This window comes from Microbacterium sp. NPDC088619 (genome assembly GCF_044752825.1).
GTDB lineage: Bacteria > Actinomycetota > Actinomycetes > Actinomycetales > Microbacteriaceae > Microbacterium.
In genome coordinates this window covers 1,569,763-1,684,575 of sequence record NZ_JBIVLZ010000001.1, presented here as the reverse complement: position 1 = coordinate 1,684,575, position 114,813 = coordinate 1,569,763, and the positions used below count along the sequence as shown (strand labels likewise).

Genomic DNA, 114,813 nt, shown 5'->3' with positions numbered 1-114,813 from the left:
CGCGCGAGTGCCGCTCATCCATGAGGGCGCGAACCCTCACATCCAGGCGCACATCGCGTCGATCGCGCCGCAGGAGCACGCGAGGCTCAAGGCGCTGAGCGATGCGCAGCCTGCGGGCATCCTGGCCGTGACCGGCGATATCGCTCCGGATGCCGCGGAAGGGACCGAGCTCACGTATCTGCACGGCGTCTCCGTGCAGCCGACGACTGCCGTTCCCGGCGACCTCGATGTCATCAGGGTCGAGGCGGGCGCGTGGGCGGTCTTCGCCGCGTCCGGGCCGTTCCCCGAGACCCTGCAGACCCTCTGGGCGGCCACGGCGACCGAGTGGTTCCCGTCGAATCCCTGGCGGCTGCGTCCTGGCCCGTCTATCGTCCGGTACCTCGAGTTCACCGGCTCGCATGCGTCGTGCGAGCTCTGGCTCGCGGTCGAGCCCGCCTGAGCACGATCGGGTGGGTGGTGCGGATGATGCACCGCCCACCGGATGTCCGCTGCGCGTGCGACACTGTGGCGACGGTCGGATGCCGATGCCGCCGCGAGAGGATCTGCGATGGCGCTCGACCCCAAGAAGACCCTCGACGCCTACAGGGCGAAGCGCGGTGAGTTCCGCATCCTCGATGTTCCCCCGATGCAATACCTGATGGTCGACGGCGCGGGTGATCCCAACAGTGCCCAGGCGTATCAGGATGCGGTGTCCGCACTCTTCCCCCTCGCCTACACGCTCAAGTTCGCGAGCAGGGCGCAGCTCGGGATCGACACGGTCGTGATGCCGCTCGAGGGGCAGTGGCACGCGCCCGACATGGAATCGTTCACATCGCGCCGCGACAAGTCGGCGTGGCAGTGGACGCTCATGATCATGGTGCCGGAGCACATCACCCACGAGATGTTCGATCAGGCGACCGACTCGGTCGAGGCGAAGCTCGCGAAGAAGAAGCAGCCTTCGCCCGCACTGCGCTCTGTGCGGCTCGAGACTCTCGATGAAGGCCTGTGCGTGCAGACCCTTCATGTCGGCTCATACGACGATGAGGCCCCGGTGCTCGACGAACTGCACCACCGGTTCATCCCCGAGAACGGTCTGGCGATGACGGGACTGCATCACGAGATCTACCTCAGCGATGTCAGGCGCGTCGAACCGGCGAAGCTCCGAACGATCCTGCGTCAACCTGTCGAGCGCACCGGCTGAGCGGCACCGAGCGCGCTCGCGCAACCCCTCTGCCGTTCTTCGTACCGGGCGATATCCTGCTCGGATGACCTCAGCGAAGGGTGCCGCGCGCACGGCGCAGCGATCCGATGCATTCCGGCGCGCGGCGCGGGCGGGCTTCGTCGTGGTCGGCCTCGTGCACATCATCATCGGGGCGATCGCCGTCTCGATCGCCACGGGCGGTGGCGGGGATGCCGATCAGGACGGGGCGATGGAGCAGATCCGCTCCACGCCCGTCGGCGGACTGGTCCTCGGGGTGGTGGCGGTGGCGCTGATCGCGCTGGCCGTGTGGCAGGTCGCCAGCGGTCTCCTCGCCGGCGGCAAGGAGCCCCGCAAGTGGGGGATGAGGGTGAAGCTGATCGGCATCGCGGGCGCGTACCTCGTGATCGCCGGGCTGGCGCTGATCTTCGCCTTCGGAGGGCATGTCGAGTCCGAGACGACGCTGCGCACTCTCAGCGCGGTGATCCTCGGCGCGCCAGGCGGAATCGTGCTGCTCATCCTCCTCGGACTCACCGTGGCGGGTGTGGGAGTCGGTTTCATCGTCATCGGATTCACCCGAGGCTTCGAGAAGACGATGGATGTTCCGGACGGGCCCTCGCGGCCCGGGATCATCGCCCTCGGCGTCGCGGGCTATATCGCCAAGGGAATCGCGATCACGACGACCGGGTTGCTCTTCGTCGTCGCCGCGTGGACCCAGGATCCCGAGAAGGCGGCGGGCCTCGACGGTGCCCTGCGGAGTCTGATCGACCTGCCCCAGGGGCGTGCGATCCTGTGGCTCGTCGGGGTCGGACTCGCGATCTACGGCGTCTTCTCGATGGTTCGCGCGCGCTTTGCCCGGATGTGACGTCCGGGCTCAGCCGTTCGCGGGCTTCTCGCTCCACAGCAGAAGGAACGCGCCGAGCCCGATCATGAGCCCGCCTCCGGTGGCGCTCATGGCCTCGATGCGACGAGGGGATCGACCGAACCACTCTCGCGCACCGCTGGCGAGCAGCACCCAGATCGCATCGCACGCGACACCGATCGCGACGACGATCGCGCCGAGCACGAAGAGCTGCATCGGCACCGAGCCCGCGTGCAGGTCGACGAACTGAGGAAGGATCGCCAGGAAGAAGGCGATCGACTTGGGGTTGGTGACGCCGACCACGAAACCCTCACCGAGCAGCCGCGCGCCTGACCGCCTCGCCACCGCCCCGATCATCGTGGCCGCGGCATCCTTGCGGTGCCTGATCGCCTGGATGCCGAGGAACACCAGGTAGCCGGCACCGAGCACCTTCACGATGGTGAAGAGCACGATCGACTGGGCCACCACCGTGCCCACGCCCAGCGCGACGGCCACGACGAGCACGATCGACCCCAGCGCCGTGCCCAGGATGCTGAGGAATCCGCCGAGCCGCCCCAGGGCCATAGCTCTGCCGATCGTGAACAGCACCGTAGGCCCGGGGATGACGACCATGACGAACGCGGCAACGACGAAGGTCGCGAGGGTCTGGGCGCTGAACATGGTGCGAGCTTAGAGCAGGCCTGCGGAGACCTATCCGAAAGTTTTTCTCGCGCCCGTCATAAAAAGTGCGCGTCGGGGTCTGGGTATGTGACGGGCAGCTTCTGCTTCCTGTATCGCACTGGGGACACACACGACTTTTGGGGACAGGCATCCGCCTCTCGCTCTCCGCCGTATTCGGCGGGCCGAGGGCATGCCGGGATAGGGACATTCATGAGCATTCGCTCGCACCACCGCACGACGGAGCGGTCACCACGCTCCGCAGTCGCGCCTCGCCGACGGGCGATCACGCGGCTGCTCGGCGTGCTCGCCATCGCCGGCGTGCTCGTCACCGGAGCGACGCTCGCCCCCAACAGCGGAATCACGGCCGCGGCGACGGTGCCCGGCACGCCGGGAACGCCTCAGGCCGGCACCCCCGTCTACACCGAGGACTTCTCGAACCAGAGCGCAGCACTCGCCGCGCGCTCGATCACCACCTACACCGGTGGTGCGGCAGCGGCGAACTCGACATACACGGCCTCGACGCAGTACACCCCGGCCGGTAACCAGTGCAACGGCTGGATCATGAGCGGTGCGACTCCGACAGCACCGATCACCGACCTGGGCTGCCTCAACAACGTCAGCACGACGTGGACGACTCTGCAGCAGATGGCTCGTGCGCTCGGAGTGGCGCAGGGCCAGACGACGACGCAGGCCGCGACCAACCAGGTGCTGACGTCGTACACGAATGCGACGAACGGAGCGATCGCCGCGGGCACGCAGTTCCGCACGGTCAACACCATCCCGGCCATCGGCGGTCACTACTACGCGGTCTCCGCATACTTCGCGGCGGTCAACTGCCCCGCAGCCGGCGGAGCGAACCAGCCCAAGGAGACCTTCAGCCTCCTCGTGAACGGCACCCCGATCACCCTGAGCACCGGACTGAACCCGTGCACGAACAACACGGTGTGGGAGACGCAGATCGCGAAGCTGCAGTCGGCTGCCTACCAGGTGCCCGTCGGAACCACGGCGAACCTCGGTCTGATGCTCTACAACGCGACGGCCACCGGCGCGGGCAACGACGTCGCCTTCGACCTGCCGCAGATCGTCGATGTGACCCCGCAGCTCGACAAGGCGTTCAGCCCGACCGTGATCACCAACGGCTCGACCTCGAAGATGACGCTGACCGTCACGAACACGACCGACCTGATGGCCAAGAGCGACTGGACCATCACCGACGCGCTGCCGACGAACCTCAAGATCGCGGCGGCCCCGAACGTCGGTGGCACCTGCACGCAGCGCACCGGTGCCGCTTACGTGGTCACGGCGCCGGCAGGCGGAACCTCGGTGTCGGTCACCGGTGGTGACCTCGCCCTCGGCCAGGCATCGTGCACGATCACGGTCGATGTCACCTCTACGGTCAACGGCACGTACATCAACGGCCCCGCCAACATCACGACGAACCTGAACCCGCCGGCCAACGCCTCGCTCGAGGTCATCCAGCCGTCGATCGACATCGTGAAGAGCATCACCGCCGTGAACGGCGTCGCCGTGACCAGCGACACCGACCCCGACAAGGTGTATTCCAAGGTCGGCGACGTCATCACCTACTCCTTCGTGGCGACGAACACGACTCCCAAGGCGCCGACGAACACCACGCTCAACACGAACCTCACGAACGTGCGCATCACCGAGGACGCGTTCTCCGGCGTGGGCGACATGACGGCTCTGTCGTGCACACCGACGCAGGGCTCCACGCTCGCCAGCGGAGCGAAGATGACCTGCACGGCCACGTATGTAGTGCAGCAGAGCGACCTCGACAACGCTCCGCTGACGAACGTCGCACGCGCCACCGGAACCCCGACCGCGGGGCCGAACGTCACCGACACCGACGACGAGATCATCCCGGCCACCTGGAAGCCCGCACTCGTGCTCGACAAGACGGCTTCGGTCGTCGACGTCGACCAGGATGGCGTGACCGGGCTCGGCGACCACATCATGTACGCGTTCACGGTCACCAACACCGGAAACATCACGGTCGCGAACATCACCGTGGTCGATGACCGCCTGACGCAGCGCAACATCACCGTCACCTGCACGCCCACGACGATCGCACCGACCCAGGTCTCGACGTGCGCAGCGAATGCGCCGTACGTCATCGGCCAGGCCGATGTCGACGCGAAGAAGGTCATCAACACGGCCTACTCCACGGGAACCGACCCCAAGGGCGGCCCGGTGCGTTCGAACAACGACAGCACCGAGACGCCCGTCGAGCCGTTCCGCATCCCGTTGAAGATCGAGAAGGTCGGCGAATCGGGCGCGAACACCTGGGTGCGCATGGACGGCTCCTCGTTCGCCGTGCTCGCCGACGCCAACGGTGAGCCCGGTACGGCCCTGCCCTTCACGATCAACGGTGTCGAGACCGGACTGTTCCAGATCGACAGCATCCCGGCCGGCACCTACTGGTTGAGCGAGCTGACGGCACCCGACGGGTTCAGCCTGCTCGCGGCTCCGGTGAAGTTCATCATCAACCCCGACCGCACCGTGAGCGTCACTGCTGGCGGCGACGAGGCGGTGACCGCCTCCGGGCAGATCATCACGGTGCGCGATGTTCCGGCGCTGACCCTTCCGACCACCGGCGGGACGGGCGCTCTGCCCTACATCCTCGCCGGATCCCTGACCGTGCTCGGCGCGGGCGGGCTGGCCCTCTGGGTCCGCCGACGCAACGCACGCACCGAGACCAACGACCCGCAGATCTGATCTGCACTTCACAAAACCACCACCTGTAACCCACCAGGGCGACCTGGCCACCTAGAGAGAGACACAGTGAACACTCCCAACAACGGACGCGGTTCCCGCGTCGCGGCAGGTCTGCTCGTCGCAGGCGTCGCCGCGCTGACCCTCGCAGCGCCCGCAAGCGCTGCGACGCCCAACCTCGTCGACCCGGACGCCGTCGGCTCGCTGACGATCCACAAGTTCGAGGCACCCGAGACGCCGACCGGCCTGCCCAACGACGGCACCGAGCAGAACGTCGCACTGGCACCGCTGCCGGGCGTGGGCTTCACGGTCTACAAGGTCGACACGATCGACCTGACCAGCAACCAGGGGTGGGTCGACGCGAACGACCTCGCCGACCTGAACCCCGACAGCGTCGCCGACATCACGGCTGCCGGATACACGGCCAGCGCGATCGGCGGTCAGACCCTGACCGATGCCAACGGTGAGATCGCTCTGGCGAACCTCGACCTCGGCCTCTACTTCGTGGTCGAGACCGCTCCGCTCGCGGGCTCGACCGGTGTGGCCCCGTTCCTCGTGACGGTCCCGCTGACCGACCCGGCCGATGACAGCACCTGGCTGTACGACGTGCACGTCTACCCGAAGAACGCGCTCACCGAGGCGACCAAGACCGTCGAGGACTCGGCCGACATCAAGCTCGGCGACGAGATCGACTTCACCATCACGGGTGACATCCCGAACGTGGCCGTCATCGACGGATACAAGATCGTCGACACGCTCGACGCCAAGCTCGACTACGTGAGCGCCGCTGTGTCGCTCGTCGACGGAACCCCGCTCGCCGCGGGCGACTACACGGTCGTCCACGACACCGCGACCAACGCCGTCACGGTCGAGTTCACCGCCTCCGGTCTCGCAGTGCTCGCGGCTCACCCCGCGACGCAGGTGCAGGTCATCGTCACCGCCGAGGTCAACACGGTCGGCGAGATCGCCAACACGGCAGTCCTCTACCCGAACGCCGGTTCATTCACCGTCGCACCGGGCGAGCCCGGCGGACCCACGGTCACCCCTGAGGTCATCACCAAGTGGGGCGACATCACTGTCGAGAAGACCGACAAGGCCGGCGCACCGCTCACCGGCGCCGTGTTCTCGGTGTACCCGACGCAGCAGGACGCGATCGACGGCACCAACGCCATCGCTCTCGCCGGTTCGACGGAGTTCGCAGTCGCCGCTGACGGCACCGTGACCATCTCGGGTCTGCGCTACTCCGACTGGGCTGACAACGCCACGGTCGCCGTGGGCGAAGACGGCTACCAGTCGTACTGGCTCGCTGAGATCGTCGCACCCGACGGATTCGAGCTGCTCGCAGCTCCGATCGAGTTCACCGTCACCGCCGCCACCTCGGCTGTGGGCGTCGACCTCGAGGTCGTCAACGTTCCCTCGAACGCCGGCTTCACCCTGCCTCTGACCGGTGGCACCGGCACGACCCTGTTCCTCGCCGGCGGCGTCATGCTGCTCGGCGGAGCGGTCCTGCTCGCCATCCGCAGCCGCCGCAAGGCCGCAGCGCAGGCGTAACACGAAGACCGGCCGCGCGGGGGAGGTGAAGAGACTCCTTCCCCCGCGCGGCCCATTCGTTTCCACCCTCTTCAGCACCCTTCAGTACCTCCTCCGAACAGAGAGCGCAGCATGACCCTCATCGACGCGTCAACACCGGATTCTCCGGCGCGACCCTCCACGCGTGCCACCGCGCACAAGGCGCGGTGGGGATGGAGCCAGTCGATCGTCATGCTCATCGCGACCATCGGGATCGTGGTGCTCGTCTACCCGACCGCGGCCTCCTGGTTCTCCGCCTGGAGTCACGACACCGACGTCGACGGATACGTCCAGTCCGTCGAGCAGATTCCGGACGAGGCGGTCGACGAGATGCTCGCCGCCGCCGAGGAGTACAACGAGAACCTGCCGACCGGCCCGCTCCGCGACCCGTATGCACTCGGTGCAGACGGCCAGCAGACGGCGATCGGCGAGGGCGCGTCCGCGTACTTCGACACCCTGAGCGCCGAGGGGACCGACACCATGGCCCGGGTTCGGATTCCGAGCATCCACGTCGATCTGCCGGTCTTCCACGGCACAGACGAAGAGACTCTGTCTCGGGGCATCGGGCACCTCTACGGCTCATCACTCCCCGTGGGAGGACCGGGGACGCACTCGGTGCTCACCGGTCACAACGGCTTCGTGCAGGCGACCCTCTTCGACGACATCGACGAGCTCGTCGAGGGCGACGTCATCATCGTCAGCGCACTGGGAGAGGACCTCTACTACGAGGTCGACCAGACCAAGACCGTTCTTCCCGACGACGCGGAGGACCTGCGCCAGGTCGCCGGCAAGGACTATCTGACCCTCGTCACGTGCACGCCCACGGGCGTCAACACGCATCGTCTGCTGGTGCGCGCCGAACGCATCGACGCCCCCACCGAGGACTCCTCCGTCACCACGATCGCCGACACCACCAATCCGGCAGGATTCCCGTGGTGGGCACTGCTCGTCGTCGGGGTTCCTGCACTCACCTTCATCGTCGTGATGCCTCGGCGCACGCGCACGAAGCGCAGCAGTCGCCGTGCGACGCATCTTCCCTCCGAATCCGACTCATGACCGTCGACGTCACAGCGGACCGCATCGCCTCGAACCCATCAGATCCCGGTGAGCCCGACCCGGTCCGCCGGCCGCGGCGGCGGGTCGGTCTGCTGTTCGCGAGCATCCTGCTCGTGGGGCTGGGTGCGTCGTTCCTCTGCGTATCCGTGCTCGCTCCCGACCTGGTCGACAAGGTGACCGGCGATGTCAAGGTCTCCGTGGAGGAGACGCTCCATCAGGTGTTCTCACCCGACGAGCTCCCCGTGATCAGACTCGGGGCCGAGGGCGGGATGGTCGAGCTCGACCACTGCGACGGCACCTTCACCGAGATGGTCAGCTACCGGATCGACGACGTGCTTCCGCTCTTCGCCGCGCACAACAACTGCGGCGGTGACGTGATCCTCGGATGGGAACTCGGTCAGCGCGTCATGGTGGAGGGCTCGGACATCGTCTACGAGGTCGTCGAGGAGAGGCACACCCCGAAGTGGTCGGACGTCGAGGCGCTCGCCGGCATGACGGGCGAGTTCATGGTGCAGACCTGCTTCTACGGCGAGAACAAGATGCGCTTCCTTTCTCTCGCGCCGGTGGGCCCGGCGGCGAGCGCCGGCTGATGTGCCTCTCGTCGATGAATTCAGGCAGGCACCGTCACATTTTCGGGTCATTCCGGTCTTGTAGGTATGGCCATCGGCCTCGCGTCGGGTTCCCGGCCGACGCCCGCACAGCAGAGTTCGACCGCTCCCCGGCCGAACCCTCTCCCCGCGGAATCGACCCTTTCGAGAGTCGGAGGGACGAGGCATCCCCACTGCCTCGTCCCTCATCCGTCTCCGGCGCGTCGCTCGCGACGCCGAGCCTGACAGCGACGGGAGCATCATGATCCTCGGCACGCACTTCGACGGCGAGGACGACGTGCCATGTGAACCGTCCGACGCACAGATCATCGCGGCGGTGCGCGGCGGCGACATCGGCGACTTCGCTCTTCTCTGGCGCAGGCATGTCGAACCCGCTCGTCGCGCAGCGAGAGCGATCTCGCCGTCTTCGGATCCCGACGATCTCGTGAGCGAGGCCTTCGCATCGATACTCCGGGTGACGAAGGCCGGCGGTGGTCCGAGCGACGCCTTCCGGCCCTATCTCCTCGCCACGCTGCGCAACACTGCCGCACGATGGTCGAGGAACGGGAGCGAACTCTCTATCGACATGGTCTCGGAGCGCGACCTGTCACACGAGGGCGGCGACGTGTTCGAGCGCATCGCCGAGCGGTCCAGCATCGCCGCGGTGTTCGGCACGCTCTCGGCGCGGCATCGCACTCTGCTCTGGTATCTCGAGGTCGAGGGGATGAAGCCGAGAGAGCTCGGACCCCTGATGGGGATGACCTCGAACGCGGTCTCGGCCCTGGCCGCGCGTGCGCGCGACAGCTTCCGTCGGGCATGGCTCGAGGCGCACATTCACGACCCCAGCAGATCGGAGGACTGCCGCTGGTTCTGCGAGCGTGTCGTGGACCGGCGGGGTCGCTTCGCGACCACCGGCGACGCGGACCGCTTCAGCGAGCACATGAGCGTGTGCGGCGGATGCCGGATCGTCGCCGCAGAGATCGACACCGTTTCGCAGCGGCTGCGTTCGATCCTGCCGGCGGCGCTGCTCGGCGGCGCGGCAGCGGCGATCTACACCGGCGATGCGACGGCTGAGGCTCAGATCTCGGCGGGGTCGGGTGCGGCCGGGGCAACCATCACGCCAGACCGATCGGCGGCGTCGCTCGGGGCCGCAGCCGGAGCGCCTGTCGCGGCGCACGGAGCGGGGGCGGCGCTTCCGGCCGGAGGCTTGGCGGCGCTCGCAGCCACCGCCGTCGTCATGGTCGGCGCCGTCATCTTCGCGGGCAGCGCGTTGAGCCTGTCCACCGCGGACCCTGCTGACTCCGAACGCACCCTGTCTTTCTCCGAGTCGTCGATCGCCGGCGAGGCCGGTCCGGTCCTCGAGGATCTTCCCACGCTGTCGCCTGATTCGGACCCGACCCCCGAGCCTCAACCGCTGCCCGCACCGTCACCGGAGCCGCACCCGGTCGAGCCGCCGCAGTCGTCTTCGGAGCGGGAGGACGAGCCGGAGCGGCAACACCCGCAGGAGCAGGAGCAGGAGCAGGAGCAGGAGCAGGAGCAGGAGCAGGAGCAGGAACAGGCTGAGGAGGGTTCCGAGGGCGATCATCAGCAGGTTCCTGGCGACGGGCGCCCCCCGTCCCCGCCGGCGGTGGACCCGGGAGCGAGTCCGACCATCGACGGATCAGCGGAGACTGCACCTCCGGACGGGGCCACGGAGCTCGGCGTCACGCACTCGATGAAGCAGGGCTCGCTCGTCCCCGATCTGCTGAGAGGGATCGGCACTCCCGGTGCGGTCGTCAGAGTCACCGATGAGAACGGTGTGTTGCTCGACGCCACCGTCGTCGATGAACAGGGCGTGTTCGTGCTCGACGTGTCGGGTGAGCAGGCACACCAGGGCATGACCCTCAGTGTGAGGCAGCACGACGCCCGGACCGGGCTCACGGAGTGGGCGGAGGACATCGGGCCGCTGACCTTCGCGACGCCGACGATCGCGCCGGCGGGTCAGGATGCCTGCCCCGAGGCGCCGCTCGGGGCTGTCAGCTGTCTGCATCTGAACGCCGAGCCGAATGCGTGGGTCGAGCTGCTCGACGAACAGGGGCGGTCACGGACGGTTCGGCTTCAGGCAGACGACGACGACGGGATCGTCATCCGTTCCGGAGCTGATGAGCCCTTCGTCGCGGCCCGATACTTCGACCCCACGACCAAGCGCGCCGGTGTCACCGTCCTCCTGCCCGCGGCGATCGAGTGAGCGCTCAGACCGTGCCGCGCGAGGCCGCCGACAGCCGAAGCCAGAGCCAGAGTCGGGTATCCGGAGAGTCGAGCTCGATTCCCAGCTCGTTGCGCACGACATCGAGGCGATACCTGACGGTGTTCTGGTGAACATGCAGCGCGTTCGCCGTCTCACGCACGCTGCCGAGCTGGTCGAGGTAGACGCGCATGGTGCGCGACAGGTCGGTGCCCTGTGCGGCGTCGTGTTCGGCGAGGATGCTGGCAGAGTCGCCGACCGTGGCGTCGAGCCCCTCGATGAGCTCGGTGACCTGCAGGATGGCGAGGCGATCGCGCATCTCGTCGAAGGTCGCGACACGGGTCATCCGGTGACGATCGTCGGCGAGGGGCGAGCTCAACAGCACGCCTGCGGTCGCCCCGGCCTCGCGGTGCGACCGCGCGATGCCTCTGATGTCGTTGGCGCGCGTTCCGATACCCGCGAGCAGTGCGGCGTCCGTGCGCACCACGGAGTGGGCGAATGTCTGCACCCTGGCGGCGATCGTTCCGGGAATCAGCGTGACGACCTGCGTCCCGATGACGGCGCTGTGAGAACCCGGGAACGCCGCGCTCGAGACGCTGATCGCCAGGTGCAGGAGTCTGTGCAGTCCACGCATCGCCTCGACCTCGTCGAACGTGTCGACCCGGAAACAGACGATCGTGCAGCCCACTTCGGGCCGGATCAGCAGATGCGACGCCGCATTGCGGGCATGTCGTTCGTCTTCCAGCAGAGTGCGCAGCAGGCTGGAGTTGCGCTGATCGCGGTCGGCGGCATCTTCGCGCGCGCGCAGGAGGTGCTGGGCGGCGATCGGCTCCATCTCTTCGAGGAGCGTCTGGGTGCGCGTCGCCTGCGCAGGGTCGATCTGGATCACCCACATCGACCCCAGCAGCTCACCCGACGCACGCACCGTGATTCCGACCCTGCCGAACTGGTCGGTCTCGGAGGGGAAGTGCCTGGCATCCGCGGCGCGGAGCAGGGACTGGTACTCGGTGTCGGAGGAGATCGGGATCTCCTCTTGAAGGAGCAGGGTCGTCCGGCGGCGGATGTCGTCGATGGGCTGCTCGCTGTGCGTCGAGTACCCGACCACCTGGCCGGTGGAATCGACGATGCTCACCGCTCCCTCCGCGAGGGTGGCCAAGGCGTTCGCGAGACCGAAGAGATCACCCAGGCGAACTCCGGTCACGCGTCCTATGGAGTGAGAGCTGAGCAGGGATCGAAGCACGTTGGCGAGCTGTGCCCAGTCACCGCCGACGAGGTGGAGGACGGGGACTGCGGCGCGCTCCAGGCCTTCGCCCTCCTCGCTCTGCGTGCCTTCGTCTCGGCGCACGACCACTGCAGCCGCGCCGGCCGCGGCGAGGCGCGCCGTCAGCCCCACGAGTTCGTCGGCCGCGGAGGACGTTCCCGCGGCGAGCACGATGCAGTCGCGGTACTCCGCCGCGTCGGAGGTCGGATCGAAGAACACGACGCCCGTGAACACGGCCGTCGTCGCCGACGGGGCTCCGACCGGCGCGAGCATGCCGTCGCCGATGAGCACGGCATCGTGCAGTGTCGGCTCGCCCGTGGGAGCTCGTTCCGAAGTCTCGGACATGGAGTCTTCTCCATTCATCGATGTCAAGTGGCGGAGGAACCTACATATCGGTCACGTCGGGTTCCCGCAAGACTGAGAGTACGAGGTCGACGACGACCTCGTACGAATTCCGACCATCAATTTCCCTTTTCGCAGATGGACTCCGGGCGTGGTCGCCCAGGCAGGACGCTCACATGAACAGCACTCACCTTTCGCGCCGCGGATCGATGGCGATCATCGCAGCACTCGGCGTGACCGCCGCCCTCGGGGGCTGCGCCGCGCAGGACGCTCCCGACTCCGCAGCCGACGAGGTCACGATGAAACCCGTGGCCGATGCGGTCGCACTCCTCCCGGACGAGCTTCAGAAGGGTGGGACGCTGCGGGTCGCGATCCCCACGAACGAACCGCCCACGCAGTTCTACCGCGAAGGCACGCAGGACATGACGGGGATCAACCCCGACGTCGCGCGCCTGCTGGCGGGCGCGCTCGGGCTCGATCTGAAGATCGAGGTGACCACCTTCGACACGATCATCCCTGGCATGAGCGCCGGACGATACGACCTGACGGTCTCATCGATGACGCCGACCGAGGAGCGCATGGAGCAGCTCGATTTCGTCGACTACGTGCAGATGGGGAGCGCGTTGGCGGTTCCGGAGGGCAACCCGCAGGAGCTCGGCTTCGATGGGCTCTGCGGCAAGCGCGTGGCGGTGCTGAAGGGGTCGTACCAGCTCACCGTCAACGTGCCCGGATTCGACCAGGCGTGCGAGGACGCGGGTGAGAAGCCGCTCGAGATCCTGCAGTTCCAGGACACGCGCCAGGCGATCTCCGCGTTGCTCAGCGATCGCGCGGACGTCGTATACGCCGATTCGCCGATCCTCGGATACGCGGTCGCTCAGGACCCGAAGCTCGAAGTCGGGGATGAGAACGACTTCGCGCCGGTCGCTGTAGGCATCCCTCACGACTCGGGAACGCTCGAGGCGATCGCGGCGGCACTCGACGCGATCATCGTCTCACCCGAATACGAGCAGCTGCTCGCCGACTACGGACTCGAATCGATGGCGATCACCGAGGCACGCGTGAACGCGGCGCAGGGCTGACGACGATGACCGTGATCGATGAGGGCGACTCCCCGATGGGAGAGCCGGCGGGCGTCACCGGACTCCAACGCACGCTCACCTCGCTGGAGGTGCACAAGCGGCGCCACTTCGGCATCCTCATCGGAGGGGTGCTGCTCTGCCTCTTCGTCGTCTTCTTCCTGATCGACGTCGCCACCAATCCGCGGTTCGGCTGGCCCGTGGTCGGGGCGTACCTCTTCGACCCCCAGGTGCTGCAGGGCATGCTGCTCACGCTCGTGCTCACCGTCGTCTCGATGACGGCCGGCATCGTCCTCGGAGTCGTGCTCGCCATCATGCGCGTCTCCGGAAATCCTGTGTTCGCGGGGGTGAGCGGCACCTATGTCTGGTTCTTCCGAGGCACTCCGCTGCTGGTGCAGCTCATCTTCTGGTACAACATCGCGGCGCTCTATCCCGTGATCGCGTTCGGGCTTCCGTTCGGCGGCCCGAGCATCGTCCTCGGCTCGGCGAACGTGCTGATCACACCGCTGGGCGCTGCACTGCTCGGGCTATCGCTGAACGAGGCGGCGTACATGGCCGAGATCATCCGCAGCGGTATCTCGTCGGTCGACGAAGGACAGCTGGATGCCGGCAAAGCCCTCGGCATGACGCGATCGAAGCTGCTGCGTCGGGTCGTGCTCCCTCAGGCGATGCGCGTGGTCATCCCGCCGACGGGCAATCAGGTGATCTCGATGCTGAAGGGCACATCGCTGGTCAGCGTGCTCGCGATCTCCGATCTGCTGTACGCCGTGCAGTCGATCTACTCGCTCAACTACGAGGTCATCCCCCTGCTGCTCGTCGCGTGCATCTGGTATCTGGTGCTCACCACCGTGCTCAGCATCGTGCAGTCCCGTCTCGAAGAGCGCTACGGGCGTGGCTTCACGCCGCGTCGGGCTGTGCGGGTCAAGAAGTCGAAGGAGCCGGTCGCATGACGCGCAACATGGTCGAGATCCGCGGCGTACGCAAGGCGTTCGGCCACAACACCGTGCTCAAGGACGTCTCGCTTCAGATTCCCACCGGTTCTGTGACCTGTCTGATCGGGCCGAGCGGGTCGGGCAAGACGACTCTGCTGCGCTGCGTGAACCGCCTCGAGACCGTCGATGCAGGGATCATCCTCGTCGACGGGGAGCTCGTCGGTGCGACGCGTCATCGAGGACGCCTGCTGGAGGCGAAGGAGTCGGCGATCGCCAAGACCCGCCGCCATACCGGCATGGTGTTCCAGAGGTTCAACCTCTTCCCGCACCGCACGGTCCTCGAGAACGTGATCGAGGGGCCGACCCAGGTGCTGGGGCGTCCTCGCGCTGAGGTCGTGAGTGAGGCGAAGGTGCTTCTCGCGCGGGTCGGACTCGACGACAAGGCGGCGTCGTATCCGCAGGAGCTCTCGGGCGGGCAGCAGCAGCGCATCGCGATCGCCCGCGCACTGGCCATGAAGCCCAAGCTGATGCTGTTCGACGAGCCCACCTCGGCGCTCGACCCTGAGCTGGTCGGCGAAGTCCTCGCTGTGATGCGAGATCTCGCGGCGGAGGGGATGACGATGATGGTCGTCACCCACGAGCTCGGCTTCGCCCGGGAGGTGAGCGATCAGGTGGTCTTCATGGCAGACGGCGTCGTCGTCGAAAGCGGAACACCCGAGGCTGTGCTCGAGCGTCCTCAGCACGAGCGAACCCAGACCTTCCTCTCCCGAATCCTGCACTGACAGTCACATCCCCACAGGAGCACGACGTGCGAAACATCCACAGCATCGAAGACCTCAGGAGCCGTGCCAGGCGACGTCTGCCGGCCATGGTCTTCGATTTCATCGAGGGGGGAGCCCTCGACGAGCTCACCCTTCGACGCAACCGTGAGGCGCTCGACGCGCATCTGCTTCCCCAGCGGGTGCTCGTCGACACCTCGCAGCGCCACGCGACGACCCGCATCCTCGGAACCCGACTCGACCTTCCCCTGGTCGTGTCCCCCATGGGCCTTCTGACGGTATGCCACCCCGACGCCGACGTGGCCATCGCGCGGGCAGCCGCGACCTCAGGAAGTGTCTTCGTGCACAGCCCCTGGTCCGGCTGCTCGCTCGACGAGGTGACGGATGTCGCCCCGGGGCGGGTGTGGGCGCAGATCGCGTTCTGGAACGACGCTGCCGAGACACGGCGCCACATCGACCGTGCACAGGCGCTGGGAGTCGACACTCTCGTCGTCGCCGGCGACGTCGCCGTGTCGAGCAAGCGCGACAGGGACCTCAGACACGGAACCGGCATGCCCCCGCGGCCGCCACTGCGCGATGTCGTGAACACCGCACTTCATCCCGGCTGGGTGATGCGGTGGCTGCTCGGACGCTCGATGACGTGGGGCAACTACCGCATCGACGGCAGGGCCATCCGCATGCGCGAGATGGAGAGCTGGATGGAACGCAACGAGAACCAGACAGCGACGTGGGACGACATCGCCCGACTTCGCAGCACCTGGAACGGCAACATCGTCGTCAAGGGCATCATGACCCCCGCGGATGCGCGGCTGGCCGTGGACCACGGTGCCGACGGCGTATTCGTGTCGAATCACGGCGGTCGCCAGTTCGACGGCCAGCAGGCGACGATCGAGGCGCTTCCGCGAGTCGTGGATGCGGTGGACGATCGCGCTGCGGTGATCGTCGACGGCGGGATGCGACGCGGCTCCGACATCGCGAAGGCGCTCGCCCTCGGTGCCGACGCCGCGGCAGCGGGTCGTCCGTTCGCCCTGGGCCTCGCCGCCGGAGCGCAGTCCGGGGTGGAGCACGCGTTCGAGGTGCTCCACGACGAGCTCCTCACGGTGATGGGCTTCCTCGGGGCGACGCGTGTCGACGACATCCCCCGCATGCTGTCGGACACAGCGAACGTGCGTCTCGAGTCCGCGACAGCGACCCTCGCCGCCGGCACCGCCGAGGTGGGCTCGTGAACGCGCTCGATGTCGGCGCCCGTGCTGAGGCGGTGCGGGCGGTGCACCTGACGTCTCCGGCGACTCTGCCGCTCGGGCCATGGGCCGGCCGGGCGACCGCATTGACCCCCGGGCTCCAGGAGGCGGAGCGGGAGGACTACGTCGACAGCGCGAACGGCCTCGAGGTCGGTGTCTGGGAGGGCACCCAGGGCGAGTTTCCGGCTCAGCGCGACGGGTATTCGGAGATCTGCCAGATCCTCGCCGGCCGGGCGACGTTGCACACCGACGGTGCGGATCCGATCGAGCTCCATGCGGGAGACACCATCATCATGCCGACCGGGTGGACGGGGCGGTGGGAGCTGCATGAGCCACTGCGCAAGCTCTATGTGATCGTCCACGACCGTGCTGCGCCTCCCGCCGATCCGGAAGGGCGATCATGACGAGGTCCTCGAACACGATCGTCCGCACGAGGATCGACCCCGAGACGAGCGATGACGAGCTCGTCCTCGCCACGCGAGCGGGGGACAGCGGCGCGTTCGGCGTGCTCTGGGATCGTCATTCCCCGGCCGCACTCCGCGCCGCGCGTTCGATCACGAGCTCGATCGATCCGGAGGACCTCGTGAGCGAGGCCTTCGCCAAGACCTTCAGTGCGATCCGCAACGGCGGCGGCCCGACCGATGCGTTCCGTCCCTACATCTTCGCGGCCGTGCGCAGTGCCGCGGCCACCTGGGGAGGCAAGCAGAAGGACGTCGTCGCACTCGAGTACATCGAAGAGCTGCCGGCTGAGCACACAGACGACTCTCTCGACCTGCTGTCTGACAAGGCGCTGCTGACGGCGGCGTTCAAGGATCTGCCGGAGCGCTGGCGCACCTTGCTGTGGTACCTCGAGGTCGAGGGGATGAAGCCGCGTGAGATCGCGCCGCTCATGGGCATGACACCCAACGCCGTCTCGGTTCTGGCGGCGCGGGCTCGTGAGGGCTTCAAGATCGCCTGGCTTCACGCCCACATCGCAGAGGCGAGGCGCGAGCCGGAATGCCGGTGGGCCTGCGAACGCATCGTGGCGCAGGGCAGGAAGCGGCATGTGGCGCGCGCGGACCGTGCGCGCTTCGACGCGCACCTCGAACGCTGCGCGCGATGCACGATGGCCAGCGCCGAGATCGAGCAGGCTTCGTCGAAGCTGCGGGCGGTTCTGCTGCCGGTGATCCTCGGCGGACCGGCGGCGGCAGCATATTCAGCCGGGTCTCCGGCACCCGCCATGGCGGCCACTGCGACGGGCTGGATGCCACGACCCACCCCACGCTGGCTGGTCGTCGGCGGAACCGTCGCTGCCGCGACGGCGGTGGTAGCGGTTGCGGCGGTCGCCGCCCAGCTGGCCCCTGCCGGTTCCCCGGATGCCGGCGAGTCATCGGCTCCTCCGTCCGCGCTCGTCGTCGCATCGCCGGCTCCGATCGCGTCGCCCGAATCGACGGAGACGCCCGCCGTGACGGTGCCCCCGGTCGAACCGGAGACCCGCGTCGAGCTGGAGCGGCCGCCCGCGCCGGTTCGTGAGACGCAGCCCGATCACGAGGATGTCGACGACACGGTCGTCGAACCCGAAACGCCGGTGGGGGAGACCCAGCCGTCGCCCTCCGGCGAAGACGGATCCCATCCGGAGATCCGGCCTCCGTCGACCCCGGCCGAACAACCGCCGGTCGACGGCCCGCGGACTCCAGCTCCTGAGGCTCCGGTTGAGCTGCCTCCGGTTGAGGTGCCTCCGGTGGTGGTGCCGCCGGTGGTATATCCGCCGGTCGTGGAGCCGCCCGTTGTCGAGCCTCCTGTTGTCGACCCGCCGGTTGTCGAGCCTCCTGTTGTCGACCCGCCGGTTGTCGAGCCTCCCGTCGTCGACCCCCCGGTTGTGGCGCCACCCGTTGTGGTACCTCCGGTTGTGGAGCCTCCGGTTGCCGTGCCTCCGGCTGCGGTGCCGCCCGTTGCGTACCCTCCGGTTGTCGAGCCCCCCGTCGTCGAGCCTCCGGTCGTGGACCCACCGGTGGAGGCGCCGCCCGTTGTCGAGCCCCCGGTCCTGGAGCCTCCGGTCGTGGAGCCGCCCGTCGTGGATCCGGTCGCCTCGCCAGCGACGGTCTCCTGGAACATCCTGCCGAGTGCAGCCGTTCCGCCGATGGTCATCGGCACAGGGACGCCCGGTGCAGCCGTCGAGATCGTCGACGAGACGGGCCGCGTGATCGCCACGACGGTGGTGGACGCAGCGGGCACGTTCTCGGTGCGCCCCGGCTTCGATTCGCTTCACCAGGGCATCTCCATCTCGATGCGTCACACCTCCCCGACCACGGGAGAGCAGACGGTGAGCGAGCCGACGGGACGCGTCTACTTCGCCGTCCCAGGACTCGGCGAAGATTCGGACGGAGTCATCTCGCGCACGGATTCCGATGGTGACGGCAGACGGGATGATCTCTCGCTCGATCTTCGGGGTATCGCCGGCTCGACGGTCTCCATCGCCCTCGATGGGAACCCGGCATCGACGGTACTGCTCACCGGCTCTTCAGCTGTCGTGTCGTTCGTCGACGTCCGGCCAGGACTGCATCAGGTCACGCTGCGCTACGTCGACCCCGTGACGGGGACCTTCGGATTCGCGGATACGGATCACATCCTCGTGGTGCCCTGACCGCCGACCGGCACCCGGAGGGCGCCCCGTGGGGGTGCGTCAGATGAGAAGCTAGAAGGATGAGCATCTCCCGCGAGTCCGACGTGATCGCCCCGCGAGGGGGTGGCCCTCTGACAGACGCCGAGGTGCGGCGCCTCCGTGCGGACTTCCCGATTCTGCGTGCCGAGGTCAACGGACACCGCCTGACGTATCTGGATTCCGGTGCCACCTCGCAGCGTCCGTTCGCCGTGCTCGACGCCGAACGCGAGTTCGCGTCGACGCTGAACGCCGCCGTGCATCGCGGTGCGCACACCCTGGCCGCCGAAGCCACCGAGGTGTTCGAGGATGCCCGTGCCACCGTCGCCCGATTCGTCGGTGCTGACGAGGGCGAGATCGTGTGGACGTCCAACGCCACCGAGGCGCTCAACCTCATCGCCTACTCGCTCTCGAACGCGTCGCTCGGACGCGGGGGAGCGGCTGCCGAGCGTCTCCGTCTGCGTGAGGGCGATGAGATCGTCACCACCGAGATGGAGCATCACGCGAACCTCATCCCGTGGCAGGAGCTCGCGGCCCGCACGGGGGCGACCCTGCGGGTGATCCCGCTCGACGATGACGGCGCTCTGCGCCTCGACGTCGCCGGCGAGCTGATCAACGAGCGTACGAAGCTCGTCGCGTTCACGCATGTGTCGAATGTGCTCGGGGTGATCAATCCCGTCGAGCAGCTCGTCGCCCTGGCACACGCGGTCGACGCGATGGTCGTGCTCGACGCCTGTCAGTCCGCACCTCATCTGCCGCTCGACGTGCGCGCGCTGGACGTCGACTTCGCCGTGCTGTCCGGACACAAGATGCTCGGCCCCACGGGCATCGGCGCTCTCTACGGTCGCCGTGAACTGCTCGAGGCCATGCCCCCGTTCCTCACGGGCGGTTCGATGATCACGACGGTCACCACGACGGAAGCCGCCTATCTGCCGCCGCCGCAGCGATTCGAGGCCGGCACCCAGCGGGTCTCGCAGGCGGTCGCGCTCGCCGCAGCGATCGACTACCTGACCGCGGTGGGGATGCCGCGGATCGCCGCGCATGAAGCCGCCTTCGGCAGACGACTCGTCGAGGGTCTCACGGCCATCGACGGGGTGCGTGTGCTCGGCGCCGGCATCGACCTTCCGCGCGTGGGACTCGCGAGCTTCGACGTCGACGGCATCCATTCTCACGACGTGGGGCAGTTCCTCGACGACCGCGGCATCGCAGTGCGCGTGGGACACCACTGTGCACAGCCGCTGCACCGTCGACTGGGCATCACCTCGTCGACGAGGGCGAGCACGTATCTGTACACGACCGATGCCGAGATCGAGGCCGTGATCGACGGCGTCCAGGGTGCGATCGACTTCTTCCGGAGGGGCGCATGAGCGACCTGCAGAACCTGTATCAGGAACTCATCCTCGACCATTCCCGCACCCCGCACGGGTTCGGACTGCGCGACGAGATCGCCGCGCAGTCGCATCAGGTGAACCCGACCTGCGGCGATGAGGTCACCCTGCAGGTGCACCGAGCCGGCGACGGCAGCATCGAGGCGATCGCGTGGGAGGGGCACGGCTGCGCGATCTCGCAGGCATCCGCGTCTCTGCTCGCCGAGCTCGCCGAGGGGCTCACGGTCGACGAGCTCGAGATCCGCATCGCCGCGTTCCGAGAGGCGATGCGCTCGCGGGGCAAGATCGAACCGGATGAGGAGCTGCTCGGAGACGCCGCCGCCCTCGGGGGCGTCTCGCGCTACGTGGCACGAGTGAAGTGCGCCATGCTGGCGTGGGTCGCGGTGGAGGACGCACTCCACAAGGCGTGATCGCCGATGCCGCGAGGTGCAGGATGGACTCATGCCTCTTGATCTGACTCCGCTCAGCGCAGACCGCTTCGGCGACTGGCTCGAGACCACCCGAGCGCGCCTGGTGACGCTGCGGCAGGAGTCGGGGATGCTCGTCGGCGAGGATGCGGTCTCGCACGTCGACGGCGTCCTCGCCGAGCTGCTCTCGGCAGGGCACGAGACCGAGACGTCGCTCATCCTCACGATCGATGACGGCGATACCCGCATCGGCACGGTCTGGCTCGCCGCCAACAACGGCGTGCTGTTCATCGTCGATCTCGCGTTCGTGGTCGACCCGAGTCGACGACAGCTCGACGCCCTCCTCGACGAGCTTCGGTCGCTGGCCCGCAGGCAGAAGGTCGGTCGACTGAGCGTCGCTCTGCACTCTTCGGATGCGGCGGGCCGAGCTTTCGTCGAGGGGCGAGGGTTCGAGGTCGCGTCGATCCAGATGCTCCTCGAACCGCTCCCGTCTCGCTCGTCTCGCGCGCCCGGGGGCCTCGTCGTGACACCGATGACGCCGGAGCGCTTCACGAGCTTCGCTGTGGCATCTGAAGCGGCCTTCGCCGAGGATCTCGCGGCGTCCGGCCGATACTCGGCGGAGGACGCAGCGGTCGAGTCGCATCGGCAGATGCAGCTAGAGCTCCCTGACGGCGTCGACTCGGAGGGACAGGAGCTGTTCACCGCCGATGTCGACGGCGGCGAGGTCGGAGTGCTCTGGATCGGCATCCGTCGACGAGGAGGCCACCCGCATGCGTTCATCCTCGACATCGAGATCGCGGAGGATCAGCGTCGTAAAGGGTACGGTCGCGACCTCATGCTGGCGGCCGAGCACGAGGCGGCACGGCTGGGCGCCGACTCGATCGGGCTCCATGTCTTCGGCTTCAACACCTCGGCGATCGGCCTCTACGAGAGCCTCGGCTATCGCCGGGTCGAGGAGCGCTTCCTGCTCTCGGTGTGATCGGCGTCACGCGGCGTGAATCGGGAATAGCAGCGCCTCGATCGCGTTGGGCCGAGCATGACTACTCTCGGAATCATCGGTGCAGGACATATCGGCAGCCAGGTCGCACGGATCGCCGTGGCCAACGGCTATGACGTCGTGATCGCGAACTCGCGAGGCCCGGAGACCCTTGCGGACCTCGTCGCGGAGCTCGGCGATCGAGCGTCGGCCGCGACTGCCGTCGACGCCGCGGCTGCAGGCGACGTCGTGGTCGTCACGGTGCCCCTCGGCAAGATCGACGAGCTGCCCGCCGAGCAGCTCGCGGGCAAGATCGTGCTCGACACGAACAACTACTACTTCGAACGCGACGGGCACATCGACGCCCTCGACCGCGGCGAGACCACCACGTCGGAGCTTCTGCAGGCGCAGCTGCCGACCTCGCGCATCGCCAAGGCGTTCAATCACATCCTCGCGGCCGACATCACGACCGACGGCTCGCCGGCGGGCACGGCCGATCGCCGCGCGCTCGCCACATCCGGCGATGACGCCGAGGCTGTCGCCTTCGTCACCCGCTTCTACGACGAGGCCGGCTTCGACACGGTCAACGTCGGACCGCTCAGCGAGTCCTGGCGCGTCGAGCGCGACCGGCCCGCATACGTCGTGCGGCAGAACGCCGACGAGCTGAAGGCCAACCTCGCGATCGCCAACCGCCTGCCGTGACACGTGGGAAGAGGGGCGGATGCCGCGGCATCCGCCCCTCTTCCCTGTCCGTCGCCTGTCGACGGACCGATACGTAACATATGCGTACCGTTGGGATACCAAACTTGTCCGGCAGTTCGGCGAGTGACATACTTCCGACATGGTGGGGGTGGGGACTACCGGCGAACTCGAGTCGGTGCGGGTGACGCGCGTTCTTCGCGACGATATCGTGCTCGGTCGGCGTGCCCCGGGATCCCGACTCATCGAACGGGACATCGCAGCCGAGCTCAACGTGTCGCGCCTGCCTGTGCGCGAGGCGATCCGCACCCTCGTCGCTGAGGGAGTGGTCGTCGCGCGGCCGAGGAGCTGGGCGGTGGTGCGAGAGTTCACGCATCGAGACATCCGGGATTTCGGCGAGGTCCGCGAGGCGATCGAGACGCTGATCTTCGTCTTCGCCGCCGAACGGCACACCGACGAGGGGATCGCGCGGCTTCGGGCCGCATACGAGCGCGAGTTCGCCGCAGCATCCGCCGGTGAGACCGAAGCCGCGCGTATCGCGGCGGGCGAGTTCCACGAGATCTCTGCCGAACTCGCAGGCAACGAGATGCTCGGCGAACTCATCGCGGTGTTCGTCACTCGCCTGCGCTGGCTCTTCGGGCAGCACGACGATCTGCTCGCGATGGCCGAGGAGCACCGCCTGATCCTCGAAGCGGTCGCGGCTCGTGACACCGACACCCTCCGGTGGATGATCCCCCGCCACCTCGCCAGTGGCCAGGAAGCCGCGGAACGACGACTCACCGAGCAGGTCCACTCGATCTGAGCGTTCTGTCGGTCGAACAGGCCGCTCGCAAGGAGATCCTGATGATGCTACCGCGCAACATCGCATAGAGACCCTGTTAGGTGAGACTGATGAAGGAGAATACGCCGATGATTCGCATCGGCTTGGAAGCGTCGCGACAAGCCGCGCATGGCTCACCCAATATCGGTCTCGTAACCATGAGTATCAGAGGTGCCTCCGTGCGCCGAAGCGCGACGGAGGTACGAACTACTCTGAGATCGTGATGCGCGACTTGAATGAACTACCTCGGCCACGGGTTCTGGTGCACGTCTCCGGACGGAGCAAAGCGGCGGCGGCCGTTGATGCCCTCGAAGATCTCGCTGGCACCGTGCGCGTCGTTGAAGACATCGACGAAGTGCACCTCGACGAATGGGATGCGCTGATCACGTCGAGTGGACTCGGTCGCAAGGTGTATCCCGGTGGCCCCCGCAAGGCGTATCTAAACCGGTGGGTGCCGGAACACCTCTATGTCGTTGTGCTCCAATCGCGTACCCAGGGATTTTGTGACTACACGGCCAGCGACGCCGGAGAGCTGATGTTGCAGCTCTCGGAGATGGAGTCAGTGGGGGCTAGGGCGGTGATGGGGGATGGTCTCGATGATGAGGTCGCGGCCCTGGTGAAGGCTCAGCTCGTCCCCGTCGTGGCTGAACGCTCCGATCAGTTCGGGCTACGCGTTACGAGTCCCTCTGGCGAGAACACCGTTGAGTATGGCGAGTTCAAGCCGTTGCTTCTCGGGCCGGATTCACTCGTCTACGCGGCTCACTACGATCGTGCACCAGGGTCGCCTGTGTGGCTGCTTCCCGATGACGTCCCGGACCTCTTGCCCTGGTTCAAGCACATCTTCAAGTCTTGGCACGAGCTGAAACCAGATGTCTATCGAGGCGCGCCAGATTGGTATGAAGCGGACGATTGGATGGTTCCAGCTGAGTTCCAGAAGGCGGATGAGTTGTCGGCGGAAGTAGCGTCCTTCGAGCAACTGCGGTCGGCGCACCGCGAGCGGAAGGCGCGGATAGAGGCGGAACTTGGAAAACTTCGCGACGAGACGGCTCGGGCCGAGCGCATACTGCTTGGCGGGCAGGATTTCGAGCTGCAGGAGCAAGTGCTAAAAGTACTCGAAGAGCTCGGCTTCGACGTTGAAGACATGGACCCCACCTGGCATGAAAAGGAGCCTCGCGAGGACTACCGGATCCGAGACGTGTCGGACCCCACATGGATGGTCATCGGCGACGCAACGGGCACCACAAAGGGGGTCAGGGGGACGAAGCTCATGACCGTGGAACGGTACGTGACGAAGTACGTTCAGGAGCACCCTGGGGACGCCATCCCGAAGTACTGGGTGATTGCGAATCACTTCGCTCGGCGCGCTCCTAGTGAGCGGCCCACCGATCTGCTCCGTAAAGACGAACTCTCCGTAGTGAAAAAAGACGGAAACTTGGTCTTGGACACCGTGGCCCTCTTCCTACTGCTCGTCGCGGCAAGACGCGACACCGCGTTGAAGGAGGCTATACGCGCCGAGTTGCGCTCGAGATCCGGGCAGTTCACGGCCGAAGATGCACGGACCTGGATCGCAGCACAGTGATGCGTCTCGCGATACGGCGAATGAGTCGGAAATGAGGGCGCGATGGAGAGTTGGATCACTGCCATTGGTTCGCTGGTCCTAGTCGGCATAACTGCTTGGTATGCAGTTCTCACGAGAAGGCTGGCTATTTCAGCGCGTGAATCGGCGGCGAGCGCGGAGCGGACCGCCCAGATCGCTGCTGACGCCCTAGCTGCGTCCGTAGCGGGTCTCGATATCGAATTCGGTGTCTACCCAAATTGGCGAGCTAACGAGAAGGGCGACGGTCACGCACTCGGGGTCTCGGTGATTTCCACCGGAGCCGCAGTCTTCGTGCACGGAGCGCACATCGACGAGCTGTGGTTGCTAGAAGGTGACGAGCGCGAGGACGGCTATTCATCGGCACTCGAAGTTTCGGATCATGCATTGGTGCTGGATGAAGATTTCGCGCTGAACACTGACGGCGTTGCTCTGCCGGTGCGTCTGCATCGAGGGGAGGGAGTTCACTTCGTGACGCAGCCGGAGGCCGACATCGAGGTCTCGAAGATCGCGCAACTCGAGGTATCCGTGTCGTACTCGCTGAGTCCTGGTGGGGAACAGCTCGTTAGGCGCTCGACCTACGACTTTCAAGACGAGTAGGGCGACCGGCACGTTTCTCCGGTCGCCTCACTGCAGGCAGCATCAGCTCAGATAGCTCATGCTCCCTTGAGTGACACGCTGACGAAGTCGAACGGCTTCTCGATGCGGAAACCGTACCGGCCCTCAAACATGAGCCGGAACGAGACTACTAAACGATGGGGGGGTCCGCTTGCGTTCCTGATCCTTTTGCTCTCCGTGGCCTTCTCGTCGCCACCGGCTGGCCGCCAACCGGTCTGGAGAGTCATCTCGGGCGAGGATATATTGGCCCTACGGAATCGTTCCGGAAAGTCGTCGTGTCCTGGGGAGCGATATGAGAGGCGTTGCCGTCGTCGCCGGAGGCCTCCTGCTCCTCGGCGGAACGGTGCTCATCGCGGTCGCCGATCAGCAGCGAGTGGATGCGCTCGCCGAGGCGAGGGCGGCCGTCGTGCAGGCCGAAGAGCGTCTCGACGAGGCGCGGGAGGCGAACCTTTCTCTGGCCGAGCAGCTGACCGCGCTGCGCACGACCATCGCCGAGCAGGAGACGCTTCTCTCCGACACCTCGGGGCTCCTGCCATGAGGGGATCTCCGTGATCCGGCGCATCCTCTCTGTCGCCATGGTCGCGGCACTGATGCTCTCTGCGGGCGTGGTCGCTCGCGCCGTCGCTCTCGACGAAGACAGGGTGGCCGTGATCGCCGAGCTGCAATCACTCACGCAGTCGACTCGCACCGCGCAGATGCGCACGGATCACCTCGAAGGGTCCATCGCGATCGCCGAGAAGGACACGGCTGCGCGCGCCGCCGTGCTCGAGGCGCGGCCGGCGTTCGTCGCTGAGATCGCCGCGCTGCGGGATGCGATGGAGGGAGCCGACGGCAAGATCGACACGTCGGCGCACCGGGCGGCAGCGATGTCAGCTCAGCAGTCCGTGCTCGCGGAGCGGAAGGACCCGGCCACGGTCGTCGCCGCCACCGCCACCGTGCACGCCCTCATCGGCAGGGTGGGGCAGGACATCGGCAGCTGGGAGGCGGCGCAGTACGCGGCGCCGTCGGGTCCGGCATGGTCTTCGAGCGGGCCCGATGGGTTCGCGCGGGTGCGCGCCGCTCTCGACCGGGTGGGCGGCGGGGGAGTCGGCCTCTACGAATCCTCCTCGTGCGCGGGAGGCACGGCGCCCGCGTGCGCGAACAGCAGCGGCTACATCAAATATCGTGCCGACATCGTGGACTGGAGCGTCGACCAGCTGAACTGGGCGATGGCGCACGAGCTGGCCCACATCTACCAGTTCCGGGTCTGGGGAGCCCTGACCTCCTCGGACGTCTACTACTCATCCTTCGGCGGGGATCCCGAGTTCCTCGCGAACTGCATGGCGGTCGTGCGCGGCTACCCCGGGCCCGTCGGCTGCGACGGCGATCAGCAGGCGTGGGCGTCGGGGATCTGGGTCGGCGCGGTCCGTTGAGTCAGGCGATCGGCGTGGTCGTGTCGATGGCGTCGCGCAGCGGGCGGCGCATGACCCGCCAGTAGCCCGTCGGCGCGAGGCGTGTGAGCACATCGATCAGACGGGCCTCTCGTCCGACCATCGTCCGCGCACGGCGGCGCTCCGTCGCCCGCACGATCAGCGCCGCGGCATCCGCGGGCTCGGTGTGGTACATCGCTGCCTGTGCGTTCGCTGCGCGGGCCGCGACCGCCGGGTCGATCGCGGCGGCATAGCGCCCGTGCAGGATGATGCCCGTGCGCACGCCGGCGGGGTAGACCGCTCCGACTGTCACCGAAGTGTCCTCGAGTTCGTGCCGCAGCGCCTCCGAGAACCCGCGCACCGCGAACTTGCTCAGAGAATACGGGATGCGTCCGGCGGGTGCGGCCAGTGCGTAGACGCTCGCAAGGTGCGTGATGTGGGCCGCGGGCGCCGCACACAGAGCGGGGAGCAGCGCCTTCGTGATCGACACGGTCCCCCAGAGATTCACATCGGTCAGCCAGCGCATCTCCTCCATGGTCAGCTGCTCGAGATCGCCGAGCATCGACGAGCCTGCGCAGGTGATCAGAGCGTTCACGCGCGGGTGCGCCGCCGAGATCTCATCAGCCGCAGCGAAGACGGCGTCGTCATCACGCAGATCGACGACGTGCGTGGTGACCGTGGTGCCCTCGAGGTCGGCTGCGACGGCTGCGAGACCGTCTGGGTTGTGGTCGACGAGTGCCAGGTGCACGCGTCGGCGGGCGAGCAGACGGGCGATGTCGGCACCCATCCCGCTGGCGGCGCCGGTGATGACCGTCGTGCTGCCGGTGAGCGTGAGACGCTTCATTGCACCCTCCTGGCGGCGAGCGGGAGAGCAGCCGGTCGTAGAGCAGGTCGCGGAGACCCGATTCCGATCCATTCTGGCCCACTGCATCGCAGAGCGATACCGGTACTCTCGAAGGAAGGAGGTAGGGGTGGGACGAACAGCGGATGCCATCGCCGAAGGCGTTGCGATCGCGACCGCTGCGGCGCGCCTCGCCGTGAAGAATCACATCCTCATCGGGACGATCGCCGAGAACGGCGTCTTCGACACCGACAAGTACATCGCCGACGCGCGCGAAGCGCTGCGGGCGATGGCCGAGGAGTCGGAAGAAGTCGAGCGGAACCTGACCGAGCTGCGCAAGCGCGCTCGCGGTCGTCATTCCGACCCGTCTGGCACTCACGACTACCGAGACCGCGACGTCCGCAACCTGCGTCGACGGGCCAAGCAGTCGCACGGGGTCGCGACGAAGCTGCGCGACATGATGGAAGACGAGGCGGCGTTGCGCGTCATCGTCGAGGAGGCCCGCGAGGGCGCCTGGGCCGACGTGCGGCACAACCTCGATCGTCGGCTGCGTGTCGAAGGCATGCGGCCCGATCAGGACCCCGATTACGAGCGCATGCGCGAGGCGCGGATGCAGGCGCTGCGGCTCGTCGATCTTCAGGCTCTGTCGTCTCTGCAGCGCGCGAAAGCGAAGCGGAAGAAGAAGCAGAACACGCCCGACAGCGATGAGTGAGCCCTCGTTTCGCTTTCGCGTCGCGTCTGTTGTAGGCTGTTCTACGGCCCGCTGAGCGGTCCAGGAGCGCCCGTAGCTCAATGGATAGAGCATCTGACTACGGATCAGAAGGTTAGGGGTTCGAGTCCCTTCGGGCGCACATCAGCTGAAACCCCCGTCGCGAAAGCGGCGGGGGTTTTGCGTTGCGTGTGGGGCAAGATCGCGCCCGAGAGCCTCAGCCCCAGAGCCTCAGTCCCTGCGCCACATCTCGCCGAGGGTGGATGTGCGGGGGAGCAGGCGGGGCTCCAGTGTCACGCTGCGCGCCCGAGCCGCGGGGTCGGCGATGCGCTCCAGCAGCAGGTCGGCCGCGACGGCGCCCATCTCTTCGCCAGGCTGACTCACGGTGCTGATCGGGATCGAGCTCTCGGATGCGAAGTGGTTGTTGTCGTAGCCGGTGATGGCGATGTCGCCCGGCACTGAGAAGCCGGGCACCTCATTGAGGATCTGGATGAGCCCGATGGCCACGAGATCGGATGCCGCGACGATGGCGTCATAGGTGCCCGCGCCGCGCGCGAGGATCTGCCGCCCGGCATCCCGCCCGTGTCGGATGTTGACGCCTCGGGTCTCGAGGATGTCGATGTGCGCTTCGGCGTGGGCTGCAGTCGCCTGCTCGGCGCCCTCCCACCGCTGGTTCACTGCCGTGAGGAACCGCGGTCCACCCACGAACAGCAGCCTTCTGCGCCCGAGTGCGATCAGGTGCGACGCGGCGAGTGCGCCTCCGTGTCTCTCGTCCACGGTGACTCCGGGGTAGGCGAGCGAGGGTGACTCGAAGTTCACCAGGACGGTCGGAGTGGTGCGATTCTCCGGATGAGGCGACTTCGCGAGCGCGGTGTCGAGTGGAGCGAGGATGATGCCGGCCACGCGCGAACGATCGAGAAGCTCGAGGTTGTGCACCTCGCGGTCGGGGTCGACGTCGGAGTTGACGATCAGCACGTCCATCTTGTGACGGCGCAGCGCGCGCTCGGCACCCCGGGCGATGTCGACGAAGAACGAGTTGCCGAGGTCGGCGAGCACCAGGCCCACCGAGGTGCTGCTCCCTGCGGCCAGAGACCTGGCTGCGTCGTTGCGGACGAAGCCGAGTTCGGCGATCGATGAGAGCACCTTCCGCCGGGTCGTCTCTCGCACCTTCTCCGGATTGTTGAGGGTGTTCGACACCGTGCCGAGGGCGACTCCCGCGTGAGCGGCCACGTCAGCCATGCTGGGCTTCGTGCGCCCAGACGGGGGAGTGTCGGTCACGTCATCCTCCTCGGCATCCTCGCCAGGTCCTGGCTCTTCAACTCTAGAGCATCAGTATTCGTGAAGCGCTTCATTTGTGATGCGTAACTCTCTTGACAGGGCCTTTTTTTCTATGGCATGGTGTGAATGAAGCGCTTCAAAAGAGGCGTCGCTCTTCAAGGAGGAACAGTGACCACAGCAATGAGGCGCGCCCGTCGCCTGGCCCCCGCAATCGCGCTCATCGGCGTCGGAGCTCTCGCGCTCTCGGCCTGCTCAGGCAGCTCCGGGGGATCCGGCTCCGAGTCCGGCGCCGGCGACGGCGAGTTCACGTATCTCGGACAGACCGAGAACACCACGATCATCTCCACGCTCGAGACCCTCGCGGGAGACCAGTGCAAGGCCGCGGCGGACGCCGCTCCGCTGAAGTCCGATGACATCTCGGGCACGCAGTGGGATCAGCAGCTCCAGCTGCTCGCGAGCCAGGACGGACTCTCCGACATCCAGATGGCCGCCGGAACGCCCGCGCTCATGTCGGAGTTCATCGACGGCGGCAAAGTGCTCGATCTCTCGAAGGCGCTCGACGACCTCGGTGTCTCGGACCGACTGGTGCCCGCGGCCGAGTCGACGGTCAAGGCGCTGTACGGCGACGGAGCGCTCTACGCCCTGCCGACCGAGTTCAACATCGAGGGCTTCTGGTACAACAAGGAGCTCCTCGAGGCGAATGACGTCGAGGTGCCCGAGACCTGGGACGACCTCGTCGATGCCGCCTCCACGCTGAAGGATGCCGGTGTGCAGCCGTTCGCCACCGCCGGGAAGGACGGCTGGCCCGTCACGCGCCTCGTCGGTGACTACATCTTCCGCACACTCGGCCCCGACGCTCTACAGAAGGTCGCTGACGGCGACGCCAAGCTGACCGACCCCGAGTACGTCGAAGCCGCTGACGCGGTCGCCGAGCTCGGCAAGGCCGGATACTTCGGTGACGCGGTCGGCTCGATCGACTACAACGCATCGATGAACCTGTTCCTGTCGGGCAAGGCCGCGTTCTACTACATGGGCAGCTGGGTCCTCGCGAACTTCAACGACGAGGCGCAGAACCAGATCGGCGCCGACAACATCGGCTTCGCGCGGTTCCCCGAGGTCGAGGGCGGCGCAGGCAGCATCGACCAGATCCCGGCCAACGTGGGCATCCCGGTGATGCTCGCCGAGAAGAGCTACGACGACGACTCGGCCGCCTGGCTGAAGTGCATCGCCGAGGGTTACGGCGACACCGCGCTCAACGACAGCGGAGTGATCTCGGGCTTCGTGGTCGACAACCCGCCGACCGACCTGCCCCCGACGACCCAGATGGTGCAGGAGGAGATCGCGAACGCTCCGTCCAGTGTCCTCTGGTTCGAGGCGCTCTTCACGCCCAAGGCCACCGGCATCAGCCAGAACAACGGTGCAGGTCTCGCCAACGGCAGCCTCTCCGGCGAAGAGTTCATGAAGCTCGTCCAGGCAGCCAACGACGAAGGCTGACCCACTCCCGGGGCGGGCGCCCGCCCGCCCCGGGACCGTCGTCGTCGCATCAGGAGATCCACCATGCACAAAGTCCTCGGTGACAAGCGCGCCATCCTCGTCCTGCTCGGACCCGCGCTGCTCGTCTACTCGCTCGTCATGCTCGTCCCGATCGTGTGGTCGCTGTTCTACACGGTGCAGGACGGCAACCCCATCACCGGCTTCACCTTCAACGGGTTCGCCAACTTCGCGAAGTTCTTCCAGGATCCGGCCGCCTGGGACGCGATCTTCTTCACGCTGAAATACGCCCTCATCCTCACGGCGCTGCAGGTGATCGTGGGTTACCTGCTCTCGCTGATGTACGTCTTCTGGCTCCGCAAGGGGTCGGGCATCATCCGCACGATCGTCTTCTTCCCGGTGGTGCTCCCCACCGTGGCGGTCGCGCTGCTGTTCCAGCGCCTGTTCGAGGCGGCGCCGACCGTCGGTCCGGTGAACTCGTTCCTCGGCATCCTCGGCGTGCAGAACCTCGACTGGTTCGGCACCCCCGACGCATCGTTCTGGGTCATCATCGCGATGGACCTCTGGCGTTCGATGGGCTTCTACGCCGTGCTGCTCTACGCCGGACTCGTCGACATCCCCGACGAGCTCATCGAATCCGCCCGCATCGACGGGGCATCCGGATGGAAGCTCATCCGCACGATCGTCCTGCCGCTGTCCCTGCCCGTGCTGCTGTCGTCGATCATCTTCAGCATCAACGGCACGCTCAAGGTGTTCGACACCGTGGTCGCGCTGACGAACGGCGGACCAGGCAATGCCACGACGCCGCTGACCCTGTACATGTTCCGCACCTCATTCGCCTACGGCGACTACGGGTACGGCAGCACCATCGCCCTCATGCTGACGATCCTGTGCCTGCTGTTCACGGTCTTCATCTTCCGCTCCACCCGCCGCGATCTGACGAAGGACTGAACCAGTGAGTGCGACAACCGCCATCGTCACGGGCACCCCGCTGCCCACCCGCCGCGACGTCGACCCGAACCGCCGGGGAGCACGCGACTTCTTCCGCCGGCTGCCGATCCGGCTGCTCATCGCCGTGCTGCTGATCGTCGAGGTCTACCCGATCCTGTGGATGATCCTCGGTTCGTTCAAGACCCAGAACGAGTTCCTCAACGAGCCGTTCTGGGCGCTCCCTCAGTCGTGGGACATCGTGAACTACATCGAGGTCTTCACCACCGGCGAGTTCGGCAAGTACATCGTCAACAGCGTGATCGCGGTGTTCCCGTCGCTGGCGATCATCCTCGTGTTCGGCACGGCCGCCGGCTTCGCTCTCGAGGTGATGGTGTGGAAGGGCAGGGGCACGGTCCTCTTGCTGTTCCTCGCAGGAATCATGGTGCCGGCGCAGATGATTCTCCTGCCGCTGTTCACGATCTACTTCCGCACGAACATGACCGGCACGCTGTGGCCGCTGATCATCACCTATGTCGCCCTGGGCATGCCGTTGACCGTCTTCATGATGGCCACGTTCTTCCGCTCGGTGCCTCGGGAGATCTTCGAGGCGTCGACGCTCGACGGAGCCTCGATCTTCCGCTCGTTCTTCTCGATCGGGCTCCCGCTGGTCAAGAACGCCCTGTTCACGATCGGCCTGGTGCAGTTCTTCTTCCTCTGGAACGACCTGCTCATCGCGCTGACCTTCACCAACAGCAGCGACCTGCGCACGATCCAGGTCGGTCTGCTCAACTTCACCGGAGAGTACGGAGCGGTGCAGTACGGGCCGACCTTCGCCGCGATCTCGGTCAACGTGCTCGGAACGCTGCTCATCTACGTGTTCCTCAACCAGCAGGTCATGAAGGGCCTGACCGCAGGATCGGTGAAGGGCTGACATGACGAACATCATCGAGATCTGGCTGGAGAACAGGCGCGCAGGCAAGACCCTGGGGATCGGCGAAGCCGAGCCGCGGATCTCCTTCGTGGCGGATGCCGCGGCCCCCGCGTTCGAACTGGAGTTCACCGCAGACGACGGCGTCACGCGTGTCGAGCGCACCGCCTCGACCCAGCTCGTGCCGTGGCCGTTCGCATCCCTGGCTCCCCGTGCCGGGGGAGAGCTGCGCGTCCGCGCTGTCGACTCCGACACCTGGAGCGAGCCGATGAGGATCGAGGCCGGCCTCGGCGACGACTGGCAGGTCGATTTCGTCTCGCCCTCTGTCGTGGCCGACCGCACGACGCCGCGACCCGCCCATCTGCTGCGGGCCGTCGTCGCCGAGGGCGCGCTGCCCGAGGGCATCGTCCGGGCGCGGATCTACTCGACGGCGCACGGCGTCTACGAGCTCGAGCTCAACGGCGAGCGCATCGGCGACGACGTGCTGGCGCCAGGCTGGACGAGCTACACCCATCGCATCCGCTATCAGACCCATGACGTGACCGCGGCGCTGCGCAGCGGTGAGAACGTGCTCGGCGCGTGGCTCGCCGACGGCTGGTACCGCGGCCACATCGGCTTCGACGGCGGTGTCTGGGACATCTACGGATCCGACGTCGCGCTGCTCGCGCAGCTCGAGGTGACCACCGCCGACGGCACGATCCATCACGTGCCGCTGGAATGGAGCGCTGCTCCGTCGCCGATCACCGAGGTGGGGCTGTATGAGGGAGAGGCCTTCGATGCGCGCCTCGTGCAGGACGGCTGGTCGGCTCCCGGCTATGACGCCTCCGACTGGTCCTCGGCAGCCCTGCTGCCTCGGTCCGACTTCCCCGCGGCGATCGAGCCGCCCACCGCGCTGCCCGTGCAGGAGACCGAGACTCTGCGTCCGGTATCGACCACACGACAGCCGAGCGGCCGCATCCGTCTCGATTTCGGGCAGAACATCTCGGGTGTCCTGCGCGTCAGGCTTCGAGCGGATGCCGGTCACACGGTGCGCCTGCATCACGCCGAGGTCATCGAGAACGGCGAGCTCGGCACCCGGCCACTTCGTGCGGCGACCTCGGTCGACACGTACACAGCCGCGGGCCTCGCTGAGGAGACCTACACACCCCGGTTCACGATCCACGGCTTCCAGTACGCCGAGCTCGAGAACTGGCCGGGCGAGCTTCGAGAGGGCGACGTCGAAGCTGTGGTGATCCACACGGGTATGCGTCCGACCGGCTGGTTCGAGTCATCGAACGACGGACTCGACAAGCTGCACTCGAACGTCGTCTGGAGCATGCGCGACAACTTCGTCGATCTGCCCACTGACTGCCCGCAGCGAGACGAGCGCGTCGGGTGGACCGGCGATATCCAGGTGTTCGCCCCGACTGCGCTTCGGCTGTTCGCGGCCCACGGCACCCTCACCGGCTGGTTGCGGGACCTCGCCTTCGAGCAGGCCGACCAGGGCCACGTGCCCAACTTCGTGCCCTGGGTGGAGTGCGGCTTCCCGAACTTCCCGACGGCGGCCTGGGGGGACGCGGCCGTGATCGTGCCGTGGGAGATGTACCGCAACGACGGCGACCTGCGCATCCTCGCAGACCAGTACCCGAGCATGCGCGCCTGGGTCGATCTCGTCGACGACCTCACCGGAAACACCGGACTCTGGAACACCGGCTTCCAGCTGGGAGACTGGCTCGACCCGACCGCTCCGCCCGAGGATCCCGGCAAGTCGCACACCGACAAGTACCTCGTGGCGACCGCCTATCACGTGCGCACGGCGCGGATCCTGGCCGACACCGCGGCGCTCCTGGGAGAGGAGGCGGATGCCGCGCACTACCGCACGGTCGCCGACCGAGCCGCCCGCGCCTTCCAGGACGAGTTCCTCAGCGACAGCGGCCGAGTGGTCAGCGATACCCCGACCTCGATCGCCGTCGCGCTCGTGTTCGAGCTCTTCGAGAACGAGGACCAGGTGCTGCGTGCCGGTGCCCGGCTGCAGGAGCTGGTGGGGGTCGGCGGGTTCCACATCTCGACGGGCTTCGTCGGCACGCCGATCATCTGCGACGCGCTCGTGCGCGCCGGCAGCATTGACTACGCGTACCACCTGCTGCTGCAGGATGAGCTGCCGTCGTGGCTGTATCCGGTCAGCATGGGGGCGACGACGATCTGGGAGCGGTGGGACAGCATGCTGCCGGACGGGTCGATCAACCCGGGCGACATGACGTCGTTCAACCACTACGCGCTCGGGGCTGTCGCGGACTTCCTGCACCGTGCGGTCGCAGGGCTCGCCGCCGACGCGCCGGGATGGGAGCGCATCCGCTTCGAGCCTCGCCCCGGTGGCGGTCTCGAACATGCGAGTGCGCGGTACGACAGCGTCCGCGGCACGGCCGCCATCGCCTGGCGTCGCGACGGAGAGGAGCTGTCGATCGAGGTCGAGGTGCCTGCAGCATCCACCGGCGTGCTGGTGCTGCCGGGTTCGACGGAGGAGATCCCGGTGGGACCAGGGACGCACTCGTTCACCACCGCGTTCCGGTCAGTCGATGACGATCCCGAACGTCCGTTCTTCGGTTGGCGCCGGCCAGAACCCGTTCTCGAGAATGAGGGAGCAGCATGACACAGCAGCACATCCGACCGGGGCAGGTGTGGCTCGACACCAAGGGCGAGCGCATCCACGCCCACGGCGGCTCGGTGCTCACGGTCGACGGGGTGCACTACTGGTACGGCGAGAACAAGGAGTTCTCCACCCCCGGCAGCGGCATCTGGCACTGGGGCGTGCGGTGCTACTCGTCGACCGACCTCGTCGACTGGGACGACCGCGGTGTCATCATCCCGCCCGACGAGGAGGACGAGTCTTCACCGCTGCATCCGTCGCAGGGTCTCGATCGACCGCACATCATCTTCAACGCCGAGACGGGCAAGTTCGTGTGCTGGGTGAAGGTGATGACCAAGGGATCGGTGCAGCGCTCGACGGTGCTCACCGCCGACAGCATCCTCGGTCCCTACGAGATCCAGCGCACCTGGCTGCGGCCCCTCGACATGAGCGCCGGCGACTTCGATCTAGTCGTCGACCCGCACGACGGCAAGGGGTACTACTACTTCGAGCGCGTGCATTCCGAGATGATCTGCGCCGATCTCACCAGCGACTACACCGACGTCACCGGGTACTACTCGACCCACTTCCCGCAGCCGCAGCCGCCGTACGTGCGCGAGGCGCCGGCCCATTTCCTGCGCCACGGACTGCACTACCTGCTGACGTCCGGCACCACGGGGTACTACCCGAACCCGTCGGAGTCGGCGGTCTCGCGCAGCTATCACGGCCCCTTCGAGGTGCTCGGCGACCTGCATCCGCAGGACGACTCGCGCACGTCGTTCCACTCGCAGATCTCCTCGGTGTTCCGGCATCCCGGCAAGAAGGACCTCTACATCGCCATCGCCGACCGCTGGCTTCCGCGGTATCTCGACCACGGCGATCGAGCCCGTCAGGCCTTCATCGAGCACTTCGGGCCCGGCAAGGACAGCGACGAGCCGATGGAGGAGTTCGCCTACGTCGACACGTCGATCGCCGATTACGTCTGGCTGCCGATCCGGTTCGACGGCGACCGGCCGATCATCGAGTGGCGCGAGGAGTGGTCGCCCGACGAGTACGAGGACGCCTGATCATCGGTCGTCGAGCGGTGCTCAGGCACGGTGCCCCCGCTGGGTAGGCTCGTGCTCATGACGCTTCCCGAGCAGGCCCAGAACAACCGGGTGTGGCACGTGATCGGCCTCGTGTGCGGAGTCCTGGCGATCGTGTCGCTGTTCGTGCTGCCGAGCGGCATCGTGGGGTACCTCATCGCCATCGCCATCGCGATCGCCGCGGCCGCCGCGCTGATCGGCCATGCCTCCGTGCGGCGTCACGGTGCGTTCCGCGCCGCCGCCATCGTCGGGCTCAGCCTGGCCTACCTCGGACTGATCATGTCCGTCAGTCTGCTGGTGGTCCGGCTCCTGCGCGTGTTCGCCGGCTGAGCTGCGTCAGTCGAGCAGGCTCGTGATCGCGGGGTCGCGTCTGGCGACCTCGGCGGCCGTCGCGACGATCACGTGACGCATCGCCGCGACGGCGATCGCGGGGGTGACGTCGGCGCGGTGGGCGAGGCTCACGGTTCGGGTCATCATCGGATGCGTGAGTCGCACCGACCGCAGTGCCGGCTGATCGAGGAGCACCATCGCCGGGACGACCGCGACTCCGACGCCGCGCTCGACGAAGCGCAGCACCGCATCCATCTCCGCACCTTCGAGCACGAAGTTCGGAGTCAACCCGGCCGAGCGGAACGCCGCATCCGTCGTCGCCCGCAGCTCATAGGTCTCGTCGAGGGCGATCAGGGGGAGGGTGGCGAGGTGAGCGAGGCTCATCGACGAGGACGACGACACCGGGGGCTCGGATGCCGCGGAGACCACGACGAGCTCCTCGGTGAGCAGCGGCATCCGCGACAGGCTGAACCCCGACGGCGGAGGACCCTCCGACTCGGTGATGAGTGCGATGTCGACCGCGCCGACGGCGAGCTGGTCGACCAGCAGTCGTGAGCCGCTCTCGGTGAGGTGCAGGTCGACACCGGGATGGGCGGCGTGAAAGGTGCTGATCGCCTCGGCGACGAGACTGATGCAGAGCGTGGGAGGAGCGCCGAGTCGGACGCGCCCGCGGCGGAGGCCGGCGAGCTCGCCCATCTCCTCGCGGATGGCATCGGATTCCGCGAGCATCCGCTGTGCGCGGGGGAGGAGCGCTTCGCCGGCGGAGGTGAGCGCGATGTGGCCGCGAGCCCGATGGAAGAGCTCGGCCCCGAGCTCGCGCTCCAGCGTCGAGATCTGTCGGCTCAGCGACGGCTGGGCGAGGTGCAGGTGCTCGGAGGCGCGGGTGAAGTGGCCGAGGCGGGCGACCTCGACGAACCCGCGGAGCTGCTCGAGGTTCATGCCTGCAGTCTATCGATACGAGTAGAACAATGCATTGGAGTTATTAGGTCGCCCTAACTAGCGTCGAATGCATGAGTACTCGCGAACGTCAGATCTCCACCACGGTCCTGGTCATCGGGACCGGCGGATCCGGGCTGCGCGCGGCGATCGAGGTCGCCGAACACGGCATCGACGTCCTCGCCGTCGGCAAACGCCCCCGACAGGATGCCCACACCTCCCTCGCCGCCGGCGGCATCAACGCCGCTCTCGGAACCATGGACGAAGGCGACAGCTGGCAGCAGCACGCCGCCGACACCATCAAGGAGAGCTACCTGCTCGCAAACCCCCACACGGTCGAGATCGTGACGCAGGGCGCCGAGCGCGGCATCCGCGATCTCGAGCGCTGGGGCATGGACTTCGCCCGTGAAGACGACGGGCGCATCTCGCAGCGGTTCTTCGGCGCGCACACCTTCCGTCGCACGGCGTTCGCCGGCGACTACACCGGCCTCGAGATCCAGCGCACGCTCGTCGCCAAGGCCGAGCAGCTCGACGTGCCGATCCTCGACCACGTCTACATCACCCGGCTGCTCGTGCGCGACAACGTCGTCTTCGGCGCCTACGGCTTCGACCAGTCCGACGGCACGCGCTACCTGATCCACGCGGATGCTGTGATCCTCGCCGCGGGCGGACACAACCGCATCTGGCGTCGTACTTCGTCGCGCCGCGACGAGAACACCGGCGACTCGTTCCGCCTCGCGGTGGAGGCGGGCGCGCGGCTGCGTGACCCCGAGCTCGTGCAGTTCCACCCCTCGGGCATCATCGAGCCCGAGAACGCGGCGGGCACCCTCATCTCGGAGGCCGCTCGCGGCGAAGGCGGCATCCTGCGCAACGCCCTCGGCGAGCGGTTCATGTCGAAGTACGACCCCGAGCGCATGGAGCTCTCGACCCGCGACCGCGTCGCGCTCGCCGCGTACACCGAGATCGCCGAGGGCCGGGGAACCGAGAACGGCGGCGTCTGGCTCGACGTCTCACATCTGCCGCGGGAGACGATCATGACTCGTCTGCCCCGCGTGTATCAGACGATGATGGAGCTGCAGATGCTCGACATCACCACCGATCCGATCGAGATCGCGCCGACCGCGCACTACTCGATGGGCGGCGTGTGGGTGCGTCCGGACGACCACCAGACCGACGTCGACGGCCTCTATGCGATCGGCGAGGCCTCCAGCGGGTTGCATGGAGCCAACCGTCTCGGCGGCAACTCGCTCATCGAGCTTCTCGTCTACGGGCGCATCGTGGGTCAGGCGGCGATGGCGCACGCGGCAGGGCTCGACGCGCAGCGCCGGTCGGCGGAGGCGGTGGCTCAGGCGAGAGCAGAGATCGACGACCTTCTCGCCGCCGACGGCCGAGAGAACGTGCGGGCCCTGCAGCGGTCGATCCGCAACACGATGACGCAGCACGCGGGTGTCGTCCGCTCGGAGGAGGGACTGCGAGCCGGCCTTGCCGAGCTCGACATGATCGAGGGGCGCATGGAGGACATCGGCATCCACCCCGACATCGCGGGCTTCCAGGATCTCGCGCACGCGTTCGACCTGAAGGCCTCGGCCCTCGCGGCGCGGGCCACGCTCGAAGCTGCGTTGGAGCGTCGCGAGACGCGCGGATGCCACAACCGCAGCGACTATCCCGACACCGATCCGACGCTGCAGGTCAATCTCGTCTGGTCGCCGACCGGCGGTGTGACGCACGAATCGATCCCCGAGATCCCCGCCGAGATCGCCGAGCTCATGCGCGAGGTCGACACCGAGGGCAAGCTCGTCGAGTAGCCCTTCCCGAACTCGCTCCCGTCGCAGGGTGCATCGCGACGGGAGCGGCCGGGTGGCGGAGCGAGGTAGGAGTCGCTCAGTCGCCCTCGTCGGTCTCCGGGCCGTCGATGACCCCGATCCCGACCGCCTCATGGTCGGGCTCGGGGTCGTTGCGCGTCGGGGCCTTGGGCTCCTCGGAGGGCTCCTTCTCAGTGCTCGGCTCCTCGAGCTCGTCGTTGCTGGGAACCTCGGAGGGATCCGCGTCTTCGGGCGAGTCGGCCTCTGCCGGCTTCTCGGCGGTGTTCGCCGGATCCTTGAACTCGCCGGCGTCGCCGGACGACGGCGTCGGGGTCGGTGTCTGCGCCTCGGGGTCGAGGCCGGAGGTCGGGTCCTGCTCAGGCGTGCTGTTCGTCATGATCGTCCCTTTCGCGTCGGATACACCCCCAGGATCAGGTTCTGCACCCGCGACGAGAAGGGCCTTGACGGCGGTGTCCTGACCCGTCTCCCCGCCCACGACGTAGGCTGAGGAGGTGACAGCGTACGTCTCGGCCTTCGATCTCTTCTCCATCGGAGTGGGCCCCTCGAGTTCCCACACGGTCGGGCCGATGCGGGCGGCACTCGAGTTCGCTCGGCGACTGCGTTCGGACGCCGTGCTCGACCGCGTCGCGCGGATCGGCTGCACGCTCTACGGATCGCTGGGGGCCACCGGCATCGGACACGGCACGCCCGATGCGGTCGTCGCCGGACTCCGCGGTCTGGCCCCGGAGACCTGCGATCCGGCTGACGTCCGGGCGGCCTGGACCGAACTTCGCGAGGGTGCGACACTGCGGATCGACGGCGTGCACGAGATCCCGTTCTCGAAGGGCGACATCGAGTTCGCGCCTCGCACCCGACTACCCGGTCATCCGAACGCCATGACGATCACCGCGTGGGATGCCGCCGAGGGCGTGGTCGCCGAGCAGACCTACTACTCCGTCGGCGGCGGGTTCATCCGCCGGGACGGAGAGGACGCGAAGCTCGCCTCTGCCCCGCTGCCGTATTCCTATGCCGATGCCGCGTCCCTGCTCGCCCTGTGCGACGAGCACGGCCTGTCGATCGCCGAGGTCGCGCGTTTGAACGAGACCGCGGAGCGTCCGGAAGAAGAGGTCGCCGCGGGACTCGACGCGATCTGGGATGCGATGGCCGCATGCGTCGAGAACGGACTGCACTCCGACGGCGTGCTTCCCGGCATGCTCAAGGTCAAGAGGCGGGCGAGCATGATCCGCTCTCAACTCGAGGAGGCAGAGGCCGACGGCCATCGCGAGCTGCCGGGAGAGTGGCTGGGTGCCTTCGCGCTCGCCGTGAACGAAGAGAACGCCGCGGGTGGTCGGGTCGTCACTGCTCCGACGAACGGTGCTGCCGGCATCCTTCCCGCCGTCGCGATGTACTGGTGGCGATTCCTCGCCGATTCGGGTCTCGGCGCCGGCAATGCCGTGACGCCGTACGGAGAGCTGGTCGGCAGTGCGCTGCTCGGCTTCGACGGCACACGGGCCATCGACGCGGCGCAGGCCACTGACGACGAAGCCGTCGCCGATGCGAACCGTCGCCGCGGTATCAGGAGGTTCCTGCTCACCGCCACCGCGCTGGGCTCGCTGTTCAAGGCCAATGCGTCGATCTCGGGTGCTGAGGGCGGATGCCAGGCCGAGGTCGGCTCGGCCTGTGCGATGGCGGCCGGAGGGCTGACGGCTGTGATGGGCGGCACGAACCGGCAGATCGAGAACGCCGCCGAGATCGCGATGGAGCACCACCTCGGACTCACCTGCGACCCGATCGGCGGACTCGTGCAGATCCCGTGCATCGAGCGCAACGCCATAGCGGCCTCGACGGCGGTCACGGCTGCCCGCCTCGCGCTGCGCGGCGACGGCAGCCACTACGTCTCCCTCGACGCTGTGGTCGAGACGATGCGCCAGACCGGCATCGACATGTCGACCAAGTACAAGGAGACCAGCGAGGGCGGCCTCGCGGTCAACGTCATCGAATGCTGATCCGACGTCCCGACGATCGCGTCGGTGGCTGCGGCTAGCCTCCTTCGGAGGAGGAACGCATGGAATCGATCTGGACCCCCGGCAGCCGTCGTCGACGAGAGCAGCCGGTCGTCGCCGTGCGAGCGAGCGATGACGCCCCCGAGCCCGGGCGGGTCTGGCCGACGAGCATCCCCGCAGTGGCCCAGGTGCTGAAAGAGGGGATCGACCTCTCGCCCGGGGTGACGTTCCTCGTCGGTGAGAACGGCAGCGGCAAGTCCACGATCGTCGAGGGGATCGCGATCGCCTACGGCCTCTCGCCCGAAGGAGGTTCGAAGTTCGCCAGACACAGCACCCGGCCCACAGAATCGCCGCTGTCGGAATGGCTGCGGCTGCAACGAGGCGTCGGCGCGAACCGCTGGGGATTCTTCCTGCGGGCCGAGACGATGCACTCGTTCTACACCTACCTCGAAGAGAACCCCTCGCCGCGGGGCGATGTGCCGTTCCACGAGATGAGTCACGGCGAGTCGTTCCTCGCGCTCCTCGAGAGCCGCTTCGACGAGCCCGGGTTCTATTGTCTCGACGAGCCCGAAGCAGCACTGTCGTTCCAGTCGACACTCATCCTCATCGCCGTGCTGCAGCGCATCGTCGACGACGGCGGCCAGGTGCTGTGCGCCACGCACTCGCCCGTGCTCGCCGCGCTGCCGGGCGCCCGGATCCTCGAGGTGGGCGACTGGGGCATCCGTCCTGCCGAGTGGAACGACCTCGAGCTCGTGAATCACTGGCGCTCGTTCCTGCAGGACCCGCCGCGGTACCTGCGGCATCTGCTCGACTAGGGGTCGCCGAGGCGGCTGCGCGGGCAGATAATCAAGCATGACGAACGGTCCGGCGGTCGAGATCACGGGGCTCCGTGTGCGCAGAGGCACGACGGAGGTCTTCGACGGGATCGATCTGACGATCCCGCAGGGCGAGATCACCGGACTCCTGGGCCCATCCGGATGCGGCAAGACGACGCTGATGCGCTCGATCGTGGGGGTGCAGCGCATCGCCGACGGCACGGTGACGGTGCTCGGCGAGCCGGGCGGATCGGCGCAGCTGCGCCACCGGGTGGCATACGGCACCCAGGGTGCTGCCGTCTACGGCGACCTGACCGTCCGTCAGAACCTCTCGTACCTGGCGGCCGTGTTGAAGGCGCCGAAGGGCGATGTCGATCGGGTGATCGCCGAGGTCGGTCTCGAGGCGCAGGCGGGCCAGCTCGTCGAATCGCTCAGCGGCGGCCAGACCACGCGCATCTCGCTGGCCATGGCGCTCATCGGCTCTCCTGAGCTCATCGTGCTCGACGAGCCGACCGTCGGCCTCGACCCGGTGCTGCGCGTCGAGCTGTGGGAGCTGTTCCGCGGGCTCGCGCACCGCGGAGTGACGATGATCGTCTCCAGTCATGTGATGGATGAGGCACTGAGATGCGACCGGCTCGTGCTGATGCGCAGCGGGCGGATCATCGCCGACACGACACCGGCGGCTCTGCTCGCCGACACCGACACGGACGACCCCGATGCGGCGTTCCTCGCTCTGATCCAACGCGACAGCCGCGAGCAGGAGGGCCGTACCCCGCCCGCCACACGACGTGCGCGAAGGGAGGCGGGGGAGTGAACGCCCGTCGGATTCTCGCCACCGCGGCTCGTGTGCTCGGCCAGCTGCGACACGACCCGCGGTCGATCGCACTCATGCTCGTCGCGCCGAGCCTGCTGGTCGGTCTGTTCGCGTGGCTGTTCAGTGATCAGGACGGGGTGTTCGACCAGTTCGGCGGCGCGATCCTCGCGCTGTTCCCGTTCATCGTGATGTTCCTGATCACCTCGATCACGACCTTGCGGGAGCGTCGTTCCGGGACCCTCGAGCGCCTCATGACCACTCCGCTCGGCAAGGCCGACTTCATTCTCGGGTATGCCCTGGCCTTCGGGCTCATGGCCCTGCTGCAGGCGGTGATCACCGTGTCGTTCGCCGTCGGTGTGTGCGGACTCGACGTCGAGGGCGAACTCTGGCAGCTCGGACTCGTCGCCGTGGTCGACGCGCTTCTCGGAACGGCACTCGGACTGCTCGCGAGCGCCTTCGCTCAGACCGAGTTCCAGGCCGTGCAGTTCATGCCGCTGATCGTGTTCCCGCAGATCATCCTCGGCGGGCTCTTCATGCCGCGCGATCAGATGCCCGATGTCCTGCATGCGATCTCGGACTGGCTGCCGCTGAGCTACGCGATCGACACGATCAATGCGGTGACGGCCGGCGACGAAGGATGGGACGTCTACGCACCGTTGCTCGTGGTCGTCGCGTTCGGCGTCGGCGCGCTCGTGCTCGCGTCGCTGACCCTGCGGCGGCGGACGCCCTGAGACCGCGGTCCGCGGCGCTGCTCAGCGTGCGGAGCGGTTCTTGGTGTGCTTCGTGGGCACGGCGGCCCAGGGATCCTCCGGCCACGGATGCCGCGGGTAGCGGCCCCGCATCTCTGCGCGCACCTGACTGTAGGGGCCCGACCAGAACGAGCCGAGGTCGTCGGTGACCGCGAGCGGACGCCCCGCGGGCGACAGCAGATGGAACAGCACCGGCACCCGCCCGTCGACCAGCCGCGGGGTCTCTGCCCAGCCGAAGCACTCCTGCAGCTTCACGGCCACGACAGGCCGCGCGGTGGCGTCGTCGACCGCGGGGTAGTCGAGGCGGACTCGCGAGCCGCTGGGCACCTCGAGACGCTCGGGGGCGAGCTCGTCGAGGCGCGCGGCCTCGGGCCAGGGGAGCAGGCGGCGCAGCGCCGACGACAGCGAGACTCGTCCGGCAGGCGTGCCACCGGCGAGAGCATCGAGCTCGGGTGCGAGCCAGTCGTCGAGAGCGTCGAGCAGTCCGGCATCCGACACGTCTGGCCAGGGCGCGCCGAGCTCCCGTCGCAGCAGGCCCAGTCGGCGGCGCAGAGCGGCAGCGGTGTCAGACCAGGTGAGCATGTCGAGACCCTCACGCCGGATCGCGCGGCGCACGGCATCGCGCCCCTCGTGAGCGGACGCCCGCACCGGCGAGGACGACCGAAGGATCGCGCCGACGCGACGTTCTCGGCGCGCCTGGACTCGGCCCGCCGTGAACTCCGCCTCGACACGGTCGGTCATCAGATGATTCGCTGCGCGCTCCATCTGCGCCTCGGTGAGCACGGCCGCCGATCGGATGATCGCGCCCGAGCCGGCAGCCGCCCGTGCGGAGGCGCGGGCGACGTCGGCGACCGCGAGCCACTCGACGGCCCCGAGCGGACCACGCACCCCCGCCCGGGTGCCGGATGCCAGCAGGAATGTCGCGCCTTCGGCGGTGCGCTCGACGCGATGGGCGATCCGCTCGGGGAAGGCGAGCGCGATCACGAGTCCGACGCCGTCGAGATCCGATCGCACGCCCGGTGTCGGGCGAACCATGCGCTCGAGGCGATCGGCGTCGTCGCGCCACCGGCGCGCATCGGCCGTTCGTCCGCCTCGCAGGGCGATGAGTGCCTGCGCGACGTCGGCCTCCGCGACGCGCACGTCACCGCCGAGGACGGCGACGACCTCGGCGGCGAGTCGGCTGCCGACGACCGGACTGCCGTCGCGGAGAGCGCGCGCGAGGCGAGGGTCGGCAGGAATCCGAGCGAGGGCGCGACCCTCGGCGGTCGCGCGACCCTCGTCGTCGAGCGCGCCGAGACCACGGAGCACCGAGGTGGCATCAGCCAGGCTGTCTGCGGGCAGCGGGTCGATCATGCGCAGACCTGCACCGCCAGGAGCGCCCCAGCAGGCGAGGAGCAGGGCGGCGTCCGCGAGATCGGTCACCGCGATCTCGGGTGAGGGACGGGCGGGAGCAGCTGCATAGGAACGCTCGTCGACGCAGCGGATGACGGTGCCGGGGCCTTGGCGCGTGGCTCTGCCGGCGCGCTGCACGCATGACGAACGCGAGGCGGCGGTCGTGACCAGGCCCGTCATGCCGCGGGTGGCATCGCGCTGCGGATGCCGCGAGAGACAGCTGTCGACCACGAGGCGCACACCCGGCACGGTGAGCGAGGACTCCGCAAGCGATGTCGTGACGATGATCCGCGGTGGGGCTGCAGACGAGCGGCCACGGATCACCGCATCCTGTTCGGCCGCGGGGATCTGGCCGTGCAGCTCTCGCACGTCGAACGCATCACTCGCGTCGCGGATGCGGCGGGCGATCTCCGACACCTCACGCGCGCCCGGTGCGAACACCAGCACGTCGGCGCCGGGGGTCTCGCGGATCAGATCACGGGCAGCCGATGCGGCGGTGCGGGCGACGTGCTCGAGGAACCCTCTGGTGACTCCGCGCTCGTCGAGCCTCGGCGTCGGGCTCGGAACCCAGCGCTCGACGAGCGGGAAGGCCGGAACGTCGTGGTCGATGATCGGCGCGGGAAGAGCATCCGTCCCGAGCACCGCGGCGATGCGCGCTGCATCGAGCGTGGCCGACATGGCGATGACCACGAGGTCGTCCCGCAACTCGCGCACCTCGGAGAGCAGGCCGATCAGCAGATCGGTCTCGAGCGCGCGCTCATGCACCTCGTCGATGATCACGGCCTCCACGCCGTCGAGTCCTGGGTCGTCGATCATGCGCCGCAGCAGCACTCCCGCGGTGACGAACTCGACTCGGGTCTGCGGTCCCGCCGAGCGCTCGCCGCGCACGGTGAAGCCCACGCGGGTGCCCAGCGGCGAGCCGTCGAGCTGTGCGAGGCGACGGGCGGCCGCGCGGGCGGCGACGCGACGAGGCTGGGTGACGATCACCCGCCCGGTCGACCGCGATGCGAGCAGCGGTGGCACGAGCGTGGTCTTGCCCGTGCCGGGAGGTGCGCTCACGACCACCGAACTGCTCGTGTCCAGCGCCGCCGAGAGCTCGTCGAGGGCGCCCGCGAACGAGAGCCCCGCGCCGATGGCGGCGAGGTCGAAGGCGGCGGTCGGCATGCTTCCAGTCTGCCTGCTCTTCACAACTCCGGAGATCCGCGCCCCAGCGGAATGAATCGGGCTCTTCGGCCGCTGACGGCGCCGGATCTCCGGAGTGATGGCACCGACCGCCGGCATCCGACACACAGAAAGCGGATGCCGCGACCGATCCGGCCGCGGCATCCGCTGTGTCGTGTGAGCTGACTACTCCGCTGCGGAAGCCGGCGCTGCGGGCGGCGGCGGAGTGGTCGGGGTCGACTGGCGCGTCGCCGGAGCAGGCTGAGCCGATGCTGCGGCCACGCCTTCACCGATGCCACGGCCCACGGCCTGCCCCTGGATGATCGAGGCCAGGTCGAGTCCGGTCGCCGCGCTGACGCTGTCGAACACCGACTTCAACGCCTTCGCGCTGTCGGCGCCGACGACGCTGGATGCGCCGTCTTCGCCCGAACCGCCGATGATCGAGACGTTGCCGATCGCGGCGTAGCCCTTCGAGAACTCGGCCATGATCGACGGCAGGGTGTCGAGCACCCGCTGCGACAGGAACGCGTCCTGGTTCGACGCGATGGCCTTCGCCTCTGCCTCGACGGCGGCGGCTCGCGCCTCACCCTCGGCGCGGATGGCGTCTGCCTCGGCGTTCGCACGCAGGCGGCGTGCCTCGGACTCGGCCTCTGCTTGCGCACGCAGTGCGTCGGCCTCACCGGTCGCACGGGCGATGGCGGCTGCGGCCTCACCGTCGGCCTTGGCGCGGTCGGCCTGCGCCTGTTGCTCGGCGATGCGGGTGCGGGCCTCAGCCTGCTTGACCTGCTCGATCGCGCCTGCCTCTGCCGCACGCTCACGCGTGTAGAGCTCGGCCTGCGCGCGGGTCTCGGCCTCGTACCGCTGCGCGTCGGCGACGCGCTTGACGTCGGCATCGAGCTGCGCCTGCTTGTTCTCCGCCTGCTGCTGCAGCACGGCCTGCTGGGCCTGCTCACGGGCGAGGTTCTCGGCCTGCTCCGCCTCGGCGCGCGCGCGGCCGATGCCGGCGTTCGCGTTGGCGGTGTTCGTGTCGAGGGCCGTCTGCTCGACCAGGTTGGCTTCCTGGTTCGCGATGTTCTTCTGGTTGATCGCACGGTCGGCGTTGGTCTGCGAGATCTCGGCGGACTGACGCTTCGCCTGGATCTCGGGAGCACCGAGCGACTGGATGTAGCCCACCTTGTCGGTGATGCCCTTGATCTGGAACGAATCGAGGATCAGACCCTGCTCGGCGAGCTCCTGAGAGACGTCGGCGGCGATCTGGTCGGAGAACTTCTTGCGCTCGCGCATCAGCTCGACGACCGAGAGGGTCGCGACGATTCCACGGAGCGCACCTTCGAGCTGCTCGGTGGTGAACTGCTCGATCGCCTTGTCCTGAGAGGCGAATCGCTCCGCGGCGCGGCGCACGAGGATCGGGTCGGAGCCGATCTTCACGATGGCGACACCGTCGACGTTGAGCGTGACGCTGTCGAGCGACTGGGCTTCGGCGTTCAGTGAGACCTGGCGCGAGCGCAGCGAGATGATCTCGTGGCGCTGGGTGATCGGGTTGACCAGGGACTTGCCGTTCACGATGACCGTGACGGGCGACTCCGACATCTCGTCCCGCGACGTGCCGTCTGCAGCGATGACGGCGCGTTGCACCTTCTGCTTGCGCCCTGAGATGACGAGCGCCTCATCGGCGCGCGCGACCTTGATCCAGCTGCGTGCGAACAGCAGCAGGATGAGCAGGACGACGATAGCGATCGCTATGCCGATCCCGACGATGATGAGGATGCCTACGACTCCGGCGATCTCCATGAATGACCTCCCTGGTTCCCCCCGAGGGGGCGGTCTCGGATGCCGGCGCGGCCGCGCGGGCGTTCACGCTCCACCCTGCCAGAAATCACGGGATGCCGTCGTGGGCGCGGACAACTCGGGAATGCGTCGCGTCGGGAGTGCGTCGCGTCGGGAGCGTGCCGCGTCGGGAGGAGAAGTGCGCGTCGGGAGGAGTCTGCAGCCCTGATTCTCCTCCCGTCGGGGAGAACTCCTCCCGTCAGGTCGGACCCGACGAACCGGTCAGTGGCCGCGGAGCTTCTCCGCCAGGTCGCGCAGCGTCCTCAGCTCGGCGTCGTCGAGACGCGACATCCGCTCGGCGATCGACCGTCCGTGCACCGTGGCGACGTTTCGGAACTGACGGACGCCGGCATCCGTGGCCCTGATCAGCGCACCGCGCCCGTCGTCGGGGTCTGGGCACTTCGAGACCAGTCCGCGGGCGACCATGCGGTCGACGAGACGAGAGACGCTCGGCTGGCTGATCAGCATGTTCGCGGTGACATCGCGCAGACGCGCTGACATTCCGGCCGCGCGCGTGACGGTGAGCAGGACGTCGTACTCCGCCTGCCCGAGGTCGGTGTGATCGAAGTCGGCGTTCATCTCGGTGAACAGCTCGTGCTGAGCGCGGAACAGGCTCTCCCATGCCTCAACGGCGAGCTTGCGATCGGTCATGGTGAACAGCGTAGTGCGAACAGTAAAGGGCCGGTCGGAGAGGCTCCCGACCGGCCCTTGTCCCTTGCACCAAGAGTGTCCTGCAATCACATGCGGTGTATGCCACAGCAAACATTCACCGTGCGATCACTCTATAACGGCGAGATAACGAATGCAACGGTTTGGTCACGGAATCTTCGAGAGGTGTGCGGGCGCCGCGCGCCGCGCGGTCCGCGGCACGCGGTGGTCAGCGGTCCAGAACGGCCCGCGTGCTCGCTTCGGGGGTGAGGTCGATGCGGCGCAGCAGCTGCGCGTTGAGGGCGACGACGACGGTCGACAGGGACATCAGGATGGCTCCGACCGACATGGGCAGCACGAATCCGACGGGTGCCAGAATGCCGGCGGCGAGCGGCACAGAGAGCAGGTTGTATCCGGCGGCCCACCAGAGGTTCTGCTTCATCTTGCGGTATGCGGCACGGGAGAGCTCGATCACGGAGATCACCGACCGGGGGTCGGAGCTGGCGAGGATCACGCCGGCCGAGGCGATGGCGACGTCGGTGCCGGCGCCGATCGCGATGCCGACGTCGGCCTGCGCGAGAGCGGGCGCGTCGTTCACGCCGTCGCCGACCATCGCGACCTTCTTGCCCTCGGCCTGCAGCTCCTTCACCTTTGCCGACTTGTCTTCGGGGCGCACGCCCGCGAACACCCGGTCGATGCCGAGTTCCGCGGCCACCGCCTCCGCGACAGCCTGCGCGTCTCCGGTGATCATGACCACCTCGACGCCGAGGCGATGCAGCGCGTCGACGGCCTGCTGGGACTCCGGGCGCACCTCATCGGCGAGCTTCACACCGCCGACCACCTGCCCATCGACGACGACGTGGAGGATGATCGCCCCTTCGCCTCGCCAATCGTCGGCGGCGGCGATCTCCTGACCGCCCACCTCGTCGAGGAGCTTCGGACCCCCGACGCGGACCTCGTGGCCGTCGACGAACGCCGTCACACCCACTGCGGGGGACGACGTGAATCCGGAGGCCTTCGCCAGCGTGAGGCCCTTGTCCTGGGCGGCGCGGACGATGGCGCGGGCCAGGGGGTGCTCGCTGTCGCCCTCGGCGGAGGCTGCGAGGACGAGCAACCGGTCCCCGTCGAGGTCGCCGGTCGGCTCGATGAGGGTGACCGTGGGTGCGCCTTTCGTCAGGGTGCCCGTCTTGTCGAACAGGACGGCGTCGACTGTGCGCATGCTCTCGAGCGCGAGACGGTCCTTGACGAGCACACCTCCCCGGGCCGCACGTTCCGTGGCGATCGACACGACCAGCGGGATCGCCAGACCGAGCGCGTGGGGGCAGGCGATGACCAGCACGGTGATGCTCCGCACCACCGCCGCATCCGGATTCCCGACGACGGTCCAGACCACGGCGGTGAGGGCGGCGGAGATCAGGGCGAACCAGAACAGCGATGCTGCCGCCTTGTCGGCGATGCGCTGCGCCCGGGAGGACGAATTCTGGGCATCGGTGACCAGACGCTGGATGCCGGCGAGTGCGGTGTCATCGCCCGTGGCGGTGATCTCGACGCGGAGGCCGGAGTCGGTCGCGACGGTTCCGGCGGTCACCGTGTCACCGGTCTTCCGGGTGACCGGGCGCGATTCGCCGGTCACCATCGACTCGTCCATCGCCGCCGCCCCGTCGATGATGAGGCCATCGGCCGGCACGCCCCCACCGGGGCGGACGACGACGATGTCACCGACGGCGAGGTCGGCAGGTGCCACCTTGACGATCTCGTCGCCCTCGACCCGCTCTGCCTCATCGGGAAGGAGCGCGGCGAGGGAATCGAGCGCGGATGTCGTCTGCGCGAGGGAACGCATCTCGATCCAGTGACCGAGCAGCATGATGACGATCAGAAGCGCGAGCTCCCACCAGAACTCGAGCTCGTGATGCAGCAGACCGAGTGTCGCTCCCCACGAGGCGACGAACGCGACGGTGATCGCGAGGCCGATGAGCAGCATCATCCCCGGCGTGCGGGTCTTGAGCTCGCTGATCGCGCCGGTGAGGAACGGCCATCCGCCCCAGGCGTACATCACGGTGCCGAGGATCGGCGCGACGAAGCGCGCCCACCCGGGGACCTCGTATCCGAGGATCATCGCGAACATCGGTGAGAACACCACGACAGGCACCGCTATGACGAGGTTGATCCAGAACAGTCGGCGGAACTGGCCCACGTGATCACCATGGCCACTGTGTTGACCATGGCCACTGTGTTGACCATGGCCACTGTGTTGACCATGGCCACTGTGATGACCATGGCCGCTGTGGCCTGTGTGCTCCACGTGATCGGGCTGCATGTGCTGCCCGTGGGCTGTTTCTGCACGACGACCGTACCCCTCGTGCGGGCTGGCGGCGGGGCGGGGTTCCTGGTGGTGCGCATGCGGATCGGTCATGGTGTTCCTTCCACGGGAGAGGACGACAGCGAAGAGCGGGGGCGGTCTGGCGCTATCGGGTGATGCTCGTGAAACCGCGCAGTCGGAGGCTGTTACCGACCACGAAGACACTGGACAGGGCCATCGCGGCGCCGGCGAGCATCGGGTTGAGCAGTCCGAGGGCTGCCACGGGAATTGCCGCCACGTTGTAGGCGAAGGCCCAGAACAGGTTCGTCTTGATGGTGCTGAGCGTCTTGCGCGACAGGCGGATCGCGTCGACGGCGCTGCGCAGGTCGCCACGTACCAGCGTGATGTCCGACGCTTCGATCGCGACGTCCGTGCCGGTGCCCATCGCGAGGCCGAGGTCGGCCTGCGCAAGGGCGGGGGCGTCGTTCACGCCGTCGCCGACCATCGCGACGATCTTCCCCTCGGACTGCAGACGGGTGATCACGTCGACCTTGTCCTGGGGCAGCACCTCGGCGATCACCTCGTCGATGCCCACCTCCCGCGCGATGCGCCGCGCCACGGCCTCGTTGTCGCCGGTGAGGAGCACCGGCGTCAGTCCGATCGCTTTCAGCTCTGCGATGGCTTCGGCGCTCGTGGGCTTCACCGTGTCGGCGACGACGAGGATGCCGCGAGCCTGACCGTCCCACCCGACGGCGACGACGGTCTTGCCCTCGCCCTCCGCTCGAGCCTTCGCGGAAGCGACCTCGCTGCTGAGGGTCTGCGACCACTCCGCGAGGAGCGTCTCTCGTCCCACGATGACGGCGTGGCCCTCGACGACGCCCTGTACGCCCTTGCCCTCGATATTGATGAAGCCCTCCACCGGTGCGAGGTTCCCGGTCTCCTGGGTGGCGCCCTTGGCGATCGCCTGGGCGATGGGGTGCTCGGAGGCATCCTCGAGAGCCCCCGCGAGGCGCAGGAGCTCAGCACGGTCGTTGCCCGGCTCGAGCACGACGTCGACGAGGGTCATCTTTCCGCTGGTGACCGTCCCGGTCTTGTCGAGCACGACGGTGTCGACCTTGCGAGTGGATTCGAGCACCTCCGGGCCCTTGATGAGCACGCCCATCTGCGCACCGCGGCCGGTGCCCACGAGCAGAGCCGTCGGCGTCGCCAGGCCGAGGGCACACGGGCACGCGATGACCAGCACGGCGACGGCAGCGGTGAAGGCGGCGGCGACGGGGAACCCGGCACCGAGCCACCCGCCGAGGGTGATGACGGCGATGACGATCACGACGGGAACGAAGACACCGGAGATCCGGTCCGCAAGCCGTTGCACCTCGGCCTTGCCGGTCTGGGCGTCCTCGACGAGCTGCGCCATCTGCGCCAGTTGCGTGTCGGCGCCGATGCGCGTCGCCCGGATCACAAGACGTCCGCCGGCATTCACGGTCGCTCCGGTGACGGTGTCTCCCTCGGTGACTTCCACAGGTACGGACTCTCCGGTGAGCATGGAGGCGTCGACAGCGGAGGTGCCGGAGGTGACGATGCCGTCGGTGGCGATCTTCTCGCCAGGTCGGACGACGAACTCGTCGCCGACGGCGAGATCCTCGACGGGGATCTTCGTCTCGACGCCGTCGCGCAGCACCGCGACCTCCTTCGCGCCGAGTTCGAGCAGGGCGCGCAGAGCGGCGCCGGCCTGCCGCTTGGAGCGCTTCTCGAAGTACCGGCCGGCGAGGATGAACATCGTCACCCCGGCGCCGACCTCGAGGTAGATGTTCGCCGCGCCGTCTGAGGGCGCGAGCGTGAACTCGAACGGGTGCACCATCCCCGGGGTGCCGGCGGTTCCGAAGAACAGCGCATACAGCGACCACAGGAATGCCGCGCCGGTGCCCATCGAGATGAGCGTGTCCATCGTGGCCGTGCCGTGGCGGAGGTTCGTCCAGGCGGCACGGTGGAACGGCAGCGCACCCCAGATGATCACGGGGGCGGCCAGGGCCAGGGACGCCCACTGCCAGTAGGTGAACTGCAGCGCGGGCACCATCGCCATGGCGATGACCGGGACGGTCAGGATCACCGAGGTGATCAGGCGGATGCGGAGCGAGCGGAGTTCCGGATCGCTGTCGTCCCCCTCCACCTGGACAGGGTTCTTCGTGTGCTTCGGGGCAGGCACTGCTGCGGAGTATCCGGTCTTCTCGACCTCGGCGATCAGAGCGGCCGCGTCGTAGCCATCGGGGACGGTGATCTTGGCCTTCTCGGTGGCGTAGTTCACGGTGGCTGTGACGCCGTCGAGCTTGTTCAGCTTCCTCTCGATCCGCATCGCGCAGGATGCGCAGGTCATGCCGCCGATCTCCAGTTCGATTCCGGTGGCCCCGCTCGCGGGTGCTGAGGTGCTCATGAGATCTCCTTCGTATGGGTGGGCGCTGACCGCGGGTCAGTGCCCGTCCGAATGCGTCTGGTCGCCGGAGTCGTCGGAATCCTCGACGTCGCCACCGTGCGCGGCGTCGACGACGAACTCGGCGGTGTGGACCGTGCCGTCGACCTGGAAGTCGAAGTACAGGAGGTAACGGCCGTCGGTCGGCACCTCCGCGCTGAACCCGATCGTGGGTCCGGCCGTGTCGCCTGCCTGGGGTTCGTCGCCCTCGGCGTGCACGTGCAGGTAGGCGAGGTCGCCTTCGCGGAGTGCGACGAGGTGGCCGAAAGCTCCGAGGTACGGCTCGAGAGCGGTGACCGACTCGCCGTCGCGGGAGACCGTGACGGCGAGCTCGCTCGTCGAGCCGGCAGCCACGTCGCCCTCCAGGGTCACGGTGAAGCCGTCGACCTCATCCACCCTGCTCGCCTCGGTGGGCGCCGACGTGAACTGACCGTCGACGTGGAGCAGCTGCGTGAGGGTGACGCCGGACGCGTCCTCGCCTGCAGGGGTGAAGTCTGCGAACGCACGGTACGTGCCCGCCTCGTCCCAGCGCCACGGGATCGACCAGGTGCCAGCGGCATCCATCGTGGGATGGACGTGCTGGAACCGGGAGCCGTCGCTGCGCACGACGATCAGGTGCAGCTCCTTGTCGTGCTCCTCGGCGAAGTCGGTCACGGCGGTTCCATCGGCGTGCTCGACGTGGAAACTCAGGGTGCCGTCTTCACCGATGACGCGCGGTGCGGCCACCGGCGAGAGGACCAGATCGGCGTCGGAGAGCGAAAGTCCCGTGAGCGCCTGTGCGGGGGCTGCGGTGGTGGATCCGGTGTGCTCACCGCCGTGCGACGGCCGCGTGCTGCTCTGTTCGGTCCATCCGGCCACCAGGCTCTCTGGAACGATCAGGCCGGAGAGGCCGAAGGCGGCGCCGAACGCCACCACCAGCCCTCCGGCGTACAGCCCCAATCGCGTACCGGCGTTCATCAGATGCGCACCGCCGAGTAGCCGGCCTCCTCGACAGCGGCGAGGACCTGGGCGTCTTCGAGGTCACCGGTCGAGTTCACCACGAGCTTGCCGGTCTGCGCGCTGACCTGGATCTCCTGCACGCCGGCGATCTGCGCGACCTCCTCGCGGACTGACATCTCGCAGTGCCCGCACGTCATGCCGGTGACCTGGTACTCGTTGCTGTTCATGCTCATGTTGTTCTCCTCGGTTCGAATACCCCTAGGGGGTATAAGTAGTAACGTACCCGGGCGCACGCTATTCCCGCAACCCGGGGGAGGGCGTCGGTCACGCTCGGTCGCTGAGTCTGGCTCTCCGTAGCCCTCTCGGGGCGGGGAGACGCACGCGAATTCACCATCCGGATCGCGATGACCAGGGATGCGAGCAGGGCGAGGATCGCGCCCCGATGAAGGGGTGGAGGGGCGCTGTGCGAGCGCGTCGCGCCGGACGACTCGACGCCGGATGTCAGAGCAGTCGGCGCTGCGAGGCCCAGACCGTGAGTTCGTGGCGCGAAGACAGCTGCAGCTTTCGCAGCACGGAGGAGACGTGCGTCTCGACCGTCTTGATGGAGATGAACAGCTCCGCGGCCACCTCCTTGTAGGCGTATCCGCGGGCGATCAGCCTCATCACTTCCTGCTCGCGCGCCGAAAGCCGATCGAGTTCGTCCGTGGTCGTGGCGATCTCGCCTGCCACCGCGCCGAAAGCGTCGAGCACGAACCCGGCGAGCCGGGGCGAGAACACTGCGTCTCCGCCTGCGACGGCATGCACCGCTCGGCTGACCTCCCCGCCGGATGAGCCCTTCGTGATGTAGCCGCGCGCCCCGGCGCGGATCACCCGCACGACGTCCGCCGCGGCATCCGACACGCTCAGCGCCAGGAATCGGGCGGTCGTCGGCAGCGAGCCGCGGATCACCGATTCCCCGCCGGTGGAGTCGTCACCGCTGCCACCGGGAAGATGCACGTCGAGCAGCACGACGTCGGGCGCCGTGTCGCGGATCATGGCGATCGCCGACGGCACGTCGGCGGCCTCGCCGACCACCTCGACGCTCGCATCGAGATCGGCGCGGAGCCCCGAGCGGAAGATCGAATGGTCGTCGACGATCACGATTCGGATGCTGTCAGCCACGATCGTCCTCGCCGTCATCCGTGCGCGCCTGCGCATTGGGAACCTGCACAGTGGGAACCTGCGGGTTGGCCGCGCCTCGCGGCACGGTCGACAGCCGCAGATGCACCTCTGTGCCGGTGTCGTCGCTGCGAACGGTTCCCGAGCCCCCGGCTCTGCGCATCCGACCGATGATCGACTCCCGCACGCCCAGGCGGTCGCTCGGCACGTCGTCCAGCAGGAACCCGGGGCCGCGATCGCGCACGAACACGTCGACATCGGTCGCATTCCCCTCGATGTACACCGAGACCTCACCCGTCGCGTGTCTGGCTGCGTTCAGCATCGCCTCTCGCGCCGCTGCGGCGAGTTCGCCGCTCGCGCGCTCCGTGGAGAGGCCGGCCGAGACCACCTCGATGCGCACCGGGTAGTCGAGCTCGAGGCCTCCGGCGTAGTCACGCAGGTCGGTCGCCAGATCGCTGTCGGCCGGGGCGTCTCCGTCGTACAGCCAGGCTCGCAGCTCGCGCTCCTGAGCCCTCGCGAGCCGGGCCGCCTCGCTCGACGCTCCCGCCCTGTTCTGGATCAGCGCGAGGGTCTGCAGCACCGAGTCGTGCAGGTGCGCGGCCATCTCGCTGCGCTGCTCCTCGCGGATGCGCCGCACACGTTCACCCGCTAGGTCACGCCATCGCGGGATCAGGGTCGACAGCAGAACTGCGATGATCCCGGCGAGCGGGACGAGGACGAGTGCGACACCGGTGTCGCCGACCGGTCGGGTCAGGAGCAGACCGAACAGCATCGCGAGGAGCGCGACCGAGAGGATCCTGACGAGCATCGTGTGTCGAGGGCCGCGCGCGGTGTCGGTGCGATCGATCAGGGTCGCCCACAGCCCGGCTCCGGTCGCGACTCCCGCGGTGCCGAACACGACCACGGCCGCCGCATCCGAGGGCACCGTGCCGGCGAGCCAGTCGCTGCCTCCCCGCCAGAAGAGCACGACGAGCATGCCGACCACGGCTGGAGCGAGCAGCATCCACGCCACCGGGACGCGTCGCGACGGGGTGCCTTCGTCGTCCGCCCAGGGCGTGAACGCCCAGCACCACGCATAGAGCAGGATGCCGGCCCCGCCGCACATCGTCAGCGCGATGAAGAGCGCGCGGATCATCCACACTCGAACGCCCAGGTGGCGGGCGAGACCGGCGCTGACGCCGGCGACCAGGCAGTCTCGGTCGCGCGTCAGCGCCGGACGCGGCTCGCGCCGGGGACCTTCTCCCGCTCGCGGCGATACGCCGGTGCGGGCGGGTCGCGCGGAGGCGGTCGCGGAAGAGGACATGTCGACATCCAATCATCCGTCGCGTGGATCCGGGGCCTCCCCGGGTGAGAACCAGGGGCAGCTCAGGGGTTCACCCCATGGCAGGGATCCGACCGGGAGAGACAGGATTGACCCATGACGATTCCGACTGCGCCACCGCCTCCCGTCGACCAGGCCGGCACGCCGAGCCCGGCCGTTCCGCACGGCGCCGAGCGCTTCCTCCTGTGGGTCGCCGGTCTCGGCGTCGCCCGCTCAGACGGATGGCTCGGCGGGGTCGCGTCCGGAATCGCCGCCCGACTGCGGATCGACCCGCTGATCGTGCGCGGCGTCCTCGTGGTCGCAGCGCTCTTCGGCCTGCCGGTGATCTTCCTCTACGCCCTGGCATGGGCGCTGCTGCCGGATCTCGACGGCCGAGTCCACCTCCGTGACCTGCTCCAGCGCAACTACCAGCCCGTGCAGCTCGGCCTGCTGGGCATGGCCATCGTCGGGTTGATTCCGACGGCTCCGCTCACCGGACGCCTGTTCGGGTTCGGATACGAGAGCTGGTCGGCGCTGGCGGTGTTCAGCTGGGTCGTGGGGCTCGTCATCGTGGGTGGCCTGCTCTTCCTGATCGTGCGTGCTGCAAGCCGCACCCCGGGTGCTTCCGCGCCTGATCTGCGGGTGGGCCCCGCAGATCAGGCGGCCCCGGCGGCATCCGCTCCCCTCGGCGGTTCGGGTACCGCCGAGGGGACGGATGCCACACTCGCAGTCGCGTCCGAGGAGTACGCCGTCCCCGAGGCCGCCATCGCACCCACCGCTTTCGCAGACGCGCCGCCTGCTCCGCCTGCGCCGCTGCCCTCCGGGGTGCAGGATCCGGCAGAGGTCGCCGCGTGGCGGATCCAGCATCGGGCGTGGAAGGAGCAGGACCAGGCGTGGCGTCGGCGTCAGCAGGACGCCGAACGCATGGCCCGTGACCAGGTCAGACGTGAGCGCCAGGCGGAAGCCGCGGTGTTCGCCGCCGAGGCCGCGGAGCGCCGTCGCATTCGCCGCGCCTCACGCCCGCGTGCCGGCTTCGCGATCGTCGCCTCGGTCATCGGCCTCGCGATCGTGATCGGCGCGTTGGTCGGCTTGAGCAACGGGGGTGCTGCAGTGGGTGGCGCACTCGGCCTGCTGACGGCCGCGCTGGTGCTCGCGATCGGGATGATCGTGGCCGGGGCCCTCCGACGACGAAGCGGCTTCCTCGCCTTCACGACCGTGCTGACGCTCGTCGCCGGACTCGTGGCCGGTGGTTTCTCGGCATTCCAGGGCGTGAGCGTCGGCTGGGCATCGATCTCGAACAACGAGGCGGCGCACGTGCGCCAGCCGTTCGGCGATCTCTACATCTCGCTCAACCGGCACGACGACGCTCCCCGGCCGATCGTCGTGGAGAAGGGCGCCGGCAGCACCTGGATCTCGGTCGACCCCGGTGTGCAGCTGCAACTGCGGGCGACAGTCGGAACCGCCGACGTGAGTTGGACGCGGGTCGATGCCGGCACCGGCGCGATCGTCGACAGCGGCACCTGGACGGCGACCGAACGCGGTGGCGAGTCGGTCGTGGCGGAGACGATCTCGGCCGAGAACGCGCCGACGACGACCGTGCAACGCGTGACCATCGATCAGAACAGCGGCGAGATCAACATCACCCTCATCGAGGCTGAGGAAGAGGACGAGCGATGACCACCCAGACGAGCACAGAAGCGGCGACCGCCGCATCCGTGAACCACACCGAATCCGTCGCGCCGCCGCGCACACGCTGGGCGGCCATCCTCTGGGGCCTCCTGTTCGCCGCAGTGGCGGCGACCTCGCTCTGGCTGATCGCCGACGATGACCGCCGGGCGGGCATCGCCGACTGGGCGCTCTCGCTCACGCCCGTCACGGTCAGCACCCTGATGATCCTGACCATAGGAGTGCTCGTGCTCGTCACCGGCGCATCCGCATTGCTCCGCACGGTGCAGCGCCGCACGTCCGCCGGCGCCCTGCGGCATCCGGCCGACGAGGTCTCGGGCGAGTAGTCGAGAAAGCGCTGACGGTGGGCGCGGCCCTAGCGCTCGGCCGCACTCGCCTCCAGAGCCTTCGCCTGCCCGACCGACCAGACGAACTCGGGCGTCCGGCCGTTCACGGCGTGGTCGCCGAGCTGCCGGGCCTTGAAGATCCACGGGTTGTGCGACGACACCGTGCGGGCGTTCCGCCAGTGGCGGTCGAGAGCGGTGCCCGACCGCACGGCAGAGGCGCCGAGCGTGTCGAACAGGCGAGAAGCGGCACGGGGCACCAGATCGGTGAGCACGATCTGCGCCTGCGCGGAGCGGAGTTCGGCCGCGATCACGGCATCCTCGGTCTCCGGCGTCCCCAGCACGTCCGCTGCGTGCTGCACCGCTCGAGCGACATCGAGCACGAGCGCCCTGGCCGTCGCGGTCGTCGCCGTCAACTCGCCCACGATCTGCAGGATCTGGGGGTCGTCGGCCACTCGTTCGGCACTGCCGTGGCTGTAGGTGCGAGTGCGTGCGCGCACCTGGGCGACCGTGTCGCGTTCGATCGCGGCGGCGATCCCGGCCAGCACCGACAGGAGTGTGAGCTGATAGACCGCCGTCTGGAAGGGGAACCGAGACGTGAACGGCTCGACGTCGTCTTCGTCGACCGAGGCGTCCGTGAACACTGCCGTGCCGGTGCCTGTCAGGGGCTGCCCGAAGCCGTCCCAGTCGTCGGAGATCTCCACTCCGTCCTGATGCCTGCGGATGAGGGCGGTCACGGTCTCGCCGTCGAGATCGACGGTCGCGTCGATCCACTCCGCGAAGATGCTGCCCGTCGTGTAGAACTTGCGTCCGTCGACACGCCAGCTTCCGTCGGGGCGCCGGGTCACGCGTGTTGCATTCGTGCCCACTGCGGCGGCGCCGTTCTCCGACCACGCATTGCCGACCAGCTCTCCGTCGGCGATGCGCTCGAGCCAGCGGGATCGCCGCTCGCTCGGCGCCGCAGCCAGGATGTGCTCGACGTAGGCGATGTGTCCGCGAAAGATCTGCGGAAGGTTCGAGTCGGCTGCGGCGAGCTCGATCAGCACCTCGGCGAAGGACTCCCAGTCCAGCCCGAACCCGCCATGCTCGATCGGCAGCCTGAGCCGACCGAAGCCGTCGGCGCGGAGGCGGGCGATCTCGGCGAACGGCAGCTCGTGATCCTTCTCTCGCGACACCGTGCCCGCACCGATCTCGGCGAACACGGGGCGCAAGCGCTGCCGGGCGGCGTCGAGTCGACGCGTCTGCTCGCCCATCAGGTGTACAGCGAGATCGGCTGGAGCTCGCGGTTCAGCGTCCAGGCGCCGACCTCGAGCTTCTTGTAGTCGATCGGATCGTGCAGCGAGTGCGTGCGGATGTTCCTCCAGAACAGGTCCAGCCCCACATCCGCGCGGGCTGAGCTCGATCCGGTGATCTCGAAGATCCTGTTCGCGACCTCGATGCCGACCTCGGTCGAGACGACCTTGACCTTGGCGATCTCGATGGCGAGTTCGCCGCGGCGTTCCGCTGTGACGGCGGCGCCCTCGGCCACGACCTCGTCGAAGAGGCGTCCGGCGCGGTCCGCCAGCGCCTCGACCGCTGCGATCCGCGACGAGAACTCGCCGACGACACGCTGCACGAACGGGTCGTCCCGATACGACTCGGCGTGGCTGAGGAACCATGCACGCGGACGAGCACGGACGATGTCGAGCCCACGGGCGAGCGCTCCCTCGGCGACGCCGAGGTAGAGGTTGCCGAAGGCGAGCTGGATGCCGGGCGTGATGAGGGTCGAGAACGGCTCGTCCCCGAGCTCGCCGAGCACGTCGTCGACGGACACGTGCACGTCTTCGAAGCGGACGGATCCGCTCGCCGACAGCCGCTGTCCCAACGCGTCCCAGTCGCCGAGATACCGGATGCCGTCACGGTCGTGGTCGAGCACGACGAACAGCACCTGACCATCGCGCTCGCCGCCGCGGACGAGTGCGGCCGCCAGCACGACATCGCCGGCCGAGGCGCCGGTCGAGAAGCGCTTGAGGCCGTTGAGTCGATAACCCTCACCGTCCGCGGTCAGTTCGAGGTCGGGGTCGGTCGGGTTCACGGAGTCGCCCCACACCCACCGGCCCTCGGTGGTCTTGCGGTGCCATTCCTCCTGCACCGACGGGTCGGCTGCGAAGCCGATGTTGCCCGAGTTGATGTAGTGATACGCGAGGACCTGGGCGACCGATGCATCGGCGCGCGACAGGATGCGGATGACGAGGAAAGCCGTCTCCCAGTGCGCGCCGCCACCCCCGAACTCGGCCGGCTGCAAGAGCGTCACCAGCCCGGCGTCACGGAGCAGATCGAGCTCGATCGCGGGGTCCTGGTTCGCTCGGTCGCGCTGCAGCGCATCGCTCTCGAGCTCGGCGGCGACGCGCTCCGCGACACCGCGCCAGTGCGCGCGCTCCGCGGCATCCGCCGTCCCCGTCCAGTGGCTGCGGTTCGTGGTCTCTGCGATGACGCTCATCGGGCGCCCTCCTTCTCGGTGAGTTCTGTCAGATCGTCGAATTCGGCGGAATCGGCCGCGGCAGCTGCCGCGGCATCCACCAGCGGCCCGCCGAGCGTGCCGTCGAGCGCGGACGCGCCGCCCGCGTACGCGCCGCGATAGGCGTGCGCGGGATGCCACTCCGGCACCACGGGGGAGCCGTCGCCGCTGAGTCGACCGCGCAGCGTGCCTTCGGGGTAGTCGTCCCAGGCGCGCCCGCGGCGGCGCAGTTCGGGCACGAGGTGGTCCACGATGTCCTCGAACGACCCCGGTGTCACGACGTAGGCGATGTTGAAGCCGTCGACGCCTCCGACCTCGACCCATCGCTCGAGCTCATCGGCCACCGTCTGCGGGCCGCCCACGATCACGGGGCCGATGCCGCCGATCCCCACATAGTGGGCGATGTCGCGAGGCGTCCACTTGCGCTCAGGATCGGCCCTGGTGAAGACCGAGAGGGCGGATCGTCCGGCATCCGTGTCGACGTACTCCAGGGGGACGTCGGGGTCGTACTGCGAGAGGTCGAGTCCCGTCCACCCCGCATACAGCGCCAGCGCCCCCTCGACCGAGACGTAGCGGCGGTAGTCGGCGAGCTTCGCGTGGGCCTCGTCGTCGGTCGCCGCGACGACGACCGTGACCAGAGTGAGGATCTTGACCGACTCACGCGGGCGTCCGAGAGCCTCGGCTCGATCGCGGATGTCGTCGGTGACCGGCCGCGTCGCCTCGGGGCGCAGCCCGTTGATGAAGATCGCCTCTCCGTGCTTCGCGGCGAACTCGCGTCCGCGGGGGGAGGCACCCGCCTGGAACATCACGGGCGTGCGCTGCGGACTGGGCTCGGCGAGGTGGATGCCGGGAACCCGGTAGTGCCGCCCCTCATGGCCGATCGGGTGCACACGCGACGCATCCGCGAAGACGCCGGCCTCACGGTCGCGCAGCACAGCATCGTCCTCCCACGACCCCTCCCAGAGCTTGTACGTCACGTCGAGGAACTCCTCGGCGATCTCGTAGCGGTCGTCGTGGGCGATCAGTCCGTCGAGCCCGAGGTTGCGGGCCGCGGAGTCGAGGTAGCTGGTGACCACGTTCCAGCCGACGCGGCCGCGCGTGAAGTGGTCGAGGGTCGAGAACCTGCGGGCGAGAGCGTACGGCTGCTCATAGGTCGTGGCGACGGTCACTCCGAATCCGAGATGCTCCGTCGCGTGGGCCATGGCGGAGATCTGCACCACCGGGTCGCCGAGCGGAACCTGCGTCGCGTCCCCGAGCGCCGTGGCCGCGGAGTCGCGATAGACGTCGTAGGTTCCGAGCACGTCCGCGATGAAGATCGCATCGAACCTGCCGCGCTCGAGGGTCTTCGCGAGATCCACCCAGTAGTCGAGGTCGTGGTATCGATCGGCCTGGTTGTCGGGGTGCCGCCATAGTCCGGGGGCCTGATGAGTCACGCAGGTCATGTCGAAGGCGTTCAGGATGATGCGGCGTGACATGGTGCTCCTCAGGAGATCGGGGACTTCGCGACCATAGCCACTCGAGCAGTGCTGCGACCCGCCCGATGACTCTTCGCGTCGCTCCACGACGAACTGTTACGCCGACGATGCGGCGGCCCGCTCCGGGCTCCTAGCGTGAGCGCCGATCTGCTTCCCGACCCGTTGCCTGAGGAGCCCCCATGCCATTCCTTCCGAGCCCGAGCCGCAGCCGACGCCGCGTCCTTCTCGGTGCCGCCGCACTGACGGCCGCGACCATCGCCGTCGCCGGCTGCGCGACGCAGAGCCCTGAGCCCGGTGGGGCGGGCGCCGACGGGGATTTCTCCGGCCAGACGCTGAACGCGCTGCTCATCACCTCGCACGAGGGCGCGGGCAACTGGCTCAAGGAGCACTTCGAGGAGGAGACCGGCGCAGAGGTCAACCTCACGATCGTGCCCTACGACGAGATCGGTTCGACCCTCGCCCTCGACCAGCAGTCGGGCGCCAACACCTTCGACGTCGCGGCCCCCTGGTACGTCTCGATCGGCGACCTCGCCGAGGGCGGTTCGATCCAGGACCTCACCGACTGGATCGCCGACACCCCCTCGCTCGAGGAGGACGACTTCATCCCCTCGATCAACGACCCGTACACGCTGGTCGGCGACCGCCGCTACGGACTGCCGTTCGACGGCGACACCCACGTGCTCTTCTACAACAAGGAGATCCTCGAGCGGAACGGCATCACCGAGCCGCCCACGACCTGGGACGAGTACCTGGCGGACGTGAAGACCATCACCGAGAACGAGGGTGACGAGGGTGTCTACGGGTCGGCGATCTTCGGCCAGAAGTCTCCGCTGATCCTCGGCGCCGCCTACGCGAACCGGCTGGCGGGCTTCGGCGGCGAGTTCGTCGACGAGGACGGCAAGCCGACGATCAACTCCCCGGAGGCGGTGGCCGCTGCCGAGGCACTGGTGGATGCGGTGCCCTACGCCTTCCCCACGGCTGCCGAGACCGACTTCGGCGTCGGCAACGGCGCCTGGTACGACGGCAAGGTCGGATTCATCGAGAACTGGACCGACCTGGGGGTGGGGTCGGAGACGAACCCCGACTCGAAGGTCGCGGGCAAGTGGGGCGTGACCACGCTGCCCGTCGGCGGCGAGAACACCGAGGCGCGGGCCTCGCTGGTGGCCGGCTTCACGTGGGTCATCGCCGCGAACACCGAGAAGACGGATCTCGCCAAGGCGTTCATCGAGTACGCCGCGTCGAGCGAGGTCAACTCCGAGCTCATCGTCGCCGACCCGCAGACCGGCATCGACCCGAACCGCGAGTCCTCGCTCGAGAGCGAGGCGTACGGCGAGACCTACCCGGACCTGCAGCGAGTGAACCGCACGACGCTGAGCGGATCGCTCGCCTGGCCCACGGGGGAGAACGCCTCGCAGGCGGCGCAGATCCTCACCGACGAACTCGCCAAGCTCATCGCGGGCGAGGGCGGCACGGCTCAGGAGACGCTCGACAGAGTGCAGGCCGAGTGGGAAGAGATCCTTGGCTGACGCCTCTCCGACCCGCGTGCGGAGCGCCCGTCCGTCCGGCCGTCTGCCGAGACGGGCGGGCGCCTCCGCGCTGCTGCTCACGGCGCCGACCATCCTGTCGATCGTCGTGCTCGGGGCCTATCCGCTCCTCTTCGTCCTCGCCGCCGCTTTCACCGACTCGACCCTGGGGCGGCCGTTCCAGGAGTGGGTCGGGACCGCGAACCTGGAGACGATACTCACGGATGCCGATGTCGTCGCCTCCTTCGTGCGGACGGTCGTCTACGCGGTCGCCGTGGCCGTCGCGAGCGTCGTCCTGGGGGTCGCCATCGCGGTCGCGTTGGAGCGGGCGACCCGCTCGGGTGCCGTCGTGCGCACACTCCTCCTGCTTCCGCTGATCACTCCGCCGGTCGTGGTCGGCACCCTGTGGAAGCTCGTCTTCAACCCCGGGGGCGGACTCCTCGCGACCGTGCTGCCCGGCATCTCGCTCGCGCCGCTGTCGAACACGGCGTGGGCGCTGCCCGCGATCGGTCTCGCCGACGTCTGGCAGTGGACGCCGTTGATCGTGATCCTCGTGTACGCGGCGCTGCTCACGCAGGACCCCGCGGTGCGAGAGGCCGCGTCTCTCGACGGCGCCCACGGGGCCGGCCTGTTCCGCGAGATCACCTGGCCCGCGATCGCCGGCACGGTGATCGCCGCGCTCTTCATCCGGCTGGTCATCGCACTGAAGGTCTTCGATCTCGTCTTCGTGATGACCTCGGGCGGCCCCGGCCAAGCGTCCACGGTGACGACGTATCTCATCCAGCAGGTCGCTCTCAAGGAGTTCGACATCGGCCGGGCATCCGCGATCACGATCGTCTTCGCCGTCATCGTCACCGCGGTGACTCTCGTGGTGGTGGCGTTCGCACGGAAGGCCCGACATGACTGATCGACGAATCCGCCTGCGCCCCGTCGCGAGCAGCGTGCTCTTCGTGGCGCTCGCAGTGACCCTGGTTCCGCTCGCCTATCTGTTCTCGGTGTCGCTGATGGGCCGGGATGAGACCGTCTCCGGCGTGCTGTGGAGTGCCGATCCGCAGTGGTCGAACTGGGGCGAGGTGATGGCGACCGACATCCCGCGTTCGATCCTGAACTCCTCGGCCGCCGCTCTCGGCGGAGCTGCCGTCTCACTCGCCATCGCCGTCCCCGGCGCCTGGGCCATCGTGCGCCACAACGCCGGTGGTCGCACCCTCGCAGCGACCCTGATGAGCCCGTGGCTCCTCCCTCCGATCGTCGCCGTGGTCCCGTTGCTCACGCTCCTGCGATCGGTGGGGCTGAACAACACGCTCCTCGGCCTCGCCCTGGTCTACGCCCTCGTCAACGTCCCCGTCGCCGTCTGGCTGCTGGAGGGATTCATCCGCCGGCTCCCCGTCGAGATCGAGGAGGCCGCGCGCATCGACGGCGCGGGAACCCTGCGGATGCTGTGGTCGGTCGTGGTACCGCTGCTGCTGCCGAGCCTCGTCGCGATCGGGATCATCGTCGCGATCCTCAACTACAACGAGTTCCTGCTCGCGACCTTCCTCACTCAGAGCGTGGACTCGCAGACCTTCCCGGTCGCGCTGTCGCTGTTCTACGGAGACCGCACGCCGCACTTCGGCAAGATCGCTGCTGCGTCGTTCATCGGGGTCATCCCGGTCTTCGCCGCCACGGTGTTCTTCCAGCGCTGGCTCGTGGGGGGATTGACGTCCGGGGCCGTGCGCTGAGGCTGCCGACTCCGCAGCGCTCTCACCACATGCTGATATATCGGCGTTGTATACCGGTTGCCGCGTAATCCTCGGGCCTTTTCCTGATCTCTTAGATGGGTCGCGACTGGGAGCGACTCGTATCGGATGGGGAAGACGATGACTGGGGAACGTGGTTTCGTGCGCACGCACGGCAGAACGGTCGGCGCAGCAGCGGCGATCAACGGGGAGATGCACAAGAGGCGGGGGCGAGGTGCCGTTGCGATCATCGTGGGGATGGTCATGGCGGTCGCCGGACTCCTGGGGTCTGTTGTGCCGGCGGCAGCTGCGCCGACGGTCACATACCCCGGGGCGATCGGCAGCGTGTCGCTCGAGAACGAGAACGGCGGAGGACCGCTGGTGCAGTGGCAGACCGTGCGGATCTCGGGAGAGTGGGCCGTACCGGTCGGAGCGCAGGCGGGGGAGACCTTCGGGATGACACTCCCCGCCGAGTTCAGCCGGCAGTCGGCGGGAGAGTTCACGATCGCGGATCCCGTGACGGGTCTGGTCGTGGCGAACTGTGCCGTGGCGGCAGGTGCCGGGCCCGATATGGTCTGCACCCTCACGGAGGCGGTCGAGGGTCTCGAGGAGGTCGGAGGTTCTTTCTGGATGGAGGCACGTGCCTCGCAGACGACGACCAGCGAGACGGTCGAGTTCGACCTGGGCGACACGGTCGAGATCGTCGACCTCCCGGGAGACGGCGGGGTGGTTCCCGAAGACCCTGCGGAAGAGGAAGCGCCCTACAAATACGGCGGAGAAACCGCGACCGACGGAATGCTGAAGTGGGTCATCGGGATTCCGAGCGGTTATGTCGATGACGGGTCCTTCACCATCACTGACACGCTCGACGGGGACCTCACGGGGCATCACTACACCGGTGACGTGAAGCTGATTCAGCGCGCGGTCGTGAATGGCGAGTTCGTCGGGGACTGGAGCGAGGTCGACTCGTCGGCCTACGTGATCGACGTGGCAGACGACGGACGCTCGTTCGAGTTCACGGCATCGGGTCTGCCGGTCGGAGGGTTCGCCTACGAGCTGGTCTACTTCACCCAGGCGGACGCGCCCGTGGCGGAGGGTGACGTCTTCGGAAACCACGCGACCGTCGACACCTTCGAGACATCTGCGACCCACACGGTCGTCGAGTCCGGAGGAGGCGACGGCAGCGGTGTCGCCTACACGACGTTCTCGATCACCAAAGAGGTCACCGGCGCACAGGCGGATGCCGCACGCGACGCGACCTACACGGTGCGGTACTCGGTCAAGGGATCGGATGCGCCGCCCACCACGATGTCTGTTCCCGTGGGGCAGCCGGTGGTCAGCGCGCGTGCGCCCCTCGGCTCGACCTTCGTGATCGAGGAGATCGATCTGCCGGAGATCCAGGGCGTCACATGGGGTGAATGGACGATCGTCGGCGAGGGCGTCGTCGACGGCGGCGACGGTACCTACGAGGTGACGCCGGGCACCACCGCCGGTGTCGAGCTCACGCTCACCAACGTCGCCAACCGCACGCCGGTCGTGACTCCGACTCCGACGCCGACGCCGACGCCCGTCAATCCGACGCCGACGCCGACGCCGGTAACGCCGACGCCGACTCCTACGCCGGTAACGCCGACGCCGACACCGACGCCGGTCACGACGCCGACTGCGACGCCGACCCCGGTCGCCGGTGGGCTTGCTCTGACGGGCGGTGAATCCGGCGCAGCGTTCCTGTCTCTCGCATTCGCGTTGATCGTCGGTGGCGCACTGGCCACAGGTATCGCCGCGAAGCGCCGGTCTAGCGCCGCGCGTCGCTGACCTCCGTCACGCACAGAAGCCCACCCGTTCTTCACGGGTGGGCTTCTGCGCGTCCTGCGCCGGGCTCAGCGGATCGCGTAGACGGCGCTGCCGACGATCACAGCCACGATCGTCGTCCAGCCGATGATCGCGACGGCCTGCCAGATGAGGATGCGGACCTTGCCGACGCCGGCCGCGGCGAGCATCGTGGCGGTGAACTGCGTGGGCAGGAGCAGCGGGCCGAGCAGGCTGACGCCCGGCACGCCGTAGCGCTCGAAGGCCCGCTGGAACTTCTCGCGGCGGGCGCCGCCGCGGTCTGCATCCACGTGGTCCGCAGGCACGGTCTCGACGGCTCCGCTGCCGGCGACCACCGTCTGCCGGGTGCGCGACCGATTCACGATCGCTGTGCGCGCCCCCGAGCTGGCGATGACGAGCACAGCGACGCAGAGGAAGTTGCCGACCATCGCCGCGATCGCCGCGATCACCGGATGGATTCCGCCGATGATGCCGATCGACACGGCCCCTTCGCCCTCGATGAAGGGAATCGCCCCTGCAAGGGCGACGATCAGCGGCTGGACGAGTTCGGGCACCTGGGCGACGAAGCCCTGGAAGGTCTCGATGAGATTCATGGGGTGGCTCCTGCCGGTCTGTGCGTCGGTGTCTCCGTCGCGATGCATCCAGTCCACCGCCTCTCGCCGCAGCCCGACAGTGCCGAAGCGTCACTGCTTTCCGGGTGGTTCGCCCACGGCATCCATGACATGTGTCACGCCCGTATCGTGGGGGCATGCGCAGCACTTCTCCGGTCGTCGATCCCTCCGGCGACCCGCCGCCCGGCGCGCGTCAACTCGCGCGAGGGATCACCGCCACGTGGTGGTACACGTTCTCAGCCGTCGTCTTCCTCGAGCTGTTCCTGGTGCTCGTCTGGACGCTCCAGGCCCTCTCCGTGCCCGGTGATGCGACGGCGGTGCTCGTCGTGGGCCTCGGCGGCGCGGTCTGGTGGGTCTCCACTACCGTGCTGCTCACCGACTACCGTCATCGGCTGGACGCGGAACCCGGCATCGCGTGGACGCGCATCGCGCTGCCACTGCTGGCCGCGGTCGGCTATGGCGTCGCGGGCGGGCTGGCGATCGACAGCTGGCTGCTCGCCGTCATGCCCATCGCCCAGTCGGTGTTGCTGCTCAACTGGCCCAAGGGCGTGCGCCTGCGAATGGTCGCCCTGACCACCGTGCTGCTCGTGCTCGTCGCGGTCGCCGACGCAGCGCGAGGTGCCGCCGAGATCGGCCTCCCCGGCTGGATCCCCGCTCTCTACGCGATCCTCATCCCGGCGATGTCGGTGAGCTCGCTCTGGTGGTGGGACGTGCTGGTCACCGTCGATCGCGCCAGGGCATCGGAGTCCCGCCTCGCGGCGACACAGGAGCGACTTCGGGTGGCCACCGACGTGCACGACCTCCAGGGGCATCATCTGCAGGTCATCGCGCTGCAGCTCGAACTGGCCGAGCGCCTCATGCGGATCGATCCCGATGCCGCTCTCGATCAGCTGCAGGCGGCCAGAGTGAGCGTCGACGAGGCCAGGCAGGGCACCCGTGACCTTGCCACGCGGTTCCGTTCGGTGCCGCTGGGGGACGAGGTCGCGAACGCGCGAGACCTTCTCGCCGCGGCCGGACTCGATGTCGAGGCCGAGATCGCGCCGGATGCCGACGATGCGCCGTCGTCAGCTCTCGGACCCGTGATCAGGGAGACGACGACCAACGTCCTGAGGCACGGGGCCGGGCGCCGCGCCCGTCTCGCTCTCGGCCGGGTCGCCGACGGGTGGCGCTACGAGGTCGCGAACGATATGACGGACGGCGTCGGAGGAGAGCCGGTGGGGTCGGGGCTCGACGGAGTGAGAAGACGCATCTCGGAAGCCGGCGGAACTCTGGAGATCCGGGAGGACGCGGGTGAGTTCATCGTCTCGGTGACGGTCCCGGCATCTGAGGGGCAGCTCGCCGACGGGGAGGGGCCGAGATGATCCGGGTGCTCCTCGCCGACGATGAGGGCATGATCCGTTCGGCCCTCGCCGCTCTGCTGCGCCTCGAAGGCGACATCGAGGTGGTGGCCGAATGCGCCGACGGAGAGCAGGCGCTCGCCGCTGCGCTCAGGTTGACGCCCGACGTCTGTCTGCTGGATCTCGAGATGCCGGGGTTGGACGGCGTCGAGGTCGCCGAGCGGCTCAACCGAGCGATAGCCACCCGTTGCGTCGTCGTCACCCGGCACGCCCGCCCTGGAGTGCTGCGTCGGGCGCTCGCGTCCGGTGTCGCGGGGTTCCTGCCCAAGTCCCGAGGGGCCGATCAGGTCGCCGACGTGATCCGCAGGGTCGCGGCGGGAGCTCGCTACGTCGACCCCGAGATCGCGGCAGATGCTCTCAGCGACGAGCGGTCGCCTCTCACCGATCGTGAGCTGGATGTGCTGCGTGCGGGGCGTCGGGGAGAGACCACGACTCAGATCGCGAGGGTGCTGTCGCTCGCTCCGGGCACGGTTCGCAACCACATCTCCGCGGTGCTCGCGAAGCTCTCGGTCGGCACACGGCAGCAGGCGGTGCTGATGGCGGAGGAGCGCGGCTGGATCTGATGCCAGGACGCAGGATCCGTTGAAGAACAGGAGGGCGGGTGGGGCCGTGGGAGGTCCCCACCCGCGAGCCGCTCAAAGGGGAGAGTGCGGCCCAGACCGGAAGCGGGCTCATGTTCCCCCAGGCCGGCTTCTGGTCTCATGTGCAAGACCCCGGATACGGCCGAACGTGACGCTGAGGTCGGAATCTCGCTGACGTTCTTTCGGGTCACTGCTCACGACGCGGGGCGTCGTCGTGCGTGTGGTCGTCGTGCGCGTGGTCGTGTTCGTCTTCCAGGATCATGCCGACGGAGGTCGCGCAGGCGTCGCCCTTCCAGGCTTCCAGGCCTTCTCGAACAGCGAAGACGGCGATGACGAGTCCGGCGACGGCATCCGCCCACCACCAGCCGAGCAGACTGTTGAGAGCCAGTCCGATGAGCACGGCGGCCGACAGGTAGGTGCAGATCAGCGTCTGCTTCGAGTCGGCGATGGCTGTGGCGGATCCGATCTCGAATCCCGCCCGCCGCTCGGCCAGAGACACGAGCGGCATGATGATCACGCTGAGCGCCGTCAGCACGAGACCGACCGTGCTGTGCTGGGGCCGGTCGCCGCCGAGCAGCGACATCGCCGACGACGCCGCGACGTAGACCGCGAGTGCGAAGAACGCCACGGCGATCACTCGCAACGTGGGCTTCTCCCAGCGTTCCGGGTCGCGTCGCGTGAACTGCCAGGCGACGGCGGCGGCCGACAGCACCTCGATGCTCGAGTCGAGTCCGAACCCGATCAGCGCGGCAGACGAGGCGGCCGATCCCGCGGTGATCGCGACGACGGCTTCGATCACGTTGTAGACGATCGTGAACGCCACGATGAGCCGGATGCGGCGGTGCAGCGTCGCACGCCGCTCGGGCGCGAGAGCGGTCGGTGACATCAGCAGGTGCACCCGTCTCCGTCGCAGCAGTCCGGTTCGACGATCAGCATCACTCGCATCAGCTCGTCGAGCGCTGCGGCGAGGTGCGGGTCTGCGAGCGCATAGCGGCTGCGGCGTCCGTCCGGAACGCTCTCGACGAGTCCGCATCCGCGCAGACATGCGAGGTGGTTCGACAGGAGCTGACGGCTGACCCCGAGCTCCTCCGCGAGATCGGAAGGATAGGCGGGCGTCTTTCGGAGCGCCAGCAGGATCGCTGCCCGAGTCGTGTCCGACAGCGCATGCCCGAGACGGGAGACGGCGGCGGTATGGGTGAGCGAGGCGGTGAGGGTCACGCTACGACTGTACACAGAACCGTGAATTCAGGAAAGCATGAACTCAGACGTCCTCGACCTCGCGCACGACTCACGCCTCCTGGCACAATTCAGCGCGGCGGAGCGACGATCGCCGCGGACTCGGGCGGAAGCGCGATGGTCCGCGCCATCATCCGACCGGGTGCCGTCTCCAACAGGATCCGCGAATCGGGGCCGAGTTCGAACTCCACCTCTTCAGGGGTGAGGTTCACGAGCACTGCGAGGTCGCCCCGCTCGATGCGGTAGGCCCGGTGCTCCGGTGCGCCGTCGAGGTGTGTGACAGAGACGACGTTGTGCGACATCTCGGAGTCGGTGAGCTCAGGCACCTCTCGCCGCAGAGCGATCAGGCGTCGATACAGATCGAGCATGCGGGCATGCTGCGGCGATCCGACCTCATTCCAGTCCAGCCGCGATCGCTCGAAGGTCGCAGGGTCCTGCGGGTCGGGCACTGCGGCCGGGTCCCATCCCATCCGCCCGAACTCCGCGATCCGCCCCTCCGCCGTGGCTCGCGCGAGCTCGGGCTCCTTGTGAGACGTGAAGAACTGCCAGGGAGTCGAGGCTCCCCATTCCTCGCCCATGAAGAGCATCGGGGTTCCGGGAGCGGTCAGCGTCAGCACTGCGGCGACCGCGAGGCGATCTGACGACAGCGACGCGGTCAGCCGGTCTCCGGCCGCGCGGTTGCCGATCTGGTCGTGGTCCTGCGCGAACGTGACCAGACGCCAGGCGGGAACGCTCGAAGGCAGCGGAGCGCCGTGCGTTCGTCCGCGGAACGACGAATACGTGCCGTCGTGGAAGAACCCGCCCTGCGTCACCTTCGCGACAGCCTCGGGCGCCGCGAAGTCGGCGTAATATCCATCCGTCTCCCCGGTGAGCGCGACGTGCACCGCGTGATGCCAGTCATCGGACCACTGCGCGGTGAGCCCGTACCCGCCGGCCTCGCGGGGGAGGACCATGACGGGGTCGTTGAGATCGGATTCGGCGATCAGGCTCAGGGGGCGGTCGAGCTCGCGCGACAGCTCATCGACGCGTGCGGACATCTCGTGCAGAAGATGCGGTGTGCTCTCGTCATGCAGGGCGTGCACGGCGTCGAGACGCAGACCGTCGACATGGAAGTCGCGCAGCCACATCAGGGCGTTCTCCAGGATGTACTCGCGCACAGCGGCCTCGTCGAGGTTGACCGAGTCGCCCCACGCGGTGTGCTCGCCCTCGCGCAGGTAGGGGCCGAACTCGGGCAGGTAGTTGCCGCTCGGGCCGAGGTGGTTGTAGACCACGTCCTGGATCACCGCGAGACCACGGGAATGGGCGGCGTCGACGAACCGCTGGTAGGCGGCCGGTCCGCCGTACCCCTCGTGCACGGCGTACCAGAGCACACCGTCGTACCCCCAGTTCCAGTCACCGCTGAACGCGTTGACCGGAAGAAGCTCGATATGGGTGATCCCGAGGTCGACGAGGTGATCGAGACGGCCGATGAGCGAGTCGAGCGTGCCATCCGGTGTGAAGGTGCCGACGTGCAGCTCGTAGATCACTCCGCCGTCGAGCGGCTTCCCTCGCCAGTCCGTGTCGCTCCACTCGAAGCGGGCGGGGTCGAACAGCGCTGAGGGCCCGTGCACGCCCCGCGGCTGTCTGCGTGACCGGGGGTCGGGGCGCAGTGCGGTGCTGTCGTCGAGGAGGAAGCCGTAGCGCTCGCCCTCGGCCATCGCCACGTCGGTGCGCCACCACCCGGACCCGTCATCCGCGGGCTCGAGGTCGTGTTCCGAGATCGTCGTGCCGGCAGGGGTCAGGCGTCGCAGTCGCACGCTGTCGGCGCGCGGAGCCCACACCGAGATCATCGTTCATCCACCAGAAGCGCCACGGGATACGTGTCGAGCAGGTCGGCGAGGCGGATCGGTCCGCGGTCGAACCGGCGACCCGTGATCGCGTCGGTCGTGGGCAGCTCTCGGCGCAGCAGCACAGTGTCACCCCACCCGCCGCGACGCGTGAGCCCGACCGGCAGACGCGTGGCGACCGCGAGCACTCCGCCCCGGTCCATGGCGACCGCATGATCCGATGCGTCGCCGGCGACGACGGCGGGGCGATACCGGTAGAACAGCTCGGGGTTGTCCCGCCGCAGACGCAGCGTGCGCGAGGTGACGAGCAGCTTCGCGAGACCGGAGTCGTCGACAGGAGGGAGGACGCCGCGGGCGACGTCGTCGTCGAGCTGCCCGAGCATCGCCGAACGCGCGGCGAAGTCCACCGGCCTCCGGTTGTCGGGGTCGACGAGAGAGTGATCCCACAGCTCGGTGCCCTGGTAGACGTCCGGCACGCCGGGGGCAGCGAGCTGGAGGAGCTTCGCGGACAGCGAATTCACCCGGCCTTGGTCGACGATCTCGCTGACGAATCCATCGAGGATGGTGCGGGCCCGCCCGTTCGCTGCCTGCGCGATCGCCTCGACGCCCTTCTCGAACTCGAGATCCGGATGCTGCCATCCGGTCGCCTCTGCGGCTTCCCTCGCCGCTTTCAGGCCGTAGGCGAGCAGTCGCTCCGAAGAGATCGGCCAGGCGCCGACGGCCGCCTGCCAGAGCAGCGAGTCGAGGGGGCCGTGTCCGGTCGAGGCGACGGCCCGGAGTTCGCCCAGGGCCTCAGCCCAGCGATCCGGAATCTCGGCGAGCACCGAGAGGCGTGCGCGGACGTCCTCTGATCGCTTCGTGTCGTGGGTCGACAGCGCCGTGAGCGAGTGCGGCCACGACGCCAGTCGTGCCCGCTGCGCGTCGTGGAACTCTTCGACCGGGACCGAGTCGATCGACGGATCGCCACCGACCTCGGTGAGGGTTCCGAGACGGGTGTGGCGGTAGAACGCGGTGTCCTCCACGCCCTTGGCCATCACGGCTCCGGTCACCTGCGGGAAGCGCTGCGAGACCTCGAGCGAGGTGTCGAGCAGCAGCGGCGTCAGCTCGGCGATCGATGCCGCGAGGTCGGGGCGTCGACGCGAGGCGTCCTCGACCGCGTGCTCGAGGTGCTCGCGCCCCGCCGGCAGGTACGACCGGTAGACGGGGAAGCTCGCCACGATCTCGGCCAGCGCGTCTTCCGCGCCGACCACGCCGAACGGCAGCGCCCGCACCAGGCGGCGCACCTCGGACTGCAGCAGCTCATCCGCGATCATCCGCTTGGTCGTGTGGATCAGGTCATGCCAGGGTTCCGCCGGGGGCAGGCCGGTCTCCGAGCGCAACTGCGCATCGAGCCGATCGAGGGCCGCGACTCCGTCGCCGTCGATCAGGACGCGGTCGATCTCGCCCATCGCGTCGTAACCGGTCGTGCCATCCGTGCGCCACCACGACGGCAGCTGCTCGCCCGGTTCGAGGATCTTCTCGACGACGGTGTATGCGCCGCCGGTGACGTCTGCGAGCCGCTCGAGGTAGCCGCCGGGGTCTGTCAGGCCGTCGGGGTGGTCGACGCGCAGGCCGTCGGCCAGCCCGTCCGTGATCCACCGGGCGATCTCTTCGTGCGACTCGTCGAACACATCGGGGATCTCGACGCGGATGCCGGCGAGCTCTGATACGGCGAAGAAGCGGCGGTAGTCGAGGTCGGTGTTCTGATCCTCCCAGAACCGCAGCTCGTAATGCTGGGCATCCAGCAGGCCGGGCAGGTCGTCCGCGAACTCGCCCGAGCCCGGTGCCAACGGCAGCACGTGGTCGAAGTACGACAGCGTTCCGTCGGGGGCATCGTCGGCGGGAGTGGTGTCGACGACGATGTCACCGGCTTCGAGGACCTCTGAGAGCGACGAGCCCAGGATCGGCAGTCGTACCCGCCCCTCCGACAGCCGTCGGTCGACGTCGAACGCCACCGCGTGCCGTGATGCGCGTCCGAGCCTCAGCAGATCCCACCACCAGATGTTGGCGCGGGGGATCGCCACGCCGACGTGGTTGGGCACGATGTCGACGAGGATGCCGAGTCCGGCTGCGCGGGCGGCGGCGGCGAATCGCTTCAGGCCCTCCGGGCCGCCGCGGTCGTCATCCACCCGGGAGTGGTCGACGACGTCGTACCCGTGGTCCGACCCCGGCACGGCGACGAGGAGCGGTGAGAGGTAGGCCCACGACGCCCCGAGATCGGCCAGATACCTCGTGACCGATGCCGCGTCGTCGAGTGTGAAGCCGGAGCGGATCTGCAGCCGATAGGTCGAGAGCGGGCGATGCGTCATCGAGGCAGCTCCGGGGTGGGAGCCGGTGACGGGGCCTCGGACTGCTCGGTCTGAATGCGCAGCGACGCTTCCACGGAGTTGTCCGTCGACACCACCGTGCGGTCGACATCGCGCAGCACGATCAGCGAGTGCGCCTCGAGCGAGACCGAGGCACCCGGGTCCAGCGATGCGCCGTCTGCTCGCTCGCCGGCCGTGTCGATCATGACCTCCCACGCGTGTCCGTGCCGCTCGTCGGGAAGCGCGACCTCGACAGCATCCGTCCCGCTGTTGAAGTACACGAGGAAGTTCTGGTCGGTGACGGGCCGACCGCGCCGGTCCTTCTCGCGGATGCCCTGACCGTTGAGGAAGACTCCGATCGCGAGACCGAAGCCGGAATCCCAGTCCTCCGGCTCCATACGGCGGCCGTCCGGACGAAGCCAGACGACGTCCGGAACGCGCTCGCCGTCCTCCGACCGCACCGGACGACCGTCGAAGAAGCGGCTGCGCCGGAACGTCGGATGGTCGCGGCGAAGCCGTGCCACCGCTGCCGTGAACTCCACGAGCGGCAGGTCGGCTGACTCCCAGTCGACCCAGGTGAGCTCGTTGTCCTGCGCGTACCCGTTGTTGTTGCCATTCTGGGTGCGGCCGAGCTCGTCGCCGTGCGCGATCATCGGCACCCCCTGCGACAGCAGCAGGGTGGCGAGGAAGTTGCGCTGCTGCCGGGCGCGGATGCGGTTGATCCCCTCGTCATCTGTGGGGCCTTCCGCGCCATGGTTGTCGGAGCGGTTGTGCGATTCACCGTCGGCGTTGTCCTCGCCGTTGGCCTCGTTGTGCTTCTCGTTGTAGGAGACGAGGTCGCGGAGCGTGAAGCCGTCGTGAGCGGTCACGAAGTTGATCGATGCGACAGGGCGTCGACCGGAGTGCTCGTAGAGGTCGGCCGAGCCGGTGAGACGAGACGCGAATTCGCCGAGCGCCTGAGGCTCACCGCGCCAGAAATCGCGCACCGTGTCTCGGTACTTGCCGTTCCACTCGGTCCACTGCGGCGGGAAGTTGCCTACCTGGTATCCGCCGGGACCGACATCCCACGGCTCGGCGATGAGCTTCACCTGAGAGACGATCGGATCCTGCTGCACGAGCTCGAAGAAGGCCGCGAGCCGGTCGACGTCGTAGAACTCGCGCGCGAGAGTAGAGGCGAGGTCGAACCGGAAGCCGTCGACGTGCATCTCGGTGACCCAGTACCGCAGCGAGTCCATGATCAGCTGCAGCGCGTGCGGGTTGCCGGCATTGAGGCTGTTTCCCGTGCCGGTGTAGTCGGTGTAGTAGCGGCGATCCTCTTCGAGGCGGTAGTAGGCCTCGTTGTCGATGCCCCGCATCGAGAGCATCGGCCCCATGTGGTTGCCCTCGGCGGTGTGGTTGTAGACCACGTCGAGGATGACCTCGATGCCCGCCGCGTGCAGCGCGCGCACCATGGCCTTGAACTCCTGCACCTGCTGACCGTGCTGCCCGCTCGACGAGTAGTCGTTGTGCGGTGCGAAGAAGGCGAGGGTGTTGTAGCCCCAGTAGTTGGTGAGGCCCTTCTCCTCGAGGGTCGAGTCGTAGACGAACTGGTGCACCGGCATCAGCTCGATCGCGGTGATGCCGAGGTGCACGAGATGATCGATCACCGAGGGGTGACCGATCGCCGCATACGTGCCGCGCAGCTCCTCGGGGATATCGGGGTGCAGCTCCGTGAGTCCCTTGACGTGCGCCTCGTAGATCACGGTCTGCGCGTAGGGGGTCTTCGGAAGCCGGTCACCCGCCCACTCGAAGAACGGGTTCACGACCACGCCCTTCACCATCGTCGCGCCGGAGTCCTCGTCGTTGCGGGAATCAGGATCGCCGAAGTCGTAGCCGAACAGGGGCTGCCCCCACTCGACCCGACCCGCGACCGACTTCGCATAGGGGTCGAGGAGGAGCTTGTTCGGATTGAAGCGCTTTCCCTGGGCGGGGTCGTAGGTGCCGTGCACCCGGTATCCGTACAGCTGTCCCGGCTGGACGGAGGGCAGGTAGCCGTGCCACACGTACGCGTCGACCTCTTCGAGCGGCACGCGCTCTTCGGAGCCGTCGTCGTCGAACAGGCACAGCTCGACACTCTCGGCGCCCTCGCTGAACAGGGCGAAGTTGGTGCCCTGACCGTCGAAGGTCGCGCCGAGCGGGTAAGGGGAACCGGGCCAGATGTCGCGGCTCACTGAGCGCGCCGCTTCGAGACGGCGCGGTGCAGGACAGTCCGCACAGCGTCGTGGAAGTCGTGCACCTGAGCGATCTCGTCGGCGTGGTGATACGGGTGGCCCACGTAGCAGACGAAGACCGGATGCACGTGCTCGACGTATCCCACGGGGCCTTCGTGGAGCACGACGTACCGATCGAGATCGACACGTTCGTAGAGGGGCTCGGCCGGCGTGGAGGCTGTCATGGGAGCCTGGCCGTCCGCGGGCTTGTGGTCATGCGCGGTATGGGTCTTCGCAGTCATGAGGGCTCCTGTTCTGTTGATGGGCTCCACGCTAAGAGATTCGAGTTCACAGCGGAATACCATTGCCTCCGCGGGATGAACGCGCTATGTCGTGAGACGCATGTCCGGGCAGTGCAATCACCCCGCGGTCACCTGCGAGAATGGAAGCCCCGCGCCGATTCCGAACCGAGGAGCACCCGTGCAGTACATCTCCACCCGAGGCGGCATGCAGCCGCTGCCGTACTGCGAGACACTGCTCGAGGGGCTCGCGACCGACGGCGGGCTCGCCGTGCCCGAGACCATGCCGACGGTCGACGGCGAGACGCTCGAGCGCTGGCGGGCGCTGACCTACCCGCAGCTCGCGACCGAGGTGCTCGGGCTGTTCGCGACGGACATCCCCCGAGCCGATCTCGCGCGCATGACCGCCGCGGCCTACGACCAGTTCCCCGAAGAGGTCGTGCCGCTGCGCTCGATCGATGACGACCTCACTCTGGTGGGTCTCTCGGAGGGTCCCACGCTGGCGTTCAAGGACATGGCCATGCAGTTCCTCGGCCAGGTCGTCGAGTACGCCCTGGAGCGCAAGGGCTCGGTGCTGAACATCCTCGGCGCGACCTCCGGAGACACGGGATCGGCTGCCGAGCACGCTCTGCGCGGCAAGGATCGCATCTCGGTCTTCATGCTGTCGCCGAAGGGACGCATGAGCGCCTTCCAGCGTGCGCAGATGTTCTCGCTCGCAGACGAGAACATCCACAACATCGTCGTCGACGGCGTGTTCGACGACTGCCAGAACCTCGTCAAGTCGCTCGCCGGTGACCTCGACTTCAAGCGCGCCCAGCACCTCGGCGCGGTCAACTCGATCAACCTCGCCCGCATCACCGCTCAGGTCGTCTACTACTTCTGGGCATGGCTGCGCGCGACGGATGCCGGTGGGTGGACCGAGGTGTCATTCACCGTGCCGTCCGGAAACTTCGGCAACATCCTCTCGGGGTTCTTCGCGAAGCAGATGGGGCTGCCGATCCGCCGCCTCGTGCTCGCTGCCAACGAGAACAACGTGCTGGACGAGTTCTTCCGCACCGGTGTCTACCGTCCTCGCAGCGCGGCGCAGACGCTCGCCACCTCGAGCCCGTCGATGGACATCTCGAAGGCCTCGAACCTCGAGCGCTTCATCTTCGAGCTCGTCGGACGTGATGCGACCCGCGTGGTGAAGGCCTGGCAGGATCTCGACACCCAGGGCTTCTTCGATTTCACCGCCGATCTCGCTCGTTTCGTCGACGAGTTCGGCATCGTCAGCGGCACCTCGACGCACGCCGACAGGCTCGAGACGATCAAGTCGGTCTACGAGTCGACGGGCGACATCATCGACCCGCACACCGCCGACGGGGTCAAGGTCGCCCGCGAGAATGTCGAACCGGGCGTGCCGATGCTCGTACTCGAGACCGCGAAGCCGCAGAAGTTCGCCGAGACGATCCGCGAGGCGATCGGTGTCGAGCTCGAGTACTCGTCAGAGCTGCGCACCATGCTCGACGCTCCGCAGCGCAAGACAGAGATGGCAGACGACGAGCACGAGCTCCGCGCGTTCATCGCCGCCAAGGCCCTGCGCTGAGCGGGCGCTGACTCCGCTCGGGCTCACCCGACGCACCGGAGCCTCTCCTGTTGACACAGGCAGGGGAGGGTCTTCGCAGTCAGGGTGTCGGTCGCGTGCGGCTCATTCGGGGTGCCGTGCAGCATCCACGGCACCCCGAACCGATCGACCAGCATCCCGAAACTGCCGCCCCATGGCGGAGTGTCGAGCGGCATGACGATCGCCGCTCCGTCGGAGAGGGCGTCCCAGACCTGCTGGGTCCTCTCCTGCGAGTTGCCGCTGAGCGAGACGGAGAACCCCTGCGGCGGCTCGAACGGAATGCCGTCGGGAGTGTCTGATGCCATGAGCACCAGGCCGTCGGGCGTGGTGAGCTGCGCGTGCATCACGAGGTGCGCCTGATCGGGGTTCTGCACCATGTCGGGGAACTCGCCGAACACATTGATGTCGAGGTCGCCGCCGAGAATGCCCTGGTAGAACTCCATCGCCTGCCGCGCTTCGGTGCGGAACGAGAGATACGGATTGAGATTGGCCACGACTGCCCCCAGCGATGTCAGGCGGGGCCGTCATCGGCCCTGCTGCGGCTCATTCTGCGCCGGGGAGCGGACATCCGCAAGGGCTCGATCAGGGCTCAGGCGGGGAGGGCCTTCACGGCTGCGGTCAGCACCTGAGGGACCGTGGGCACACCCTCCGCTCGGAAAACCTCCGTGCCCGTGGCATCGCGGATGATGACGGTCGGGGTGAAGCGGATGTCGAGCGCCTCCGCTGCGTCCGGCTCCGCTGCGACGTCGATCTCGGTGACTGTCGCATCGGGCAGGTAGCGCACCGCATCCGACACGACCGTGCGGGTTCGCGAGCAGGCTCCGCAGAACGCAGAGGTGACCAGCGTCAGTTCCATCGCTTTCCTCTCGGCTCTCGATGTGCAACCCGGCACCGGTCCGCCGTGTTCCCGGATCGACCTCAGAACTCGGTGCGCTTGACGAGGCCGCGGTTCGTGCGGATGTGCTCGTAGTCCCACTGCACGACCCGCGACTCCGACAGCCAGACAGCCAGACGGTCGATGTCGATCTCCGAGACGTCGACGAACCTCACCTCGGCTGCTTCGAATGAACCTGACGCGACGAGACCGGGCTCGGCGAACGACTGGCCGCTCCAGAACATCAGCCGCACGGCATCCTTCAGCCGGTCATATCCCACGATCGGATTGCCGTCGAGGAACCAGACGGGGTGCGCGTGCCAGACCTTGGCCGTCGCCTCGGGCAGTCCTCGGTCGATCTCATCGGCGAGACGCTCGCAGATCTCACGATCTTCGGGGGTGAGTCTCTGGTGGTAGTCGTCGATCTCTGGCGCGCGGGTCATGGTGCGAGTATGGCCCCTGCGACAGCCACGGTCGAGCGTCAGGTGCGAGGTGTCGCGGCGCGAGGATGCAGCAGGCCCGAAAGCGCACCGAGCGCGGCACCGACGAGGGTGTCGACGATGCGTTCCCACGCCACGACCATCGAACCGATCTCGCCGGTCGCCGCACCCGTCAACAGCAGCACGAGCGGCGTGATGAAGACGAGCGCGAGGGCGTAGTGGCGCACCACGACGAGCTCGATCGTGAACTGCAGAGCACCCAGGAGCAGTGCCAGCCAGAGACCCGAGGGATGCAGCAGCGCGAGAAGGGCGTAGACGCCGGCGCCCACGACTGTCCCGAGCATGCGGTGCAGGCCGCGCTGCACTGCGGCGCGTCGGGCAGCCGCCACGCCGATCACGGCGACGGCCGATCCGACGATCCAGTAGGTCCGCGTCGGATCGATCACCAGCCCGAGCAGAACCCCGATGACCGAGACGATCGCGACTCGGATCAGCAGCATGCGCGAATCGGCGGTGAAGTCGGGCCCTGGCAGCAGCTCACGCAGCGGCCGGGCCGAGACCGCACGCGCTCGGGGGAGCAGAAGCGGCGCCATCGCGACCAGGTAGGAGAACACGCATCCGGCCGCGAGGGCGGCGATGTAGACCATCGGCTCGATCGCAGAGCTGACGACCACGTGAGCGGAGAGCCCGAAGACCAGCACGAAGAAGAGGGGCCCCGGCGGGCCGAGCCGGAAGCCGAAGGCCAGAACGGCGCTGACGACCGCGACCACCACGACTCCGATGCTCACGAGCCAGGCGTTCGCGGACAGGGCGACTCCGAGCGCGGCGCTCGCGATCAGGCCCGCGGCGACGAGGGGCAGGATTCTCGCGCGATCCACCACCGGGGAGGTTCCGGCGAAGAGAACCGTGAACGCCCCCGACGCGGCGATGTACCCGAGCGCGGGCTCGCCGATCATGGTCATGACGGCGATCGGCACTGCGATGCCCAGCGCCGCCTGGGTGGCGAGATGCCAGCGCGGACCGCGCTTGGGTGCCAGGGCGAACAGGCTCATCCATCCATTGTCTCGCGGGTGGGAGGCGCTGCGCCCGGCGCTACGATGGCCGACGTGACAGAACCTCGACCGGGAATCGCCGAACGTCTCTCGCAGATGATCCGGCTGCCTACAGTGTCGGCTGAGCTCGAGGAACGCGGATCCGGGCCCTTCGAGGCCTTCGTCTCGTTGATCGCCGAACTCTATCCGCTCGTGCACGAGCACCTCACGCTCGAACGACACACCGATTTCGGGCTGCTCTTCCACTGGTCGGGCAGGGATGCCGCGTCCGACGGGCCGGTCGTGCTGATGGCGCACTATGACGTCGTGCCGGTGGATGAGAGCGATGCGTGGACGCATCCTCCGTTCGAGGGCGTCGTCGCCGACGGGGTGGTCTACGGGCGAGGGGCTCTCGACGACAAGGGTCCGCTGATCGTCGTGCTCGAGGCCGTCGAGAATCTGCTCGCCGAGGGTTTCGTCCCCGGGCGAGACGTCTACCTCTCGTTCGGTGGCAACGAAGAGACCTTCGGCAGAGCGGCCGAGGAGATCGCGCGGGCGCTCCGCGAGCGCGGCATCATCCCGTGGCTGGTGGTCGACGAGGGCGGTGCGGTGGTCGATGCCCCGCTGCCGTTCGTCCCGGGACGAGCGGCCATGATCGGCGTCGGCGAGAAGGGCGTCATGACCCTCACCCTCTCGGCGCGCGGCGAGGGTGGCCACGCATCGGCTCCACCCTCTCGCACGGCAGTCCGGAGGGTGGCGAGGGCCGTGGATCGGCTCGGACCGCGAACGTTCCGCCCCCGCCCCTCGAAGGCGATCGGGCGGATGCTGTCGCAGCTCGGCGCTCAGACGCCCGGTCCTGCGCGGCACCTGCTTCGTCTGCTCGGATCCGCCCCGCTCCTGACCGGCCAGCTGTTCGCCGCGCTCGGCGGGGAGCCTGCGGCCCTCGTGCGCACGACTGTGGCTCCGACGATGCAGTCGGGCGGCACGGCGGCGAATGTGCTGCCCTCTCAGGCATCGGCGACCGTGAATCTGCGCATCGCTCTGGGTGAGACGACGCAGCAGACCGTGCTGCGGGTGCGCCGCCGCATCCGGGATCCGCTCGTGACGGTCGCCGTCGTGGAGGCGAGCGAACCCTCGCCCGAATCCGCGACAGACAACGCCCAGTTCGCGCTGCTCGCGGACGCACTCGCGGTCTCGCATCCCGGAGTCCCCGCCGTGCCGTACGTGATGATGGCGGCGACCGACTCCCGCCACTTCCACCGCTTCGCGCCCGCCGTCTACCGCTTCGCGCCGCTCGACATGTCGAACGCGCAGCGGGCGTCGATCCACGGGGTCGATGAGAACGTCGAGATCGCCGCGCTCGAGCGCGGGGAGCGGTTCCATCGAGCTCTCCTCGAGCGGCTAGGGTGATGCCACCCCCTCACGGGCGTCTCGGCGCCCGGCTCAGCCCCTTCACCGAGGAGCCGCGATGACGCGCAGCCGAACTCTGGGAACCCTCGCCACGGTCGTCGGTTTCCTCGCTTTCGTCGAGTTCACCAGCGGTGTGCTCCAGGGCTACTACACGCCCATGCTCACCGACATCGCGCGGCATCTGGGCATCCACGATGCCGACGTGAACTGGCTGGAGGGCACGCAGCTCATGCTCTCGGCTCTCGTCGTGCCGGCGTTCGCGAAGCTCGGCGACATGGTCGGGCACAAGCGGATGCTGTTGATCTCGACGGCACTGACCGCCGCGGCGGCGCTCGTCCTGCCGTTCACGGACTCGTTCCCCGTGTTCCTGATCGGCTGGACGCTGATGGGCTTCTACGTCGTCTGGCTGCCGCTCGAGATCGCGCTCATCTGGTCGCGCTCCCGACGCATGGAGGGGCGCTCCTCGATCACGGCGAAGGCCGCCGGGCTCCTGGTCGCGGCACTCGAAGGCGGTGCGATCATCGGTGCTCTCGTCGGCGGCGCGCTGATCGATGTCCTGCCGCTCACGGTCGTGCTCCTCATCCCCGCAGTGCTGATCGTCGTCTGCTTCTTCGTGATCCTGTTCGGGGTGAAGGAGTCGCCCGATCCGACCGGCGGCGTGTTCGACACGGTCGGCGTCGTGTTGATCTCGCTCGCCCTGATCTGCTTCACCGGCGGCTTGAGCCTTCTCCGCCTCGAGGGCGGGCTCGTCAACCCCTGGTCGTGGGCGGTCGTCGTGCTCGGACTCCTGCTCGTGATCCCGTTCGTGCTCTGGGAGCTGCGCTGCGATGACCCTCTCATCGACGTGCGCATGTTCCGCTCACCGGCGCTCGGCCCCGTCTTCCTCACAGCCGGCCTGTTCGGGGTGAGCGTGCTGGGGGCCCAGGCGCCGCTGTCGACGTTCGCCCGCACCGATCCGGGTGTCTACGGCTATGGGCTCGGAACCACCGGCTTCGCGACGTCGCTGATCATCGGGCTGTACCTCATCGCGATGATCGCCGGCGCTCTGCTGTTCCCGCTCATCGCTCGACTGGTGACGCCGCGGATCACTCTCATGGGTGCGTCTCTGCTCGTCGGCATCGGGTTCCTGCTGTTCCTGCCGTTCCATGACTCGTATGTGCAGGTGGTGACGAACATGGTCATCGTCGGTCTCGGCTCCGGCGCTCTCGTGGCGGCCCTCCCCGCGGCGGCCGCATCGGCGGCTCCCGCGACGCAGACGGGGGTCGCGACGGGCCTCACGAACTCGGTCAAGACGGTGGGTGGAGCGATCGCCTCGTGCGTCTTCGGCATCGCGCTGCTCAACGGCGTGAGCGGAGCGGTCGAGGGCACCGCAGGGTCGTTCGCCGGCTACATCACGGTGTGGGTGGTCTGCGGCGTGACGGCGCTCGTCGCCGCCGCCATCCTCGTCTTCGTCCCGAAAGCGGCTTTCACCGACAGAACGGATGCCGAAGCCGTCGCCACACCGGCCGTCTGACGTCAGTCGGGGTTCAGGTCGAGGATCCGGGAGATCTCGGGCCAGGCCCGCATACCGAGTTCTGCATCGGCCGACGGTGTGCCACCCCGGGCCATGTTCACGCCGCCGGCCGCGGGGATCTCGCCGGGAAGCAGCAGGCGATGCCCCGCGTCCGGATGCAGCACGACCGTCGTGCGGCTGCCATGGGCCCGACGACGCTCCGCGATCGCGGTCGCGAATGCGGCACTCGGCCAGACTCGGTCGTCGCCTCCGGCGATCAGCAGCAGATCGCCGGAGAGCCGCTCGACAGGAATCGATGCCACCTCGGTGAGTGCCGGGTCGAGGGTCAGGCTCGACGAGTACAGCGAGAGGTACTCGGGCGGGTCGGTGGTCGGGGTCCATGCGGGATCGAACGCGACCGACGGCAGCGCAGAACCGCCCAGGGTCCAGTGAGAAGACCAGCGCCCCTCCGCCAACCCGGACCAGACGACCGACGAGGGGGAGACGGCGATGGTGGCGTCGACCTCGACGGTGGTCGCGGTGACGAGTGCCGCCTCGGCACCGAACGACGTTCCGAAGATCGCCACGCGATCGTGGTCTCGTCGCAGCAGCTCGATCTGATCGATGAACAGTTCGATCGGCACCTCATGGGCCGTCGGTCGCTGGCCGATGCCGCCGAACCATCGGATCGCACGCACGCGCGCACCACGACGGCTGAGGAGATCGGCGCGAGCGGATTCGAGGCGCCCGCTCGAACCGGCGAGCAACAGCACTGCCGTCCCGCAGGGGTGCTCGGGGAGCGCGTCGTAGGCGTCATCCGAGACGATGGGTGAAGGCATGTGTCGTGAGCCGGAGTCAGTCGCGGTCGAGCCCGAAGGAGCGCTTGACGACTGCCTGCATGTCGCGGTCGAGTCCGTCGATGCGCGTGTTCACGGTGTCGAAGCGGGCGTTCATCTCTCCACGGAGCCCGCCGATCTGGGCATTCATCTCTCCACGAAGGCCGCCGATCTGGGCGTTCATCTCGTTGCGGAGGCCACCGATCTCGGTGCGGACGACGCGGATGAACAGCGTGGAGACGACGGTCAGCATGCCGAACATGAGCGCGGTGAAACACCCGATCATGGTCCAGATCTGAGGGTCGGTCATGAGGTGCACCATGTCATCCTCGCATCGTTCCACGCCGAACAGGGGAGTCGAGGTCGCTGTATACCGTCATCCCGAGCGGTGGGAGGAACTCGAGTCGCGGGCAGGGTGTGCAGGAGGGATGGCGGTGACTCGCGTCACCGCCCACCCCCTTGCTCAGTCGCCCTTCACGTTGACGAGCTGCCGCAGCGTGTGCCGGATCGAGACCAGGCTCGCGGCATCCGCCATGACCTGATCGATCGGCTTGTACGCCTGCGGAATCTCGTCGATGAAGGCGCTCGTGTCACGGAACTCGATGCCGGTCATCGCCTCGCGCAGCTGCTCGTGAGAGAAGGTCCGGCGAGCCGCCGACCGCGAGTACTCCCGGCCGGCGCCGTGCGGTGAGGAGTTCAGCGACTGCGGGTCGCCGAGCCCTTCGACCACATACGACGCTGTTCCCATCGAGCCCGGGATGAGTCCGGGGCGTCCGGCATCCGCGTGGATCGCGCCCTTCCTCGACACCCACACCCTCTTGCCGTAGTGCTTCTCCGATTCGGTGAAGTTGTGGTGGCAGTTGATGCGCTCCTGCTCGTCGACGGGGGTTCCGAGGAACTCCGACACCTGCCTCGCGACACGGTCCATCATCTCCTCGCGGTTGAGCAGCGCGAAGTGCTGGGCCCACCGCAGCTCCCGGATGTACCGGGTGAACTCCGTGGTGCCCTCGACGAGATAGGCCAGATCGGGGTCGGGCAGCTCGATCCACCACTGCTTCGCCAGCCGCTGCGCGACGGCGATGTGGTGGCCCGCGATCCGGTTGCCGACGCCCCGGGAACCGGAGTGCAGGAAGAGCCACACACGGTCGAGCTCGTCCACCGAGACCTCGATGAAGTGGTTGCCCGAACCGAGGGTGCCGAGCTGGAGCCGCCAGTTCTTGGCATACGTCTCGGGGTCGAATTCGCTCTTCTCGGCGAGGGCCTCGAGCTCGGCGATGCGAGGCTCGGCGGTCGCGACGATCTTGTTGTTGTACCGGCCGGCCGAGAGCGGGATCGCGCGTTCGATCTGCTCGCGCAGTTCGGCGAGATCGCGGCCGTCGAGATCCGTCTTCGTGAACTGGGTGCGCACGGCGATCATGCCGCAGCCGATATCGACGCCCACGGCGGCCGGGATGATCGCACCGAGCGTCGGGATGACCGACCCGACCGTCGCCCCCTTGCCGAGGTGCGCATCCGGCATCAACGCCAGGTGCGGATGGATGAACGGCATGCGCGCGGTGGTGTGCGCCTGATCGAGTGTCTTCTCATCGATCATCGACGCCCACGAGAGCAGCCGTGTGGAGAGCCTCTCCATGGTTCCTTTCCTTTGTGTGATGTTCAGCCACAGGTCGGGAGTCTCGTGAGAAACACAAATGCCCCGAACCTGACGGTGCGGGGCATGAGAACAGCGGATGCTGTCACACGGCGCGCGCCGGAGGGTACGACTCGTAGCGGTCATTGCGCTTCTGCTGAAGCGGCAAGACCGCGGCGAAGGGGAAGTTCCGCATGGCGGTCATCCGTCGTCTCCTCGGCGTGAATGCTGTGCTCGATCGGCACAGCTTTGCAACACTAGGACGCGACACGCCCGGGAGTCAAGCGGACGCGTGCGGAGGGTTGTGCATGAATTCGACCCGGATGCCGTCGGCATCCTCGACGAAGGAGGCGTAGTAGCGGTCGGTGTACCGCGGGTACTCCTTCGGCTCTCGGACCGCCGTCCATCCGGCGTCGAGCGCCACTGCATGCAGGCGATCCACCTCATCGCGCGAGGGTACGGCGAACGCGATGTGCTGCCAGCCGACGCGACCGTGCCGGTGAGGACCGGAGTCCTCGTCCCACGCGTAGAGGATGATCTCCGTCTCGTCGCCGTAGTTCCACGAGATGGAATGGTCGTCCTCGCCGCCGCTCTCGTAGCCGAGCGCGATGAGCACGGGGTGGAACTGGGCCCTGCCCCGTTCGAGGTCGTCGACCGTGATGCCCAGATGATCCAGAAGTGCCATGCGTTCAGTCTTCCAGTCGACGCGCGCGTTGCACTAGTGCGGAGCGTGGTACTCGGCTTCGCCGCGCTTCCAGTAGCCCTTGACCACCGCGTTCGCTGAGTCGATGCCCCAACGATCGAGCAGTGCACGACCCGGCTTCACGATCGACTGCTCGGCTGCGATGAAGACGAAGGGGTCCTCGCCGACCGGCTCGTCAGGGGCGAGTTCGTCGAGGAATGCGATGAGCGCCGACCCGGACGGCGCGTCGCCGCGATGCAACCACTCGATGTCGACGGGCGCGGCGATCTCGATCTCCCGGCCCGCCGAGACCGTCTCGATCACGATTCGCGCGGCGACGCCCGCGGGGATGAGCGACGCGAAGCGCCGGATCGCGGGGATGGCCGTCTCGTCTCCGACGAGCAGCCAGGAGCCGGGGCTGCCGTTCAGCACAGCCGACCCGCGGGGCCCGCCGACACCGATCGATGACCCGAGAGGAGCAGTCGCCGCCCAAGGGGCTGCGATACCCGAGTCGCCGTGCACGGCGAACTCGACATCGAGCCAGTCCGCTCCCCAGTCGAGGGGGGTGTACTCGCGACTCGGAGCCGCCCGCATCTCCTCGATGGAACCCACGGGGCCCGTGGGGAAGAACAGGCGCATGTGGTCGTCGGATCCGAGGGAGTCGAATCCCTCGAGGTCGCCGCCGGTGAGGCGTACGCGGACGAAGTCGGGGGCGAGCCACTCTCTGGCGCTGAGAGTCACCGTGCGGAACCGCAGGTCGAGGCCTCGGCGCTCGATCGAGAAGCCGGATTTCGTATCGCTCATAAAGTAAGGCTAACCTATCTTCCAGGTCGAACTTAGGCATGCCTAAGTCGATCGTCCTGCGCCGATCGTGCGCGTTTCCACACCGCAGAACAGGAGTCTCTCCATGTCCATGCCCAGAATCCTCAGCGCCACGAGCGTCGGTCTCGTCGGTCTCCTCGCCCTCGCAGGCTGCGCCTCCGGAGCAGAAGCAGAGCCGGCCGAGACTGCGCCCGCCGCCGACTCCGTCACGATCGAGGACAACACCGGATCCCACGAGATCGCCACGCCTCCCGCATCCGTCGTCGCACTGGACAACCGCACCTTCCAGACGCTCTCCGACTGGGGAGTCGAGCTCTCCGCCGGCGCGGTCGCGCTCATGCCCGACACGGTGTCGTACCTCGACGACGACTCGATCGTCGACATCGGCCTGCACAGCGAGCCCGACCTCGAGGCGATCGTCGCCGTCGAACCCGATCTGATCATCAGCGGACAGCGCTTCACGCAGCACAACGAGGCCATCGCCGAGCTCGTGCCCGACGCCACGATCATCGACCTGGAACCGCGGGAGGGCGAGCCCTTCGATGAGGAGCTCAAGAGGCAGGTCACGGTGCTCGGCGAGATCTTCGGCAAGCAGGACGAGGCAGAGGCGCTGGTCGACGACTTCGACGCGGCGGTCGAGCGGGCGAAGGCCGCCTACGACGACGCCGACACCGTCATGGCGGTGAACACCTCGGGCGGCGAGATCGGATATCTGGCACCGACCGTGGGTCGCTCACTCGGGCCGATCTACGACATCCTCGGGCTGACCCCGGCGCTCGAGGTGGACGACGCCTCCGACGACCACCAGGGCGACGACATCTCGGTCGAGGCGATCGCCGCCTCGAACCCCGACTGGCTCCTGGTGCTCGACCGCGACGCCGTGTTCGCCGCAGAGACCCCCGACTACGTGCAGGCATCCGAGATCCTGGAGGGCTCCGAAGCACTCGCCGGCGTCACGGCCGTCGCGGATGAGCAGATCGTCTACATGCCCACCGACACCTACCTGAACGAGGGTATCCAGACCTACACGACGTTCCTGAACGACCTCGCCGACGCCCTCGAGGCCGCTCAGAAGTAGTCCGCTCGGCGGCATCCGCTCAAGGGCGGATGCCGCCGGCCGGCGTCCCATCATGGTCCGCACCGCGTTCTCCGTCGAGCCGCCCCGATCTGCCGGGCGGCTCTTCGACGTCAAGCTCCTCGTCGGCATCCTCATCGTCCTCGCGCTTCTCGTCGTATCCCTCTTCACGGGCGTGTACGACATCGCCGGAGCCGCTGACGGTGCCGAGATGTTCCAGATCACCCGCGTGCCGAGGACGATCGCGCTCGTCCTCGCGGGTGCCGCGATGGCCATGGCTGGCCTCGTCATGCAGCTGCTGACGCAGAACCGCTTCGTCGAGCCCACGACCACCGGCACCACCGAGTGGGCGGGGCTCGGGCTGCTGACCGTGATGGTGCTCGTGCCCAACCCGTCGATCCCGCTGCGGATGGCGGGTGCCATCATTGCGGCCTTCATCGGCACCATGGTGTTCTTCGCCTTCCTGCGCCGAGTCTCGCTGAAGTCGTCTCTCATCGTCCCGATCGTCGGCATCATGCTGGGTGCCGTCGTCGGATCGGTGTCGACCTATTTCGCGCTCGCAACGGATTCGCTGCAGGCCATCGGGGTCTGGTTCGCGGGCAGCTTCACGTCGGTGCTCCGCGGGCAGTACGAGATGCTCTGGATCGTGGCGATCGTCGGAGTCGTCGTCTTCGTCGTAGCCGACCGTCTCACGATCGCCGGACTGGGGGAGGAGATCGCGACGAACGTCGGGGTGAACTACAACCGGGTGATCCTCCTCGGAACCGTGCTCATCGCGATCACGACCGGCGTCGTGACGGTCGTCGTCGGCAACCTGCCGTTCCTGGGACTCATCGTCCCCAACGTCGTCTCGATGGTCCGCGGTGACGACCTGCGCAGCAACCTCCCGTGGGTCTGCCTGCTCGGCATCGCGATCGTCACCGTCTGCGACATCATCGGACGCACGATCATCATGCCGTTCGAGGTGCCGGTGTCACTGATCCTCGGAGTCGTCGGCGCGGTCGTCTTCATCCTGCTCCTGCTGAGGCAGCGTCGTCGTGGCTAGCGTGACAGCGGCCGGCGCCCGCACCTCGGGATCGTTCACGACTCCGCGCGCGCGGCGGCGATACATCATCGTGCTCGGCACTCTCATCGTCCTGTCCGTGTCCCTCGCCTTCGGGCTGCTGGCCTGGGAGAACCCGATGCCGATCGGGTCTCCGGGGTTCTGGCGCATCGCGAAGCTGCGGGTGACGAACGTGACCGTGATGGGCGTGGTCGCCGTGGCGCAGGCGATCGCGACCGTGAGCTTCCAGACGGTCACGAACAACCGCATCATCACGCCGTCGATCATGGGCTTCGAGTCGCTCTACCGGGTCGTGCAGACGACGACCGTCTACCTCTTCGGTGTCGCCGGGCTCGTCGCGATCCAGGGCGTCTGGCAGTTCGGCCTGCAGGTCGTCATCATGGTGGGGCTCGCCATGGCTCTGTACGGATGGCTGCTGTCCGGACGCTACGGCAACCTGCAGATCATGCTCCTCATCGGCATCATCATCGGCGGCGGCCTCGGAGCGATCTCGACCTTCATGCAGCGACTGCTGACCCCCAGCGAGTTCGACGTGCTGGCGGCGCGATTGTTCGGCAATGTCTCCAACGCCGATGCGTCATACCTGCCGCTCGCGATTCCGCTGTGCGTCGTGGCATCCGCGCTGCTGTGGCTGAGGTCGCGGAGGCTGAACCTGCTGGCGCTGGGCCCCGATGTGTCCCGCTCGCTCGGCCTCGACCACAAGCGCGAGCTCTACATCGTGCTCTTCCTCGTCGCCGTGCTGATGGCGACGTCGACCGCACTGGTCGGACCGATGACGTTCCTCGGCTTCCTCGTCGCGACCCTCGCCTACCAGTTCGCCGACACCTACGATCATCGACTGATCTTCCCGGTGGCCGTGCTGACGGCCTTCACGATCCTCGCCGGGGCCTACTTCGTCATGAAGAACGTCTTCTATGCGCAGGGCATGGTCTCGATCCTCATCGAGCTCGTCGGCGGAACCGTCTTCCTCATCGTCATCCTCAGAAAGGGCAGGCTGTGATCACACTCGACGGCGTCCGCCGCCACTACAGCGACGAGGTCGCGATCGGCCCCGTGGACCTCGAGATCCCCGCGGGCGGGATCACTGCGCTGATCGGTCCGAACGGCGCAGGCAAGTCGACGCTGCTGACGATGATCGGCCGGCTCGGCGGCATGGACGCCGGCACGATCGAGATCGCCGGGTACGACGTGGCGACGACGAAGTCGAAGGACCTCGCCAAGATCGTCTCGGTGCTCCGCCAGGAGAACCATTTCGTCACCCGCCTCACCGTGCGTCAGCTCGTCGGGTTCGGACGCTTCCCGCATTCGCAGGGTCGGTTGACCCGCGATGACGAGGAGATCATCAGCAGGGCGATCGACTTCCTCGACCTCGGTGACCTGGAACGGCGCTATCTCGACGAGCTCTCCGGAGGCCAGCGACAGCGGGCCTACGTCGCGATGGTGCTGGCGCAGGACACCGAGTTCGTGCTGCTCGACGAGCCGCTGAACAACCTCGACATGAAGCATGCCGTGCAGATGATGAAGCACCTGCGTCGGGCGGCTGAGGAGCTCGGACGCACGATCGTCATCGTGCTGCATGACATCAACTTCGCGGGGCACTACGCCGACCACATCTGCGCCATGAAGGACGGAGCCGTCGTCGAGTTCGGCCCGCCCGACGAGATCATGACCGGCGAGGTGCTCACCCGCGTGTTCGATACGTCGGTCCAGGTGGTCGAGGGCCCTTCTGGTCCCCTCGCCGTCTACTACTGACGCTCAGAGCTCGACGCCGTGGTCCTCGTCGTTGACGCCGGCATTGCGGCCACGGCGGGATTCGTAGCCGATGAACCATCCCAGCCAGACGATCGCGGCCAGCAGGATGCCGAGCCAGACGTTCTGGAAGATCAGGCCGATCACGACACCGAGGATGAGAAGCCCTGCGGTGACGGAGAAGCGGAGCACGTTGCGCGACATGGGCTCAGCCTAAAGGCGATTCGCCCTCCACGGGAGGTCAGCGACTGCGGTGGTCTTCGGGCGAGAGACGGGGGCCTCGTCGGGGCTCGCTGATCCTGCTCGCGAGGATGAGGCGGATCACGCGCTGGCGGTGACCCGCCCAGGGAGCGAGCAGCTCGAGCATCCCGTCATCGTCGGTGCGATGGCCGGTGAGGGCGAACCCCACCTGATGGGCGAGGTGATAGTCGCCGACGCTCACCGCGTCCGGATCGCCGAGTGCCCGGATGCGGGTCTCGGCCGAGGTCCACACCCCCACGCCGGGGAGGCTCGTCAGCACGCGGTCACGGTCGTCACCGGTGGGGGCGGCCAGCAGCGCGCGCGAGATGCTCTCTGCACGCTCGGCCACTCGCACGACGGTCTTCGACTGCGGCGGCTGCACAGCGACACGATGCCAGTCCCACGACGGGATGCGGCGCCACTGTGCCGCGGTCGGAGCGGCGTACATCGGTCTCGGCGTCGGACCCGGCGCTCGCTCGCCGAACTTCGTGACGAGCAGTCTCCAGGCGCGGAACGCCTCGAGACCGGTCACCTTCTGCTCGATGATGGCGCAGGCGAGAGCATCGAACACCACGCCGGTGCGAGCCAGGCGGATGCCGGGTGCACGACGGTGGACCTCGGAGATCAAGGGATGGTGTGAAGGATCGAAGCCTGACGGGTCGTCTCCGGCGCCGCACAGATCAGGCACGGTGTCGAGCGCGTGCTCGGCTCCACGACCCCACGCGGTGGCCCTGATCTCGCCGTTCTGCGCGCGCAGCGCCAGGGTCGCGGCGCCGAGGGGAGTTCGGACAGTGCGCCAGATCACCGGGCCGTCGAAGACCATCGTCGGGTCGCCGGGGCCTCGACGGAGCATGCCGACCGTCGAGTGCAGATCCACTGAGGCGGCGGGCCGGTACACCGTCTCGCGCGGTGCGCTGGGAGGAGCCGCGTCGGCGGCTCCGGCATCCGCGGTCAGGGTCATGGGCCCCACCATACGTGGCGGGGCTGACACTCGGATCAGAAGCGGTCGGGCGAGGGTGTGCCGTGGCCGTAGCGGATGACGACGTCTGCGTGACGGTCGAAGCGGTAGCCGATGCCGCGCACAGTGCGGACGATGTCCTCGTAGCGGCCGAGCTTCGCGCGCAGGCGCCGCACGTGCACGTCGATGGTGCGCTCGCCGGGAGTCTCGTCGTCCTGCGCCTGCCACAGTGCCGAGACGAGCTCGCTGCGCTCGATCGTGCGTCCTTCGCGCAGAACGAGGTACTGCAGCAGCTCGAACTCCTTGTAGGTGAACGCCGCGGACTCTCCGTCGATCAGCACCCGCTTGCGCGAGATGTCGACGACGACGCCACCCTCTTCGTCGGTGGTCTCCTCCTCGGCAGCGGCCTTGGTGCGAGCGATCGCTCCGGGCTCGTGCAGAGCGAGGCGGACGACGTCGAGGTCGCGTCCACCCGACCCGTGCGGGGCGAGGGCGACAGTGGCGTGCGTCTCGGCGCCGGGCGCCAGCTCCGCGAGGGTGCGACGCAGGGCGTCGACGAGAAGCGGGAGGCTGACCCCTGCTTCGGCCGCCTTGATCTCGTCGAGACCGACGTAGAGGGCGAAGCCGCGGGGCGAGCGGACGGCGGGAAGGTCTGCATCGAGCGGTGCGGTCGTGGGCGCTGATGCGGTGCGGACAGCGGCAGTGGCGGCGGGACGCTCGAGAAGTGCGATGTTCGACATGATGATGAAGTCCTCAGGACGTGAGCCGGGAGAGGGGCTCTGATGCGTTGCATGAATGACCGGGCGAGCCGGAAGAGCGAGCAAAGGGTGGATGCTCGATGACCCATACCTCGCAGATCGCGAGAAGTCAGGTCAGACGGAGTGGCTGTTCGTTCAGCGACACATTCGGCAACACATGCCAACGCGACCGGGCATCATCATCCCGGCAGTCCTGTTCGCCTCCTGGGCGGACAAAGGGCTTGCGTTGGTAGTCATGGGGGGATTATGTCGGAAGAAGTCCGCGCGTGTCAAAACGGCCGTCGGTGCAGGAGGCGGGCGTAACGTGGAGAGGGTGACCACTTCGACCCTCGCCGCAGGCTTCATCCTCACCGATGAGAAGGATGCATCGCGGTACACGCTGATGCGAGACGGGCAGCTCGTGAGCGTGCTCGACTATCGCGACGACGGACATACGATCGCCCTGACGAGAGCGTTCACCATCCCCACATTCCGCGGCCACGGCTATGCCGGTGTCGTCGTCGAGGGGGCCGTCGCCGAGATCGAGGCGCGCGGAGATCGCAAGGTCGATGCGGTGTGCTGGTACGTCTCCGACTGGTTCCAGGCACACCCCGAGCACGCGTCTCTGCTTCGCACCCGCTGACGACCAGCCGTGTGACGCTGTGTTACACGGCGGCGTGCTGGCAGGATGAGGGCATGAAACTCGCAGAGGCCTTGACCGCCCGCGCAGACCTGCAGCGTCGTATCGAGCAGCTCCGTGCCCGGATCACGGCGAACGCCCGATATCAGGAGGGGGAGGAGCCCGCGGAGGATGCGGCAGCGCTCCTCGTCGAGGGGGACGCCGCACTCGAGCAGCTGCGTGACCTGATCCGGCGCATCAACGCGACCAACTCGCGGCTGGACCTGGGCGCGGACGGGACGATGACGGATGCTCTCGCGGCACGTGACGTCCTGCGGCTGCAGCACTCGCTGCTGGCAGACGCGGCGGCTGCCGCATCAGGAGCGAACGATCAGTTCCTCCGACAGATGAGGTCGGAACTGCGCCAGATCTCCGCACTGCCCGTCGCCGAGCTTCGGGCACGCGCCGATGCGGTCGCGCAGGAATTGCGCGAGCTCGACAACCGGATCCAGCAGGCGAACTGGCTGCATGACCTGAAGGAGTAGCGAGCGGAAGTCGGTAGTCACGACGAGGCGGGCACAACCCCAGCCGGAGGGGCAATTCCGGCCCATGTCGGGCGGAGGGCAGCCCAGATTCGCATCGCGCAGCCCCGCACCCCGCACATGTGATCGCGCATCGCGCATGTCGCATCACCACGTGCCGATCATCGTGACGAGGGTGGGTCAGGGGACCTTCCGCTCGCACTCGCACAGCCTCACGTCGGGTAATATGGATGCTCTGCTCAGCCCCGTCGGCTGAGGTGGTCAGGCGCTCCGAGCGTGCTGGTCCGAGGCTCGAAACCTCCGGCATCGTTCCCGACACCGGAGGTTCTTCCATGTCATCGTCCTTGCGCGCCCGCCCCCAGACCAAGTGGTGGGCGCTCGCCGTCATCTCTCTCACTCAGCTGATCGTCGTCCTCGACGGCACCATCGTCAGCATCGCCCTGCCGCGAGCCCAGGCCGATCTCGGCCTCAGCGACGGCCAGCGGCAGTGGGTCGTCACCGCCTACGCCCTCGCGTTCGGGGCGCTGCTGCTGCTCGGCGGCCGTATCGCCGACTACATCGGGCGCAAGCGCGTCTTCATGATCGGCATGGTCGGATTCGGCGCCGCGTCGCTCTACGGCGGCCTCGCCCAGTCGGGGTGGGAGCTCGTTCTCGCCCGCGGACTGCAGGGCGTCTTCGCAGCTCTCCTCGCTCCCGCGGCCCTCGCGCTGCTCACGGTGACCTTCCCCTCGGGGCGCGAGCGCAATACGGCGTTCGCGGTCTTCGGGACCGTCGCCGGAACCGGGGCCGCGGTCGGGCTCCTGCTGGGCGGTCTTCTCACCGAGTTCGCCGACTGGCGCTGGTGCCTGCTGGTCAATCTCTTCTTCGTCGCGGTGGGTCTCGTCGGCGGAGGTCTCTTCCTCACCGAGAGCAAGGCCGACGGAGACAACCGCTACGACGTCTGGGGCGCGATCACCGTGACGCTCGGCCTCGGATCCCTCGTCTACGGGTTCAGCCTCGCGGAGAACGGCTGGGGAGACCCGCTCACGATCACCTTCCTCGCCATCGGCGTGGTCCTGCTCGTCCTGTTCGTCTGGGTCGAGAGTCGCGTCGCGCAGCCGCTGCTTCCGCTGCGTGTCGTGGCCGACCGCGTGCGCGGCGGGGCGTTCCTGATCCAGGGCGTCGCGGGCGCGATCATGATCGGCGCGACCCTCTATCTCACCTTCCACCTCCAGTTCGTGCTCGGAATGGGCGCGCTGCCGGCGGGTGCCGCGACTCTGCCGCTTCCGATCGCGACGATGATCATCGCCCCGATCGCGACGAAGCTCCTCACGGTGATCGGCCCGCGACCGATGCTGATCGTGGGGCCGCTGATCGCCGCGGCCGGGCTGTTCCTGCTGTCGGGCATCACCCCGGACGGCGCGTATCTCGTGCAGATCGCTCCGGCGCTCGTCCTTCTCGGCGTCGGGATGGGATTCGTGTTCATCCCGCTGCAGAATCTCGCGCTGACGGGAGTCGCCCCGCATGACGCGGGTGTGGCATCCGCCGTCGCGAACTCGGCCATGCAGATCGGCGGATCGATCGGGCTGTCCGTGTTCACCGCCGTGTACGCGGCATCGGTCGGCGGCCACGCGCAAGCCGACCTCACCCCGTGGCAGATGACCGACGCCTACGGCTGGGTGTTCATCGTCGGCTCGATCCTCATGGTGGTCGGAGCCGTCATCGCCGCGGTGATGGTGCGAGGCACGAAGGACGAGCTGATGCCGGCGCATCCAGGCCTCGCCGTCGGCGCGCACTGACGTCGACGGCATCTGAGACGGCCGTGGCGTCCGCTCCCACCGGGATCGTGCAGATCCGACAGGCAGGAACGGACGCTGCGGCACGCCTCGGACCGAATGTCGGTGGGGGTTCGTAGCGTGTGAGTATGCGAATCCTGCACACCTCCGACTGGCACATCGGTCGCACCTTCCATGGCAACTCGACCATGGACGCGCTGACCGAGGTGCTCGCGGCGCTGACGCTGCAGGTCAGGGAGAACGCGGTCGACGTCGTCATCGTCGCCGGCGACGTGTTCGACTCGGCGACACCGGCAGGTGCCGCTTATACGCTTCTCGGTGACGCGCTGGTCGCGTTGCACGAGACGGGCGCACGGGTGATCGTCACCAGCGGCAATCACGACTCCGCCGCGCGTCTGGGTTTCCAGGCGCGTCTGCTGCGCGACGGCATCCACGTGCTCACCGACCCGCTGGCGATCGGAACACCGGTCACCATGACCGACTCCGACGGGCCGGTGCACTTCTACGGCATCCCCTACCTCGAGCCGGCGATCGTGCGCCAGCACTGGAACGGTGTCGAGCTGCGCACGCAGGCGCAGACGCTCGCCCACGCGATGGATCTGGTGCGCGCGAGCATGGCTGAGCACCCTGGCCGGTCGGTCGCGATCGCCCACTGCTTCTCGGCGGGGGTCGACGCGACCGTCGGCCTCGAGCGCGAGGTGCGTCAGGGTGGCCTCGACGTCGTGCCGCTGGCCGTGTTCGACGGGCCCGACTACGTCGCCCTCGGCCACATCCACGGACGCCAGCAGATCAGCGAGCGCGTGCGCTACTCGGGCGCACCGCTGCATTACAGCTTCGGCGAGCAGAACAAACCTCGCGGGTCGTGGCTGGTCGAGCTCGACGCGGCAGGACTGGCGTCGGTCGACTGGCTCGAGCTGCCTGTGCCGCGTCGCCTGGTCACGCTCACCGGCACGCTCGACGAGATCCTGTCCCCCGAGAACGTCGCCGCACACGCCGACGATTGGGTGTGCGCCGTCTACACCGACGCACTCGCCCAGACCGAGCCGATGCGGCGACTCCGGGAGCGGTATCCGCACTGCGCGATGGTGCAGCATCAGCCCGCTGAGACGGCCGCGACGGCGGAGCGTTCTTACGCCGAGCGGTTGCGGGGCGCCGTCACCGACCCGGAGCGCATCGAAGCGTTCCTCGAACATGTGCGCTCGGGCCATGGCGCGACGGAGCGTGAGGGCGAGCTGATCCGCGAGGTCCTCGACGACCGCGTCCGCGCTGATGCCCTCATCTAGTCCGGTGACGACTCGATCTAGTCCGGTGACGACTCGATCCAGTCCGGTGACGACTCGATCCAGTCCGGTGACGACTCGATCCAGTCCGGTGATGCGTCACCGCGATCATGCTCCGACAGCGAAGAAGATGCCCTGATGCAATTGCACCGACTCGAGGTCGAAGGATTCGGCCCGTTCCGCGAGCGGCAGATCGTCGACTTCGACGCATTCGCCGACGACGGCATCTTCCTGATCGCCGGGCGCACGGGTGCCGGCAAATCGAGCATCCTCGACGCCGTCTGCTTCGGCCTGTACGGCGGGGTCCCGCGGTACGAGAGTGGCGAGAAGCGGTTGCGCAGCGATCACTGCGAGCCTGACGATCTCACCGAGGTCGTGGTCGAGTTCAGCACGCCGGCCGGCCGATATCGGGTCAGTAGATCGCCCGAGTACGAGCGCCCCAAGAAGCGTGGTGGCGGCATGACGGTGCAACCTGCGGCCGTGCAGCTCGACACGTCGGTCGGCGGCGAGTGGATCGGTCTCGCCGCGAAAGAGCGCGAGGCAGCCTACGAGCTCGACGAGATCCTTCAGCTCAGTCGCGAGCAGTTCCTACAGGTCATATTGCTCGCGCAGAACCGGTTCTCGGAGTTCCTGCTGGCGGGAAGCAAAGAACGACAGGGGCTGCTGAGGCGACTGTTCGGCACCGAGCGCTTCGAAGACGTGCAGTCGCGTTTCGACGAGCGGCGCAAGGCGGCCGAGCAGGCTCTCGGTGCACGACTGGCCACGGTGTCGGCTCGCCTCGACGAAGGAGAGAGGCTGGTCCGCAACGCCGACCTCGGGCGTGACAGCGAAGCGCAGACAGACGAGGCATCCGCGCAGGAGGCAGAGCCTTTCGCGGCGACGACAGACGAACGCCTCGATGGTCTGCGCCGCGCGAAGGCTCGTGCCGATTACCGGGCCGAACGTCGGGCGGTCGAGCGTGTCGAGGCGGAGAAGCAGTCGGACGCCGCGGATGCCGCTCTCGCGAGTGCGCGGGAGGAGCAGCGGGCACAGGTCGAGCGGGATCGGGCGCGAGCCGCGCTCGACCGTCTCGAGGCCGATGAGGCGGTCATCGCCGATGCACGTCGAGAACTGCAGAATGCTCGGGCTGCGGAGATGCTGCGGGCTCCGATCGCGAGCGCTGTCATGGCTGCGTCCGCGCTCGACGCGGCGGTCGATGCCGAGACGCGAGCACGAGCGGACTGGGAGGCTCACGAGATCGTCGTCGACGACCTCGCGGCATGGGCGTCAGAGCGCACGAGGCAGACCGGTGCATGGGAGCGAGCGGCTGAGCTCGAACGCTCAGCCTCCGCTCTCGATGCTGAACTCGCAGCAGCCGATGATGCAGTGGCGGCAGCTACCGCCCGGATCGACGCCGCAGAGGCCGATCTGGTGGCGCTGCCCGCCGAGCTCGAACAGCTGACACTCGCGCGCGATGCGGCCAGGCAGCTCGCCGATCGCGCCGGAGATCTGGCTGCAGCGCGAGACGCCGCTGCGGTCCGGCACACGGCCGCTCTCGACGTGGTGCGTCTCAGAGCTGCGCAGACGGAGGCGGAGCGGGCGCTCGCTGAGACCAGCGCTGCGCTCGCCGCCGCACAGACCGCCCTCGCCCAGCTCAGACAGAGACGACTCGACGGATTCGCGGGGGAGCTGGCGGCGTCGCTGCACGAGGGCGAGGCATGCCCGGTGTGCGGATCGCACGAGCACCCGGCTCCCGCCGTGCATGCCGATCCCGTCTCCGCCGACGACGTCGACGAAGCAGAATCCGCCCGCGACGCGGTCGCTCGGCGCGAGCGGGACGCCGCCGAACTGACATCTTCTCTGCGTGCCGACCTCGCTGCGGCGATCACCCGTGCAGACGGTCGCGAGGTCGACGAGGCCGTCGCAGAGCTCGACACCGCGACAGCGGCTCTCGCGCAGAGCACCGACGCGTTCGATCAGCGGACTGCGCTCGAGCTGGAGCGCGATGCTCTGATCGAACGCATCCGCCGGCTCGACAGCGAGCGCGAACGTGACTCTGCGGCACTGGCCACGGCGCGCGAGACGCAGCTGCTCGTGGCGCAGCGCGTCACCGAGACGCGGCTGGCGATCGATGACGCGCGAGGGCCCTACGAGTCCGTCGCCGACAGGCTGGCTGCGACGCTGGCCGAGGTCCAGGCCGCGCTCGCTCTGGTCGAGGCGACCGCGGAGCGAGCGCGCAGAGCTGAGGCGGCCGCCGCCGCGAAGGCCGAGCAGGATGCTGCGCTGGAGGCCTCCGAATTCGATGGAGTCGCCGCCGTCGAACTGGCGCTCCGCTCTGCCGCCGCTCAGGCGGCACTGGAGAACCGAGTCACCCTGCATGCCGTGCAGCGCGAGAAGGAGCGCGCGATCCTTCTCGACCTCGAGCTCCGCACTCTCCCGGAGGAGGAGATCGATCTCGGGCCGGCCGAGCTGCGTTCTCTCACCGCGCGACAGCGCTGGTCGGCGGCGGTCGATGAGGCAGGTCGTGCGGCCGCCGTGGCTGAGCAGCTCACTGCGATCATCGAGGCCGCCTGGGCGGAGCATGCGCGCACCGCGGACGATGCGGCCGACTACGAGGTCTTGCGCGGGCTCGCCGACACGATCGCGGGGCGCGGCGCCAACACCCGCAAGATGACCCTGGAGACCTTCGTCCTGGCGGCAGAGCTCGAAGAGATCGTCGACGCTGCGAATCGACGCCTGGGAGACATGTCCACCGGCCGCTACCAGCTGCGCCACTCCGACGCGCTGGCGGCTCGGGGAGCAGCATCCGGGCTCGGGATCGTCGTGTTCGACGCCTTCACCGGCCAGACGCGCCCTGCGCAGTCGCTGTCAGGAGGGGAGACGTTCCTCAGCTCTCTCGCCCTGGCCCTCGGGCTCGCCGAGGTCGTCACCGCGCGAGCCGGCGGCATCCGCCTCGACACTCTGTTCATCGACGAGGGATTCGGGTCGCTCGACGGCGACACCCTCGATGTCGCGATGCGCACGCTCGATGAACTCCGCCAGGGCGGACGCACCGTCGGCGTCATCAGCCACGTCGAGGCGATGCAGGAGCAGATCCCGGCTCAGCTGCGGGTGCGTGCGACGTCGGAGGGCCCGAGCATCATCGAAGCGCGCTGAGGGTCACCGTCCCGCTCGCCGAAGGCGCGCGTTCACTCGGCCCGCATTCAGACGCCGTACTCCCGGCGGATCACCTCACGGAGCTGCACGCTGCACCGGGCGATCGCCTCGCGGAAGTCGACGAGCGCGCCATCCTCGGCCCTGTCCGAGATCGCGCGGAACGCGCGGATCGGCACCCCGAACTGCTCCGCGACCCAGATGTACGCGTAGGTCTCCATGTCGACCAAGCCGGCGCCGGACGGCCGGATGACGGCGGTGATCCCTGCGTCGCCGACGAAGCTGTCACCGGTCGCGATCAGCACGCCCTCGCGGCCGGTGGACACGCGCGCGGGCAGGGACACGTGCTGACCTGCGACGCCGTCGAGGTCGAACACATCGTGCTGCAGCGCGCTGCCGATCTCGTGCACGGTGGCCTCGAGATCAGGGTCGATGCCGCCCGCGGTCCCGACGACCACCACCTCGGAATACTCCTTGGCGTCGAGCGCGCGGGTGAGGGCGAACACGGCCTGCATCTTGCCCTCGCCGGTGACGAGCCGGTCGAACCCCTCGAGCTCCTCCGGGAACGCTGCGAGTTCAGAGGCCATGGCTGCGACGAGAAGTTTCACCTCGCCATCCTGCCAGGTGTATCGATCGGTGCGAAGTCGAGCCGTGTGCGGCCGATGTCATCTCGATGTAACACTGGGGGAGGATACTGACGTCGGGCAGACCGGAGGAACACATGACCCTGCAGCAGCAGATATCTGAAGCGCTCGGAGTGAAGGCCGAGATCGATCCCGAGGTCGAGGTGGAGCGCCGAGTGGCGTTCCTCGTCGACTACCTGCGCACCACGGGCGCCAAGGGGTTCGTGCTCGGGATATCCGGCGGACAGGACTCGACGCTGGCCGGGCGGCTCGCCCAGCTCGCGGTCGAACGGGTTCGCGCCGAAGGGGGAGAAGCGAAGTTCCTCGCCGTGCGCCTGCCCTACCGGGTGCAGAAGGATGCCGCGGATGCTGAGGCCGCGCTCGAGTTCATCGCACCGGACTCGTCGGTCGAGGTCAACATCCAGAACGGTGTCGACGGCGTCGAGGAGGACATCGAGTTCGCCGTCACGAGCGACATCAGCGACTTCAACCGGGGCAACATCAAGGCTCGCGTGCGGATGGTCACGCAGTACGCGCTCGCAGGACACGACGGTCTCATCGTCATCGGCACCGACCATGCGGCCGAGGCGGTCACGGGCTTCTACACGAAGTTCGGCGACGGCGCGGCCGACATCCTCCCGCTCTCCGGTCTGTCGAAGAGGCAGGGGCGCTCGCTGCTGCTGCTTCTCGGAGCGCCGGACAGGCTCGCCTACAAGGTGCCCACGGCCGACCTGCTCGACGGTCAGCCGGGGCGCGCCGATGAAGACGAACTCGGTCTGACCTACGAGCAGATCGACGACTTCCTCGAGGGACGCGAGGTCGCCCCCGACGTCGCAGGGCGTATCGAATCGCGCTACCTCGCGACGCAGCACAAGCGCCATCTGCCGGGGACCCCGGACGACACGTGGTGGCGCTGACACACCTCCCGGCGTGATCCCATGTCGGATGCCGCGGCTAGTGTCGAAGCATCCGAGGGAACGGGAGAATCGTGCGGATCGACACTCAGGCGCAGCGCGTCATCTGGAGCGCGAGCGACCTCAAGGCGGCCGCCGAATGCGAGTTCGCGTGGTGCCGCGCGATCGACGCCAAGCTGGGTCGCGTGCCCGCGGTCGAAGAGCCTGAAGACGCGACCCTCGCGCGCGCCGCTCTTCTCGGTGACGTCCACGAGCAGAATGTCCTCGCGCGCTACATCGACGACCTCGGGGACGATCGGGTGCACCGCGTCGAGAAGGTCTCGTCGGTCGATGCCGAGGCCCTCGCCGCTGCCGTCGACGAGACCGTGCGGGCGCTCGGATCCGACGCGATCGTCGTCTTCCAAGCCGCGTTCGCGACGCCGGAGTTCGTCGGATTCGCTGATTTCCTGAAGCGCGATGACGACGGGCGCTGGCGGGTGCAGGATTCGAAACTCGCCAGGAAGGCGCGAGTCACCGCACTCATGCAGCTCGCGGCATATGTCGACCAGCTCGACCGGCTGGGCATCCCCCGATCCGACGAGGTCGATCTCATCCTCGGCGACGGAACCCTGAGCACGCACGCCGTCGACGATCTCCTTCCGCTGTTCCAGGTCAGGCGGGCGCGATTGCGTGCCCTCATCGCCGACCGCCGGATCGACGACGGCTCCGCCGGTGCGGCGCTGGCATGGGGCGACGATCGCGGCGACCTCGAGGTGGTGGCATGCGGGCGCTGCGCCACGTGCGAGGAGCAGGTGATCGCGCACCGCGACCTGCTGATGGTCGCCCGTATGCGGCCCGTCCAGCGGGCGCGACTGCGGGCTGCGGGCATCGAGACGATCGATGCGCTGGCCGCCGCGAGCATCCCGCCTGTGGGCATGAACACCGACTCGTTCGAGACCCTTCGCGACCAGGCGAGGCTGCAGATCCGGGCGGATGCAGAGGGCGCGCCGACGTACGACGTGCACTATGCCGCGGCGATCCACACCCTCCCCGTGCCGAGCCACGGCGACATCTTCTTCGACTTCGAAGGCGATCCGCTCTACACCGAGCCGGCACCGGACGGACAAGCGCACTGGGGGATCGACTACCTCTTCGGCTGGGTCGACAATGCCGACCAGTACACGGCGCTGTGGGCTCACGACTTCGCCGCGGAGCGAGAGGCGTTCGAGCGATTCCTGGACTTCGTGACGGTGCGCAGAGCCACGCACCCTGGCATGCACATCTACCACTATGCGCCGTACGAGACCTCGCACCTGGTCGCGATGGCCGCGCGGCACGGTGTGCGCGAAGGTGAGATCGATCGGCTGCTGCGCGAAGGCGTGTTCGTCGACCTCTATCCGTTGGTCCTGCGCACCGTGAGGGTCGGCACGAGGTCGTACTCGATCAAGAAGCTCGAGCCGCTCTACATGGGCGAAGACGTGCGCACGAGCGACGTGCAGAAGGGCGACGACTCGATAGTGCAGTACGTCGCGGCCCGAGAGCTCGCGGCGGCGGGGGAGCAGCAGGAAGCGGATGCGGTCTTCGCCGACCTCGCCGACTACAACCGCTACGACTGCGTGTCGACGAGGCGCCTCCGCAACTGGCTGATCGACATCGCCAGGAAGGAAGGGGTGAGTCCTGCACCTCCCGACGAGGCGGACGAGGTGATCTACGAGCCGTCGCCTCGTTCGGTGGCGCTCCTCGCCGACGCGGAGCGGGCTGTCGACGCGGGCGGCGACGGGCAGGTGCACCGCATCGCGGCGGCAGCGATCGACTACTTCCCCCGTGAGGCGAAGAGCTTCTGGGTCTCGCACTTCCAGCGGCTGCGCGAGCCCGTCACGATGTGGGACGGCACGCGCGACGTCGTGCGTGTGGACCGCACGTCGTCGACGGTGCAGCGAGACTGGAGCGTCGGCGAGGGGCGCCGGGTGATGTCGCGTGACATCGAGATCCGCGGCGAGGTGTCGCCTGGCACGACGCTCAGCGCAGGATCCCAGCCGTTCGCGCTGTACCCGGTGCCTGCGCCCTTCGACACCGAAGCGCCGTCACGAGCGGTGCACGTTCCGCACACGGTCACGGTCGCGGAGGTGCTCGACGATGGCTATCTGATCACCGAGACGGCGATTCAGGGCCAGACGTGGGACGAGCTGCCTCTCGCGCTCACCCCGGCAGCGCCGCCACGCGTCGTCTCGCTGCAGGGTGCGATCGACGAGTGGGCCGACACCGTCCATGCGGCAGCACCGGAGTTCCCGCGTGATGCGGCGACCGACATCCTGCGACGGATCCCTCCGAGGACGCTCTCCGGCGGCACGCTGCCGCAGCAGGGAGCCGACACGATCGACGCCATCGTGCGGGGGGTGCTCGATCTCGACCGCAGCTACCTCGCCGTCCAGGGCCCGCCCGGCACGGGTAAGACGTACACGGGTTCGCAGGTGATCGCGCGCCTGGTGAAGGACCACGGCTTCAGGATCGGTGTCGTTGCGCAGTCCCACGCGATCATCGAGAATCTGCTCGAGCGGGTCGTCGCCGACGGCGTTCCGGCAGGTCAGGTGGGCAAGGCCCCGAAGGACTCCGCGTCCGATCCGTCGTACACGGTGATCCCCAAGAACGGCATGGCGTCGTTCCTCGGCGAGCACGCCGAACACGGCGCCGTCGTCGGAGGCACGGCCTGGGACTTCAGCAACACCGCCCGTGTCGAACGGGCGGGGCTCGATCTCCTCGTGGTCGATGAGGCGGGGCAGTTCTCGCTCGCCTCCACGATCGCCGTCGCCGCAGGCGCACAGCGGCTGCTGCTGCTCGGAGACCCGCAGCAGCTTCCTCAGGTCAGTCAGGGCGCGCACCCCGAGCCCGTCGACACCTCGGCGCTCGGCTGGGTCATGGACGGCGATGCGGTCATCGCAGCCGACTACGGCTACTTCCTCGCGAAGTCGTGGCGCATGCATCCGTTCGTCGCCGCCCCCGTGTCGAAGCTCGCGTACGCCGGGCGGCTCGCCTCCGCCCCCGGCACCGAACGGAGAGCGATCGCCGGCGTCGATGCGGGGCTCCACGTCGTCCCCCTGCGACATCGCGGCAATGCCACCGACTCCCCGGAAGAGGCGGCTCAGGTGGTGGCACTCGTTCGTGACCTCGTCGGGCGCGCCTTCACCGACAACGACGCGGACGCGACGGTCCGCCCGCTCGCTCAGAGCGACATCATCGTGGTCGCGCCCTACAACGCGCAGCGTCAGACCGTTCACGACGCGCTCGCCGCGGCGGGGTTCCCCGACGTCCCGGTGGGCACTGTCGACAACTTCCAGGGCAAGGAGGCGGTGGTCTCGATCACATCCCTCGCCGCGTCCAGCGGTCGTGACGCGCCTCGGGGACCCGAGTTCCTGCTTCTGCAGAACCGGCTCAACGTCGCCATCTCCCGGGCGCAGGTCGCGGCCTACCTCATCCACTCCCCGGCGCTTCTCGACGATCTGCCCCGCACGCCGGAGGGGGTCGCTCGCATGAGCGCCTTCGCGCGGTTGGTCGGTGCGGCGAGCTGACGCCGTCATGAGCAGCAGAGGTGAGCGATGACTCATACGATCGAGGAGATCCTGCGCGCGTCAGCGGCATGGGTCTGGTTTCCCCGCGACAGCGATCAGCAGAAGACGCATCTGCAACTGGTCCGGTATCCCGAGCGCTTCGGCGGCGGAGTGCGCGGATCACAGGTCGACTCGGACGCCGATCCCGTGGCCGTACTCGATCACGCGATCGCGCACACCAGGGCCTGGCGTGAGCCGGAGTTCCGATTCTGGACCAACGCGTCCGATAGCCCCGATCTCGAAGAGGAATTGCGGCGGCGAGGAGCGGAGCACGTCGACACCGTCGCCGTGTTCGCTCGCCCGATCGGGGGATCGGACGTCGACGTCCCCGCCGGGATCAGCGCGGAGGTCGTGCGGACACTCGACCAGGTCCGCGAGGTCGACAGGATCAACGTGCCCGTCTGGCAGCAGCAGCCACTCGACGAAGAAGGGCTCCGGGTGGAACTCGACGAGATCACGTCGAACCTCGACGCCGGAACGCACGTCCGAGTGCTCGCGCGACTCGCCCCCGACGGTGAGGCGGTGAGCACCGGCGGCTGCACGATCGTCGACGGCTTCGCCCGGCTCTGGGGCGCTGCCACGCTCGAGCACGCGCGGGGGAGAGGCGCCTACCGCGCGGTCCTCGCCGAGAGGCTCCGAGTGAGCGCCGCACTCGGAGCGACCACCGCGCTGGTGAAAGGACGCACGGCGACATCTGCGCCGATCCTCGCGAGAGCCGGGTTCATCCACCACGGAGACGAGCGTGGCTACCGACTGAGCGTGTGAGTCGCGCCTGCGGGGTCGCGGGCGAGAGCCCGGCAGCTCCGAGCTCGCTACGACGGTGAGCAGACTCGGCGTCGCCCGGGATGTGCCGTGATCAGGCCCCGCTGTCGCCGAGCTCTTCGCGGACTATTCGCGCTCCCGCCGCCAGTGCGCTCAGCTTGTCGAGCGCGACGCCCCTCGGCAGAGGTGCCATGCCGCAGTTCGAGCTGGGGATGAGCAACTCTGCGTCGACGAACTCGAGAGCACGTCGCAGGGTGTCCGCGACCTCTTCCGGCGTCTCGACCTGATCGCTCGCCACGTCGATCGCTCCGAGCATGACCTTCTTGCCGCGGATGAGCTCGATGAGGTCCATGGGTACGTGCGAGTGGTGGCTCTCGAGCGAGACGATGTCGAGGGAGGACTGCTGCAGCAGCGGGAACGACTCCTCGTACTGCCTCCACTCCGCCCCGAGGGTCGCCTTCCAATCGTTGTTCGCCTTGATCCCGTAGCCGTAGCAGATGTGCACCGCAGTCGCGGCGCTCAGCCCTTCGACCGCCCGCTCGAGTGCCGCGATGCCCCAGTCCTTCATCTCGTCGAAGAAGACGTTGAACGCGGGCTCGTCGAACTGGATGATGTCGACTCCCGCCGCCTCGAGCTCTCTCGCCTCCTGGTTGAGGATGGTCGCGAACTCCCATGCCAGCTTTTCGCGGCTTCGGTAGTGGCGGTCGGCGAGGGTGTCGATCATCGTCATCGGGCCAGGGAGCGCCCACTTGATCGGCTGATCGGTCTGCTGACGCAGGAACGTCGCGTCGTCCACGAACACGGGCTTCGGACGGGTCACCGCACCCACCACCGTGGGCACGCTCGCGTCGTAGCGATCGCGGATGCGCACCGTCTCGCGGTTCTCGAAGTCGACGCCGTCGAGATGCTCGATGAAGGTGGTGACGAAGTGCTGGCGGGTCTGCTCCCCGTCGCTGATGATGTCGATGCCGCGACGACGCTGCTCGTGCACTGCGGCGCGCAGCGCATCATGCTTTCCCTCCACGAGCGCATCACCCTGCAGCTCCCACGGCGACCAGAGCACCTCCGGCCGCGCGAGCCACGCAGGCTTCGGCAGGCTTCCGACGATCGAGGTGGGCAGCAGCGGTCCCACGATCTTCGATCCCTCGTCGGTCATCGGACCGGAGCCGGTGAGGTCGGAGCGGGGGAGGTCGGAGCGAGGGCGGACGGAGCGGGGTAGGAGGCTGCCCACTCATCCAGCACTCGGCGATGAGGCGTGACGAAGTGCTCATCCGCATAGCGTCCCTGGGCGACAGCGAGCTGGCTGCGCTCCTCGCGGTCGTACGTGATCTCCGTGTGCTCGTAGTCCTGATGCGCGAGGCTCGGACGGTAGACGCTCTCGGCGGGGGTGTTCGCGTTGTAGATCTCCGGGCGGTAGATCTTCTGGAAGGTCTCCATCGTGCTGATGGTGCCGATGAGCTGCAGATCGGAGTAGTCGCCGAGAAGATCGCCGCGGAAGTAGAAGGCGAGCGGAGCGGAGCTGCCGCGTGGCATGAAGTATCGCACCTGCAGTCCCATCCTCCCGAAGTACTCGTCGGTGAGCGAGAAGGAGTCCTGCACGTACTCGATGCCGAGCACGGGGTGGACATTGCCTGTGCGGCGATACGTCCGGCTCGTCGAGACGCTGATGCAGATGACCGGCAGCGTCGGGAACCGGTCCTGGTATGCGTCGGACTCGAGGAAGTGCTGGAAGAGCTTGCCGTGCAGCACGCCGAAGTCGTCGGGAATCGCGAATCCGCCGGCTGCCGCGCTCGCCGCGGGTAGGACGACGCTGAAGTCGTAGTCGCGCAGGTAGGAGGAGAAGTTGTTCCCCACGATGCCCTGGTGGCGTTCGCCGGTCAGCCGGTCGACGATGTGGATGTCCAGCACTTCGAGCACGGGGAAGTCTCGATCTTCACCGTCGGCGAATCGCAGCTGCACGGAGACGATGTCGAGCTCGACCGAATACCGGTCAGGGCTGTCTCCGCCCGCAAGATCGTTGAACCGCTGATCGATCATCGCGAGGGCGTTGCGGAGATTCTGCTGACGCCGCTCACCACGCGCGAGGTTGGCGAAGTTGGTGGTGATCCGCGAGCTGTCAGACGGGGCGTAGTCCTCGTCGAAGCGGGTGGTGGTGATGCTGAACGTGATCTCGTTCGCCATGAGGGGCCAATCCGGGGGATCAGAGGCCGACTCGGCCTCGCGAAATGCTGTGTTCCCATCGTGCGGCCGCATCCCGGCCATCGGGTAATTCGGCTCCGCTATGCGGTGATATAGCCTTCTCCTATGGCCAGGCGATCGAGCGGCATCACGCTGCAGCAGCTCCAGTACTTCATCGAAGTCGCCGCGGAGGGATCGATCACAGCGGCGGCCGAGATGCTCTATGTCGCTCAGCCGACCATGTCGGCGGCGATGAAAGACCTGGAGAGCCGGGTGGGGCGCGCTCTTCTCACTCGTTCGGCCCGGGGCGTCACGCTCACCAGCGACGGCTCGGAGTTCCTCGGGTACGCCCGACAGATCGTCGAGCAGGCCGAGCTGCTCGAGCAGCGCTACCTCGGCCGGCCGCCGTCGCGCCGTCTCCTCGGGGTGTCGACGCAGCACTACTCCTTCGCGGTCGACGCGTTCGTACGGATGGTCAAGGGCACGAACGCGGCCGAATACGAGTTCTCACTTCGCGAGACCCGCACGTGGGACATCATCGAAGATGTACGGACGCTCCGCAGCGAACTCGGCATCCTCTTCCGCAACGACTTCAACCGGAACGTCATCGACAAGCTGCTCCGCGACTCGGGCCTCGCGTTCCATCCTCTCTTCATCGCCGAGCCGCACATCTTCGTCTCACGACGCAACGCGCTCGCCTCCAGAGACCGTGCGACCCTCGACGATCTCATCGGGCTGCCGCGGCTCACCTTCGATCAGGGGGCGAACAACTCGTTCTACTTCGCGGAGGAGATCCTCTCGACCCTCTCGAGTGCGCGGGAGATCAGGGTCTCCGATCGAGCGACGATCTTCAACCTCATGATCGGACTCGACGGGTACACGATCTCCACCGGCATCATCAGCGATGATCTCGACCCCGAGATCGTGGCGGTTCCTCTCGAGGTCGACGATCACATCGAGATCGGATGGGTCGGACGCACCGCCATCCCCCTCACCGCACAGGCGAAGCGCTACCTCGACGAGGTGCGCGACGTCGTCGCCGGCTTCGGCGTTGAGCTGCTCGACGAGGGCGAGCCGGGGGTCCGTCAGACGGTGCCGTAGAGCCGATCGCCGGCGTCGCCGAGTCCGGGCACGATGTAGCCCTTCTCGTTGAGACGCTCATCGAGAGCACCGAGCACGATCGTCACATCGCGGTCTCCGACGAGAGCCTCGATCGCGGCGAGGCCCTCCGGGGTGCCCAGCAGGCAGATCGCGGTGACGTCCTTGGCTCCTCGGTCGAAGAGGAACTGGATGGCCGCAGCCAGCGAGCCGCCTGTCGCGAGCATGGGATCGATCGCGAAGCACTGGCGGTCGCTGAGATCGTCGGGAAGGCGCTCGGCGTAGGTGGTCGGCTCGAAGGTCTCCTCATCGCGGACCATCCCGAGGAATCCGACCTCTGCGGTCGGCAGGAGCTTGACGAGTCCCTCGAGCATGCCGAGTCCCGCACGCAGGATCGGGACGACGATCGGCCGAGGCTCGGAGATCTTCACGCCCATCGTCGTGGTCACCGGAGTGGTGATCTCGATCGGGCTGACCTTCACGTTGCGGGTCGCCTCGTACGCGAGCAGCGTCACGAGTTCTTCGGTCAGCTGGCGGAAGACCGGCGACGGTGTGCGATGGTCGCGCAGCACCGAGAGCTTGTGAGTGACGAGAGGGTGGTCGGCGACGTGGACACGCATGCTTACAGGCTAATGCGCCGGACGCTCGCGTACGACATCGGATGCGAGGGGCCGCTCCCGTGGCTGTCGTAGGCTCGACCCATGACCGCCGCCGACCTCAGCGCGATGAGACGCGCTCTCGCGCTCGCGGCCGAGGCAGCGGCCGCGTCGGAGATCCCCGTCGGGGCGGTGGTGCTCGACGCCGAAGGGCGGATCGTCGCCGAGGGGCGCAACAACCGCGAGGCGACCGGTGACCCGACCGGTCACGCCGAGGTCGACGCGCTACGGGCGGCTGCGGCATCCGTCGGCTCCTGGAACCTCGACGGCCACACTCTCGTCGTCACTCTCGAGCCCTGCCTCATGTGCGCGGGCGCGATCCTGCAGGCCCGGATCGGCCGGGTCGTCTTCGGCGCCTGGGACGACAAGGCGGGGGCCGCCGGGTCGATGTACGACGTGCTGCGCGATCGACGGCTGCCCTATCGTGCCGAGGTCATCGGCGGGGTCGAGGCAGACGCCGCGACGACGCTGCTGCGGGATTTCTTCGAGCAGCGCCGCTGAGGGCAGATGTCGTCGCGGGAGATCAGTCCGAGGACTTGAGCACGAACACGTCGGTCGACGGCTCCGGGTCGAGCGACGGCCGGTAGACGTCGGGCTCGATGTAGATGACCCTGGCCGTCGGCACGGCCTCGCGGATGCGGGCCTCGATCGCATCGATGTCGACAGCGGCCTCGCGCAGCGGCTTGTCAGCGTTGAGTGCGATCTTCGCGGCGACCATCAGCTCATCGGGGCCGAGGTAGAGCGTCTTCATGTGGATGATCTTCTCGATCTCGTCGCCCGCATTGATCGCGTCGACGATGCGGTCGTGATCGGCGGGCGTGGCGCCCTCGCCCACGAGCAGGCTCTTGGTCTCGACACCGAGAACGATGGCGATCAGCACCAGCAGGATGCCGATCATCAGGGTGCCGAGGGCGTCGAAGACCGGGTTTCCGGTGATCACCGTGAGACCGACGCCGAGCAGCGCGAACGTGAGTCCGGTGAGGGCTCCGACGTCCTCGAGGAGCACGACGGGAAGCTCCGGGGCCTTGGCGCGGCGGACGAACGAGACCCACGACTGGCCTTCGTCACGCACCAGGTTGCTCTCCTTGACCGCCGTGCGCAGCGAGAACGACTCGAGGCCGATCGCGATGACGAGCACGAGGAGCGGCAGCCACCACCAGGTCTCGTCCAGTTCGTGCGGGTGGGTGAGCTTGTCGATCGCCTCGTAGATCGCGAACAGGCCACCGACCGAGAACAGGATGATCGACACGACGAACGCGTAGACATAGCGCTCGCGGCCGTAGCCGAACGGGTGCGCCCGGTCGGCCTCGCGCTTCGCCTTGCGGCCGCCCAGCATGAGCAGCAGCTGGTTACCGGAGTCGGCGACGGAGTGGATCGCCTCGGCGAGCATCGATGCCGACCCTGAGAGCGCCCAGGCGACGAACTTCGCCAGGGCGATGCCCAGATTCGCCAGGAACGCCGCGAGAATGGCCTTGCCGCCGCCGGATGCACTCATGCGTCGAGTCTAGATCCGCTCGCCCGTCGCCGCCGGGTGCGCCCGCCGTAGGATGACGACATGGCTGACTCTCTTCCCGCCCTCGCGTTCCTCGGTGCCGGTTCGATGGGCGGCGCGATCCTCCGCGGGGTCGTCGCATCCGGCATCCCGGTGGACGGGGGCGTCGTCGCGACCAACCGCACGCCGGAGAAGGCCGCGGCCCTCGCGGCCCTCGACGGCGTCACGAGCATCTCGCTCACCGAGACCCCGGACGGCAATGTGCAGGCGGCTCAGTCGGCTCGTATCGTCCTGGTCGGCGTGAAGCCGGCGATGGTCCCCGATCTGCTGCGCGAGATCGCGCCCTCACTGGCCGACGACGCGATCGTGGTCAGTCTTGCTGCCGGTGTCACTCTGCAGACCTTCGCCGACAACCTCGGTGACGGCGTCCG

103 protein-coding genes and 1 tRNA gene (2 of these 104 cut by a window edge) are annotated in these 114,813 nt (G+C 68.0%); 62 read left to right on the top strand and 42 right to left on the bottom strand.

Going from position 1 to position 114,813, the window contains the following annotated elements; genetic code table 11:
* The 3 genes from ACIP5T_RS08340 to ACIP5T_RS08330 form a co-directional block, all read left to right on the top strand.
* A protein-coding gene (locus ACIP5T_RS08340) for a GyrI-like domain-containing protein (RefSeq protein WP_400862228.1) crosses the window boundary here: on the top strand, window positions 1-439 show its 3' portion. 425 nt of this gene lie to the left of the window's left edge; 439 of the gene's 864 nt are visible here — the last part of the coding sequence; its start codon lies beyond the left edge, outside the window; its stop codon occupies window positions 437-439.
* A 108-nt stretch (window positions 440-547) separates the two neighbouring features.
* Window positions 548-1,180, top strand: a complete 633-nt coding sequence (locus tag ACIP5T_RS08335) for a GyrI-like domain-containing protein (protein WP_400862226.1) — start codon at window positions 548-550, stop codon at window positions 1,178-1,180.
* A gap of 64 nt (window positions 1,181-1,244) precedes the next feature.
* A complete protein-coding gene (locus tag ACIP5T_RS08330) occupies window positions 1,245-2,042 on the top strand; it encodes a DUF1206 domain-containing protein (RefSeq protein ID WP_400862224.1) in 798 nt (265 codons plus the stop codon).
* Between the two features lie 9 nt (window positions 2,043-2,051).
* Here ACIP5T_RS08330 and ACIP5T_RS08325 read toward each other — a convergent pair whose 3' ends face one another.
* Window positions 2,052-2,699, bottom strand: coding sequence for a LysE family translocator (locus tag ACIP5T_RS08325; RefSeq protein WP_400862222.1), 648 nt, complete (start codon window positions 2,697-2,699; stop codon window positions 2,052-2,054).
* A gap of 210 nt (window positions 2,700-2,909) precedes the next feature.
* On the opposite strand from ACIP5T_RS08325, the gene ACIP5T_RS08320 reads away from it, so the two are divergent.
* The 5 genes from ACIP5T_RS08320 to ACIP5T_RS08300 all read left to right on the top strand — a co-directional run bounded on the left by ACIP5T_RS08320 (window position 2,910) and on the right by ACIP5T_RS08300 (window position 10,871).
* A complete protein-coding gene (locus ACIP5T_RS08320) occupies window positions 2,910-5,435 on the top strand; it encodes a SpaA isopeptide-forming pilin-related protein (RefSeq protein ID WP_400862220.1) in 2,526 nt (841 codons plus the stop codon).
* A gap of 66 nt (window positions 5,436-5,501) precedes the next feature.
* Window positions 5,502-6,983 (top strand): SpaH/EbpB family LPXTG-anchored major pilin, encoded by a 1,482-nt coding sequence (locus tag ACIP5T_RS08315; RefSeq protein WP_400862218.1) that lies wholly within the window; start codon window positions 5,502-5,504, stop codon window positions 6,981-6,983.
* A 111-nt stretch (window positions 6,984-7,094) separates the two neighbouring features.
* Complete coding sequence (locus ACIP5T_RS08310; protein ID WP_400862217.1) at window positions 7,095-8,057, top strand: class C sortase; 963 nt, start codon at window positions 7,095-7,097, stop codon at window positions 8,055-8,057.
* Window positions 8,054-8,647 (top strand): hypothetical protein, encoded by a 594-nt coding sequence (locus ACIP5T_RS08305; protein WP_400862214.1) that lies wholly within the window; start codon window positions 8,054-8,056, stop codon window positions 8,645-8,647. The genes ACIP5T_RS08310 and ACIP5T_RS08305 overlap by 4 nt, the downstream gene beginning before the upstream one ends.
* Window positions 8,648-8,906: 259 nt before the next feature.
* Window positions 8,907-10,871, top strand: coding sequence for a sigma-70 family RNA polymerase sigma factor (locus tag ACIP5T_RS08300; RefSeq protein ID WP_400862212.1), 1,965 nt, complete (start codon window positions 8,907-8,909; stop codon window positions 10,869-10,871).
* A 4-nt stretch (window positions 10,872-10,875) separates the two neighbouring features.
* On the opposite strand, the gene ACIP5T_RS08295 is transcribed toward ACIP5T_RS08300, so the two are convergent.
* Complete coding sequence (locus ACIP5T_RS08295; RefSeq protein ID WP_400862211.1) at window positions 10,876-12,474, bottom strand: PucR family transcriptional regulator; 1,599 nt, start codon at window positions 12,472-12,474, stop codon at window positions 10,876-10,878.
* Window positions 12,475-12,647: 173 nt separating this feature from the next.
* Between ACIP5T_RS08295 and ACIP5T_RS08290 the strand changes: the two genes are divergently transcribed.
* The 15 genes from ACIP5T_RS08290 (at window position 12,648) to ACIP5T_RS08220 (ending at window position 27,051) form a co-directional block, all read left to right on the top strand.
* Window positions 12,648-13,550 carry a transporter substrate-binding domain-containing protein gene (locus ACIP5T_RS08290; protein WP_400862209.1) on the top strand — a complete coding sequence of 301 codons (903 nt, stop codon included), beginning with the start codon at window positions 12,648-12,650 and terminating at the stop codon, window positions 13,548-13,550.
* A 5-nt stretch (window positions 13,551-13,555) separates the two neighbouring features.
* Window positions 13,556-14,497 (top strand): amino acid ABC transporter permease, encoded by a 942-nt coding sequence (locus ACIP5T_RS08285; protein WP_400862208.1) that lies wholly within the window; start codon window positions 13,556-13,558, stop codon window positions 14,495-14,497.
* Entirely contained in the window at window positions 14,494-15,261 is a 768-nt protein-coding gene (locus ACIP5T_RS08280; RefSeq protein WP_400862207.1) for an amino acid ABC transporter ATP-binding protein, read from the top strand. Before ACIP5T_RS08285 ends, ACIP5T_RS08280 begins: the two co-directional genes overlap by 4 nt.
* Window positions 15,262-15,287: 26 nt before the next feature.
* Entirely contained in the window at window positions 15,288-16,484 is a 1,197-nt protein-coding gene (locus tag ACIP5T_RS08275; protein ID WP_400862205.1) for an alpha-hydroxy acid oxidase, read from the top strand.
* Entirely contained in the window at window positions 16,481-16,903 is a 423-nt protein-coding gene (locus tag ACIP5T_RS08270; RefSeq protein WP_400862203.1) for a cupin domain-containing protein, read from the top strand. The genes ACIP5T_RS08275 and ACIP5T_RS08270 overlap by 4 nt, the downstream gene beginning before the upstream one ends.
* On the top strand, window positions 16,900-19,122 hold the full coding sequence (locus ACIP5T_RS08265; RefSeq protein WP_400862201.1) for a sigma-70 family RNA polymerase sigma factor: 2,223 nt from the start codon (window positions 16,900-16,902) through the stop codon (window positions 19,120-19,122). The genes ACIP5T_RS08270 and ACIP5T_RS08265 overlap by 4 nt, the downstream gene beginning before the upstream one ends.
* Before the next feature lie 59 nt (window positions 19,123-19,181).
* Entirely contained in the window at window positions 19,182-20,504 is a 1,323-nt protein-coding gene (locus ACIP5T_RS08260; RefSeq protein WP_400862199.1) for a cysteine desulfurase, read from the top strand.
* The gene (sufU, locus tag ACIP5T_RS08255) at window positions 20,501-20,935 is read left to right on the top strand and encodes a Fe-S cluster assembly sulfur transfer protein SufU (RefSeq protein WP_400862197.1); all 435 of its coding nucleotides are present in this window, start codon (window positions 20,501-20,503) and stop codon (window positions 20,933-20,935) included. The genes ACIP5T_RS08260 and sufU overlap by 4 nt, the downstream gene beginning before the upstream one ends.
* Window positions 20,936-20,966: 31 nt before the next feature.
* Window positions 20,967-21,911 (top strand): GNAT family N-acetyltransferase, encoded by a 945-nt coding sequence (locus tag ACIP5T_RS08250; RefSeq protein ID WP_400862195.1) that lies wholly within the window; start codon window positions 20,967-20,969, stop codon window positions 21,909-21,911.
* 57 nt (window positions 21,912-21,968) lie between these two features.
* Complete coding sequence (locus ACIP5T_RS08245) at window positions 21,969-22,610, top strand: NADPH-dependent F420 reductase (protein WP_400862194.1); 642 nt, start codon at window positions 21,969-21,971, stop codon at window positions 22,608-22,610.
* Between the two features lie 139 nt (window positions 22,611-22,749).
* Window positions 22,750-23,409, top strand: a complete 660-nt coding sequence (locus ACIP5T_RS08240; RefSeq protein WP_400862193.1) for a GntR family transcriptional regulator — start codon at window positions 22,750-22,752, stop codon at window positions 23,407-23,409.
* 238 nt (window positions 23,410-23,647) lie between these two features.
* Entirely contained in the window at window positions 23,648-25,006 is a 1,359-nt protein-coding gene (locus ACIP5T_RS08235) for a hypothetical protein (protein ID WP_400862191.1), read from the top strand.
* A 42-nt stretch (window positions 25,007-25,048) separates the two neighbouring features.
* Complete coding sequence (locus ACIP5T_RS08230) at window positions 25,049-25,621, top strand: hypothetical protein (protein ID WP_400862189.1); 573 nt, start codon at window positions 25,049-25,051, stop codon at window positions 25,619-25,621.
* Window positions 25,622-25,931: 310 nt separating this feature from the next.
* On the top strand, window positions 25,932-26,177 hold the full coding sequence (locus ACIP5T_RS08225; protein ID WP_400862187.1) for a hypothetical protein: 246 nt from the start codon (window positions 25,932-25,934) through the stop codon (window positions 26,175-26,177).
* A gap of 10 nt (window positions 26,178-26,187) precedes the next feature.
* The gene (locus ACIP5T_RS08220; protein WP_400862185.1) at window positions 26,188-27,051 is read left to right on the top strand and encodes a hypothetical protein; all 864 of its coding nucleotides are present in this window, start codon (window positions 26,188-26,190) and stop codon (window positions 27,049-27,051) included.
* Between the two features lies 1 nt (window position 27,052).
* On the opposite strand, the gene ACIP5T_RS08215 is transcribed toward ACIP5T_RS08220, so the two are convergent.
* Window positions 27,053-27,892, bottom strand: coding sequence for an SDR family NAD(P)-dependent oxidoreductase (locus ACIP5T_RS08215; protein WP_400862184.1), 840 nt, complete (start codon window positions 27,890-27,892; stop codon window positions 27,053-27,055).
* Window positions 27,893-28,019: 127 nt separating this feature from the next.
* Here ACIP5T_RS08215 and ACIP5T_RS08210 point away from each other — a divergent pair, with 127 nt between their 5' ends.
* Together ACIP5T_RS08210 and ACIP5T_RS08205 are read left to right on the top strand one after the other, a co-directional pair.
* Entirely contained in the window at window positions 28,020-28,601 is a 582-nt protein-coding gene (locus ACIP5T_RS08210) for an asparagine synthase (protein WP_400862182.1), read from the top strand.
* A 66-nt stretch (window positions 28,602-28,667) separates the two neighbouring features.
* Window positions 28,668-28,740 (top strand) — tRNA-Arg (locus ACIP5T_RS08205).
* Between the two features lie 89 nt (window positions 28,741-28,829).
* On the opposite strand, the gene ACIP5T_RS08200 is transcribed toward ACIP5T_RS08205, so the two are convergent.
* Complete coding sequence (locus ACIP5T_RS08200; RefSeq protein WP_400862180.1) at window positions 28,830-29,876, bottom strand: LacI family DNA-binding transcriptional regulator; 1,047 nt, start codon at window positions 29,874-29,876, stop codon at window positions 28,830-28,832.
* A 168-nt stretch (window positions 29,877-30,044) separates the two neighbouring features.
* On the opposite strand from ACIP5T_RS08200, the gene ACIP5T_RS08195 reads away from it, so the two are divergent.
* The 6 genes from ACIP5T_RS08195 to ACIP5T_RS08170 all read left to right on the top strand — a co-directional run bounded on the left by ACIP5T_RS08195 (window position 30,045) and on the right by ACIP5T_RS08170 (window position 37,245).
* Window positions 30,045-31,370, top strand: coding sequence for an extracellular solute-binding protein (locus ACIP5T_RS08195; protein ID WP_400862178.1), 1,326 nt, complete (start codon window positions 30,045-30,047; stop codon window positions 31,368-31,370).
* 63 nt (window positions 31,371-31,433) lie between these two features.
* Window positions 31,434-32,318, top strand: coding sequence for a carbohydrate ABC transporter permease (locus ACIP5T_RS08190; RefSeq protein WP_400862176.1), 885 nt, complete (start codon window positions 31,434-31,436; stop codon window positions 32,316-32,318).
* 4 nt (window positions 32,319-32,322) lie between these two features.
* Window positions 32,323-33,228 carry a carbohydrate ABC transporter permease gene (locus ACIP5T_RS08185; RefSeq protein WP_400862174.1) on the top strand — a complete coding sequence of 302 codons (906 nt, stop codon included), beginning with the start codon at window positions 32,323-32,325 and terminating at the stop codon, window positions 33,226-33,228.
* A 1-nt stretch (window position 33,229) separates the two neighbouring features.
* Entirely contained in the window at window positions 33,230-35,854 is a 2,625-nt protein-coding gene (locus ACIP5T_RS08180) for a family 78 glycoside hydrolase catalytic domain (protein WP_400862172.1), read from the top strand.
* The gene (locus ACIP5T_RS08175) at window positions 35,851-36,897 is read left to right on the top strand and encodes a family 43 glycosylhydrolase (protein WP_400862170.1); all 1,047 of its coding nucleotides are present in this window, start codon (window positions 35,851-35,853) and stop codon (window positions 36,895-36,897) included. Before ACIP5T_RS08180 ends, ACIP5T_RS08175 begins: the two co-directional genes overlap by 4 nt.
* A gap of 57 nt (window positions 36,898-36,954) precedes the next feature.
* On the top strand, window positions 36,955-37,245 hold the full coding sequence (locus ACIP5T_RS08170; RefSeq protein WP_400862168.1) for a hypothetical protein: 291 nt from the start codon (window positions 36,955-36,957) through the stop codon (window positions 37,243-37,245).
* A gap of 6 nt (window positions 37,246-37,251) precedes the next feature.
* On the opposite strand, the gene ACIP5T_RS08165 is transcribed toward ACIP5T_RS08170, so the two are convergent.
* Window positions 37,252-38,184: a LysR family transcriptional regulator gene (locus tag ACIP5T_RS08165; protein WP_400862167.1), complete on the bottom strand. Its 933-nt coding sequence runs from the start codon at window positions 38,182-38,184 to the stop codon at window positions 37,252-37,254.
* Between the two features lie 71 nt (window positions 38,185-38,255).
* Here ACIP5T_RS08165 and ACIP5T_RS08160 point away from each other — a divergent pair, with 71 nt between their 5' ends.
* Window positions 38,256-39,986, top strand: a complete 1,731-nt coding sequence (locus tag ACIP5T_RS08160; RefSeq protein ID WP_400862165.1) for an L-aspartate oxidase — start codon at window positions 38,256-38,258, stop codon at window positions 39,984-39,986.
* Window positions 39,987-40,062: 76 nt separating this feature from the next.
* Here ACIP5T_RS08160 and ACIP5T_RS08155 read toward each other — a convergent pair whose 3' ends face one another.
* A complete protein-coding gene (locus ACIP5T_RS08155) occupies window positions 40,063-40,380 on the bottom strand; it encodes a hypothetical protein (protein ID WP_400862163.1) in 318 nt (105 codons plus the stop codon).
* Between the two features lie 115 nt (window positions 40,381-40,495).
* On the opposite strand from ACIP5T_RS08155, the gene ACIP5T_RS08150 reads away from it, so the two are divergent.
* The 4 genes from ACIP5T_RS08150 to ACIP5T_RS08135 are packed head-to-tail and all read left to right on the top strand — an operon-like array spanning window position 40,496 to window position 44,346.
* Window positions 40,496-41,989 (top strand): L-serine ammonia-lyase, iron-sulfur-dependent, subunit alpha, encoded by a 1,494-nt coding sequence (locus tag ACIP5T_RS08150; protein ID WP_400862161.1) that lies wholly within the window; start codon window positions 40,496-40,498, stop codon window positions 41,987-41,989.
* 59 nt (window positions 41,990-42,048) lie between these two features.
* Entirely contained in the window at window positions 42,049-42,801 is a 753-nt protein-coding gene (locus tag ACIP5T_RS08145) for an AAA family ATPase (protein ID WP_400862159.1), read from the top strand.
* Between the two features lie 37 nt (window positions 42,802-42,838).
* Window positions 42,839-43,615, top strand: a complete 777-nt coding sequence (locus ACIP5T_RS08140; protein WP_400862157.1) for an ABC transporter ATP-binding protein — start codon at window positions 42,839-42,841, stop codon at window positions 43,613-43,615.
* Window positions 43,612-44,346: an ABC transporter permease gene (locus tag ACIP5T_RS08135; RefSeq protein ID WP_400862155.1), complete on the top strand. Its 735-nt coding sequence runs from the start codon at window positions 43,612-43,614 to the stop codon at window positions 44,344-44,346. The genes ACIP5T_RS08140 and ACIP5T_RS08135 overlap by 4 nt, the downstream gene beginning before the upstream one ends.
* A 21-nt stretch (window positions 44,347-44,367) precedes the next feature.
* Here the strand turns inward: ACIP5T_RS08135 and hrpB are convergent, their stop codons facing one another.
* The 9 genes from hrpB to ACIP5T_RS08090 form a co-directional block, all read right to left on the bottom strand.
* Window positions 44,368-46,920 (bottom strand): ATP-dependent helicase HrpB, encoded by a 2,553-nt coding sequence (gene hrpB, locus ACIP5T_RS08130; protein ID WP_400862153.1) that lies wholly within the window; start codon window positions 46,918-46,920, stop codon window positions 44,368-44,370.
* Window positions 46,921-47,103: 183 nt separating this feature from the next.
* Complete coding sequence (locus ACIP5T_RS08125; RefSeq protein ID WP_400862151.1) at window positions 47,104-48,708, bottom strand: SPFH domain-containing protein; 1,605 nt, start codon at window positions 48,706-48,708, stop codon at window positions 47,104-47,106.
* Window positions 48,709-48,966: 258 nt separating this feature from the next.
* Complete coding sequence (locus ACIP5T_RS08120) at window positions 48,967-49,395, bottom strand: MarR family winged helix-turn-helix transcriptional regulator (RefSeq protein WP_400862149.1); 429 nt, start codon at window positions 49,393-49,395, stop codon at window positions 48,967-48,969.
* Between the two features lie 226 nt (window positions 49,396-49,621).
* Window positions 49,622-51,805 (bottom strand): heavy metal translocating P-type ATPase, encoded by a 2,184-nt coding sequence (locus ACIP5T_RS08115; protein WP_400862147.1) that lies wholly within the window; start codon window positions 51,803-51,805, stop codon window positions 49,622-49,624.
* Window positions 51,806-51,857: 52 nt separating this feature from the next.
* Window positions 51,858-54,119 (bottom strand): heavy metal translocating P-type ATPase, encoded by a 2,262-nt coding sequence (locus ACIP5T_RS08110; protein WP_400862145.1) that lies wholly within the window; start codon window positions 54,117-54,119, stop codon window positions 51,858-51,860.
* Window positions 54,120-54,155: 36 nt separating this feature from the next.
* A complete protein-coding gene (locus tag ACIP5T_RS08105; RefSeq protein ID WP_400862144.1) occupies window positions 54,156-55,112 on the bottom strand; it encodes a heavy-metal-associated domain-containing protein in 957 nt (318 codons plus the stop codon).
* Entirely contained in the window at window positions 55,112-55,321 is a 210-nt protein-coding gene (locus ACIP5T_RS08100; RefSeq protein WP_400864677.1) for a heavy-metal-associated domain-containing protein, read from the bottom strand. Before ACIP5T_RS08100 ends, ACIP5T_RS08105 begins: the two co-directional genes overlap by 1 nt.
* Before the next feature lie 274 nt (window positions 55,322-55,595).
* A complete protein-coding gene (locus tag ACIP5T_RS08095; protein ID WP_400862143.1) occupies window positions 55,596-56,273 on the bottom strand; it encodes a LuxR C-terminal-related transcriptional regulator in 678 nt (225 codons plus the stop codon).
* Window positions 56,248-57,555, bottom strand: coding sequence for a PspC domain-containing protein (locus ACIP5T_RS08090; protein ID WP_400862141.1), 1,308 nt, complete (start codon window positions 57,553-57,555; stop codon window positions 56,248-56,250). The genes ACIP5T_RS08095 and ACIP5T_RS08090 overlap by 26 nt, the downstream gene beginning before the upstream one ends.
* A 114-nt stretch (window positions 57,556-57,669) precedes the next feature.
* On the opposite strand from ACIP5T_RS08090, the gene ACIP5T_RS08085 reads away from it, so the two are divergent.
* On the top strand, window positions 57,670-59,229 hold the full coding sequence (locus ACIP5T_RS08085; RefSeq protein WP_400862139.1) for a PspC domain-containing protein: 1,560 nt from the start codon (window positions 57,670-57,672) through the stop codon (window positions 59,227-59,229).
* Window positions 59,226-59,564 carry a hypothetical protein gene (locus ACIP5T_RS08080; protein WP_400862137.1) on the top strand — a complete coding sequence of 113 codons (339 nt, stop codon included), beginning with the start codon at window positions 59,226-59,228 and terminating at the stop codon, window positions 59,562-59,564. The genes ACIP5T_RS08085 and ACIP5T_RS08080 overlap by 4 nt, the downstream gene beginning before the upstream one ends.
* 29 nt (window positions 59,565-59,593) lie before the next feature.
* Here ACIP5T_RS08080 and ACIP5T_RS08075 read toward each other — a convergent pair whose 3' ends face one another.
* The 3 genes from ACIP5T_RS08075 to ACIP5T_RS08065 are packed head-to-tail and all read right to left on the bottom strand — an operon-like array spanning window position 59,594 to window position 63,533.
* Window positions 59,594-60,814, bottom strand: coding sequence for an acyl-CoA dehydrogenase family protein (locus tag ACIP5T_RS08075; RefSeq protein ID WP_400862135.1), 1,221 nt, complete (start codon window positions 60,812-60,814; stop codon window positions 59,594-59,596).
* Window positions 60,814-62,040 (bottom strand): acyl-CoA dehydrogenase family protein, encoded by a 1,227-nt coding sequence (locus ACIP5T_RS08070; RefSeq protein ID WP_400862133.1) that lies wholly within the window; start codon window positions 62,038-62,040, stop codon window positions 60,814-60,816. Before ACIP5T_RS08070 ends, ACIP5T_RS08075 begins: the two co-directional genes overlap by 1 nt.
* Window positions 62,037-63,533, bottom strand: a complete 1,497-nt coding sequence (locus ACIP5T_RS08065; RefSeq protein ID WP_400862131.1) for an LLM class flavin-dependent oxidoreductase — start codon at window positions 63,531-63,533, stop codon at window positions 62,037-62,039. Before ACIP5T_RS08065 ends, ACIP5T_RS08070 begins: the two co-directional genes overlap by 4 nt.
* A 179-nt stretch (window positions 63,534-63,712) precedes the next feature.
* Between ACIP5T_RS08065 and ACIP5T_RS08060 the strand changes: the two genes are divergently transcribed.
* From ACIP5T_RS08060 to ACIP5T_RS08045, 4 genes are all read left to right on the top strand, one after another.
* A complete protein-coding gene (locus ACIP5T_RS08060) occupies window positions 63,713-65,059 on the top strand; it encodes an ABC transporter substrate-binding protein (RefSeq protein ID WP_400862129.1) in 1,347 nt (448 codons plus the stop codon).
* On the top strand, window positions 65,052-65,963 hold the full coding sequence (locus ACIP5T_RS08055) for a carbohydrate ABC transporter permease (RefSeq protein ID WP_400862127.1): 912 nt from the start codon (window positions 65,052-65,054) through the stop codon (window positions 65,961-65,963). The genes ACIP5T_RS08060 and ACIP5T_RS08055 overlap by 8 nt, the downstream gene beginning before the upstream one ends.
* Window positions 65,956-66,774, top strand: coding sequence for a carbohydrate ABC transporter permease (locus ACIP5T_RS08050; protein ID WP_400862126.1), 819 nt, complete (start codon window positions 65,956-65,958; stop codon window positions 66,772-66,774). The genes ACIP5T_RS08055 and ACIP5T_RS08050 overlap by 8 nt, the downstream gene beginning before the upstream one ends.
* Before the next feature lie 138 nt (window positions 66,775-66,912).
* Window positions 66,913-68,586, top strand: a complete 1,674-nt coding sequence (locus ACIP5T_RS08045) for an Ig-like domain-containing protein (RefSeq protein ID WP_400862125.1) — start codon at window positions 66,913-66,915, stop codon at window positions 68,584-68,586.
* Window positions 68,587-68,651: 65 nt separating this feature from the next.
* Here the strand turns inward: ACIP5T_RS08045 and ACIP5T_RS08040 are convergent, their stop codons facing one another.
* On the bottom strand, window positions 68,652-69,194 hold the full coding sequence (locus tag ACIP5T_RS08040; protein WP_400862124.1) for a small multidrug efflux protein: 543 nt from the start codon (window positions 69,192-69,194) through the stop codon (window positions 68,652-68,654).
* A gap of 155 nt (window positions 69,195-69,349) precedes the next feature.
* Between ACIP5T_RS08040 and ACIP5T_RS08035 the strand changes: the two genes are divergently transcribed.
* Window positions 69,350-70,573 (top strand): sensor histidine kinase, encoded by a 1,224-nt coding sequence (locus ACIP5T_RS08035; protein ID WP_400862122.1) that lies wholly within the window; start codon window positions 69,350-69,352, stop codon window positions 70,571-70,573.
* Entirely contained in the window at window positions 70,570-71,172 is a 603-nt protein-coding gene (locus ACIP5T_RS08030; RefSeq protein WP_400862120.1) for a response regulator, read from the top strand. Before ACIP5T_RS08035 ends, ACIP5T_RS08030 begins: the two co-directional genes overlap by 4 nt.
* Window positions 71,173-71,377: 205 nt before the next feature.
* Here the strand turns inward: ACIP5T_RS08030 and ACIP5T_RS08025 are convergent, their stop codons facing one another.
* The 6 genes from ACIP5T_RS08025 to ACIP5T_RS08000 form a co-directional block, all read right to left on the bottom strand.
* Complete coding sequence (locus ACIP5T_RS08025; protein WP_400862119.1) at window positions 71,378-72,076, bottom strand: cation transporter; 699 nt, start codon at window positions 72,074-72,076, stop codon at window positions 71,378-71,380.
* Complete coding sequence (locus ACIP5T_RS08020; RefSeq protein WP_400862117.1) at window positions 72,076-72,408, bottom strand: ArsR/SmtB family transcription factor; 333 nt, start codon at window positions 72,406-72,408, stop codon at window positions 72,076-72,078. The genes ACIP5T_RS08025 and ACIP5T_RS08020 overlap by 1 nt, the downstream gene beginning before the upstream one ends.
* Before the next feature lie 89 nt (window positions 72,409-72,497).
* Window positions 72,498-74,255, bottom strand: coding sequence for a malto-oligosyltrehalose trehalohydrolase (treZ, locus tag ACIP5T_RS08015; RefSeq protein WP_400862115.1), 1,758 nt, complete (start codon window positions 74,253-74,255; stop codon window positions 72,498-72,500).
* Complete coding sequence (treY, locus tag ACIP5T_RS08010) at window positions 74,252-76,600, bottom strand: malto-oligosyltrehalose synthase (RefSeq protein WP_400862113.1); 2,349 nt, start codon at window positions 76,598-76,600, stop codon at window positions 74,252-74,254. Before treY ends, treZ begins: the two co-directional genes overlap by 4 nt.
* Complete coding sequence (gene glgX / locus ACIP5T_RS08005) at window positions 76,597-78,807, bottom strand: glycogen debranching protein GlgX (protein WP_400862111.1); 2,211 nt, start codon at window positions 78,805-78,807, stop codon at window positions 76,597-76,599. Before glgX ends, treY begins: the two co-directional genes overlap by 4 nt.
* The gene (locus ACIP5T_RS08000) at window positions 78,804-79,088 is read right to left on the bottom strand and encodes a hypothetical protein (RefSeq protein WP_311258965.1); all 285 of its coding nucleotides are present in this window, start codon (window positions 79,086-79,088) and stop codon (window positions 78,804-78,806) included. The genes glgX and ACIP5T_RS08000 overlap by 4 nt, the downstream gene beginning before the upstream one ends.
* Window positions 79,089-79,266: 178 nt before the next feature.
* On the opposite strand from ACIP5T_RS08000, the gene thrC reads away from it, so the two are divergent.
* Window positions 79,267-80,670: a threonine synthase gene (thrC, locus tag ACIP5T_RS07995; RefSeq protein WP_400862108.1), complete on the top strand. Its 1,404-nt coding sequence runs from the start codon at window positions 79,267-79,269 to the stop codon at window positions 80,668-80,670.
* Between the two features lie 23 nt (window positions 80,671-80,693).
* Here thrC and ACIP5T_RS07990 read toward each other — a convergent pair whose 3' ends face one another.
* From ACIP5T_RS07990 to ACIP5T_RS07975, 4 genes are all read right to left on the bottom strand, one after another.
* Window positions 80,694-81,182, bottom strand: a complete 489-nt coding sequence (locus ACIP5T_RS07990; RefSeq protein WP_400862106.1) for a VOC family protein — start codon at window positions 81,180-81,182, stop codon at window positions 80,694-80,696.
* Window positions 81,183-81,277: 95 nt separating this feature from the next.
* Window positions 81,278-81,544, bottom strand: a complete 267-nt coding sequence (locus ACIP5T_RS07985) for a thioredoxin domain-containing protein (RefSeq protein ID WP_400862104.1) — start codon at window positions 81,542-81,544, stop codon at window positions 81,278-81,280.
* Between the two features lie 62 nt (window positions 81,545-81,606).
* Window positions 81,607-82,005 (bottom strand): DUF1801 domain-containing protein, encoded by a 399-nt coding sequence (locus tag ACIP5T_RS07980; protein ID WP_400862102.1) that lies wholly within the window; start codon window positions 82,003-82,005, stop codon window positions 81,607-81,609.
* Window positions 82,006-82,043: 38 nt separating this feature from the next.
* Window positions 82,044-83,054 carry an FUSC family protein gene (locus ACIP5T_RS07975; RefSeq protein ID WP_400862101.1) on the bottom strand — a complete coding sequence of 337 codons (1,011 nt, stop codon included), beginning with the start codon at window positions 83,052-83,054 and terminating at the stop codon, window positions 82,044-82,046.
* Window positions 83,055-83,099: 45 nt separating this feature from the next.
* Between ACIP5T_RS07975 and ACIP5T_RS07970 the strand changes: the two genes are divergently transcribed.
* Together ACIP5T_RS07970 and ACIP5T_RS07965 are read left to right on the top strand one after the other, a co-directional pair.
* Window positions 83,100-84,443, top strand: a complete 1,344-nt coding sequence (locus tag ACIP5T_RS07970) for a M20/M25/M40 family metallo-hydrolase (protein ID WP_400862100.1) — start codon at window positions 83,100-83,102, stop codon at window positions 84,441-84,443.
* 58 nt (window positions 84,444-84,501) lie between these two features.
* Complete coding sequence (locus ACIP5T_RS07965) at window positions 84,502-85,956, top strand: MFS transporter (protein WP_400862099.1); 1,455 nt, start codon at window positions 84,502-84,504, stop codon at window positions 85,954-85,956.
* Between the two features lie 2 nt (window positions 85,957-85,958).
* Here the strand turns inward: ACIP5T_RS07965 and ACIP5T_RS07960 are convergent, their stop codons facing one another.
* From ACIP5T_RS07960 to ACIP5T_RS07940, 5 genes are all read right to left on the bottom strand, one after another.
* Window positions 85,959-86,774 (bottom strand): acyl-CoA thioester hydrolase/BAAT C-terminal domain-containing protein, encoded by an 816-nt coding sequence (locus tag ACIP5T_RS07960; protein ID WP_400862098.1) that lies wholly within the window; start codon window positions 86,772-86,774, stop codon window positions 85,959-85,961.
* Window positions 86,775-86,790: 16 nt separating this feature from the next.
* The gene (locus ACIP5T_RS07955) at window positions 86,791-87,081 is read right to left on the bottom strand and encodes a hypothetical protein (protein WP_400862097.1); all 291 of its coding nucleotides are present in this window, start codon (window positions 87,079-87,081) and stop codon (window positions 86,791-86,793) included.
* A 153-nt stretch (window positions 87,082-87,234) separates the two neighbouring features.
* Window positions 87,235-88,404, bottom strand: coding sequence for an RtcB family protein (locus ACIP5T_RS07950; protein ID WP_400862096.1), 1,170 nt, complete (start codon window positions 88,402-88,404; stop codon window positions 87,235-87,237).
* Window positions 88,405-88,681: 277 nt separating this feature from the next.
* On the bottom strand, window positions 88,682-89,086 hold the full coding sequence (locus ACIP5T_RS07945; RefSeq protein ID WP_400862094.1) for a VOC family protein: 405 nt from the start codon (window positions 89,084-89,086) through the stop codon (window positions 88,682-88,684).
* Between the two features lie 33 nt (window positions 89,087-89,119).
* A complete protein-coding gene (locus tag ACIP5T_RS07940) occupies window positions 89,120-89,887 on the bottom strand; it encodes a siderophore-interacting protein (RefSeq protein ID WP_400862093.1) in 768 nt (255 codons plus the stop codon).
* A 103-nt stretch (window positions 89,888-89,990) separates the two neighbouring features.
* On the opposite strand from ACIP5T_RS07940, the gene ACIP5T_RS07935 reads away from it, so the two are divergent.
* Genes ACIP5T_RS07935 through ACIP5T_RS07920 form a run of 4 tightly spaced genes read left to right on the top strand, consistent with a single transcriptional unit; the run spans window position 89,991 to window position 93,795 of the window.
* Window positions 89,991-90,983, top strand: a complete 993-nt coding sequence (locus ACIP5T_RS07935; RefSeq protein ID WP_400862091.1) for a siderophore ABC transporter substrate-binding protein — start codon at window positions 89,991-89,993, stop codon at window positions 90,981-90,983.
* A 52-nt stretch (window positions 90,984-91,035) separates the two neighbouring features.
* Window positions 91,036-92,025 (top strand): iron chelate uptake ABC transporter family permease subunit, encoded by a 990-nt coding sequence (locus ACIP5T_RS07930; protein WP_400862090.1) that lies wholly within the window; start codon window positions 91,036-91,038, stop codon window positions 92,023-92,025.
* Complete coding sequence (locus ACIP5T_RS07925) at window positions 92,018-93,043, top strand: iron chelate uptake ABC transporter family permease subunit (protein ID WP_400862088.1); 1,026 nt, start codon at window positions 92,018-92,020, stop codon at window positions 93,041-93,043. Before ACIP5T_RS07930 ends, ACIP5T_RS07925 begins: the two co-directional genes overlap by 8 nt.
* Window positions 93,040-93,795 (top strand): ABC transporter ATP-binding protein, encoded by a 756-nt coding sequence (locus ACIP5T_RS07920; RefSeq protein ID WP_400862087.1) that lies wholly within the window; start codon window positions 93,040-93,042, stop codon window positions 93,793-93,795. The genes ACIP5T_RS07925 and ACIP5T_RS07920 overlap by 4 nt, the downstream gene beginning before the upstream one ends.
* Before the next feature lie 3 nt (window positions 93,796-93,798).
* Here the strand turns inward: ACIP5T_RS07920 and ACIP5T_RS07915 are convergent, their stop codons facing one another.
* From ACIP5T_RS07915 to ACIP5T_RS07905, 3 genes are read right to left on the bottom strand one after another with little or no spacing between them, the layout of a single operon-like run.
* Window positions 93,799-93,996 (bottom strand): hypothetical protein, encoded by a 198-nt coding sequence (locus ACIP5T_RS07915; RefSeq protein ID WP_140036249.1) that lies wholly within the window; start codon window positions 93,994-93,996, stop codon window positions 93,799-93,801.
* A 37-nt stretch (window positions 93,997-94,033) separates the two neighbouring features.
* Entirely contained in the window at window positions 94,034-94,993 is a 960-nt protein-coding gene (locus ACIP5T_RS07910; RefSeq protein WP_400862084.1) for a DNA-3-methyladenine glycosylase family protein, read from the bottom strand.
* A 35-nt stretch (window positions 94,994-95,028) separates the two neighbouring features.
* Entirely contained in the window at window positions 95,029-95,730 is a 702-nt protein-coding gene (locus ACIP5T_RS07905) for a winged helix-turn-helix domain-containing protein (protein WP_400862082.1), read from the bottom strand.
* Window positions 95,731-96,130: 400 nt separating this feature from the next.
* Between ACIP5T_RS07905 and ACIP5T_RS07900 the strand changes: the two genes are divergently transcribed.
* The 5 genes from ACIP5T_RS07900 (at window position 96,131) to ACIP5T_RS07880 (ending at window position 103,078) form a co-directional block, all read left to right on the top strand.
* Window positions 96,131-96,370, top strand: coding sequence for a GNAT family N-acetyltransferase (locus tag ACIP5T_RS07900; protein ID WP_400864674.1), 240 nt, complete (start codon window positions 96,131-96,133; stop codon window positions 96,368-96,370).
* A 53-nt stretch (window positions 96,371-96,423) separates the two neighbouring features.
* The gene (locus ACIP5T_RS07895; protein WP_400862080.1) at window positions 96,424-96,891 is read left to right on the top strand and encodes a DIP1984 family protein; all 468 of its coding nucleotides are present in this window, start codon (window positions 96,424-96,426) and stop codon (window positions 96,889-96,891) included.
* Between the two features lie 329 nt (window positions 96,892-97,220).
* Window positions 97,221-98,666 carry an MFS transporter gene (locus tag ACIP5T_RS07890; RefSeq protein WP_400862078.1) on the top strand — a complete coding sequence of 482 codons (1,446 nt, stop codon included), beginning with the start codon at window positions 97,221-97,223 and terminating at the stop codon, window positions 98,664-98,666.
* Between the two features lie 125 nt (window positions 98,667-98,791).
* On the top strand, window positions 98,792-99,946 hold the full coding sequence (locus tag ACIP5T_RS07885; protein ID WP_400862076.1) for an exonuclease SbcCD subunit D: 1,155 nt from the start codon (window positions 98,792-98,794) through the stop codon (window positions 99,944-99,946).
* A gap of 135 nt (window positions 99,947-100,081) precedes the next feature.
* Window positions 100,082-103,078, top strand: coding sequence for an AAA family ATPase (locus ACIP5T_RS07880; RefSeq protein WP_400862074.1), 2,997 nt, complete (start codon window positions 100,082-100,084; stop codon window positions 103,076-103,078).
* A 47-nt stretch (window positions 103,079-103,125) separates the two neighbouring features.
* Here ACIP5T_RS07880 and ACIP5T_RS07875 read toward each other — a convergent pair whose 3' ends face one another.
* Complete coding sequence (locus tag ACIP5T_RS07875; RefSeq protein WP_400862073.1) at window positions 103,126-103,683, bottom strand: nucleoside phosphorylase; 558 nt, start codon at window positions 103,681-103,683, stop codon at window positions 103,126-103,128.
* A 113-nt stretch (window positions 103,684-103,796) separates the two neighbouring features.
* Between ACIP5T_RS07875 and nadE the strand changes: the two genes are divergently transcribed.
* The 3 genes from nadE (at window position 103,797) to ACIP5T_RS07860 (ending at window position 108,961) form a co-directional block, all read left to right on the top strand.
* Complete coding sequence (gene nadE / locus ACIP5T_RS07870; protein WP_400862071.1) at window positions 103,797-104,615, top strand: ammonia-dependent NAD(+) synthetase; 819 nt, start codon at window positions 103,797-103,799, stop codon at window positions 104,613-104,615.
* Between the two features lie 71 nt (window positions 104,616-104,686).
* On the top strand, window positions 104,687-108,157 hold the full coding sequence (locus ACIP5T_RS07865) for a TM0106 family RecB-like putative nuclease (protein WP_400862070.1): 3,471 nt from the start codon (window positions 104,687-104,689) through the stop codon (window positions 108,155-108,157).
* A gap of 27 nt (window positions 108,158-108,184) precedes the next feature.
* Window positions 108,185-108,961, top strand: coding sequence for a hypothetical protein (locus ACIP5T_RS07860; RefSeq protein ID WP_400862068.1), 777 nt, complete (start codon window positions 108,185-108,187; stop codon window positions 108,959-108,961).
* A 91-nt stretch (window positions 108,962-109,052) separates the two neighbouring features.
* Here the strand turns inward: ACIP5T_RS07860 and ACIP5T_RS07855 are convergent, their stop codons facing one another.
* Window positions 109,053-110,090: a methionine synthase gene (locus ACIP5T_RS07855; protein ID WP_400864671.1), complete on the bottom strand. Its 1,038-nt coding sequence runs from the start codon at window positions 110,088-110,090 to the stop codon at window positions 109,053-109,055.
* A 20-nt stretch (window positions 110,091-110,110) separates the two neighbouring features.
* Window positions 110,111-111,139 (bottom strand): putative oxygenase MesX, encoded by a 1,029-nt coding sequence (locus ACIP5T_RS07850; protein ID WP_400862067.1) that lies wholly within the window; start codon window positions 111,137-111,139, stop codon window positions 110,111-110,113.
* Window positions 111,140-111,262: 123 nt separating this feature from the next.
* Between ACIP5T_RS07850 and ACIP5T_RS07845 the strand changes: the two genes are divergently transcribed.
* Complete coding sequence (locus ACIP5T_RS07845; protein WP_400862065.1) at window positions 111,263-112,237, top strand: LysR family transcriptional regulator; 975 nt, start codon at window positions 111,263-111,265, stop codon at window positions 112,235-112,237.
* Here the strand turns inward: ACIP5T_RS07845 and upp are convergent.
* Complete coding sequence (upp, locus tag ACIP5T_RS07840) at window positions 112,222-112,854, bottom strand: uracil phosphoribosyltransferase (RefSeq protein WP_311258936.1); 633 nt, start codon at window positions 112,852-112,854, stop codon at window positions 112,222-112,224. The two genes, ACIP5T_RS07845 and upp, sit on opposite strands and share 16 nt — an antisense overlap.
* 81 nt (window positions 112,855-112,935) lie before the next feature.
* Between upp and ACIP5T_RS07835 the strand changes: the two genes are divergently transcribed.
* Window positions 112,936-113,391, top strand: coding sequence for a nucleoside deaminase (locus tag ACIP5T_RS07835; RefSeq protein WP_400862063.1), 456 nt, complete (start codon window positions 112,936-112,938; stop codon window positions 113,389-113,391).
* A gap of 22 nt (window positions 113,392-113,413) precedes the next feature.
* Here ACIP5T_RS07835 and ACIP5T_RS07830 read toward each other — a convergent pair whose 3' ends face one another.
* Window positions 113,414-114,385 carry a cation diffusion facilitator family transporter gene (locus ACIP5T_RS07830; protein WP_400862062.1) on the bottom strand — a complete coding sequence of 324 codons (972 nt, stop codon included), beginning with the start codon at window positions 114,383-114,385 and terminating at the stop codon, window positions 113,414-113,416.
* Between the two features lie 60 nt (window positions 114,386-114,445).
* On the opposite strand from ACIP5T_RS07830, the gene proC reads away from it, so the two are divergent.
* Window positions 114,446-114,813, top strand: partial view of a pyrroline-5-carboxylate reductase gene (proC, locus tag ACIP5T_RS07825; RefSeq protein ID WP_400862060.1) — the 5' end (the start) only. 472 nt of this gene lie beyond the right edge of the window; the window shows 368 of its 840 coding nt (coding positions 1-368); the start codon lies at window positions 114,446-114,448; its stop codon lies beyond the right edge, outside the window.

Coding starts and splice junctions, on each gene's coding strand:
- ACIP5T_RS08335 (WP_400862226.1), top strand. CDS start 548: ATGGCGCTCGACCCCAAGAAGACCCTCGACGCCTACAGGGCGAAGCGC.
- ACIP5T_RS08330 (WP_400862224.1), top strand. CDS start 1,245: ATGACCTCAGCGAAGGGTGCCGCGCGCACGGCGCAGCGATCCGATGCA.
- ACIP5T_RS08325 (WP_400862222.1), bottom strand. CDS start 2,699: ATGTTCAGCGCCCAGACCCTCGCGACCTTCGTCGTTGCCGCGTTCGTC.
- ACIP5T_RS08320 (WP_400862220.1), top strand. CDS start 2,910: ATGAGCATTCGCTCGCACCACCGCACGACGGAGCGGTCACCACGCTCC.
- ACIP5T_RS08310 (WP_400862217.1), top strand. CDS start 7,095: ATGACCCTCATCGACGCGTCAACACCGGATTCTCCGGCGCGACCCTCC.
- ACIP5T_RS08305 (WP_400862214.1), top strand. CDS start 8,054: ATGACCGTCGACGTCACAGCGGACCGCATCGCCTCGAACCCATCAGAT.
- ACIP5T_RS08300 (WP_400862212.1), top strand. CDS start 8,907: ATGATCCTCGGCACGCACTTCGACGGCGAGGACGACGTGCCATGTGAA.
- ACIP5T_RS08295 (WP_400862211.1), bottom strand. CDS start 12,474: ATGTCCGAGACTTCGGAACGAGCTCCCACGGGCGAGCCGACACTGCAC.
- ACIP5T_RS08290 (WP_400862209.1), top strand. CDS start 12,648: ATGAACAGCACTCACCTTTCGCGCCGCGGATCGATGGCGATCATCGCA.
- ACIP5T_RS08285 (WP_400862208.1), top strand. CDS start 13,556: ATGACCGTGATCGATGAGGGCGACTCCCCGATGGGAGAGCCGGCGGGC.
- ACIP5T_RS08280 (WP_400862207.1), top strand. CDS start 14,494: ATGACGCGCAACATGGTCGAGATCCGCGGCGTACGCAAGGCGTTCGGC.
- ACIP5T_RS08265 (WP_400862201.1), top strand. CDS start 16,900: ATGACGAGGTCCTCGAACACGATCGTCCGCACGAGGATCGACCCCGAG.
- ACIP5T_RS08260 (WP_400862199.1), top strand. CDS start 19,182: ATGAGCATCTCCCGCGAGTCCGACGTGATCGCCCCGCGAGGGGGTGGC.
- sufU (WP_400862197.1), top strand. CDS start 20,501: ATGAGCGACCTGCAGAACCTGTATCAGGAACTCATCCTCGACCATTCC.
- ACIP5T_RS08250 (WP_400862195.1), top strand. CDS start 20,967: ATGCCTCTTGATCTGACTCCGCTCAGCGCAGACCGCTTCGGCGACTGG.
- ACIP5T_RS08245 (WP_400862194.1), top strand. CDS start 21,969: ATGACTACTCTCGGAATCATCGGTGCAGGACATATCGGCAGCCAGGTC.
- ACIP5T_RS08240 (WP_400862193.1), top strand. CDS start 22,750: ATGGTGGGGGTGGGGACTACCGGCGAACTCGAGTCGGTGCGGGTGACG.
- ACIP5T_RS08230 (WP_400862189.1), top strand. CDS start 25,049: ATGGAGAGTTGGATCACTGCCATTGGTTCGCTGGTCCTAGTCGGCATA.
- ACIP5T_RS08225 (WP_400862187.1), top strand. CDS start 25,932: ATGAGAGGCGTTGCCGTCGTCGCCGGAGGCCTCCTGCTCCTCGGCGGA.
- ACIP5T_RS08215 (WP_400862184.1), bottom strand. CDS start 27,892: ATGAAGCGTCTCACGCTCACCGGCAGCACGACGGTCATCACCGGCGCC.
- ACIP5T_RS08190 (WP_400862176.1), top strand. CDS start 31,434: ATGCACAAAGTCCTCGGTGACAAGCGCGCCATCCTCGTCCTGCTCGGA.
- ACIP5T_RS08180 (WP_400862172.1), top strand. CDS start 33,230: ATGACGAACATCATCGAGATCTGGCTGGAGAACAGGCGCGCAGGCAAG.
- ACIP5T_RS08175 (WP_400862170.1), top strand. CDS start 35,851: ATGACACAGCAGCACATCCGACCGGGGCAGGTGTGGCTCGACACCAAG.
- ACIP5T_RS08170 (WP_400862168.1), top strand. CDS start 36,955: ATGACGCTTCCCGAGCAGGCCCAGAACAACCGGGTGTGGCACGTGATC.
- ACIP5T_RS08165 (WP_400862167.1), bottom strand. CDS start 38,184: ATGAACCTCGAGCAGCTCCGCGGGTTCGTCGAGGTCGCCCGCCTCGGC.
- ACIP5T_RS08160 (WP_400862165.1), top strand. CDS start 38,256: ATGAGTACTCGCGAACGTCAGATCTCCACCACGGTCCTGGTCATCGGG.
- ACIP5T_RS08155 (WP_400862163.1), bottom strand. CDS start 40,380: ATGACGAACAGCACGCCTGAGCAGGACCCGACCTCCGGCCTCGACCCC.
- ACIP5T_RS08145 (WP_400862159.1), top strand. CDS start 42,049: ATGGAATCGATCTGGACCCCCGGCAGCCGTCGTCGACGAGAGCAGCCG.
- ACIP5T_RS08140 (WP_400862157.1), top strand. CDS start 42,839: ATGACGAACGGTCCGGCGGTCGAGATCACGGGGCTCCGTGTGCGCAGA.
- hrpB (WP_400862153.1), bottom strand. CDS start 46,920: ATGCCGACCGCCGCCTTCGACCTCGCCGCCATCGGCGCGGGGCTCTCG.
- ACIP5T_RS08125 (WP_400862151.1), bottom strand. CDS start 48,708: ATGGAGATCGCCGGAGTCGTAGGCATCCTCATCATCGTCGGGATCGGC.
- ACIP5T_RS08120 (WP_400862149.1), bottom strand. CDS start 49,395: ATGACCGATCGCAAGCTCGCCGTTGAGGCATGGGAGAGCCTGTTCCGC.
- ACIP5T_RS08115 (WP_400862147.1), bottom strand. CDS start 51,805: ATGACCGATCCGCATGCGCACCACCAGGAACCCCGCCCCGCCGCCAGC.
- ACIP5T_RS08110 (WP_400862145.1), bottom strand. CDS start 54,119: ATGAGCACCTCAGCACCCGCGAGCGGGGCCACCGGAATCGAACTGGAG.
- ACIP5T_RS08105 (WP_400862144.1), bottom strand. CDS start 55,112: ATGAACGCCGGTACGCGATTGGGGCTGTACGCCGGAGGGCTGGTGGTG.
- ACIP5T_RS08100 (WP_400864677.1), bottom strand. CDS start 55,321: ATGAACAGCAACGAGTACCAGGTCACCGGCATGACGTGCGGGCACTGC.
- ACIP5T_RS08095 (WP_400862143.1), bottom strand. CDS start 56,273: ATGACGGCGAGGACGATCGTGGCTGACAGCATCCGAATCGTGATCGTC.
- ACIP5T_RS08090 (WP_400862141.1), bottom strand. CDS start 57,555: ATGTCCTCTTCCGCGACCGCCTCCGCGCGACCCGCCCGCACCGGCGTA.
- ACIP5T_RS08085 (WP_400862139.1), top strand. CDS start 57,670: ATGACGATTCCGACTGCGCCACCGCCTCCCGTCGACCAGGCCGGCACG.
- ACIP5T_RS08080 (WP_400862137.1), top strand. CDS start 59,226: ATGACCACCCAGACGAGCACAGAAGCGGCGACCGCCGCATCCGTGAAC.
- ACIP5T_RS08075 (WP_400862135.1), bottom strand. CDS start 60,814: ATGGGCGAGCAGACGCGTCGACTCGACGCCGCCCGGCAGCGCTTGCGC.
- ACIP5T_RS08070 (WP_400862133.1), bottom strand. CDS start 62,040: ATGAGCGTCATCGCAGAGACCACGAACCGCAGCCACTGGACGGGGACG.
- ACIP5T_RS08065 (WP_400862131.1), bottom strand. CDS start 63,533: ATGTCACGCCGCATCATCCTGAACGCCTTCGACATGACCTGCGTGACT.
- ACIP5T_RS08060 (WP_400862129.1), top strand. CDS start 63,713: ATGCCATTCCTTCCGAGCCCGAGCCGCAGCCGACGCCGCGTCCTTCTC.
- ACIP5T_RS08050 (WP_400862126.1), top strand. CDS start 65,956: ATGACTGATCGACGAATCCGCCTGCGCCCCGTCGCGAGCAGCGTGCTC.
- ACIP5T_RS08045 (WP_400862125.1), top strand. CDS start 66,913: ATGACTGGGGAACGTGGTTTCGTGCGCACGCACGGCAGAACGGTCGGC.
- ACIP5T_RS08040 (WP_400862124.1), bottom strand. CDS start 69,194: ATGAATCTCATCGAGACCTTCCAGGGCTTCGTCGCCCAGGTGCCCGAA.
- ACIP5T_RS08035 (WP_400862122.1), top strand. CDS start 69,350: ATGCGCAGCACTTCTCCGGTCGTCGATCCCTCCGGCGACCCGCCGCCC.
- ACIP5T_RS08030 (WP_400862120.1), top strand. CDS start 70,570: ATGATCCGGGTGCTCCTCGCCGACGATGAGGGCATGATCCGTTCGGCC.
- ACIP5T_RS08025 (WP_400862119.1), bottom strand. CDS start 72,076: ATGTCACCGACCGCTCTCGCGCCCGAGCGGCGTGCGACGCTGCACCGC.
- treZ (WP_400862115.1), bottom strand. CDS start 74,255: ATGATCTCGGTGTGGGCTCCGCGCGCCGACAGCGTGCGACTGCGACGC.
- treY (WP_400862113.1), bottom strand. CDS start 76,600: ATGACGCATCGCCCGCTCTCGACCTATCGGCTGCAGATCCGCTCCGGC.
- ACIP5T_RS08000 (WP_311258965.1), bottom strand. CDS start 79,088: ATGACTGCGAAGACCCATACCGCGCATGACCACAAGCCCGCGGACGGC.
- ACIP5T_RS07985 (WP_400862104.1), bottom strand. CDS start 81,544: ATGGAACTGACGCTGGTCACCTCTGCGTTCTGCGGAGCCTGCTCGCGA.
- ACIP5T_RS07980 (WP_400862102.1), bottom strand. CDS start 82,005: ATGACCCGCGCGCCAGAGATCGACGACTACCACCAGAGACTCACCCCC.
- ACIP5T_RS07975 (WP_400862101.1), bottom strand. CDS start 83,054: ATGAGCCTGTTCGCCCTGGCACCCAAGCGCGGTCCGCGCTGGCATCTC.
- ACIP5T_RS07970 (WP_400862100.1), top strand. CDS start 83,100: ATGGCCGACGTGACAGAACCTCGACCGGGAATCGCCGAACGTCTCTCG.
- ACIP5T_RS07965 (WP_400862099.1), top strand. CDS start 84,502: ATGACGCGCAGCCGAACTCTGGGAACCCTCGCCACGGTCGTCGGTTTC.
- ACIP5T_RS07960 (WP_400862098.1), bottom strand. CDS start 86,774: ATGCCTTCACCCATCGTCTCGGATGACGCCTACGACGCGCTCCCCGAG.
- ACIP5T_RS07955 (WP_400862097.1), bottom strand. CDS start 87,081: ATGACCGACCCTCAGATCTGGACCATGATCGGGTGTTTCACCGCGCTC.
- ACIP5T_RS07950 (WP_400862096.1), bottom strand. CDS start 88,404: ATGGAGAGGCTCTCCACACGGCTGCTCTCGTGGGCGTCGATGATCGAT.
- ACIP5T_RS07945 (WP_400862094.1), bottom strand. CDS start 89,086: ATGGCACTTCTGGATCATCTGGGCATCACGGTCGACGACCTCGAACGG.
- ACIP5T_RS07940 (WP_400862093.1), bottom strand. CDS start 89,887: ATGAGCGATACGAAATCCGGCTTCTCGATCGAGCGCCGAGGCCTCGAC.
- ACIP5T_RS07935 (WP_400862091.1), top strand. CDS start 89,991: ATGTCCATGCCCAGAATCCTCAGCGCCACGAGCGTCGGTCTCGTCGGT.
- ACIP5T_RS07930 (WP_400862090.1), top strand. CDS start 91,036: ATGGTCCGCACCGCGTTCTCCGTCGAGCCGCCCCGATCTGCCGGGCGG.
- ACIP5T_RS07915 (WP_140036249.1), bottom strand. CDS start 93,996: ATGTCGCGCAACGTGCTCCGCTTCTCCGTCACCGCAGGGCTTCTCATC.
- ACIP5T_RS07910 (WP_400862084.1), bottom strand. CDS start 94,993: ATGACCCTGACCGCGGATGCCGGAGCCGCCGACGCGGCTCCTCCCAGC.
- ACIP5T_RS07905 (WP_400862082.1), bottom strand. CDS start 95,730: ATGTCGAACATCGCACTTCTCGAGCGTCCCGCCGCCACTGCCGCTGTC.
- ACIP5T_RS07900 (WP_400864674.1), top strand. CDS start 96,131: ATGCGAGACGGGCAGCTCGTGAGCGTGCTCGACTATCGCGACGACGGA.
- ACIP5T_RS07895 (WP_400862080.1), top strand. CDS start 96,424: ATGAAACTCGCAGAGGCCTTGACCGCCCGCGCAGACCTGCAGCGTCGT.
- ACIP5T_RS07890 (WP_400862078.1), top strand. CDS start 97,221: ATGTCATCGTCCTTGCGCGCCCGCCCCCAGACCAAGTGGTGGGCGCTC.
- ACIP5T_RS07885 (WP_400862076.1), top strand. CDS start 98,792: ATGCGAATCCTGCACACCTCCGACTGGCACATCGGTCGCACCTTCCAT.
- ACIP5T_RS07880 (WP_400862074.1), top strand. CDS start 100,082: ATGCAATTGCACCGACTCGAGGTCGAAGGATTCGGCCCGTTCCGCGAG.
- nadE (WP_400862071.1), top strand. CDS start 103,797: ATGACCCTGCAGCAGCAGATATCTGAAGCGCTCGGAGTGAAGGCCGAG.
- ACIP5T_RS07860 (WP_400862068.1), top strand. CDS start 108,185: ATGACTCATACGATCGAGGAGATCCTGCGCGCGTCAGCGGCATGGGTC.
- ACIP5T_RS07850 (WP_400862067.1), bottom strand. CDS start 111,139: ATGGCGAACGAGATCACGTTCAGCATCACCACCACCCGCTTCGACGAG.
- ACIP5T_RS07845 (WP_400862065.1), top strand. CDS start 111,263: ATGGCCAGGCGATCGAGCGGCATCACGCTGCAGCAGCTCCAGTACTTC.
- upp (WP_311258936.1), bottom strand. CDS start 112,854: ATGCGTGTCCACGTCGCCGACCACCCTCTCGTCACTCACAAGCTCTCG.
- ACIP5T_RS07835 (WP_400862063.1), top strand. CDS start 112,936: ATGACCGCCGCCGACCTCAGCGCGATGAGACGCGCTCTCGCGCTCGCG.
- ACIP5T_RS07830 (WP_400862062.1), bottom strand. CDS start 114,385: ATGAGTGCATCCGGCGGCGGCAAGGCCATTCTCGCGGCGTTCCTGGCG.